Source organism: Pseudomonas sp. RGM 3321 (assembly GCF_022836805.1).
Taxonomy (GTDB): Bacteria; Pseudomonadota; Gammaproteobacteria; order Pseudomonadales; family Pseudomonadaceae; genus Aquipseudomonas.
Window position 1 is genome coordinate 57672 of the sequence record NZ_JALHBH010000111.1, and the last position, 112722, is coordinate 170393.

General features: G+C 58.8%; 110 protein-coding genes and 1 other RNA gene (2 of these 111 running past the window's edge). 53 read left to right on the forward strand and 58 right to left on the reverse strand.

Features of this window, described 5'->3' with window-relative positions; translation table 11 throughout:
* Positions 1-170, reverse strand: the start of a protein-coding gene (locus tag RGM3321_RS15055) for a class I adenylate-forming enzyme family protein (protein ID WP_244393719.1). 1372 nt of this gene lie to the left of the window's left edge; the window shows 170 of its 1542 coding nt (coding positions 1-170); it begins with the start codon at positions 168-170; its stop codon lies off the left edge, out of view.
* A 34-nt stretch (positions 171-204) separates the two neighbouring features.
* On the reverse strand, positions 205-885 hold the full coding sequence (locus RGM3321_RS15060) for a class I SAM-dependent methyltransferase (protein ID WP_244393720.1): 681 nt from the start codon (positions 883-885) through the stop codon (positions 205-207).
* Positions 886-1356: 471 nt separating this feature from the next.
* Between RGM3321_RS15060 and RGM3321_RS15065 the strand changes: the two genes are divergently transcribed.
* A complete protein-coding gene (locus RGM3321_RS15065; protein WP_244393721.1) occupies positions 1357-2610 on the forward strand; it encodes a lipase family protein in 1254 nt (417 codons plus the stop codon).
* A gap of 143 nt (positions 2611-2753) precedes the next feature.
* Here RGM3321_RS15065 and RGM3321_RS15070 read toward each other — a convergent pair whose 3' ends face one another.
* The 4 genes from RGM3321_RS15070 to RGM3321_RS15085 form a co-directional block, all read right to left on the reverse strand.
* The gene (locus RGM3321_RS15070) at positions 2754-3536 is read right to left on the reverse strand and encodes a MetQ/NlpA family ABC transporter substrate-binding protein (RefSeq protein ID WP_244393722.1); all 783 of its coding nucleotides are present in this window, start codon (positions 3534-3536) and stop codon (positions 2754-2756) included.
* 170 nt (positions 3537-3706) lie between these two features.
* Positions 3707-4657, reverse strand: coding sequence for a sigma 54-interacting transcriptional regulator (locus RGM3321_RS15075; protein ID WP_244393723.1), 951 nt, complete (start codon positions 4655-4657; stop codon positions 3707-3709).
* A gap of 81 nt (positions 4658-4738) precedes the next feature.
* Entirely contained in the window at positions 4739-5320 is a 582-nt protein-coding gene (locus RGM3321_RS15080) for an alpha/beta hydrolase (protein WP_244393724.1), read from the reverse strand.
* 215 nt (positions 5321-5535) lie between these two features.
* On the reverse strand, positions 5536-6819 hold the full coding sequence (locus tag RGM3321_RS15085; RefSeq protein ID WP_244393802.1) for an MFS transporter: 1284 nt from the start codon (positions 6817-6819) through the stop codon (positions 5536-5538).
* Positions 6820-7456: 637 nt separating this feature from the next.
* Here RGM3321_RS15085 and RGM3321_RS15090 point away from each other — a divergent pair.
* A complete protein-coding gene (locus RGM3321_RS15090; protein ID WP_244393725.1) occupies positions 7457-8449 on the forward strand; it encodes an AraC family transcriptional regulator in 993 nt (330 codons plus the stop codon).
* 48 nt (positions 8450-8497) lie between these two features.
* Here RGM3321_RS15090 and RGM3321_RS15095 read toward each other — a convergent pair whose 3' ends face one another.
* The 4 genes from RGM3321_RS15095 to RGM3321_RS15110 all read right to left on the reverse strand — a co-directional run bounded on the left by RGM3321_RS15095 (position 8498) and on the right by RGM3321_RS15110 (position 12942).
* Positions 8498-9742 (reverse strand): 2-octaprenyl-3-methyl-6-methoxy-1,4-benzoquinol hydroxylase, encoded by a 1245-nt coding sequence (locus tag RGM3321_RS15095; protein ID WP_244393726.1) that lies wholly within the window; start codon positions 9740-9742, stop codon positions 8498-8500.
* Positions 9743-9793: 51 nt separating this feature from the next.
* On the reverse strand, positions 9794-10981 hold the full coding sequence (gene ubiH / locus RGM3321_RS15100) for a 2-octaprenyl-6-methoxyphenyl hydroxylase (protein WP_244393727.1): 1188 nt from the start codon (positions 10979-10981) through the stop codon (positions 9794-9796).
* Positions 10978-12312, reverse strand: a complete 1335-nt coding sequence (pepP, locus tag RGM3321_RS15105) for a Xaa-Pro aminopeptidase (RefSeq protein WP_244393728.1) — start codon at positions 12310-12312, stop codon at positions 10978-10980. The genes ubiH and pepP overlap by 4 nt, the downstream gene beginning before the upstream one ends.
* Positions 12313-12387: 75 nt before the next feature.
* On the reverse strand, positions 12388-12942 hold the full coding sequence (locus RGM3321_RS15110; protein ID WP_005734812.1) for a YecA family protein: 555 nt from the start codon (positions 12940-12942) through the stop codon (positions 12388-12390).
* Between the two features lie 150 nt (positions 12943-13092).
* On the opposite strand from RGM3321_RS15110, the gene RGM3321_RS15115 reads away from it, so the two are divergent.
* The 4 genes from RGM3321_RS15115 to RGM3321_RS15130 all read left to right on the forward strand — a co-directional run bounded on the left by RGM3321_RS15115 (position 13093) and on the right by RGM3321_RS15130 (position 14543).
* Positions 13093-13302, forward strand: a complete 210-nt coding sequence (locus RGM3321_RS15115; RefSeq protein WP_002551573.1) for a TIGR02449 family protein — start codon at positions 13093-13095, stop codon at positions 13300-13302.
* Positions 13299-13628 (forward strand): cell division protein ZapA, encoded by a 330-nt coding sequence (locus RGM3321_RS15120; protein ID WP_003317331.1) that lies wholly within the window; start codon positions 13299-13301, stop codon positions 13626-13628. Before RGM3321_RS15115 ends, RGM3321_RS15120 begins: the two co-directional genes overlap by 4 nt.
* Positions 13629-13658: 30 nt before the next feature.
* Positions 13659-13837, forward strand: a non-coding RNA gene (ssrS, locus tag RGM3321_RS15125) — 6S RNA.
* Positions 13838-13931: 94 nt separating this feature from the next.
* Positions 13932-14543 carry a 5-formyltetrahydrofolate cyclo-ligase gene (locus RGM3321_RS15130; protein WP_244393729.1) on the forward strand — a complete coding sequence of 204 codons (612 nt, stop codon included), beginning with the start codon at positions 13932-13934 and terminating at the stop codon, positions 14541-14543.
* 45 nt (positions 14544-14588) lie between these two features.
* Here RGM3321_RS15130 and RGM3321_RS15135 read toward each other — a convergent pair whose 3' ends face one another.
* Complete coding sequence (locus tag RGM3321_RS15135) at positions 14589-14741, reverse strand: hypothetical protein (RefSeq protein WP_244393730.1); 153 nt, start codon at positions 14739-14741, stop codon at positions 14589-14591.
* A gap of 193 nt (positions 14742-14934) precedes the next feature.
* Here RGM3321_RS15135 and RGM3321_RS15140 point away from each other — a divergent pair, with 193 nt between their 5' ends.
* Positions 14935-15384, forward strand: coding sequence for an EVE domain-containing protein (locus tag RGM3321_RS15140; protein ID WP_244393731.1), 450 nt, complete (start codon positions 14935-14937; stop codon positions 15382-15384).
* A gap of 6 nt (positions 15385-15390) precedes the next feature.
* Here the strand turns inward: RGM3321_RS15140 and RGM3321_RS15145 are convergent, their stop codons facing one another.
* A complete protein-coding gene (locus tag RGM3321_RS15145) occupies positions 15391-15798 on the reverse strand; it encodes a flagellar basal body-associated protein FliL (protein ID WP_002551568.1) in 408 nt (135 codons plus the stop codon).
* 130 nt (positions 15799-15928) lie between these two features.
* On the opposite strand from RGM3321_RS15145, the gene RGM3321_RS15150 reads away from it, so the two are divergent.
* From RGM3321_RS15150 to RGM3321_RS15165, 4 genes are all read left to right on the forward strand, one after another.
* Positions 15929-16951: an NADPH:quinone oxidoreductase family protein gene (locus RGM3321_RS15150; RefSeq protein ID WP_244393803.1), complete on the forward strand. Its 1023-nt coding sequence runs from the start codon at positions 15929-15931 to the stop codon at positions 16949-16951.
* Between the two features lie 65 nt (positions 16952-17016).
* Positions 17017-18918, forward strand: a complete 1902-nt coding sequence (locus tag RGM3321_RS15155) for an S-type pyocin domain-containing protein (protein WP_244393732.1) — start codon at positions 17017-17019, stop codon at positions 18916-18918.
* On the forward strand, positions 18915-19184 hold the full coding sequence (locus RGM3321_RS15160; RefSeq protein ID WP_010413539.1) for a bacteriocin immunity protein: 270 nt from the start codon (positions 18915-18917) through the stop codon (positions 19182-19184). The genes RGM3321_RS15155 and RGM3321_RS15160 overlap by 4 nt, the downstream gene beginning before the upstream one ends.
* Positions 19185-19231: 47 nt before the next feature.
* Complete coding sequence (locus RGM3321_RS15165; protein WP_244393733.1) at positions 19232-20014, forward strand: hypothetical protein; 783 nt, start codon at positions 19232-19234, stop codon at positions 20012-20014.
* Between the two features lie 70 nt (positions 20015-20084).
* Here the strand turns inward: RGM3321_RS15165 and RGM3321_RS15170 are convergent, their stop codons facing one another.
* Complete coding sequence (locus RGM3321_RS15170; protein ID WP_003432260.1) at positions 20085-20720, reverse strand: hypothetical protein; 636 nt, start codon at positions 20718-20720, stop codon at positions 20085-20087.
* A complete protein-coding gene (locus tag RGM3321_RS15175) occupies positions 20717-21364 on the reverse strand; it encodes an energy transducer TonB (protein ID WP_244393734.1) in 648 nt (215 codons plus the stop codon). The genes RGM3321_RS15170 and RGM3321_RS15175 overlap by 4 nt, the downstream gene beginning before the upstream one ends.
* A gap of 292 nt (positions 21365-21656) precedes the next feature.
* On the opposite strand from RGM3321_RS15175, the gene glpT reads away from it, so the two are divergent.
* Entirely contained in the window at positions 21657-23006 is a 1350-nt protein-coding gene (gene glpT / locus RGM3321_RS15180; RefSeq protein WP_244393736.1) for a glycerol-3-phosphate transporter, read from the forward strand.
* 12 nt (positions 23007-23018) lie between these two features.
* Here glpT and RGM3321_RS15185 read toward each other — a convergent pair whose 3' ends face one another.
* The 6 genes from RGM3321_RS15185 to RGM3321_RS15210 all read right to left on the reverse strand — a co-directional run bounded on the left by RGM3321_RS15185 (position 23019) and on the right by RGM3321_RS15210 (position 29105).
* The gene (locus RGM3321_RS15185; RefSeq protein WP_244393737.1) at positions 23019-23687 is read right to left on the reverse strand and encodes a gamma-glutamylcyclotransferase; all 669 of its coding nucleotides are present in this window, start codon (positions 23685-23687) and stop codon (positions 23019-23021) included.
* 208 nt (positions 23688-23895) lie between these two features.
* Entirely contained in the window at positions 23896-24864 is a 969-nt protein-coding gene (locus RGM3321_RS15190; protein WP_244393739.1) for a CDP-6-deoxy-delta-3,4-glucoseen reductase, read from the reverse strand.
* Positions 24864-26330, reverse strand: coding sequence for a 4-hydroxy-3-polyprenylbenzoate decarboxylase (gene ubiD / locus RGM3321_RS15195; RefSeq protein ID WP_244393740.1), 1467 nt, complete (start codon positions 26328-26330; stop codon positions 24864-24866). Before ubiD ends, RGM3321_RS15190 begins: the two co-directional genes overlap by 1 nt.
* Positions 26331-26458: 128 nt before the next feature.
* Entirely contained in the window at positions 26459-27718 is a 1260-nt protein-coding gene (gene rho / locus RGM3321_RS15200) for a transcription termination factor Rho (protein WP_002551560.1), read from the reverse strand.
* Between the two features lie 231 nt (positions 27719-27949).
* Complete coding sequence (gene trxA / locus RGM3321_RS15205) at positions 27950-28279, reverse strand: thioredoxin TrxA (RefSeq protein WP_004655183.1); 330 nt, start codon at positions 28277-28279, stop codon at positions 27950-27952.
* 121 nt (positions 28280-28400) lie between these two features.
* Positions 28401-29105, reverse strand: coding sequence for a FadR/GntR family transcriptional regulator (locus tag RGM3321_RS15210; RefSeq protein WP_244393741.1), 705 nt, complete (start codon positions 29103-29105; stop codon positions 28401-28403).
* Positions 29106-29354: 249 nt separating this feature from the next.
* On the opposite strand from RGM3321_RS15210, the gene RGM3321_RS15215 reads away from it, so the two are divergent.
* From RGM3321_RS15215 to ppx, 5 genes are all read left to right on the forward strand, one after another.
* Positions 29355-30140, forward strand: a complete 786-nt coding sequence (locus tag RGM3321_RS15215; protein ID WP_002551557.1) for a transporter substrate-binding domain-containing protein — start codon at positions 29355-29357, stop codon at positions 30138-30140.
* Positions 30141-30170: 30 nt separating this feature from the next.
* Entirely contained in the window at positions 30171-30836 is a 666-nt protein-coding gene (locus RGM3321_RS15220; RefSeq protein WP_004666535.1) for an amino acid ABC transporter permease, read from the forward strand.
* Positions 30833-31483, forward strand: coding sequence for an amino acid ABC transporter permease (locus tag RGM3321_RS15225; protein ID WP_244393804.1), 651 nt, complete (start codon positions 30833-30835; stop codon positions 31481-31483). The genes RGM3321_RS15220 and RGM3321_RS15225 overlap by 4 nt, the downstream gene beginning before the upstream one ends.
* Complete coding sequence (locus RGM3321_RS15230) at positions 31470-32204, forward strand: amino acid ABC transporter ATP-binding protein (protein WP_244393742.1); 735 nt, start codon at positions 31470-31472, stop codon at positions 32202-32204. The genes RGM3321_RS15225 and RGM3321_RS15230 overlap by 14 nt, the downstream gene beginning before the upstream one ends.
* Positions 32205-32654: 450 nt before the next feature.
* Positions 32655-34157: an exopolyphosphatase gene (gene ppx / locus RGM3321_RS15235; protein ID WP_244393744.1), complete on the forward strand. Its 1503-nt coding sequence runs from the start codon at positions 32655-32657 to the stop codon at positions 34155-34157.
* On the opposite strand, the gene ppk1 is transcribed toward ppx, so the two are convergent.
* Both ppk1 and hemB read right to left on the reverse strand, forming a co-directional pair.
* On the reverse strand, positions 34144-36354 hold the full coding sequence (gene ppk1 / locus RGM3321_RS15240) for a polyphosphate kinase 1 (RefSeq protein WP_244393746.1): 2211 nt from the start codon (positions 36352-36354) through the stop codon (positions 34144-34146). The two genes, ppx and ppk1, sit on opposite strands and share 14 nt — an antisense overlap.
* Before the next feature lie 16 nt (positions 36355-36370).
* Positions 36371-37381 carry a porphobilinogen synthase gene (gene hemB, locus RGM3321_RS15245; RefSeq protein ID WP_004655202.1) on the reverse strand — a complete coding sequence of 337 codons (1011 nt, stop codon included), beginning with the start codon at positions 37379-37381 and terminating at the stop codon, positions 36371-36373.
* A 231-nt stretch (positions 37382-37612) separates the two neighbouring features.
* Between hemB and RGM3321_RS15250 the strand changes: the two genes are divergently transcribed.
* The 5 genes from RGM3321_RS15250 to RGM3321_RS15270 all read left to right on the forward strand — a co-directional run bounded on the left by RGM3321_RS15250 (position 37613) and on the right by RGM3321_RS15270 (position 42916).
* The gene (locus RGM3321_RS15250) at positions 37613-38275 is read left to right on the forward strand and encodes a DedA family protein (RefSeq protein ID WP_244393748.1); all 663 of its coding nucleotides are present in this window, start codon (positions 37613-37615) and stop codon (positions 38273-38275) included.
* A gap of 207 nt (positions 38276-38482) precedes the next feature.
* Positions 38483-39151 carry an isoprenoid biosynthesis glyoxalase ElbB gene (elbB, locus tag RGM3321_RS15255; RefSeq protein ID WP_244393749.1) on the forward strand — a complete coding sequence of 223 codons (669 nt, stop codon included), beginning with the start codon at positions 38483-38485 and terminating at the stop codon, positions 39149-39151.
* A 123-nt stretch (positions 39152-39274) separates the two neighbouring features.
* Positions 39275-40333, forward strand: coding sequence for a PA0069 family radical SAM protein (locus RGM3321_RS15260; protein WP_244393750.1), 1059 nt, complete (start codon positions 39275-39277; stop codon positions 40331-40333).
* A 205-nt stretch (positions 40334-40538) separates the two neighbouring features.
* Entirely contained in the window at positions 40539-41279 is a 741-nt protein-coding gene (locus RGM3321_RS15265) for a carbonic anhydrase (RefSeq protein WP_244393752.1), read from the forward strand.
* Positions 41280-41383: 104 nt separating this feature from the next.
* Positions 41384-42916, forward strand: coding sequence for a SulP family inorganic anion transporter (locus RGM3321_RS15270; protein WP_244393753.1), 1533 nt, complete (start codon positions 41384-41386; stop codon positions 42914-42916).
* A 114-nt stretch (positions 42917-43030) separates the two neighbouring features.
* Here RGM3321_RS15270 and RGM3321_RS15275 read toward each other — a convergent pair whose 3' ends face one another.
* Complete coding sequence (locus RGM3321_RS15275; protein ID WP_244393754.1) at positions 43031-43681, reverse strand: hypothetical protein; 651 nt, start codon at positions 43679-43681, stop codon at positions 43031-43033.
* A gap of 270 nt (positions 43682-43951) precedes the next feature.
* Between RGM3321_RS15275 and RGM3321_RS15280 the strand changes: the two genes are divergently transcribed.
* Together RGM3321_RS15280 and RGM3321_RS15285 are read left to right on the forward strand one after the other, a co-directional pair.
* Positions 43952-44440, forward strand: coding sequence for a cytochrome c oxidase assembly protein (locus tag RGM3321_RS15280; protein WP_244393755.1), 489 nt, complete (start codon positions 43952-43954; stop codon positions 44438-44440).
* Between the two features lie 63 nt (positions 44441-44503).
* On the forward strand, positions 44504-45136 hold the full coding sequence (locus RGM3321_RS15285; RefSeq protein WP_244393805.1) for an SCO family protein: 633 nt from the start codon (positions 44504-44506) through the stop codon (positions 45134-45136).
* Between the two features lie 166 nt (positions 45137-45302).
* Here the strand turns inward: RGM3321_RS15285 and RGM3321_RS15290 are convergent, their stop codons facing one another.
* The 3 genes from RGM3321_RS15290 to RGM3321_RS15300 are packed head-to-tail and all read right to left on the reverse strand — an operon-like array spanning position 45303 to position 47807.
* Complete coding sequence (locus RGM3321_RS15290) at positions 45303-46076, reverse strand: MetQ/NlpA family ABC transporter substrate-binding protein (RefSeq protein ID WP_244393756.1); 774 nt, start codon at positions 46074-46076, stop codon at positions 45303-45305.
* Positions 46077-46125: 49 nt separating this feature from the next.
* Positions 46126-46800, reverse strand: coding sequence for a methionine ABC transporter permease (locus RGM3321_RS15295; protein ID WP_004666537.1), 675 nt, complete (start codon positions 46798-46800; stop codon positions 46126-46128).
* The gene (locus tag RGM3321_RS15300; RefSeq protein WP_244393757.1) at positions 46800-47807 is read right to left on the reverse strand and encodes a methionine ABC transporter ATP-binding protein; all 1008 of its coding nucleotides are present in this window, start codon (positions 47805-47807) and stop codon (positions 46800-46802) included. Before RGM3321_RS15300 ends, RGM3321_RS15295 begins: the two co-directional genes overlap by 1 nt.
* Before the next feature lie 306 nt (positions 47808-48113).
* Here RGM3321_RS15300 and katE point away from each other — a divergent pair, with 306 nt between their 5' ends.
* Positions 48114-50264: a catalase HPII gene (katE, locus tag RGM3321_RS15305; RefSeq protein ID WP_244393758.1), complete on the forward strand. Its 2151-nt coding sequence runs from the start codon at positions 48114-48116 to the stop codon at positions 50262-50264.
* Between the two features lie 152 nt (positions 50265-50416).
* Here katE and RGM3321_RS15310 read toward each other — a convergent pair whose 3' ends face one another.
* Genes RGM3321_RS15310 through RGM3321_RS15325 form a run of 4 tightly spaced genes read right to left on the reverse strand, consistent with a single transcriptional unit; the run spans position 50417 to position 53232 of the window.
* Positions 50417-51133, reverse strand: coding sequence for a PA5502 family lipoprotein (locus tag RGM3321_RS15310; protein ID WP_244393759.1), 717 nt, complete (start codon positions 51131-51133; stop codon positions 50417-50419).
* Between the two features lie 38 nt (positions 51134-51171).
* The gene (znuB, locus tag RGM3321_RS15315) at positions 51172-51960 is read right to left on the reverse strand and encodes a zinc ABC transporter permease subunit ZnuB (protein ID WP_244393760.1); all 789 of its coding nucleotides are present in this window, start codon (positions 51958-51960) and stop codon (positions 51172-51174) included.
* Complete coding sequence (gene znuC, locus RGM3321_RS15320) at positions 51953-52750, reverse strand: zinc ABC transporter ATP-binding protein ZnuC (RefSeq protein WP_244393806.1); 798 nt, start codon at positions 52748-52750, stop codon at positions 51953-51955. Before znuC ends, znuB begins: the two co-directional genes overlap by 8 nt.
* Positions 52750-53232, reverse strand: a complete 483-nt coding sequence (locus tag RGM3321_RS15325; RefSeq protein WP_244393761.1) for a Fur family transcriptional regulator — start codon at positions 53230-53232, stop codon at positions 52750-52752. The genes znuC and RGM3321_RS15325 overlap by 1 nt, the downstream gene beginning before the upstream one ends.
* A 67-nt stretch (positions 53233-53299) precedes the next feature.
* On the opposite strand from RGM3321_RS15325, the gene znuA reads away from it, so the two are divergent.
* Complete coding sequence (gene znuA / locus RGM3321_RS15330) at positions 53300-54241, forward strand: zinc ABC transporter substrate-binding protein ZnuA (RefSeq protein ID WP_244393762.1); 942 nt, start codon at positions 53300-53302, stop codon at positions 54239-54241.
* Positions 54242-54401: 160 nt separating this feature from the next.
* On the opposite strand, the gene RGM3321_RS15335 is transcribed toward znuA, so the two are convergent.
* Both RGM3321_RS15335 and RGM3321_RS15340 read right to left on the reverse strand, forming a co-directional pair.
* A complete protein-coding gene (locus RGM3321_RS15335) occupies positions 54402-55352 on the reverse strand; it encodes a homoserine kinase (RefSeq protein WP_244393763.1) in 951 nt (316 codons plus the stop codon).
* Positions 55353-55388: 36 nt separating this feature from the next.
* The gene (locus tag RGM3321_RS15340; RefSeq protein WP_058402755.1) at positions 55389-55676 is read right to left on the reverse strand and encodes a DUF2782 domain-containing protein; all 288 of its coding nucleotides are present in this window, start codon (positions 55674-55676) and stop codon (positions 55389-55391) included.
* A gap of 74 nt (positions 55677-55750) precedes the next feature.
* Here RGM3321_RS15340 and polA point away from each other — a divergent pair, with 74 nt between their 5' ends.
* On the forward strand, positions 55751-58516 hold the full coding sequence (polA, locus tag RGM3321_RS15345) for a DNA polymerase I (RefSeq protein WP_244393764.1): 2766 nt from the start codon (positions 55751-55753) through the stop codon (positions 58514-58516).
* A 241-nt stretch (positions 58517-58757) separates the two neighbouring features.
* Here the strand turns inward: polA and yihA are convergent, their stop codons facing one another.
* Positions 58758-59393 carry a ribosome biogenesis GTP-binding protein YihA/YsxC gene (yihA, locus tag RGM3321_RS15350; RefSeq protein WP_005731658.1) on the reverse strand — a complete coding sequence of 212 codons (636 nt, stop codon included), beginning with the start codon at positions 59391-59393 and terminating at the stop codon, positions 58758-58760.
* Positions 59394-59687: 294 nt separating this feature from the next.
* Here yihA and RGM3321_RS15355 point away from each other — a divergent pair, with 294 nt between their 5' ends.
* From RGM3321_RS15355 to RGM3321_RS15370, 4 genes are all read left to right on the forward strand, one after another.
* Positions 59688-60332: a thiol:disulfide interchange protein DsbA/DsbL gene (locus tag RGM3321_RS15355; RefSeq protein WP_244393765.1), complete on the forward strand. Its 645-nt coding sequence runs from the start codon at positions 59688-59690 to the stop codon at positions 60330-60332.
* A gap of 9 nt (positions 60333-60341) precedes the next feature.
* Positions 60342-61217, forward strand: a complete 876-nt coding sequence (locus tag RGM3321_RS15360) for an endonuclease/exonuclease/phosphatase family protein (protein WP_002555686.1) — start codon at positions 60342-60344, stop codon at positions 61215-61217.
* Positions 61214-63271, forward strand: a complete 2058-nt coding sequence (locus RGM3321_RS15365) for a GGDEF domain-containing protein (RefSeq protein ID WP_244393766.1) — start codon at positions 61214-61216, stop codon at positions 63269-63271. The genes RGM3321_RS15360 and RGM3321_RS15365 overlap by 4 nt, the downstream gene beginning before the upstream one ends.
* A gap of 95 nt (positions 63272-63366) precedes the next feature.
* The gene (locus tag RGM3321_RS15370) at positions 63367-64146 is read left to right on the forward strand and encodes an N-acetylmuramoyl-L-alanine amidase (RefSeq protein WP_244393767.1); all 780 of its coding nucleotides are present in this window, start codon (positions 63367-63369) and stop codon (positions 64144-64146) included.
* A 68-nt stretch (positions 64147-64214) separates the two neighbouring features.
* On the opposite strand, the gene RGM3321_RS15375 is transcribed toward RGM3321_RS15370, so the two are convergent.
* Both RGM3321_RS15375 and algB read right to left on the reverse strand, forming a co-directional pair.
* Complete coding sequence (locus RGM3321_RS15375) at positions 64215-66002, reverse strand: KinB sensor domain-containing domain (RefSeq protein ID WP_244393768.1); 1788 nt, start codon at positions 66000-66002, stop codon at positions 64215-64217.
* Positions 66003-66012: 10 nt separating this feature from the next.
* Positions 66013-67359 carry a sigma-54-dependent response regulator transcription factor AlgB gene (gene algB, locus RGM3321_RS15380; RefSeq protein WP_005744816.1) on the reverse strand — a complete coding sequence of 449 codons (1347 nt, stop codon included), beginning with the start codon at positions 67357-67359 and terminating at the stop codon, positions 66013-66015.
* A 197-nt stretch (positions 67360-67556) separates the two neighbouring features.
* Between algB and RGM3321_RS15385 the strand changes: the two genes are divergently transcribed.
* The 4 genes from RGM3321_RS15385 (at position 67557) to RGM3321_RS15400 (ending at position 69604) form a co-directional block, all read left to right on the forward strand.
* Positions 67557-68396 (forward strand): BON domain-containing protein, encoded by an 840-nt coding sequence (locus tag RGM3321_RS15385; RefSeq protein ID WP_244393769.1) that lies wholly within the window; start codon positions 67557-67559, stop codon positions 68394-68396.
* Between the two features lie 228 nt (positions 68397-68624).
* A complete protein-coding gene (locus tag RGM3321_RS15390) occupies positions 68625-68912 on the forward strand; it encodes a hypothetical protein (RefSeq protein ID WP_244393770.1) in 288 nt (95 codons plus the stop codon).
* Positions 68913-68969: 57 nt separating this feature from the next.
* Positions 68970-69134: a DUF1328 domain-containing protein gene (locus RGM3321_RS15395; protein WP_002555679.1), complete on the forward strand. Its 165-nt coding sequence runs from the start codon at positions 68970-68972 to the stop codon at positions 69132-69134.
* A 2-nt stretch (positions 69135-69136) separates the two neighbouring features.
* Positions 69137-69604, forward strand: a complete 468-nt coding sequence (locus tag RGM3321_RS15400; RefSeq protein WP_044319611.1) for an inhibitor of vertebrate lysozyme family protein — start codon at positions 69137-69139, stop codon at positions 69602-69604.
* Between the two features lie 244 nt (positions 69605-69848).
* Here the strand turns inward: RGM3321_RS15400 and RGM3321_RS15405 are convergent, their stop codons facing one another.
* Both RGM3321_RS15405 and ompR read right to left on the reverse strand, forming a co-directional pair.
* The gene (locus RGM3321_RS15405) at positions 69849-71159 is read right to left on the reverse strand and encodes an ATP-binding protein (RefSeq protein ID WP_244393771.1); all 1311 of its coding nucleotides are present in this window, start codon (positions 71157-71159) and stop codon (positions 69849-69851) included.
* A gap of 162 nt (positions 71160-71321) precedes the next feature.
* Positions 71322-72062 (reverse strand): two-component system response regulator OmpR, encoded by a 741-nt coding sequence (ompR, locus tag RGM3321_RS15410; protein ID WP_003318889.1) that lies wholly within the window; start codon positions 72060-72062, stop codon positions 71322-71324.
* Between the two features lie 299 nt (positions 72063-72361).
* Here ompR and RGM3321_RS15415 point away from each other — a divergent pair, with 299 nt between their 5' ends.
* From RGM3321_RS15415 to gshA, 3 genes are all read left to right on the forward strand, one after another.
* Positions 72362-74683: a Tex family protein gene (locus tag RGM3321_RS15415; RefSeq protein WP_244393772.1), complete on the forward strand. Its 2322-nt coding sequence runs from the start codon at positions 72362-72364 to the stop codon at positions 74681-74683.
* Positions 74683-75066 (forward strand): PaaI family thioesterase, encoded by a 384-nt coding sequence (locus RGM3321_RS15420; protein ID WP_244393773.1) that lies wholly within the window; start codon positions 74683-74685, stop codon positions 75064-75066. Before RGM3321_RS15415 ends, RGM3321_RS15420 begins: the two co-directional genes overlap by 1 nt.
* 242 nt (positions 75067-75308) lie before the next feature.
* The gene (gene gshA, locus RGM3321_RS15425; protein ID WP_244393774.1) at positions 75309-76901 is read left to right on the forward strand and encodes a glutamate--cysteine ligase; all 1593 of its coding nucleotides are present in this window, start codon (positions 75309-75311) and stop codon (positions 76899-76901) included.
* A gap of 312 nt (positions 76902-77213) precedes the next feature.
* Here gshA and argA read toward each other — a convergent pair whose 3' ends face one another.
* On the reverse strand, positions 77214-78512 hold the full coding sequence (gene argA, locus RGM3321_RS15430; RefSeq protein ID WP_002555672.1) for an amino-acid N-acetyltransferase: 1299 nt from the start codon (positions 78510-78512) through the stop codon (positions 77214-77216).
* Positions 78513-78638: 126 nt separating this feature from the next.
* On the reverse strand, positions 78639-79787 hold the full coding sequence (argE, locus tag RGM3321_RS15435) for an acetylornithine deacetylase (protein WP_244393775.1): 1149 nt from the start codon (positions 79785-79787) through the stop codon (positions 78639-78641).
* A 163-nt stretch (positions 79788-79950) separates the two neighbouring features.
* Between argE and RGM3321_RS15440 the strand changes: the two genes are divergently transcribed.
* Positions 79951-81318 (forward strand): CYTH domain-containing protein, encoded by a 1368-nt coding sequence (locus RGM3321_RS15440; RefSeq protein WP_244393776.1) that lies wholly within the window; start codon positions 79951-79953, stop codon positions 81316-81318.
* Between the two features lie 235 nt (positions 81319-81553).
* Here the strand turns inward: RGM3321_RS15440 and RGM3321_RS15445 are convergent, their stop codons facing one another.
* Positions 81554-82033: an Lrp/AsnC family transcriptional regulator gene (locus tag RGM3321_RS15445; RefSeq protein ID WP_244393777.1), complete on the reverse strand. Its 480-nt coding sequence runs from the start codon at positions 82031-82033 to the stop codon at positions 81554-81556.
* Between the two features lie 124 nt (positions 82034-82157).
* On the opposite strand from RGM3321_RS15445, the gene RGM3321_RS15450 reads away from it, so the two are divergent.
* From RGM3321_RS15450 to RGM3321_RS15460, 3 genes are all read left to right on the forward strand, one after another.
* The gene (locus RGM3321_RS15450; RefSeq protein WP_244393778.1) at positions 82158-82505 is read left to right on the forward strand and encodes a hypothetical protein; all 348 of its coding nucleotides are present in this window, start codon (positions 82158-82160) and stop codon (positions 82503-82505) included.
* Between the two features lie 110 nt (positions 82506-82615).
* Positions 82616-84400, forward strand: a complete 1785-nt coding sequence (locus RGM3321_RS15455) for a GspE/PulE family protein (protein ID WP_244393779.1) — start codon at positions 82616-82618, stop codon at positions 84398-84400.
* Positions 84401-84542: 142 nt separating this feature from the next.
* A complete protein-coding gene (locus RGM3321_RS15460) occupies positions 84543-84863 on the forward strand; it encodes a DUF2388 domain-containing protein (RefSeq protein ID WP_002551535.1) in 321 nt (106 codons plus the stop codon).
* A 69-nt stretch (positions 84864-84932) separates the two neighbouring features.
* Here RGM3321_RS15460 and gcvH read toward each other — a convergent pair whose 3' ends face one another.
* The 5 genes from gcvH to RGM3321_RS15485 form a co-directional block, all read right to left on the reverse strand.
* Positions 84933-85319 carry a glycine cleavage system protein GcvH gene (gene gcvH / locus RGM3321_RS15465; protein WP_244393780.1) on the reverse strand — a complete coding sequence of 129 codons (387 nt, stop codon included), beginning with the start codon at positions 85317-85319 and terminating at the stop codon, positions 84933-84935.
* A gap of 43 nt (positions 85320-85362) precedes the next feature.
* Positions 85363-86445 (reverse strand): glycine cleavage system aminomethyltransferase GcvT, encoded by a 1083-nt coding sequence (gene gcvT / locus RGM3321_RS15470; protein WP_244393781.1) that lies wholly within the window; start codon positions 86443-86445, stop codon positions 85363-85365.
* Between the two features lie 151 nt (positions 86446-86596).
* Positions 86597-88213, reverse strand: coding sequence for an iron ABC transporter permease (locus tag RGM3321_RS15475; RefSeq protein WP_244393782.1), 1617 nt, complete (start codon positions 88211-88213; stop codon positions 86597-86599).
* Positions 88214-88483: 270 nt separating this feature from the next.
* Complete coding sequence (locus tag RGM3321_RS15480; RefSeq protein WP_244393783.1) at positions 88484-89485, reverse strand: extracellular solute-binding protein; 1002 nt, start codon at positions 89483-89485, stop codon at positions 88484-88486.
* Between the two features lie 109 nt (positions 89486-89594).
* On the reverse strand, positions 89595-90302 hold the full coding sequence (locus tag RGM3321_RS15485; RefSeq protein WP_244393784.1) for a Crp/Fnr family transcriptional regulator: 708 nt from the start codon (positions 90300-90302) through the stop codon (positions 89595-89597).
* A gap of 81 nt (positions 90303-90383) precedes the next feature.
* Between RGM3321_RS15485 and RGM3321_RS15490 the strand changes: the two genes are divergently transcribed.
* Positions 90384-90908 (forward strand): Mpo1-like protein, encoded by a 525-nt coding sequence (locus RGM3321_RS15490; RefSeq protein ID WP_244393785.1) that lies wholly within the window; start codon positions 90384-90386, stop codon positions 90906-90908.
* Between the two features lie 27 nt (positions 90909-90935).
* Here the strand turns inward: RGM3321_RS15490 and RGM3321_RS15495 are convergent, their stop codons facing one another.
* The 6 genes from RGM3321_RS15495 to dadA all read right to left on the reverse strand — a co-directional run bounded on the left by RGM3321_RS15495 (position 90936) and on the right by dadA (position 96800).
* Positions 90936-92876: an acetyl-CoA hydrolase/transferase C-terminal domain-containing protein gene (locus tag RGM3321_RS15495; protein ID WP_244393786.1), complete on the reverse strand. Its 1941-nt coding sequence runs from the start codon at positions 92874-92876 to the stop codon at positions 90936-90938.
* Positions 92877-92990: 114 nt separating this feature from the next.
* Positions 92991-93314 (reverse strand): c-type cytochrome, encoded by a 324-nt coding sequence (locus RGM3321_RS15500; RefSeq protein WP_244393787.1) that lies wholly within the window; start codon positions 93312-93314, stop codon positions 92991-92993.
* Between the two features lie 25 nt (positions 93315-93339).
* Positions 93340-93888 (reverse strand): cupin domain-containing protein, encoded by a 549-nt coding sequence (locus tag RGM3321_RS15505; RefSeq protein WP_004655316.1) that lies wholly within the window; start codon positions 93886-93888, stop codon positions 93340-93342.
* A 124-nt stretch (positions 93889-94012) separates the two neighbouring features.
* Positions 94013-95086 carry an alanine racemase gene (gene alr, locus RGM3321_RS15510; RefSeq protein WP_244393788.1) on the reverse strand — a complete coding sequence of 358 codons (1074 nt, stop codon included), beginning with the start codon at positions 95084-95086 and terminating at the stop codon, positions 94013-94015.
* An 87-nt stretch (positions 95087-95173) separates the two neighbouring features.
* The gene (locus tag RGM3321_RS15515) at positions 95174-95527 is read right to left on the reverse strand and encodes a RidA family protein (protein WP_244393789.1); all 354 of its coding nucleotides are present in this window, start codon (positions 95525-95527) and stop codon (positions 95174-95176) included.
* Positions 95499-96800, reverse strand: a complete 1302-nt coding sequence (gene dadA, locus RGM3321_RS15520) for a D-amino acid dehydrogenase (protein WP_005744838.1) — start codon at positions 96798-96800, stop codon at positions 95499-95501. The genes RGM3321_RS15515 and dadA overlap by 29 nt, the downstream gene beginning before the upstream one ends.
* 157 nt (positions 96801-96957) lie before the next feature.
* On the opposite strand from dadA, the gene RGM3321_RS15525 reads away from it, so the two are divergent.
* Positions 96958-97446, forward strand: a complete 489-nt coding sequence (locus RGM3321_RS15525) for an Lrp/AsnC ligand binding domain-containing protein (RefSeq protein ID WP_004655323.1) — start codon at positions 96958-96960, stop codon at positions 97444-97446.
* 178 nt (positions 97447-97624) lie between these two features.
* Here RGM3321_RS15525 and RGM3321_RS15530 read toward each other — a convergent pair whose 3' ends face one another.
* Positions 97625-97978 carry a YkgJ family cysteine cluster protein gene (locus tag RGM3321_RS15530; protein WP_004655325.1) on the reverse strand — a complete coding sequence of 118 codons (354 nt, stop codon included), beginning with the start codon at positions 97976-97978 and terminating at the stop codon, positions 97625-97627.
* A gap of 105 nt (positions 97979-98083) precedes the next feature.
* Here RGM3321_RS15530 and RGM3321_RS15535 point away from each other — a divergent pair, with 105 nt between their 5' ends.
* The gene (locus RGM3321_RS15535) at positions 98084-99400 is read left to right on the forward strand and encodes an FAD-binding oxidoreductase (RefSeq protein WP_244393790.1); all 1317 of its coding nucleotides are present in this window, start codon (positions 98084-98086) and stop codon (positions 99398-99400) included.
* A 5-nt stretch (positions 99401-99405) separates the two neighbouring features.
* Here the strand turns inward: RGM3321_RS15535 and RGM3321_RS15540 are convergent, their stop codons facing one another.
* Complete coding sequence (locus RGM3321_RS15540) at positions 99406-99657, reverse strand: DUF1127 domain-containing protein (RefSeq protein ID WP_244393791.1); 252 nt, start codon at positions 99655-99657, stop codon at positions 99406-99408.
* A 175-nt stretch (positions 99658-99832) separates the two neighbouring features.
* Between RGM3321_RS15540 and RGM3321_RS15545 the strand changes: the two genes are divergently transcribed.
* Positions 99833-101254 (forward strand): PLP-dependent aminotransferase family protein, encoded by a 1422-nt coding sequence (locus tag RGM3321_RS15545; RefSeq protein ID WP_016982489.1) that lies wholly within the window; start codon positions 99833-99835, stop codon positions 101252-101254.
* A gap of 72 nt (positions 101255-101326) precedes the next feature.
* Positions 101327-102907: a phospholipase D family protein gene (locus RGM3321_RS15550; protein ID WP_244393792.1), complete on the forward strand. Its 1581-nt coding sequence runs from the start codon at positions 101327-101329 to the stop codon at positions 102905-102907.
* On the opposite strand, the gene RGM3321_RS15555 is transcribed toward RGM3321_RS15550, so the two are convergent.
* Together RGM3321_RS15555 and RGM3321_RS15560 are read right to left on the reverse strand one after the other, a co-directional pair.
* On the reverse strand, positions 102904-104052 hold the full coding sequence (locus RGM3321_RS15555; protein WP_244393793.1) for an MFS transporter: 1149 nt from the start codon (positions 104050-104052) through the stop codon (positions 102904-102906). The genes RGM3321_RS15550 and RGM3321_RS15555 overlap by 4 nt on opposite strands.
* Before the next feature lie 228 nt (positions 104053-104280).
* Entirely contained in the window at positions 104281-105774 is a 1494-nt protein-coding gene (locus tag RGM3321_RS15560) for an aldehyde dehydrogenase (protein ID WP_244393794.1), read from the reverse strand.
* Between the two features lie 238 nt (positions 105775-106012).
* On the opposite strand from RGM3321_RS15560, the gene RGM3321_RS15565 reads away from it, so the two are divergent.
* Together RGM3321_RS15565 and RGM3321_RS15570 are read left to right on the forward strand one after the other, a co-directional pair.
* Positions 106013-106381 (forward strand): cupin domain-containing protein, encoded by a 369-nt coding sequence (locus tag RGM3321_RS15565; protein WP_004666557.1) that lies wholly within the window; start codon positions 106013-106015, stop codon positions 106379-106381.
* Positions 106382-106459: 78 nt separating this feature from the next.
* Positions 106460-106663 carry an I78 family peptidase inhibitor gene (locus RGM3321_RS15570; RefSeq protein WP_244393795.1) on the forward strand — a complete coding sequence of 68 codons (204 nt, stop codon included), beginning with the start codon at positions 106460-106462 and terminating at the stop codon, positions 106661-106663.
* 163 nt (positions 106664-106826) lie between these two features.
* On the opposite strand, the gene rpmG is transcribed toward RGM3321_RS15570, so the two are convergent.
* Entirely contained in the window at positions 106827-106982 is a 156-nt protein-coding gene (gene rpmG / locus RGM3321_RS15575) for a 50S ribosomal protein L33 (protein WP_002551515.1), read from the reverse strand.
* 11 nt (positions 106983-106993) lie between these two features.
* Positions 106994-107227, reverse strand: a complete 234-nt coding sequence (gene rpmB, locus RGM3321_RS15580) for a 50S ribosomal protein L28 (RefSeq protein WP_002551514.1) — start codon at positions 107225-107227, stop codon at positions 106994-106996.
* 364 nt (positions 107228-107591) lie between these two features.
* Between rpmB and RGM3321_RS15585 the strand changes: the two genes are divergently transcribed.
* The gene (locus RGM3321_RS15585) at positions 107592-109160 is read left to right on the forward strand and encodes an ABC transporter substrate-binding protein (RefSeq protein WP_244393796.1); all 1569 of its coding nucleotides are present in this window, start codon (positions 107592-107594) and stop codon (positions 109158-109160) included.
* 176 nt (positions 109161-109336) lie between these two features.
* Here the strand turns inward: RGM3321_RS15585 and radC are convergent, their stop codons facing one another.
* Positions 109337-110011: a DNA repair protein RadC gene (radC, locus tag RGM3321_RS15590; protein WP_244393797.1), complete on the reverse strand. Its 675-nt coding sequence runs from the start codon at positions 110009-110011 to the stop codon at positions 109337-109339.
* Positions 110012-110146: 135 nt separating this feature from the next.
* Between radC and coaBC the strand changes: the two genes are divergently transcribed.
* The 3 genes in view from coaBC to RGM3321_RS28495 are tightly spaced (at most 51 nt apart) and all read left to right on the forward strand, a layout consistent with a single transcriptional unit that may run on beyond the window.
* On the forward strand, positions 110147-111355 hold the full coding sequence (coaBC, locus tag RGM3321_RS15595) for a bifunctional phosphopantothenoylcysteine decarboxylase/phosphopantothenate--cysteine ligase CoaBC (RefSeq protein WP_244393807.1): 1209 nt from the start codon (positions 110147-110149) through the stop codon (positions 111353-111355).
* A 6-nt stretch (positions 111356-111361) separates the two neighbouring features.
* Positions 111362-111817 (forward strand): dUTP diphosphatase, encoded by a 456-nt coding sequence (gene dut / locus RGM3321_RS15600; RefSeq protein ID WP_244393798.1) that lies wholly within the window; start codon positions 111362-111364, stop codon positions 111815-111817.
* A 51-nt stretch (positions 111818-111868) separates the two neighbouring features.
* A protein-coding gene (locus RGM3321_RS28495) for a phosphomannomutase/phosphoglucomutase (RefSeq protein ID WP_347880976.1) crosses the window boundary here: on the forward strand, positions 111869-112722 show its beginning. It continues 1732 nt past the right edge of the window; 854 of the gene's 2586 nt are visible here — the first part of the coding sequence; the start codon lies at positions 111869-111871; its stop codon lies off the right edge, out of view.

Here is a 112722-nt window from a genome sequence, read left to right on the forward strand (position 1 = left end):
AGACCCACACGGTCGCCCGGGAGGATGCCAAGCATTGGCAGCACCGACGCTATGTCATCTGCCCGCTTTTGCAATTCCCGATAAGAAGTCGCTTGCCCATCCAGAATGATGGCCGGTTTGGTCGGGTATCTACTGGCGTTATGTGCGATGACCTGATGAAATAACTGCATCGTTTAGTGTCCTTTCAAGCGAAACTTCCTGACGTTACTTACGTTTCTGCGCACACACCGATACATAAGTACCCTGCCATGTATAAGGTTCTATTGGCAGGCTGCCGGAATCGGTCAATGGCCAACTTTGCTTGTCAAAGAATTTATTAAAATCAACGATATCGAAGCCGCTCAGCCACCGATCGAAAAAGCCTTCGCTGTCCTGAATGGAGAGCCCGGCTTCCTTATCCCAGATGAACGGCTCTCCGGTGGCTTGAAAAAATCGAGTCAGGTCGGACAACAGATCAAGAAAGACATACCCGCCGGGTTTCACTGCACTAATTATTTTCGGCATGACCTGCTGGAGCTCATCTTTCGTGAAAAAGTGGAGCACTTCGGAACATACAAGTACGTCATAACATTCAGGGGCGGGCGTGTAGTTAAGAATATCCGCCTGCTGAAAGTTCAGGTCTTTTAGCCATGGATTGAGCTGGCGGCTATGCACCGTGCTGTCAACCATGTCCACGCCACTCAGGCTGTAGCCTTTATGCGCCAGAGCAGTAAGGTTACGCCCGTCTCCGCAGCCCAGCTCAAGCGCGTGACCCGGCCCCTCAGGCAAGTGTGATAAAAACTGTTTGAACTCCCCTCGCAACTCGCCAAACAATGTGCCACTGCCACATGCACTGTACTCGCTGTCGTACCATTTTTTTAGAACGGAACTGTCCACTACTTTCATAGTTATTCTCTGTTAATTTTAGAGATCAACGCGCAACACATTGCTTCACGCAACGGGCACGACCAATAAACACCAGAGATGAAGTTACGGGCTGGGAAGCGCTGTAGCGATTGCAGGATGACGCTCGGGGCAACAAGGCATAATGAAAGTCCATTTTATTATTAGTCGTATGGCATCCGTTTCAAACAGCGTTTTAAAACGGGTTGCAGCGGAGCAAAATATTTACACCCGACCTGAATATTTGTCAAGGCAAATCACGGTATTGGATCCGATATTTTGTAACCATAAAGTGACAACTTTCATCCCCATGGAAGTCGTGATTCCGTCGCATGAATAATATGGCAGGCTCGCTCACATCGCGCGGTTCATGCACTGCACCGACTCGATTCGGTGACGCTGGCATTTTAAACGGTTTACTATCAACGACTAACACTGGCGCAACCTCTCCCAAGCGTTTGCAGAGAAATACTGATGCACTCATCACCAAGATTCTCCGCCGTTCTGGCCACGCTGCTGATGGCTCTGCTCACAGGTTGCAGCGGAACGCCAGATACTCCCAGGCAAGCTGTCGCCGCTACCCGGCCAGGCGAAGGCGGTGTTCCCGCATTTTACACATGGCCGGATAAAGTGCCGTCGACACCGGGCCAACTGCTGCGCTCGGAACCGCTGACGGCCACGCAGAGCCTTGAGAAGGCCGGACAGAATGTCCGCATCCTGTACACCTCGACAGACGGGCTCAACAACCAGAGAGTCGCAGTGTCAGGTGCTCTGTTCATGCCCAAGGGTGAGCCGCCAAAGGGCGGATGGCCGCTGATGGCGTGGGCACATGGCACGGTTGGTAGCGCGGACATCTGTGCGCCTTCCTTTGCCGGGCGCAGTGATCGCGACACGCGCTATCTGAATGAATGGCTCGGGCGTGGCTATGCGATTGTGGCTACTGATTATCAAGGTTTGGGCACGCCGGGGCTGCACCCGTTCGGGCTGAGCAGTCCGCTGGCGTATGGTGTGCTCGACAGCATTCGTGCGGTTCAGAAGGCGGACTTCAATCTGTCTTCGCAGGTCGTTGTGTTCGGGCAGTCGCAAGGTGGCCGCGCCGCTTTCGCAACAGCCGTCTACCAGAAGACTTATGCGCCCGAATTGAACATTGTCGGTGTAGTCGCGACCGGCACGCCGTATCCGATGGCTCAAGCGCGTGAGAAACATGCCGGACCGGACACCTTCCGCGATCAGGTCACGCCATCGCTGGCCTATAACCTGTTGCGACTGAGTACTGCCGCGCTGACCGATCCGTCGCTGCGCCCTGGCGATTACCTGAGCGACCGCGCGAAGCCTGCGTTCGAAACCAGTCAGCGCGAATGCCTGCAAGCCATCGAGCGCAAGGTGGTCGCGGATGGACTGACATTCAACAACAGTTTCAAACGCTCACCCGACAAGGCGCTTGATCAGGTCAATCGCCAATCGGACTACCCGACGTTAAAGTCGGACATTCCGGTTTTTATCGGTACGGGAGGCAAGGATGTCATTTCACCTGTTCGCAGCCAGATCGCGCTGGTGAAAGATGCGTGCAAGGTCGGCGACCGCATCGAGTGGCATTACTATCCGCTGCTGGATCACTCAGGAGCGGTGAATGGCTCTCTGCCGGACTCGACACGTTTTGTCGAGAAAGCGTTTTCGGGGGCGTTTATGGCGGGGAATTGTGGGGCGATGCGGAGCGTCGCACGATAGACGAGATTATCGTTCGGTACGCTCCAGCGTCGGAGTGCCTTGCGTGACGCTCTGCGTCACAAGTCCGCGCCGCGCCACATGCTCGAAAGAGGACGCAGAGCGTCCAGAATGGCATGCGACGCGGAGCGTCGCACGATAGTGGGTCAGAACGCAGGCAGTACCGCGCCGTCGTACTTCTTGTTGATGAAGTCTTTGACTTCCTGGCTGGTCAACGCTTTCGACAGTTTTTCGATGGCGTCGGCGTGAGCGTTGTCTTCGCGGGTGACGAGGAAGTTCACGTACGGCGAATCGGCACCTTCGATGATCAGCGCGTCTTTCTTCGGATTGAGCTTGGCTTCCAGCGCGTAGTTGGTGTTGATCAAGGCAAGGTCAACCTGGCTCAAAGCACGCGGCAGTACAGCTGATTCCAGTTCGCGAAATTTGAATTTCTTCGGGTTGGTTGCGATGTCTTTCGGCGTGGACAGAGCGTTGGTCGGGTCCTTCAGGGTGATCAGGCCACCTTTTTGCAACAGCAGCAGTGCGCGCCCTGCGTTGCTGCCTTCGTTTGGAATAGCAATGGTTGCGCCTTCAGGCAAATCAGCCAGTTTCTTGTACTTGCTGGAGTAGCCGCCGAACGGTTCGACGTGTACGCCCACGCCAGTCACCAGATTGGTGCCTTTGCCCTTGTTGAAGCCATCCAGATAAGGCTTGGTTTGAAAATAGTTGGCATCCAGACGCTTTTCGCTCAATTGAACGTTTGGCTGCACGTAGTCAGTGAAGACCTTGATTTCCAGGTCCACACCTTCTTTGGCCAGGGTCGGCTTGATCAGCTCAAGGATTTCCGCGTGCGGTACGGGCGTCGCGCCAACTACCAGCTTTTCGCCCGCGTGAGCCAGGCCAATCGAAAACACAGCCGCCAGAGCGGTCATCAGAAACGTCTTTTTCATGCAATGTCCTTAGCGAAATCCGAGAGCGTCATCAGAAAATGACGCTTTATTACTCAATGGTTTGCCGTCGCGCGATCCAAACCCTGCGACATCATGCTGACATTACCGAGATTTTATATTCCGATAAAAGACTTTTTAATCGAGTACTTATATCTTTTTTTCTAAAGCCTTCACGCAGGGTTCTGCTCAAGCTGCGATGTCACCGTTTCGAGCAATCGCCGCAGCGCGCAAAGCTGTTCGCGATCCCCGCTGCTGACCAGCAGTTTTGCCTGACGCTCGATCAGCGTCAGCGGCGCGGCAATATCCGGCAGATTGATATCTTCAGCCCGAATTTCATCCCCGCTGCTGACCAGCAGGGCAAAGTGAATGACGTTCTCCAGCTCACGTGTGTTGCCGGGCCAGCTGTGAGCTTCAAGCGTGCGCTGCGCGTCTTCGCTGATAAGTTGCACAGGCAGGCTCAGGCGCTGGCTGTAGATACCGACAAAATATTCGGCCAGCGGCAGGATGTTGCCCGGCTGCTCGCGCAACGCCGGCAAGTCAAGACGCCCCTCGCTCAGGTAGTGATAAAGCCGCTCGTGAAATTTTCCGGCAGCCACCGCCTGTGCCAGATCGATGCTGGTGGCGGCTACTAGGCGCACATCGACCGGGCTCGGCTGGTGCGCGCCAACTCGCGTGACTTCGTGGTTCTCCAGGGCGGCGAGCAGCTTGACCTGAATGGGCAGCGGCAAGTCGCCGATCTCATCCAGATACAAAGTGCCACCGTTGGCCGAGCCAAACCAGCCGGCCCGACTGCTGACCGAACCGCTGTGCGCTCCGGCGGCATAACCGAACAACTCCGCATCGGCGTAAGTCGGACTGATGGCACCGCAGTTGACTGAAACGAACAAGCCCGAGCGATCACTGCCGCGATGAATATGCCGCGCCAGTAATTCCTTGCCGGTCCCGGACTCGCCACGGATCAGTACCGGAAGAGAACGGGGAGCCAGTTGCTCCATTTCTTCACGCAACCGGCGCGAGCGCGGGTCGATGAATACCAGCGCCTTGGCGCGAATGCTCAGTGGGCTTTTTTCCGCATCGGGAAAGGTCAGCAGCGGCTGACCAAAATTTTCGTGAAGGCTCATGACACACTCCCGCCTGAGCCCTTGCGACGGCTCAAGCGTTTAAAAAGACAGGACCCGTTGGGTCGATAAACAAGCTGCCGCTCATGCGCGCCGACGCGCATGCTGCTCCAGACGATTTTGCAGCCGGTACAGGTAAGCGAAGCCCTGCTCCCAGCGTTGATGGCCAGACTTGACGTTGATATGCCCGGCCTGACTCAGAAAACCTAGCTCGGCGCCCCAATGACGCGCCATCTCCATGGCACGCTGGGAGCTGACCGCAGGGTCGTTGTCAGAGCTGACGATCTGCGTCGGAAACGGCAATAGATCAGTAGGGATCGGCGCGAAATTACGCAATGCAGGCGGGCAATTCGGACGCTCGACGTCGGCCGGTGCCACCAGCAGTGCGCCCTGCACCTGACGCAAGGTTTCCAGCGGCGCGAGTCGAGCCCAGTGCGCGACCGTCACGCAACCCAGGCTGTGAGCGATCAGGATCACCGGCGTGCTGTGTGCTGCAATCGTGCGTTGCAACTCGCCCACCCAGTCCTCACGGCGTGGTTTGAGCCAGTCGGCCTGTTCCACGCGCGTGCTGTTGGGCAGGCTGTTTTGCCAGTGGGTCTGCCAATGATCATCAGGCGACCCTTGCCAGCCTGGCACGATCAGATACCGGATCGACTCGTTATGCATGGATTCGCCTCCTGCATGTATGCGTTCATGAGACGAGTATAGGGATGGAAGATATATTCGCTAAGGAATAAGAAGCTATTTATTAATTCCTAAAACGAATATCAGCTATCAGGCAAAAAAAAGAAGCCGCCCCCTGCCTTCGAGGAACGGCCTCTAATAAAAAATCACTTTCAGAGCAGAGAATATCCGCGCTTCGTTACAGGATTACGACGGCCTCAGGTTGCGGGAACAGTTCGAGAACCCGAGTCGCCAATGCTCAGCGCCACGGTCTCGTCGTTCTGCGGCACTTCGCGGGCAACGGTCCACACCACAATGGCGGCGACGATATCGAAAATCGCCAGTACCACGAACAGTGGGCTGTAGCCGATTTTGGTGACCAGCACACCGAACACCATGGTGAACGCTGCAGCGCCCAAAAAACCGAACATACCGCCCATGCCAGTCGCCGTGGCAACCTCGTTTTTGCCGAACGAATCCGAGGTGATCGAGTACAGTGCGCCCGACAGCGTCTGGTGCGCGAAACCACCGATGCACAGCAATGCGATAGCGGTGTAAGGGCTTTCGACCAGTCCGATACAGGCCGGGCCGATCATGAATGAGCAGCCGAACAGCATGACCATCTTGCGGGATGTGAACAGCGAAACCTTGCAGTATTTGTGAAACAGCGGGCTCAGGTAGCCACCCAGGACACAGCCGATATCAGCCGCCAGAAACGGCAGCCAGGCGAACATCGCAACTTCCTTGATGTTCATGTGCCGCTCGGTCATCAGGTACAGCGGGATCCACGCGTTGAAGGTTTGCCAGGCTGGCTCGGACAGGATGCGTGCCGAAGCGATAGCGTAGAAATTGCGGTTCTTGAACAGGCGTTTCCAGCTGCCTCTCTGGGCAGGTGCATCCTTGAGGCGCGATTCCTGGCCGCTGAGGATGTAGTCACGCTCGGCGTCGCCCAGACGCTTCTGGTCCCGCGGGTGCTTGTACAACAGCAGCCATAGCCCGCTCCACACGATGCCAAGACCACCGACAATCAGAAACGCCAGCTCCCAGCCGCTTTGCAGGATGGCCCAGACCACCAGCGGGGGCGCAAGCAATGCGCCGAACGACGAGCCGATGTTGAACCAGCCGATGGCGACTGAACGCTCCTTGGCTGGAAACCATTCGGTCGTGGCTTTGACGCCTGCAGGCAGGCCCGCCGCTTCGGTCAGCCCGAGCATGCCACGGAAGATGGCCAGGCTCTGCCAGCCCGTCGCGAACGCTGCGGCAGCGCAGGCAGCAGACCAGGCAATGGCGAAAATCGCAAAGCCCATCTTGGTGCCGATGGCGTCGATGATGTAGCCCGCCACCGGCTGCATGATGGCGTAGCACAGCTGCCAGGCGACGACGATGTGCGCGTATTGCTCGGTGGAAATGCTCAGCTCGCTCATGAGCGTCGGCGCTGCGACGGACAGCGTGTTGCGTGCAAGGTAGTTGACAACCAGGCCAGCTGTTACCAGCCCCACCATCCACCACCGAATGCCTTTTATTTTCATCTCTTCACCCCGTTTATTTTTAGATTGGCGATGAGCGTCCCGCGGCCATGACCGTGAGGCGGCTGGTTTTATGTAACTTCAGGTTACGGGCTTTTCAGGCAAGATTATCGAGGGAGTTCGCCGATAATCATGCGAAAAAGTCGACAAAACGGGGGATATGAACTTTTTTATTGCCTGAGAAATCAGACTGGTCATGGACTTGTTACTCTTTGAATTATTTTTGTGGTTGTAATTTTTTGCAAGTCTTAGGTTGTCGTACAACATGGCGCATTTATAGTCATTTGCCATGCCAGTGTCAAATGACATAAACGCCAGGCCTCCGCTGAAAAAGGGTTAGCGGAGGTTTACTGGGAAGGCTCTGATTTTTTGTTATACGACAACCGCTTGATCGAAGCGTGTTCATAGTCCGCTTTGACCTATTCAGCGCTGCCCGACGCTCTCCCGAGCGTGGCGATTGCCGTCCGATGGCAAGAAACGCATCTAAAGACTTGCACAACTGTCACAAAAGCTTTCATTCTTGGTCACGGCGTCAGGCAAGGGAAATGCCCCCGTGAAACCTTGTCGGCACAGCCCGACGCTGAATCACCTCATGTCAGGGAGAGGCGTCCACATGCCTGAGCCAAGCAGTCTCGCCAGTTGGACCCCTGCACTGCGCAAGCAGCTCGATGCCTTGGGCGTGGATAGCAACGTGTTGTGCCAGAGCGCGGGCATAGATCCGAATATGCTGGATGATCCCGGAGCACAGTTTCCCTCAGACATCACCGCCGCACTCTGGCAGCGCGCGGTACAGGCCTGCCTCGATCCAACCCTGGGTTTGCGTGTCTCGCGCTTTGTCAGCCCCACGTCGTTCCACGCGCTGGGCTATACGCTGGTGGCCAGCGGTTCACTGCGTGAGGTTTTCGAGCGCATCGTACGTTACCGCTCAATGGCCGAGGACTCTCTGGAGCTGGACTTCAGAACGGTGGGCGAGCGCTATGAATTCCGCTTCGGCACGCCGAAATCGTGTCAATTGCCCGCTCATGAGTTGCTGGATGCATTCGCCGCCATTTATGTGCGTACCTGCCGCAACCGGTTAGGCAGAGGCTACGCGCCGCTGGCGGTGCATCTGCGACGTCCCGCACCTGATAATCCACAGCCTTGGCAGGATCTGTTCCGCTCGCCGGTAATGTTTGCGGCGCAGGAGAACTTGCTGGAATTTGGCGGCGATCAGTTCGACAGCCACCTGGATGACGGCCCGGTACAGGTAAACGGGCAGGAATCCAGGGGCGATCCGTTACCTTCGCTGATCTGGGAACAGCGCGTGCGCTCGGCCATCGAAACCCTTCTGCCGGATGGCGAGCCCACCGCAAAAACCATCGCCGAAGCCCTGCACCTGAGCACGCGCAGTTTGCAACGCCATCTGGCCGACGAAGGCTGCTGTTACGACCTGCTGCTCAATCAATGCCGCCAGAACCTGGCATTGCTGCACATGAACGACCCGCAAAGCTCGCTGAGCGAAATCGCCTACCTGCTGGGCTTTACCGACACAACCAGCCTGAGCCGCGCCTTCAAACGCTGGACCGGACTGACACCGGGGCAGTATCGCAACGGATTGGTGCGCTGAGCATGAGGAACGATCATCAACTATCGTGCCCACGCTCCGCATCCGACGCTATAGGGTAGTGGTCGGCTCAATCCGCGCCAGCTCAGGCAAATCTCCCGACAACCCTAACGCTTCGCGCACGAACAGTGCCTTGGCTTCGGGCATCCGGTTGACCATTTTCAAACCGGTATTACGCAACCAGCGCAGTGGCAATTGGTTGGCCTGAAACAGCCGTTCGAAGCCTTCCATTGCGGCCATCAATGCCAGGTTGTGCGGCATGCGACGACGCTCGTAGCGGCCCAGCACACGCAGGTCAGACCAGCGTTCGCCACGCCCGGCAGCGTGGGTCAGGACTTGCGCCAGCACGGCGGCGTCGAGAAAGCCGAGGTTCACGCCCTGCCCGGCCAGCGGGTGAATGGTGTGCGCTGCATCGCCAATCAGCGCCAACCCCCTGGCAACGTAACGCTTGGCGTGACGCTGACGCAGTGGCACACACACGCGCTCATCGGCTGACAGTACCTGACCCAGACGGCCCTCGAATGCCTGCTCCAGTTCACGACAGAACAAGTCATCTTCCAGCACCATCAGGCGCTCGGCTTCAGCCGGTGTCACTGACCAGACAATAGAGCACCAGTGCTCGCCCTCGCCCTCGCGCTCCAGAGGCAGAAAAGCCAAGGGGCCGTCGTCGGTAAAACGCTGCCAGGCAGTTTTCCTGTGGGAATCAGCGGTACGCACACTGGTGACGATGGCGTGATGCAGGTAATCCCACTCACGGGTCGGCGTTTCAGTCAGGCGGCGCACGGCGGAATTGGCACCATCGGCCGCCACCACCAGCGGTGCGCGCAACTGGCGACCGTCGGCCAGGGTCAGCAGCCAGTCATCTCCGGAGTGGCGCATCTGCTCAAGCCGCGCATTGGCCAGTAAGCCGATGTCGCTGTCATGCAGGCGGTCGAGCAACGCATCCTGCACCACACGATTCTCGACGATATGGCCCAGCACATCAGCGTGCACGCTGGAGGCAGAGAAGTGGATCTGCCCGGTGCCGCTGCCATCCCAGACTTGCATGTGCGCGTACGGGCTGATGCGACGGGCCGCGATGCCTTCCCATACGCCCAGCCGCTGAAGAATTCGCTGACTGGCCGTCGACAAGGCACTGACCCGTGGCTCGAAAGCCGAGTGTTGATCAAAGGGTTTGACGCTCAGCGGCCCACCGTCGACCACCAGCACATCAAGACCGCTGCCCTGCAACGCCAGAGCAAGGGCGCTGCCGACCATTCCGGCTCCGACAATGAGCACATCTGCGCGCGTTTCCATGGTCAAACCGTTCTCGCTTGCGGCCGAAGCCGTGTGTTTAAAGTGTGTGATTCACACATCCGATCGAGTCCCCAGGCCCATCGCCTGACGGGCAAACCAGCGCTTGGCGGCTGGCAACAGGTCCAGGCCCAGCAAACCGAGGTTACGCCCGGTCGCGACCGCAGACTGCGTGCTGCCGAACAGGCGTGTCACCTTGTCGGAGAACCCCACAGTCAGTTGCTGATCCTGGCGCTGACGCTCACGGTAGCGCTGCAGGGTCTGCAAATCACCGAGCGGTGCCTGGCTTTCCAGCAGCGTCTCGGCCAGCGCATCGGCGTCGCGCAGGGAAAGGTTGAAACCCTGCCCGGCGATTGGATGCAGGCTGTGCGCTGCATTCCCCAGAATCACCAGATGCGACCGCACCTGCTCTTCGGCCTCGACCAGTGCCAACGGATAGACATGTCGCGCACCGACCTGACGCAGTGTGCCCAGACGATAACCAAACACACCCTGCAGTTCTTCAAGAAAGCTACGGTCATCCAGCTCGGCAAGACGCTGGGTGTCGTTGCCTGGACGCGTCCAGACCAGCGCACAGCGGTTTTCCGGCAACGGCAACAACGCCATCGGCCCGTCATCGGTGAAACGCTCGAACGCCTGCCCGCAATGCGCTTCGCTTGGCGTGATATTGGCAATCAGCGCACTTTGATCATAGGGCCGCTGCCGCACACCGATGCCCAATTGCTCACGCAGACTGGAACGTCCGCCATCGGCCAGCACGGCAAGATCACAATCCAGTTCGGTTTCATCACTGAGGCTCAGGCGATAACCATCGGCCAGCGGCTGCATGTGCCTGACCTCGGCCGGCACACGCCAACTGACGACATCACGATCCAGCCCCGCCCACAGTGCCTGACCGAGCCAGGCGTTCTCGACTACGTAGCCGAGCGCCGGAACACCCTCTTCGATCGCAGACAAACGGGTAGCGCCGAAGCGCCCACGGTCCGAGACCTGAATTTGCAGAATCGGCTCGGCGCGTCGGGATATCTGCTGCCAGAGGCCAAGCCGTTCATAGATCCGCCGCGCGCCAAACGACAGCGCCGAAGAGCGCGCATCGTAGCTGGGCTGCCAGGCTTCACCCGGCGCAAAGGGTTCGATGAGCACGATTTTCCAGCCGCGTGCCCTGGCACCGGCCTGCAGTGAAAGCGCGAGACTTGCACCCACCAATCCGCCGCCGACGATGGCGATATTAAAGCGGCTCATACGATCTGTGCCTTTGCAGCCGCCATCAGCGCCTCGATCTCGGCGACTGTCTTGGGCACGCCACCGGACAGGATTTCACAGCCCTGCCTGGTTACAACCACGTCGTCTTCGATTCGCACACCAATACCTCGCCATTTCTTCGCGACGTCCAGATTGTCGGGGGATATGTAGATCCCGGGTTCAACAGTCAGCGTCATGCCGACCTCCAGTACACGCCACTCGCCGCCGACCTTGTATTCACCGACGTCGTGTACATCCATGCCCAGCCAGTGACCGGCACGGTGCATGTAAAACATCTTGTAGGCCTCGCTCTCGATCAACTGATCGACGTCGCCTCGCAGCAAACCCAGCTCGACCAGCCCTGCGGTAATCACCTTGACCGTCGCTTCGTGCGCCTGGTTCCAGTGCTTGTCGGGGCCGATGGCCTCGAAAGCCGCATACTGAGACCTGAGCACCAGCTCGTAGATGGCTTTTTGTTCGGGAGAAAACTTGCCGCTCACCGGAAACGTCCGGGTGATGTCGCTGGCATAGCAGTCGATTTCGCAGCCCGCATCGATCAACACCAGATCGCCATCCTTGAGAACGGCGTCGTTCTGCTGGTAATGCAGGATGCAACCGTTGCGCCCCGAGGCCACGATCGAGCCGTAGGCAGGCATCTTCGAACCGCCCCTGCGAAATTCGTAATCCAGCTCGGCTTCCAGACTGAACTCGTGCAGGCCTGCGCGACAGGCCTGCATCGCGCGCACGTGAGCCCGCGCAGAGATGTCCGCCGCGCTACGCATGACTTTGACTTCCGCTGCCGATTTGTACAGGCGCATGTCGTGCAACAGATGATCCAGCGCGACGAATTCCTTGGGAGGCTGGGCACCGAGGTGCGCCTTGGAGCGGATCACGTTGATCCAGTCCATCAGGTGCCGGTCGAATTCAGGGTTGCTGCCCATCGCCGAATACACCCGGTCACGGCCTTCGATGAGGCCCGGCAGAATTTCGTCGATGTCGTTGATCGGGAATGCATCGTCCGCACCGAAATCCCGGATCGCGCCCTCCTGTCCGGCGCGCAGGCCGTCCCACAATTCGCGCTCGGGATTGCGTTCACGGCAGAACAAGACGTACTCGCCATATTCGCGTCCGGGAATCAGCACCACCACCGCTTCAGGCTCGGGAAAACCGCTCAGGTACTGAAAGTCACTGTCCTGCCGGTAGACATGCTCGACATCACGATTGCGAATGGCAACCGCAGCAGCGGGCAGGATGGCAATGCTGTCCGGCTCCATCTGAGCCATCAGAGCCTTGCGGCGGCGGGCGTATTCGGACTTCGGGATCTGAATCATGGGCAGCAGGAGTCCTGATGGAGTCCACCGGCCCGCACTATCGTCAGTACGGGCCGGTGTCGCAGTGATGGGCAATCAGTGCAGAGAAGGCTTGGGTTGCGGCGCAGCGGGCTCGTTGAATTCGGTGAACAGCAACAATGGCGCTACGCGCATGTATTCCATGACTTCCATATAGTCGGTCTCGCCGTCTTCGGACTCGTCCAGTGCGTCCTGCACCTGGGCAATGGCCGCCAGATCCTCAAGAACATCCTTGGCTTCGGTGCCCAGGGTCTTGTCGCCAATGGCCAGACCGAAGCCTGCCAGAAACCCCTGACACCATTGGCCCAGCGCGGCAGCACGCTCGGTCAGCGGCTCTTCGTCGCCCGGCAGCAACAGCACGACGGTCATGTCGTCACCGGTGAGTTCGCCCTTGACCATCTCTTGCAAGCCGATAAGCGCCTGGCGGATATTGTCTTGCGGCTCGGTTTCCAGCAGCACCGAAGCATCGGCAAACCAGCCTTCGTTATCGAAACCGGCACCTGCGCAACTGCGCCCCAGCAGCAGGCCATGCAGCTCGGCAGGGGATACCTGGTGACCGCCACTGTTAAGCAGAGTGGCGAACGCTTTGTACGGAGAATTCTGAATGGGCATGGGTAGCTAGTCGCCAAACGGCGCAATGTCTAGAATGAAGGCCTTGTATCCTAGACTATCCGCGCGACAAGATCACCCGGACGGCGGATCGAGCTTGAGCACAAGCATCGCCTCCCCTGCCATTCATCAGAAAGTATTCAGTGGAAAACAATGGAAGACACCGACCTGCAAGCGCTGATGAAACGTGTGGAGCTGCTCCTGAAGTATGCCGAGCAACTTAAAGGCCAAAATGCACTCCTATTAGCTCAGGAAAAGACCTGGCGCGAGGAACGCGCCCAACTCATTGAAAAAAACGAAATCGCCCGGCAGAAGGTCGAGTCAATGATTTCGCGCCTCAAAGCCCTGGAGCAAGACTCATGAGCAATGGCAACAGCGTTACCGTTCAGATCCTCGACAAGGAATACTCGATTATCTGCCCTCAGGAAGAGCGCACCAACCTGGTCAGCGCCGCCCGTTATCTGGACGGCAAGATGCGTGAAATCCGCAGCAGCGGCAAAGTCATCGGCGCCGATCGCATCGCCGTGATGGCCGCGCTCAACATCACTCACGACCTGCTGCATAAAGAACATTTGCCTGACGTACAGACCAGCGGTTCGACTCGCGAACAGGTCCGCGATCTGCTCGACAAGGTCGATCTGGTGCTGGCCACAGATACGCCCGGCACACCGGATTCAACTCGGGGCTGATTATTGCGGGGCATTTCTGTATACTCGCGCTGCTCCCTGGAGTGCTTGCCAGTCGGTCATGTCCCTGAGCCGATACGCACAACCACGGGGGTTGCACGTTGGGGTTGGTGTGCATGTCCGCTCGACGGAAAGCCTTAAAACCTCCTGCAATCTCCACCTTGAACTTTCGGGTTCAAGGGCTAAACCGACAGCGGTTCGTCGGGGAGTCCATATTCGGTTAGTTGCCAGCCCTGTTGTCTGGCAACGACGACCCCGCTCCGGCTTCAACCTCCTTCCCGGATCAGCCTGCATGACCTTCTGCTCATGATCAGCGCTCAATCGCTCACCCGTCCGCAACTGCGCCGCCAGCTACGCAAGGCACGCAGGGCGTTGAGTCGCAGCCAGCAACGCGCAGCAGCTCGCGATGTTTACCGCCAATTGGCGCAGCATCCGCTGTTTCGACGTGCCCGGCATGTTTCGCTGTACCTGCCGATGGATGGCGAGATCGACCCGCAGCTGTTGATGCGTGAAGCACAACGACGTGGCAAGGCCACTTACCTGCCGGTGCTCAATGCATGGCCGCGCACGCGCATGGTTTTTCAGCGCGTGCGTCCCGGCGAGAAATTCATCCCCAATCGCTTCCGCATCCCCGAGCCGCGCATTGACCGGGCAAAGCAGCGCACTATCTGGGCGCTCGACCTGATTCTGATGCCGTTGGTAGGTTTCGATGACGAAGGCGGTCGCCTGGGCATGGGCGGAGGTTTCTACGACCGCAGCCTGGCGTACCTGGCGCGCAGAAAGACCTGGCGCAAACCGGTTCTACTCGGGCTGGCTCACGAATGTCAGAAAGTGGATCGACTGGCGCAGGCCAGTTGGGATGTGCCGCTGCAAGGCACGCTATCGGATAAAGGCTGGTATGTGACGCAGACACTCTGATCGTTCAGCCAACAAGGCCATCAACAATCAGAGTACAAGCAGGGCTCAATGCCTGCCGGGGACTTTTTGCTGCTGCTGAGTGATCTCGACGGGAGCGTCATCCTTGGTGAACCACAAGCTCTGTGCATAACCGGTTGTCACAACACCCAAGCCAAACAGAATAACCAGAATCCAGAGTAAATCAGGCTTGCGTTTCATTGACTGCCCTCCTTAGGCAAATCAATACGATGTCAGCATCGGTTTTGTGTAGGCCGTGCAACAGCGTGGAACTTTGAAGGGCGGCATTTTGCGGTAACGTGAACCAGTACGCAAATAGTGGCGTGAACCGATTGTCGGTTTGTCATCAAACTGTTCGAAACACCGTGAACCTTTTGTCTGTGGAGTGAGCACAATGGCCTATTGGCTGATGAAGTCCGAGCCTGATGAATTCTCGATCAGCGACCTGCAAAGATTAGGTAACGCTCGCTGGGACGGGGTGCGCAACTATCAGGCGCGTAATTTTCTGAGGAGCATGGCAGAGGGCGACGAATTCTTTTTCTACCACTCCAGTTGCCCGGAGCCAGGAATCGCCGGCATCGGCAAAATCGCCAAGGCCGCTTATCCAGACCCCACTGCACTGGACCCCGACAGCCACTATCACGACGCCAAGGCCACCGCGGATAAAAACCCGTGGAGTGCCATAGACGTCGAGTTTGTGGATATCTTCAAGAGCGTGCTGGGGCTCGGTTATCTGAAACAACAAAGCCAGCTGGAGCAACTGCCTCTGGTGCAAAAAGGCAGTCGGCTTTCAGTGATGCCCGTTACCGCCGAACAATGGGCGGCGATCCTGGCACTGCGCTGACAAGCGTTATTGAACGATGAAGTTATTGAACAGCAAGTCTTCGACAATCGGCTTGCCTTCTTCATCGTTCATGACGCGCTGCACCTGCTTGAGCGCTTCCTGACGAATGTTTTCCTTCGCCTCGGCACTGCTCATGGAATCAACCGTCTGCTGAGTGAACAACGACACCAGTTGATTACGGATCAAGGCGTCATTGCGTTTCACCGCCGCCTCGGCATCGGCACCCGTTACACGCAACGCGATGTCAGCCTTGTAGACGCGCAGCTTAGGGCCGCCATCCAGCGCGTAGTTGCCCACGAACGGTGGCGTCAGCGAGACATAGGCCGCTTTGGGCGGGCCGCCTTCTTCCTTGGCTTCCTCTTGCGCCATGACAGGCAATGACAAGGCCAGCAATACCAGAATCCACGCTTTCACAGTCCACTCCTTAATACGGTTTGCCACGTAGCTTACAGCTTATGTGTGCTTATCAGGCCGGGCCATGCTTGTTGACCCGAGAACCCACTTAACTCACTTTATCGGCCATTACCGAAAAAGGAATAGCCTAATGAAAGCCCTGTTATGCAAAGCCTTCGGTCCGGCCAGCACGCTGGCGCTCGAAGATACGCCCAGCCCCGAAATCAAAAAGAACGAAATCCTCCTTGATGTGCACGCTGCCGGGGTCAACTTCCCCGACACATTGATCATAGAAGGCAAATACCAGTTCAAACCACCCTTCCCTTTCTCACCGGGTGGCGAGGCCGCAGGCGTGATAGCGGCCGTCGGGGAAAACGTCAGCCACCTGAAACCCGGCGACCGCGTCATGGCGCTCACCGGCTGGGGCAGCTTTGCCGAACAGGTCGCCGTGCCTCACTACAACGTGCTGCCGATCCCGCAGAGCATGGAATTCACCACCGCCGCTGCATTCAGCATGACTTACGGCACCTCCATGCACGCCCTCAAACAACGCGCCAACCTGCAACCCGGCGAAACCCTGCTGGTGCTCGGCGCATCCGGCGGTGTCGGCCTGGCCGCCGTGGAAATCGGCAAAGCCCTCGGCGCCCGCGTCATCGCCGCCGCCAGCAGCGCAGAAAAACTTGAAGTCGCCAGAAACGCAGGCGCGGACGAACTGATCAATTACAGCGAAACCAGCCTCAAGGACGAAGTAAAACGTCTCACCAACGGCAACGGCGCCGACGTGATCTACGACCCGGTCGGCGGCGACCTCTTCGACCAGGCCATCCGCGCCATCGCCTGGAACGGTCGCCTGCTGGTCGTCGGCTTCGCCAGCGGCCGCATTCCGGAACTGCCCGTCAACCTGACCCTGCTCAAAGGCGCTTCAGTGGTCGGCGTGTTCTGGGGGTCGTTTGCGCAGAGGCAACCGCAGGACAACGCGGCGAACTTCAAGCAGCTGTTTGCGTGGTTTGAGGAAGGGAAGTTGAAGCCACTGGTGTCGACGGTTTATCCGCTGGAAAGGGCTGGGGAGGCGATTGATTTGTTGGGTGGGCGCAGGGCTGTGGGGAAGGTGGTTATCGTAACAGGCACCACACCAACGAAATCATCCAACCAACCAAAAAACCAGGCAACATAATATATATGTATATCACTAACCCTTGAGGACTAAAACAACATAGCCATACAGACAAGGAGAACTGTATGGCCACACGAAAAAAGCGACAAACAAATATATTACATGACCAAACAAGCGGAACCGTAAACATAAGCCACGGAAGCTCACCCAAGCCTCAAAATACCGGTTTTTTTGGAGGAGGGTTCACTAATACTGGAGCTTCCAGCAGTAAACGTAGACGAAGGCGTTTGCGTGCGCGAGCACAACAGCAAGCAGCGCAGGCTCAAGCATATGCTGAAGCTCAAGCGCAGGCAGAGCGCCAGGCTACAGAACATGCAGCGGCTCAGGCAAGAGCTCAGACAGAAGCTGCAGAACGAGCACGCATTGAAGCGCAAGTACGTGCGCAGACCGAAATAGATCAGGCCCATAGACAGGCTCTTGAAACGCTGACAAATGCCTATCCATCTTTACAATCTGGATTGGCACAAAACTATTCGCAGACATCTGGAAGGCTGCCGAATTCTATTCTGGAAGAAATAGCGTCGAAGCTCGATCATAATGTCGACCACTCAAACGAACAACAAATTCGCGACCTGATACTTCAGGAAAAGGCGAGGATAAATTATTTAATTGAATCCAAAAAGTCGCTACTAGAAGAGCGTCGCGCTCAGGCTCTTGGTCTCACTGGCCAAGAACTTGATCATGCAACACCAAAAGACCACCTGAACTATCTGGTGCACTACAGCCAGGGGGATCCGCCACGTGTGCAGCAGGCCCATGAAGCGTGGGTAAACGCTTTATCTCAAACCTACGAAGCAAAGCTTCTTGCCGAGTCGGTCACGCTGCTCAATGAACAATCAGCAGCGCTTTCCATGCGCCATGCTGAACTGTCGCTGGCCAATAAACCGGCGAGTCAGGAAGCACGACAGGCCGCTGGCATCGACAAGTTGTGGTCAGTTATTGCCCCCGCGTCAACCACCACCGCAGCACCAGGCATCAGAACCGTTGCGACCAACATCGCGAAGGATCAACTCATCAGGATTGCGACCAGAACATTGGGCAGCAATCTGGTTACGTTGCTGGCGATGTATCCACAACCGTTGGGCGACGCAGAACTGCCGCCCGCCGTTATCGCCACACCTCTGTCGCAGCTCAACCTGCCGCCGCATATCGATCTGCACTACCTTGCCAGCGTCAAGGGCACGCTGGATGTCCCTCATCGACTGACATCCGATGAAGCTGGCACAAGCGGCGCTGCACGCTGGGTAGCTACGGACGGTGTGAAAGTTGGTACCAAGGTTCGCGTAAGAACTTTCACCTATAACGCACAGAACAATTCCTACGAGTTTATCCGTGACGGGGAATCGACACCGGCACTGATATGGACGCCAATAGCACGACCGGCGGACAGCTCGACAAGCTCACCCGCAGGACCACCCGCTTTGCCGGTAAATCCAGGCAACGTGGTAACACCTTTTGTACCCGAGCTTGAAGCTTACCCGGCGATTGATCGAGATGATCCTGATGATTACATTCTCATATCGCCGATTGATTCAGGGCTGCCGAATAGCTACCTGCTGTTCAAGGACCCGAGGTCGATTCCGGGGGTTGCGAGTGGGCATGGCGAGGCGGTGACAGCTACCTGGCTGAGAGGGCCGACGGCAAGCCAACCAGCGCCGATTCCTTCCAGTGTTGCGGAAAAGCTGAGTGGGCGACCATTCGCAAGCTTTGCCAAGTTAAGGGAAGCGATCTGGTTAGAGGTATCAAAAGACCCGGAGTTGAGCGGACATCTTGGAGAGTTAAACCTTCAGGAGCTATCAAACAAACGTGCACCTCGTGCCCCGCTAGCAGATCGAGTCGGCAAGCGCGTGAAATATGAAATCCATCACAAACACCGGGTCAGTGAAGGGGGATCAGTTTATGATCTGGACAACCTTATAATTATGACCCCTAAAGACCACATCCAGACTCACAGGAGTAACCAATGAAACTGAAATCCAAACTGAGCGATTACACCGAAGCTGAGTTCATGGAAATTCTAAGTGAGCTTTTCACTGGCGTAAGCGAAACGAGAGAAGATGCCGAAGAGTACGTGAACAGCCTTGTCGACCACATTACAGAAGTGACAGAGCATCCGGAAAAATCGGACCTCCTGTATTACCCGCTCGAAGGCAGAGAGGATAGCGCCGCAGGGGTTATGAAAGAAATTAAAGAATGGCGAGCTAAAAATGGCAAGCCTGGATTCAAAAGTTAAGTACTCCACAAACTAATAGTTCAAACACTATAAAAAGGAAATCATCCATGGAAGAACTACATCATCACCTACGGCAATTACCTGGTTTTCTGCAAGCCGAGATTGCGGCTTACGTCGGCGACTGGAGCGGGATGAATTATATCGAAATAACCGACAAACACATACATGCCGTCAACTATCTGATAAATAGTAAACGAGCGCCCCTGCAGCCGATCAATATCGAGTATGCCCATACACTTTGGGGTGACCAACGCTCAACCAAAGAAGATATGGAAATGAGCGCACACCTACGAACTCTTCCTGGTGACGGCCGTATGGATTTAATTGCCGAAGCCAGATTCTTCATGGAAAGTATCCTGTTCCTAGAGAATTTCAAACGCAGCATCGAAGACTTACTTACTCGGCTATTAGAACTTGGTCGCCAACACGCAGAGCGCATGGCCCAAGAAGCCGCACAACGCCAAGCCGAAGAAGAAGCGCGCGCGCGAGCCGAGGCGGAAGAGGCGGCTCGCCGACTCGCGGAAGAACATGCTGCGCAGCAGCGAGCTATAGAGGCAGCGTTCCAGCTTGCACAGCGTCAGGTCGAAGAAGCCGAGCACGCATTGGCCCTACGCAACGCCGAGGAAGCTCGCGCTAAAGAGGCCGAATCCAACCGAGCGATAGAGATGACGTTCGGGCCTGAGGCGTCGCGAGAAATCGATAATGCGATCAAGGTGCTGAGGGGCACTATCGAAATCGCGATCACCGACTTCTCGAATACGATCAGCGCTCACGGGGCGTTCGATATGAGTCAGCTTGAAGCGATTCAAAATATGAGCGCGACTCACTAACCGCTCACCAACAGTGCGGGGACCAAGGCAATAATGCTTTGGTCCCCGCATTTCGCTAACGCGCCCTCCCTTACAACGCCTTCCTCACATTCTCCGGCAAATAATCAACATACCTGCGCATCGGATTTTTTTGGCATTGAGCGACAATACCCGGCGTCGCTTCCAGCAGCTCAAGAACCAGGGCCTGACGCTCGTCCAGAGTGAGAAACTGCTCTACGACCGGACTGCTCGACAGGTACAGTTCTGTGCGCATCAGCGCATCCGGCTTGACGTCCTTGCGCCATTTGCGTCCCTCGAACATTTCCGTATTCAGCTGCCAGCACAACACCTGCTTCAGCTCGACATTGGCTGTCAGCGGCGGGTTGACATGTGGCCGCCCTGTGAAATTGAACGTGACCGTAACTGCTTCGCCCTCGGGGTGAGAGGCCGGCGGCTGCCAAGGTTCGAAGACCCACTGTTCGACAGCACTTCGGGTCAGGCTGATGAGCCTCGGATCGGGCGCCCCCAGCACTTCCAGGAAGCGCACGCCTCCATCGGCCTGAATGAAAACCCTGATGCTGACACTGCGTTTTACGGAGGAACGAAGCATTGATGTCGGATAGCCCGGCTCAGGCATATGCAACGGCACCGGATACGACGGCAACGCCTGTGCTCCCCCCGCCCAAAGCAACCCTGTAATCATCATGCAACCCAGCACGCGGCTCATTCGCCGCCCTCCGCTTGCTCGGCCAACCCGACCATCAACGCCTTGATCGGCGCTGGCAGATAGTCGCCATACAGACGATCGGGATTGCTTCGGCAATTGCTGACCATCATCGGTATCGCGGCGCCCAGTTGCTCAAGCAAGACCTGGCGTTGCGGCTCGCTACGCAGGTGGGCAACATGGCTGCCGAACAGTGCCTGCCCGGTGTGCCAGAACACGTCGACCTTGCTCAGCGGTTCCTTGGGATAGTCCTGGCGGGCGGATTTCACTTCGTCGTTCAGGTAGCCGCAGCGGATGTTGCCCAGGCCCACGGTCACTTCGGTATTGAAGCGCCGATAGCCGTGGGAACCAAAAATGACGGGCACGGTAATCGTGGTCATGGGCGGCGCGCCGACTGTTCCGACCCAGGGTCTATAGCGCCATTGGCGGAGTGCCTGCTCCACTGCTGCGGCGAGCTGCGGATGCCCACTCTCGATAGCCTTGGCTTCACGAACCTGCCCGTCGGATTTGATCCACAGCTGGGCGCGGACCTTGCCTGCGTAGCGGGTCTTGACCAGCTCAGGCGGAAAAACCGGTGTCGGCGTGTATATCGGCACCAGAAATGGCTCTGCAGCGCCTACGTGAGGGGCCAGTGATGCGGCAATCATGAACGCGGTCATTCTCATTGTTGTAGGGGCTCATCGTCGTGGTGCACCTCCAGGGCGCAGTGATGACGATGGTAAGAACCTGCCGACATATCAGTCAGCACACGACTTCCGATACGCCTGTAGGACCCATCCCAAATACTTGAAACACCTTTAAACATTTGCGCAATGTTCGTAAAAGAACAGCCGATCGCCTGCATTTCCTACAAGGAATCAGCCCGAAGGCACTGCTTTTTTCTGTAATGAAAATGTAATATTCGCATTCGCAAAAACAACAATAATCAGGAGCTTCTCCATGTTTGGGTTTTTCCGCCCTGCCAGGCATCAGGCACCCCTTCCCGAAGAAAAGGTCGACAGTACCTATCGCCGTCTGCGCTGGCAGATCTTCGCAGGCATCTTTATCGGTTACGCGGGTTACTACCTGCTGCGCAAGAATTTCTCGCTGGCGATGCCGTATCTGATCGACGAAGGCTATACGCGTGGCCAGCTGGGCATGGCGATGTCTGCCATTGCGATTGCCTACGGCTTGTCGAAATTCCTCATGGGCATCGTTTCGGATCGCTCCAACCCGCGTTACTTCCTGCCGTTCGGCCTGCTGGTCTCTGCGGGGATCATGTTCATCTTCGGCTTCGCGCCGTGGGCGACGTCCAGTGTCACGATCATGTTCGTCCTGCTGTTCATCAATGGCTGGGCACAGGGCATGGGCTGGCCGCCGAGCGGGCGGACGATGGTCCACTGGTGGTCGCAGAAAGAGCGCGGCGGCGTGGTGTCGGTGTGGAACGTGGCGCACAACGTCGGCGGCGGCCTGATCGGCCCGCTGTTCCTGCTCGGCATGGGCTGGACCAACGACTGGCATGCGGCGTTCTACGTGCCGGCGGCGGTTGCGCTGCTGGTCGCGGTCTTTGCTTTCGCCACCATGCGTGACACACCGCAATCGGTGGGCCTGCCGCCTATCGAGCACTACAAGAACGATTACCCGGAAGGCTACGATGCCAGCCACGAAGAGGAATTCAGCGCCCGGGAAATCTTCGTCAAGTACGTGCTGCGCAACAAGCTCCTGTGGTACATCGCGATGGCCAATGTGTTCGTTTATCTGCTGCGCTACGGCGTGCTGGACTGGGCACCGACCTACCTGAAAGAAGCCAAACACTTCACGGTCGACAAGACCTCATGGGCCTATTTTCTTTACGAGTGGGCAGGTATTCCGGGCACGCTGCTGTGCGGCTGGATGTCGGACAAGATCTTCAAGGGTAATCGCGGCCTGACCGGCATGGTGTTCATGTTTCTGGTGACCATTGCCACGCTGGTGTATTGGCTGAACCCTGAAGGCAACCCGACCGTCGACATGATCGCGCTGGTGTCTATCGGTTTCCTGATCTACGGCCCGGTCATGCTGATCGGCCTACAGGCGCTGGAACTGGCACCGAAAAAGGCAGCGGGCACGGCAGCCGGCTTTACCGGGCTGTTCGGCTATTTGGGCGGGTCGGTCGCGGCGAGTGCTGCGATGGGCTACACGGTCGACCACTTCGGCTGGGACGGCGGCTTTGTGCTGCTGATCGGCGCGTGCATTCTGGCGATGGTGTTCCTTGCGCCGACGCTGCGGCACAAACAGGTCGCCAGTACCTCGCGCGATACCAAGGACTGACCCAAAGGCCGGTCAGGCGGTCTCTGACTTGCAGCGCTTGAGCCGCGCCTCCAGATTCAGGTCTGGCATGGCGTGGCTACGCAGGGCCTTGGCCGTCTGTTCCACGTACTCGCGAGTGGTTCCATAGCGCCCGCTGGCGCTGGCCAGCACCTGGCTCAGCACGCTGTCGGGCAGGTTGCCAGCGTAGCTGGGCAAATGCCGTTCCAGTACGAAGCCCAGCGCCTGTACCTTCCTGCCGTCTTCAAGGCGGCAATTGAGCCAGTGCGGGCGATACGAGGGATATGGCATCTCGCGCTCCCACAAGGCCAGCAGCGATTTCTCCAGGCACTCATCCGGCAGGCGATAGGCAAAACCGGTGCATGAACCGCCGCGATCCAGCCCGAATACCAGACCCGGCACCTCCGGAGTACCGCGATGCTCGTGCGACCAAAGGTAAAGCCCGCGGTGATAACCGTGCACGCGACCGCGCTGGCTCTCTACGGCAGTGCACTCGGGACGCCAGATTAGCGAGCCGTAGGCGAACAGCCAGACCGGGCCGCCTTTATGAAGACGCATGGTGGCGTCCATGGATGCGAGCAACTGCTCGCGGGTAAGCTGTGGGCCCATATCGATAACGGGCGGGTACGTCAGGCCAAGGCCGTCATGCACTGCAACGGCCAACTCGTTGATTGGGTTCTCCATTTGCCTCCCTGACAGTCTGACTGTCAGTTTTTACCGAGCCCCGCCGACTCGCTCGTGGTTGAGCGGCATCAGGGTGTCGTGGTTCGGTTGTTGCCACAGGCCAAGGGCCTGCCGTTACTAAAGTTTGCCTGGCGACGAACAGGCGTCGCCATCGGTTGTAATCAGTTAAAGCAATTTACACTCCACTCATGCAGCCGTCAGTCCGGCATTACGGACGCGGTGCGTAGGCGAATACGTCTGCGCGCATCTGATGGGCATCCATTCCGGCGTCGACCAGAGCGTCCAGCGTTCCGTAGATCATTGCTGGAGAGCCGCTGGCGTAGACGTGGACGGCCGACAGGTCCTTGATGTCCTCGCAAACCGCCTCGTGCAGCAGACCGCAACGCCCCTCCCAACCGCACAGGTCGCTGACGACCTTGTGCAGGAACAGGTTCGGCAGTTTCGCCCACTCATCCCAATGGCTGACCTGGTAGAAATCCTCGGGACGACGCACGCCCCAATACAGGTGCACAGGATGACTGAAGCCTGTGGAGCGACAGTGTTCCAACAAACTGTTCATTTGCGCCATGCCCGTACCGGCCGCGATCAGCACCAGCGGCCCGTCCGGCAGCTCGGCGAGGTGGGTGTCGCCAAAGGGCAGCTCGACCCGTACCATGCGATTGCGTTGCAGCTGCTCGATCAGGCTGCGCGCACTGTCTTCACGAGCCAGCACGTGCAGTTCCAGGTCGCGACCGCTGTGTGGCGCCGACGCGATGGAGAACGCCGACTTCTCGCCATTCTCCCGCTCGATCATCAGGTACTGCCCGGCGTGATAACGCGGTGGTTTGCCTGCCGGGGCGCGCAAGCCTACCCGCCAGACATCGCCACCGATTTCGACACACTCGCTCACCTGACAGGCAAAGCTGCGCACCGGCAGCTCACCCTTGGCCAGCACGCCATCCCAGAGCACAACACAATCTTCAAGTGGCTCTGCTACACACGTATGAATCTCACCGTGATCAAGCGTCTGACCCGACTGCATCACCCGCCCCTCGACCAGCAAGGCCGAGCAGATATGACAGTTACCGTTGCGACAGCTCTGCGGGCATTCATAGCCCAGACGCTGCGCAGCATCGAGAATCCGCTCGCCCGGCAGGGTATCCAGTACCGCACCTGACGGCTGCAAGGTTACGCGCATCAGTCTATTCCCAACTGAGTCCAGATCTCGTCCACCCGGCGTGTGGTGGCTTCGTCCTTGACGATAGCCCTGCCCCATTCACGCGTGGTCTCACCTGGCCATTTGTTAGTGGCGTCCAGGCCCATTTTTGATCCCAGGCCGGACACCGGGGAGGCAAAATCGAGGTAATCGATGGGAGTGTTGTCGATCATGACCGTGTCGCGCTTGGGGTCCATGCGGGTGGTGATGGCCCAGATCACGTCATTCCAGTCACGTGCATTGATGTCGTCGTCGGTGACGATCACGAATTTGGTGTACATGAACTGGCGCAGGAACGACCAGACCCCCAGCATCACGCGCTTGGCATGACCGGGGTACTGTTTCTTGATGGTCACCACCGCCATGCGATAGGAGCAGCCTTCAGGCGGCAGGTAAAAATCGACGATCTCCGGAAACTGCTTTTGCAGAATCGGCACGAACACTTCGTTCAGCGCGACACCCAGAATGGCGGGCTCGTCCGGTGGGCGCCCGGTGTAGGTGCTGTGGTAGATCGGTTTGATACGGTGCGTGATGCGCTCGACGGTCAACACCGGAAAGCTGTCGACTTCGTTGTAATAGCCGGTGTGGTCGCCATAAGGCCCTTCGTTGGCCATTTCGCCCGGATGAATCACACCCTCCAGCACGATCTCGGCGCTGGCCGGCACCTGCAGGTTGCTGCCACGGCACTTGATCAGTTCGGTACGCGACCCACGCAACAGCCCGGCGAAGGCATATTCGGACAGGCTGTCCGGCACTGGCGTCACGGCACCGAGAATGGTCGCCGGGTCAGCACCCAGCGCAACGGCAACTGGATAAGGTTCGCCGGGATGCTTGGCGCACCAGTCGCGAAAGTCCAGCGCGCCGCCACGATGGCTGAGCCAGCGCATGATGATCTTGTTGCGACCAATGACCTGCTGGCGGTAGATGCCGAGGTTCTGCCGCTCCTTGTTTGGGCCCTTGGTGACCGTCAGGCCCCAGGTAATCAGCGGTGCGACGTCGCCCGGCCAACAGGTTTGCACGGGCAGCATGCCGAGATCGACGTCATCACCTTCGATGACGATCTCCTGGCAGGGTGCATCCTTGACCACCTTGGGGGCCATGGCGATGACTTTGCGGAAGATGGGCAGCTTGGACCAGGCATCTTTCAGGCCCTTGGGCGGCTCGGGTTCTTTCAGAAACGCCAGCAGCTTGCCGATTTCACGCAACTCACTGACAGCCTCTGCGCCCATGCCCATGGACACGCGCTCGGGCGTGCCGAACAGGTTGCCCAGCACCGGAATATCAAAGCCGACCGGTTTTTCGAACAGCAGGGCCGGGCCCTTGGCACGCAAGGTACGGTCGCAGATTTCAGTCATTTCCAGCACAGGCGAGATCGGCATCTGGATGCGTTTCAACTCTCCGCGCTGCTCAAGCTGCTGCACGAAATCCCTTAGATCTTTGAATTTCATTAACCCGGCCATTTATCCAAATAGACGCACATCGTACCTGCTCCAGCCCTTCAAGGCAGCTAATCGGCGGCGCGCGGGCAAAAAAAATGGTGCCCCGAAGGACACCATTTTTTGTTTCAGCCTGCCAGTTACTTGCGTTTCATGGACAGGAAGAACTCGTCGTTGGTCTTGGTCTGCTTGAGCTTGTCGATCAGGAACTCGATAGCCGCGACTTCGTCCATCGGGTGCAGAAGCTTGCGCAGGATCCACATGCGCTGCAACTCGTCATCAGCGGTCAACAGCTCTTCACGGCGTGTGCCGGAGCGGTTGATGTTGATGGCCGGGAACACACGCTTCTCTGCGATCTTGCGATCCAGAGGCAGCTCCATGTTGCCAGTACCCTTGAACTCTTCGTAGATGACTTCATCCATCTTCGAACCGGTTTCAACCAGTGCGGTGGCGATGATGGTCAACGAGCCGCCTTCTTCGATGTTTCGCGCAGCACCGAAGAAGCGCTTTGGCTTCTCGAGTGCATGAGCATCGACACCACCGGTCAGTACCTTGCCGGAGCTCGGGATGACGGTGTTGTAGGCGCGAGCCAGGCGAGTGATGGAGTCCAGCAGGATAACGACGTCTTTCTTGTGCTCGACCAGGCGCTTGGCCTTCTCGATCACCATTTCGGCAACCTGTACGTGACGGGTTGGCGGTTCGTCGAATGTCGAGGCAACCACTTCGCCGCGCACGGTGCGCTGCATTTCGGTTACTTCCTCCGGACGCTCATCGATCAGCAGAACGATCAGGTGCACTTCCGGGTTGTTACGCGTGATGTTCGACGCGATGTTCTGCAGCATGATGGTCTTGCCCGCTTTCGGCGGAGCAACGATCAGACCACGCTGACCTTTACCGATCGGTGCGCACAGATCGATCACACGACCGGTCAGGTCTTCGGTGGAACCGTTACCGGCTTCCATCTTCATGCGAATCGTCGGGAACAGCGGCGTCAGGTTTTCGAACAGAATCTTGTTCTTGGCGTTTTCCGGACGGTCGTAGTTGATCGTGTCGACCTTGAGCAGAGCGAAATAACGCTCACCTTCCTTTGGTGGACGGATCTTGCCAACGATGGTGTCGCCGGTACGCAGGTTGAAACGGCGGATCTGGCTAGGGGAGACATAGATGTCATCCGGGCCGGCCAGGTAGGAAGCGTCTGCAGAGCGCAGGAAACCGAAGCCGTCCTGGAGAATCTCCAGCACGCCATCACCGGATATTTCCTCGCCACTTTTGGCGTGCCGTTTGAGCAGGGAAAAAATGACGTCCTGCTTGCGCGAACGGGCCATATTTTCTATGCCAGCCTGTTCGGCCATTTCGAGCAATTCGGTAATCGGCTTTTGCTTGAGTTCAGTCAGGTTCATATGGGGAATGACGTAATCATGTATGGAGGGGGAAATTAAGCTTTTGGCTTAATGAGGCCGCGCCGCAGAGAAGGCGACAGGATCGCGTACTAAATCGAAAGGAGAGCGTCGGCGACGGCTAGCAGGGGGCAACGGAGAAGCCGTTGCGGGGCCGAATGTACCACCGGATTTTCCAGGCGTCTAGTGCAGCACCCGAAAAAAACCCCGCAATTTGCGGGGCTTTGAAACGTCTCAGATGTTGGCGTCGAGAAACGCGGCCAGCTGCGACTTCGACAGCGCACCGACTTTGGTCGCTTCAACGTTGCCATTCTTGAACAGCATCAACGTCGGGATACCGCGCACGCCATGCTTGGCAGGAGTTTCCTGATTCTCGTCAATATTCAGCTTGGCAATTGTCAGCTTGCCTGCATAGGTGTCGGCGATTTCGTCCAGCACCGGGGCAATCATCTTGCACGGACCGCACCACTCAGCCCAGTAGTCTACAAGCACAGCACCCTCAGCCTTGAGTACTTCGGCTTCGAAGTTAGCGTCGGTGACGTGTTTGATCTTTTCGTTGCTCATGGAAGTCTCCGAGGTCATAGGCGAAAAACGACGCTCATCATAGCGGGCTGCAAGTCATTCAGGAAGCGAAGGTTCATTGAGTCTGGCTATGGTGGTGCATGACTGGAGTTATGGCAGGGGCTCAGTTGGAAGGCGAAACGAACACGATGCCGGTGCGAAGTGCTGCGCCACGGATATGATCCTGCATGGCCTTTTGCGCGGGCCCCGACGCATGCCGAGCCAGCGCGCGAAGGATCTTGCGGTGCTCCTGCCAGGTTTCCATGACCCTTGCCGCACGTATGAACGGCATTTTCTGGCTCTCAAGGAAGATGTCGGCACCTGCGGTCACGATTCCCAGCATGGCCTGATTGCCACTGGCGACCAGGATGTGCCGGTGAAACTCGAAATCCAGCCGGGCTGCGGCCTCGAAGTCACCGGCACGCAATTCCATACGCATGGCTTCGACATTGTCTTCAAGCACATCCCGTTCATCGGCGGTCAGGGTGACGGCCGCCAGACCCGCAGCGAAGCCTTCCAGCGCGTAGCGCAGTTGAAACGTGTCGGCCGGAGAAACCTGTGCCTCAAAAGGCCAGGAAAAACCACTCGTGCGCTGTTCTGGTTCAGAAATGGACTGCACGAACACGCCTTTACCCGGCTGGACGCTGACCACTCCCAATGCGCTGAGCGATGACAAGGCCTCACGTAATGAAGCACGACTGACCCCCAGCAAAACAGCCAGATCGCGCTGCGACGGCAGGCTTTCGCCGGGCTTGTAGCCTTGCTCGGCAATCAACTTGCGAATGGCCCGGAGGGCTGATTCGGGTACTGCGAGTGAGGTGTGGGGCATCACTGTTCAGGCCAGTCAGTCCAGTAAAAATCCCTTTTATCGCCATCCCGAAGATTCGGCAAGCGACGCCCAGTGCTGGGGCGGCAGGGCTTTCCAACGCGCCAAAGCAGGGCGAACCATGCCTTGACTGGTCAGACCAGTAAGACCATAAACACTCTGCAAAGCTTGAGTTATGGCACGTCATCGTCGGATGGCATGCGCTGTGCACTGGAGACAGGCCAACATCCTACGTTTCGCCCGGAGATTTCTATGACCAAGCGTTACAGCGCCCTGCTTGCTGCACTGTTTGCCAGCCTGATGCTGAGCCAGACACCCGCCCACGCCAACGGCCTGGACGACGTTGTAGCGCGTGGCACCCTGAAGGTGGCCGTTCCGCAGGACTTCCCGCCATTCGGCTCGGTCGGCCCGGACATGAAGCCTCGCGGCCTGGACATCGACACCGCGCAACTGCTGGCCGACCAATTGAAGGTCAAGCTGGAACTGACGCCGGTCAACAGCACCAACCGTATTCCGTTCCTGACCACCGGCAAGGTTGATCTGGTGATCTCCAGCCTGGGCAAGAACCCGGATCGCGAGAAAGTCATCGACTTCTCCCGCGCTTACGCGCCGTTCTACCTGGCGGTATTCGGCCCACCTGATTCTCCGGTCAAGGACATCGCTGACCTGAAAGGCAAGACCATCAGTGTCACCCGTGGCGCGATCGAAGACATCGAGCTGTCGAAAGTTGCACCGGAAGGCGCAACCATCAAGCGCTTTGAAGACAACAATTCGACCATTGCCGCTTACCTGGCTGGCCAGACCGACCTGATCGCCAGCGGCAACGTGGTGATGGTCGCTATCAGCGAGCGCAACCCCAAGCGCATTCCAGCGCTGAAAGTGAAACTCAAGGATTCGCCTGTTTATGTCGGCGTGAACAAGGGTCAGCCGGAACTGCTGGGCAAGGTCGACGAGATCCTGAACGCCGCCAAGGCTGACGGCGCGCTGGAAAAAGCGTCGCAGAAATGGCTGAAGCAACCGCTGCCTGCCGATCTCTGATCACTGCTTTCCCGGTCACAGGATTCACCAATGGCTTATCATTTCGACTTTACACCGGTCCTGCAGAACATTGATGTGCTGTTGCGCGGGGCTTTGTTCACGCTGGAACTGACTGCTATTGGCACCCTGCTGGGCGTCAGCCTCGGCATTGTCGGTGCCGTCGTGAGGGCCTGGAAGATCCAGCCCTTTGCGACGATCTTTGCGATCTATGTCGAGCTGATCCGCAACACACCGTTCCTGGTCCAGCTGTTCTTCATTTTCTTCGGCCTGCCGTCGCTGGGCGTGCAGATCTCGGAATGGCAGGCAGCGGTGCTGGCGATGGTGATCAACCTGGGCGCCTACTCAACAGAAATCATTCGGGCAGGCATCCAGGCGATTCCCAAGGGGCAGCTTGAAGCGTCGGCAGCGCTGGCGATGAATCGTTATGAAGCGTTTCGCTACGTGGTGCTGGTTCCGGCGCTGGGCAAGGTCTGGCCGGCACTGAGCAGCCAGATCATCATTGTGATGCTGGGCTCGGCGGTCTGCTCGCAGATTGCCACTGAAGAGTTGAGCTTCTTTGCCAACTTCATCCAGTCACGCAACTTCCGCTCGTTCGAAACCTACATTGTGACCACGCTGATCTACCTGGCCATGGCGCTGCTGATCCGCCAGTTGCTGGCCTGGATCGGGCGTCGCTACATATCGAGGAACAGCTGATGGATTTCACCCTCTGGGACATCCTGCGCAATCTGCTGATCGGCCTGCAATGGACCGTTGCCCTGTCGCTGGTGGCCTTCATTGGTGGCGGCTTGATCGGCTTGCTGGTGATGGGCATGCGTACCTCGGAAAAAACCGGCCCGCGTGTGACCGCCAAGCTCTATATAGAACTGTTTCAAGGCACGCCACTGCTGATGCAGCTGTTTCTGGTGTTCTTCGGTGTTGCCCTGATGGGCATGAACATTTCGCCCTGGGCAGCGGCAGCTCTGGCCTTGACGCTGTTTACCAGCGCCTACCTCGCCGAGATCTGGCGCGGCTGCGTGGAGTCTATCTCCAAGGGCCAGTGGGAAGCGTCTGCCAGCCTGGCGATGACCCCGTTGGAGCAGATGCGCTACGTGATACTGCCTCAGGCCTTGCGTATCGCAGTTGCGCCAACGGTTGGCTTCTCCGTGCAGGTGGTCAAAGGCACCGCGGTGACGTCGATCATCGGCTTCACCGAACTGACCAAGACCGGCAGCATGCTGGCCAATGCCACCTTCGAACCTTTCATGGTCTATGGCTTCGTTGCTTTGGGCTACTTCATCCTGTGCTACCCCTTGTCGCTGTGCGCGCGCCATCTGGAAAGGAGACTACATGCCTCTGCTTAGAATTTCCGCCCTGCATAAATACTATGGCGATCATCACGTGCTCAAAGGCATCGATCTGTCGGTTGAAGAAGGTCAGGTCGTGGCGATCATCGGTCGCAGCGGCTCGGGCAAAAGCACCCTGTTGCGCACGCTCAACGGCCTGGAGTCGATCAACGATGGTGTGATCGAGGTCGATGGCGAATACCTGGACGCCGCACGCGCCGATCTGCGTACCCTGCGCCAGAAGGTCGGCATGGTGTTTCAGCAGTTCAATCTATTCCCGCACCTGAGCGTGGGCGAGAACGTAATGCTCGCGCCGCAGGTCGTGCAGAAGGTGCCCAAGGCCGAAGCGGCGTCGCTGGCGAGAAAGATGCTGGAGCGCGTCGGGCTGGGCGAGAAGTTCGACGCCTTCCCGGATCGCCTGTCTGGTGGCCAGCAGCAACGCGTAGCGATTGCCCGCGCACTGGCGATGTCGCCCAAAGTGTTGCTGTGCGACGAAATCACCTCGGCGCTGGACCCGGAGCTGGTCAACGAAGTGCTCAGCGTGGTGCGCCAGTTGGCCGCCGACGGTATGACCCTGATCATGGTGACTCACGAAATGCGCTTCGCCCGCGAAGTGGGCGACAAGCTGGTGTTCATGCACCAGGGCAAGGTGCACGAAGTGGGCGACCCGAAAGTACTCTTCGCCAACCCGAAAACCCCGGAACTGGCGAACTTCATCGGCACAGTGGAGCACGCCTGACGCTGAACGCAGAGCGTCCGGAACAGCATGTCCACGCGAAGCGATCAGCGTTATACACAAACCCCGAAGAGCCTGGAAAAGGGCTGAAGCGGCAGTGTCTGGCTGGACAGAAATCTTGGTGGGAGTGAGCTTGCTCACGAAGACTTTGGTCCAAACGCCATATTTCCGGGGGCTGCACCGGCCTCTTCGCGAGCAAGCTCGCTCCCACGAAGACTGGGTATTACGCTGAGCGCGGCGCATAGACACTATGGCGTTCTTAGGGATACCTCTCGTTCCGCACGCTTTAGCGTGGCAATGCATTTTGGTGACGCTCTGCGTCACATGGCATTGATAGCCATACGCCACGCGCGCGAGTAATACCGGGTATTTCCGCCGCCTGGACAGCTTCGCGTTGGCGGCAGGCATGGATCGTGGCACGATGGTCCGGTTATCGAACTGGATTTCCTTACCATGCCGCACTCAACACCCAAGAATTTTTCACTGATCGCCGCCATCGACCTGGGCTCCAACAGTTTTCATATGGTTGTGGCGAAAGCCAATCAGGGCGAAATTCGCATTCTTGAGCGCCTGGGCGAGAAGGTGCAGTTGGCCGCTGGCATCGACGAAGAACGCCAGTTGACCGAAGAATCCATGCAGCGCGGTCTCGACTGCCTGAAACGCTTTGCCCAGCTGATCAATGGTCTGCCGCCCGGTGCCGTACGCATCGTGGGCACCAACGCGCTGCGTGAAGCCCGCAACCGCAACGACTTCATTCATCGCGCCGAAGAGATTCTCGGCCATCCGGTGGAAGTGATCTCCGGCCGCGAAGAGGCGCGCCTCATTTATCTGGGCGTTTCGCACACGCTGGCCGACACCCCCGGCAAGCGTCTGGTCGCCGACATCGGCGGCGGCAGTACCGAATTTATCATCGGCCAGCGCTTTGAGCCGCTACTGCGTGAAAGCCTGCAGATGGGCTGCGTGAGTTTTACTCAGCGCTACTTCCGCGACGGCAAGGTGACACCCGCGCGCTACGCACAGGCCTACACCGCTGCCCGTTTGGAAATCATGAGCATCGAACATGCGCTGCATCGCCTGAAGTGGGATGAAGCCATTGGTTCGTCAGGCACCATTCGCGCTATCGGCCTTGCGCTCAAAGCCAATGGTTACGGCGCTGGCGAGGTCAATGCCGAAGGGCTGGCCTGGCTCAAGCGCAAGCTGTTCAAGCTGGGTGACGTCGAAAAGATCGACTTCGACGGCATCAAGCCCGACCGTCGCGCGATTTTCCCCGCAGGCCTGGCGATTCTTGAAGCGATCTTCGATGCGCTTGAGCTCAAGCGCATGGATCACTGCGAAGGCGCCCTGCGTGAAGGCGTGCTGTACGACCTGATGGGCCGCCATCATCATGAAGACGTGCGTGAGCGCACCCTCAGCTCGCTGATGGAGCGCTACCATGTTGATCTGGAACAGGCCGCACGCGTCGAAGCCAAGGCGTTGCATGCGCTGGAGCAGGTTGCCGAAAGCTGGGAGTTGCAACACGAGAGCTACGCCGAACTGCTGAGCTGGGCCGCCAAGGTGCATGAGATCGGCCTGGACATTGCTCACTATCATTACCACAAGCACGGCGCGTACCTGATCGAGCATTCTGACCTAGCCGGTTTCTCACGCGAAGACCAGCAAATGCTTGCTCTGCTGGTGCGCGGTCATCGCCGCAATATCCCCAAGGACAAGTTCGCCGATTTCGGCGCAGAAGGCATCAAGCTGATTCGCCTGTGCGTGTTGTTGCGCTTTGCGATTCTGTTTCACCACATTCGTGGCACCCAGGAGATGCCACGCGTGATCTTGCGTGCCGACGGCCCGAATCTGGACGCCGAATTCCCGAAAGGCTGGCTGGAAAACAATCAGCTGACTCAGGCCGACTTCGCGCTGGAAGCGGAGTGGCTGACCCGAGTCGGCATCGTCTTCAGCGTACGCTGAGGACCGGGTTGCTCAGGCGCTCCAGCAGGGTCGCCTGGGCGCTTCGGGCGTTCTGATTGCCGGTCGGCGTGCTGCGCACGTAACGCCCGTCTGACTGCAACAGCCAGCTGTGGGTGTTGTCGGTCAGGTAGCTTTCCAGCTCCTTCTTCACACGCAGAATCAACTTCTTGCCTTCCACCGGGAAGCAGGTCTCGACGCGCTTGTCGAGGTTGCGCTCCATCCAGTCGGCACTCGACAGGAACATCTGCTCGTCGCCGCCGTTGAGGAAGTAGAACACGCGCGTGTGCTCCAGGAATCGGCCGATGATCGAGCGCACATGGATGTTGTGCGAAACCCCGGCGATGCCCGGACGCAGGCAGCACATGCCGCGCACCACCAGATCGATGCGCACACCGGACTGACTGGCCTTGTACAACGCGCGAATGATCTTCGGATCGGTCAACGAGTTGAACTTGGCGATGATGTGCGCTGGCTTGCCATCGAGCGCAAACTGCGTCTCGCGGGCAATCATGTCGAGCATGCCTTTCTTGAGCGTGAAAGGCGCATGCAGCAGTTTTTTCATGCGCAGCGTCTTGCCCATGCCGATCAACTGGCTGAACAGTTTGCCGACGTCTTCACACAACGCATCGTCAGAGGTCAGCAGGCTGTAGTCGGTGTAAAGACGCGCGTTACCGGCGTGATAGTTACCGGTCCCGAGGTGTGCATAACGCACGATCTCGCCAGCTTCGCGACGCAGGATCAGCATCATCTTGGCGTGGGTCTTGAAGCCGACCACACCGTAGATCACCACCGCACCGGCAGCCTGAAGACGGCTGGCCAGTTGCAGGTTGGACTCTTCGTCAAAACGGGCGCGCAGTTCGATCACCGCGGTGACCTCTTTACCGTTACGCGCCGCATCGACCAGCGCATCGACGATTTCCGAGTTCGCACCGCTGCGGTACAGCGTCTGGCGCACAGCCAGAACGTGTGGATCCTTTGCCGCCTGACGCAGCAGGTCGACAACCGGCGTGAATGACTCGAAAGGATGCAGCAGCAGAATGTCCTGCTTGCTGATCACGCTGAAAATGTTTTCGCTGTTCTGCAGCAGTTTGGGGATCGCTGGCGTGAACGGCGGGTATTGCAATTCAGGGTGGCTGTCCAGGCCAGTAATGCTGAACAGACGCGTCAGGTTGACCGGCCCGTTGACCTGATACAGCTCGGACTCGTTCAGGTTGAACTGCTTGAGCAGGTAGTCCGACAGGTGTTTGGGGCAGGTATCCGCCACTTCCAGACGTACCGCATCGCCGTAGCGACGCGAGAACAGCTCGCCGCGCAGGGCCCGCGCCAGGTCTTCCACGTCTTCCGAGTCCAGCGCCAGATCGGCGTTTCGGGTCAGGCGGAACTGGTAGCAGCCCTTGACTTTCATACCCTGAAACAGGTCGTCGGCGTGAGCGTGGATCATCGACGACAGGAACACGAAGTTGTCGCCTGGGCCACAAACCTCTTCCGGCACCTTGATGACACGCGGCAGCAAACGCGGTGCCGGGATGATCGCAAGACCCGAGTCGCGACCGAAGGCATCGATACCTTCAAGCTCGACAATGAAGTTCAGGCTCTTGTTGACCAGCAACGGGAACGGGTGCGTCGGGTCCAGACCGATCGGGGTGATGATCGGCGCGATCTCGTCACGGAAGTAGCGACGTACCCAGGCCTTGAGTTTGGCCGTCCAGTGACGACGACGAATGAAGCGGACCTGATGCTTTTCCAGCTCCGGGAGCAGAATGTCGTTGAGGATCGCGTACTGGCGATCAACATGGCCATGCACCAGCTCGCTGATTCTGGCCAGCGCCTGGTGCGGCTGCAAACCGTCGGCCCCGGCCTGTTCACGGGCAAAGGTGATCTGTTTCTTCAGACCTGCGACACGAATCTCGAAGAACTCATCGAGGTTGCTGGAGAAGATCAGCAGAAACTTCAGCCGCTCCAGCAACGGGTAGGACTCATCGAGCGCCTGCTCCAGTACCCGGATGTTGAACTGCAATTGCGACAGTTCACGGTGGATATACAGGCTGCTGTCGTCCAGGTTCGGAGCGACGATAGCGGGCACCGCAGCGGCAGGTGCCTCAATGGCCGGGATTACTTCGATGTCAGGTTCAACCGCGGGCGTGGCCTGCGGAACATCGACTTCAACAGCGGCTTCGATGAGTGCTTCGGTATTCATGAATGATCCTGTGAGGCTATTGCCCCTTCAACAGTTGAGCGGCGCGAACAGCGAAGTAGGTAAGGATGCCGTCGGCACCGGCGCGTTTGAAGGCTGTGAGGGACTCGAGAATAACCCCTTCACTCAGCCAACCATTCTGGATTGCTGCCATGTGCATCGCGTATTCGCCACTGACCTGATAGACAAAGGTCGGCACTTTGAACTCATCCTTGACCCTGTGCAGGATGTCCAGATAAGGCATGCCTGGCTTGACCATTACCATGTCGGCGCCTTCAGCAAGATCAGCTGCGACTTCGTGCAGTGCCTCGTTGCTGTTGGCCGGGTCCATCTGATAGGACGCCTTGTTGGCCTTGCCCAGATTCAGCGAAGAACCCACCGCATCACGGAACGGGCCGTAATAGGCGCTGGCGTATTTGGCCGAGTAGGCCATGATCCGCACGTTGACGTGCCCGGCCAGTTCCAGCGACTCACGGATGGCCTGGATGCGACCGTCCATCATGTCCGACGGAGCGATCACCTGAGCACCTGCATCGGCGTGCGACAAGGCCTGCTTCACCAGTGCGTCGACAGTGATGTCGTTCTGCACATAGCCCTCTTCGTCGAGGATGCCGTCCTGACCATGAGTGGTAAACGGGTCCAGCGCCACATCAGTGATGACGCCCAGCTCCGGGAAACGGTCACGCAACGCGCGGGTGGCGCGTTGCGCAATGCCATCCGGGTTCCAGGCTTCAGCGCCATCCAGAGATTTTTTCTCGGCAGGCGTTACCGGGAACAAGGCCAGTGCAGGAATGCCCAGCGCAACCCAGTGCTCGGCTTCCTCAAGCAACAGATCGACACTAAGACGCTCGACGCCAGGCATCGAGGCGATGGATTCACGACGGTTTTCACCATCGAGGACAAATACGGGGAGAATCAGATCATCAACGGTGACAACGTTTTCACGCACCAGCCTACGGGAAAAGTCGTCGCGGCGATTACGGCGCAGACGAGTGAGAGGAAACAGGCGGTTTGCGGGGGTAAAGCTCACGGCGAGACTCCTGAGCCCGCTTACGCGGGCAAGCGCGACAGTTATAAGCCGCCATTATGACCAATGTGTGACAGTCATGGTTCGACCTGCGACTGCACGTCGCGGTCATGGCCCTTATGAGGATCCGACCATTGTGGTTGCAAGAATCTTTAACGTCGAGACACATATCGACACTTTCATCATTGCCTTGGGCGCGTTAGGCTGCGCGTTCATTTCGCCAGCATCCAGACAATGCTCCAGAATTTCTTGAACGAATTCGGCTACTTTGCCCTGTTCCTCGGCACCTTTTTTGAAGGCGAGACCATTCTGGTTCTCGCCGGCTTTCTGGCGTTTCGCGGATACATGGACCTCAATATCGTCATCCTCGTCGCCTTCTGCGGCAGCTATGCGGGCGACCAGTTGTGGTATTTCATGGGGCGCAAACACGGCCGCAAGCTCCTGGCGCGCAAGCCCCGCTGGCAACTCATGGGCGACAAGGCCCTGCGGCTGGTGCGCAAGCACCCGGACATATGGGTACTGAGCTTCCGCTTCGTGTATGGCCTGCGAACGGTCATGCCGGTGGCCATCGGTCTGTCAGGCTACCCGCCGGGGCGTTACCTGCTGCTCAACGGTATCGGTGCGGCTGTCTGGGCGGCGGCGCTGGGTTCGGCGGCCTACCATTTCGGCGCGGTTCTCGAGAGCTTGCTGGGCAACGTCAAGAAATACGAACTCTGGGTGCTCGGTGCCCTGATACTGCTCGGCCTTGGTCTATGGCTGCGCCGACGCATCAAGAACGCGCGTATTGCCCGTGAAGAGCGTGAAGAAAAGAGCCGCTTCTGTGCATCGACAGCGGCGTCCGATCTGGATACACCTGTCACCGTGCCCGTCGACCTGACGAAAAAATCCGACGATTAATTTCTCCGTTTCTTTCCCCGAGTGCAGGCTGACAGGCCTCACTCGGCGGCAGCGCGCAGCCGCTGCCTGACCTTGCGAGCACCGCCCTTCCCCACGCACGTTTGCGTAGCCTGTAACGCGTGAACTGAACACTCGGCCTGTAAAGCGATCAATTAATGGACGAATTAAAAGAAGCCTTAGATTGCTCAAGTACAAGGAGCCGAATCGATGCAGAAAAAAGTGGCTGTAATCCTGTCCGGCTGTGGCGTCTATGACGGTGCCGAAATCCATGAAAGCGTCCTCACCCTGCTTCGTCTGGATCAACGTGGTGCGCAGGTCCAGTGCTTTGCGCCGAACATTGCCCAGCATCACGTCATCAATCACCTGACTGGCGAGGAAATGCCCGAGTCGCGCAATGTGCTGATCGAATCTGCGCGCATTGCACGGGGCGAAGTGAAAGACATCCGCGAAGCAAATGCAGAAGACTTTGACGCCCTGATCATCCCGGGCGGTTTCGGCTCGGCGAAGAACCTTTCGGACCTTGCCCTGCAAGGCCCTGCGTGTCAGGTGGAAGCCGGGCTGCTGGAACTCGCAGAAGCGTTCGCAGAAGCAGGCAAACCGGTCGGGCTGATCTGCATCACCCCGGCACTTGCAGCGAAGATCTACGGTCCCGGCGTTACCTGCACCATCGGCAACGACCCGGATACCGCTGCGACCATTACCAAAATGGGCGGAAGCCACGCGCCATGCGCTGTCGATGACATCGTCGAAGACGAAGCGCGAAAACTGATCAGCACGCCCGCTTATATGGTTGCCAAAAGCATCAGCGAGGCTGCATCGGGCATTAACAAGCTGGTTGACCGCGTGCTGGAGCTGACCCACGAAGGCGATGCCTGACCTGCCGCCGGACGAACCCAATGCACCGCCCGTCAGACGAGCGGTGTTTTACAAGCCAGTCATAGTGATCCATCACGGCCTTATGCTTTACTGTATGCATAAACAGTATTTGAGTAATGCCAGATGTCCAGCCTCTATCCGGTTCGTGGTCGCGGTACTGCCAGCAATCCGCATAATCGCTTTGCACCCAGCCAGTCCGTAGCCGAAGACGACGGCTGGTATCAGGAAGTGCCACTGACCCAAGGCACCCAGGTCACCAGCGAAACCGCCAAAAGCATCATTACCCGCAATAGCTCGCCGGATATCCCCTTTGATCGCTCGATCAACCCTTACCGAGGCTGCGAGCACGGCTGCATTTATTGTTTCGCCAGGCCCAGCCATGCCTACTGGGACATGTCGCCGGGCCTTGATTTCGAAACAAAGCTGATCGCCAAGACCAACGCGGCGGCACTGCTGGAGCAACAACTCTCCAAGCCAGGCTACCGCTGCGCGCCCATCACGCTGGGGGCCAATACCGACCCGTATCAGCCTATCGAACGTGAATACCGCATCACTCGCGCCACGCTTGAGGTGTTGCTGCGCTACCGGCACCCGGTCAGCATCATTACCAAGGGCTCGCTGATCCTGCGCGACCTGGACCTGCTCGCAGAGATGGCCAGACTTCGGCTGGTATCAGTATTCATCAGCCTGACTACACTGGATGATGAGCTCAAATGCATCCTAGAACCCAGGGCAGCTGCGCCCAAGGCTCGCTTGCGGGCCATTCGGGTGTTGCGCCAGGCGGGCGTGCCCGTCGGGGTGCTGTGCGCGCCCATGATTCCGATGATCAATGACAGCGAACTGGAGGCGCTGCTGAGCGAGGCGAAAGCTGCAGGCGCGCTAAGCGCAAGTTACGTGATGCTGCGCCTGCCGCTGGAGGTCGCCCCGTTGTTCGACGAGTGGCTGAAGACGCATTACCCGCAACGTGCCGAACATGTGATGAGCCTGATTCGTCAAAGCCGCGGCGGAGCGCTGTACGACAGTCAGTTTGGCTCAAGGATGCGCGGTGAAGGGCCGTTTGCCGATCTACTGGCTCAACGCTATGCCCTGGCAATCAAACGGCTTGGATTGAACAAACGTGGCGGTTTCGCACTCGATTGCGATGCTTTTTGTCCGCCAGGAGGACAAATGTCACTGCTGTGACGAACTTGGTACTATCGTGCAAACCCTCGTCCCAGAGCCATCGCATTCAGTTTCGCTTAAGCTTGGGCGATTAGTCTGTAACTCGGAGTGTCACCAGCGATAGCGCTCAAGGGATTTGTTCGTGATGCCATTTACAGGGATCACATCCGGCTCTGGTCAAACAGGCATGAAGAATCCATATCAATCCGTCAGAGAGGATGAAGACATGACAGACATCGGTAAACAGCATTCGGCTACGTCGCCAAGCACATCAAGCCATTCGGACAGCGCCGACGTAGCGTTGAAACACATCGTCGATGGCTTTGTACATTTTCGTAACGAGGTCTTCCCTCAGCAGGAAGAACTGTTCAAGAAGCTGGCGACCGCCCAGTCGCCACGGGCCATGTTCATCACCTGCGCCGACTCGCGCATAGTGCCCGAACTGATTACCCAAAGCTCGCCAGGCGACCTGTTCGTGACGCGTAACGTCGGTAACGTTGTGCCTCCGTATGGCCAGATGAACGGTGGTGTGTCCACAGCTCTGGAATACGCAGTTGTCGCGCTGGGCGTGCAACACATCATTGTCTGCGGGCATTCCGACTGCGGCGCCATGCGTGCAGTACTCAACCCTGACAGCCTGGACAAGATGCCCACGGTAAAAGCCTGGTTGCGTCATGCCGAGGTCGCCCGCACGGTGGTCGAGCAGAACTGCAGCTGCAGCGGCGAGCTGGAAACCATGCAGGTCCTGACTCAGGAAAACGTGATTTCCCAGCTGCAACACTTGCGCACCCACCCTTCGGTTGCAGCGAAGATGGCCAGCGGTCAGTTGTTCATTCACGGCTGGGTCTACAGCATCGAAACCAGCGAAATTCTGGCTTATGACGCCGAGCGTGATCGTTTCATACCGCTCGACGGTACGGGGCCGACACCGATGGCTTCCCCGAAAGCACGCTTTTCAGCCGACTGATTACCAGTCCGACTGACGGCAAGCCCTTCTTTATCAGCTGATGGCGGCTGCGCAGGATGCGCGTCGCCCGTCTTGCCTCGTCTGAAGAATCCCGGAGAAGCGTCATGGGTATTACACAACTGAAATCCGCTTTGCCACGGGAGCTACTCGCTTCCGTGGTCGTGTTTCTGGTCGCACTGCCGCTGTGCATGGGGATTGCAATCGCATCCGGCATGCCTCCGGCCAAAGGCCTGATTACCGGCATCATTGGCGGGTTGGTGGTCGGCTGGATAGCCGGTTCGCCGCTGCAGGTCAGTGGTCCGGCAGCGGGTCTGGCGGTACTGGTTTTTGAAGTGGTGCGCGAGCACGGCATGGCCATGCTGGGCCCGATTCTGCTGCTGGCCGGCCTGCTTCAACTGCTGGCAGGTCGATTCAAGCTTGGCTGCTGGTTTCGGGTCACGGCACCCGCAGTGGTCTATGGCATGCTCGCCGGTATTGGCGTGCTGATCGTCCTGTCACAGGCACACGTCATGTTCGACAGCGGCCCCAAACCTTCCGGGCTGGACAATCTGATCGGCTTCCCCGCCACATTGATGCAGGCCATCGGGCCAGGCACCGGCATGCAGGCCGGTATGCTCGGTCTGGGCACAATGCTGATCATGTGGGGCTGGGAAAAACTCCGTCCGCAGTCTCTGCGCTTCGTACCCGGCGCGCTGTTGGGCGTCGGTATCGCAACCGGCATCAGCCTGTTCATGGCCTTGCAGGTAAAACGTGTCGAAGTGCCGGACAACCTGGCCGACGCCATCGACTGGCTGCGTCCGGCCGACCTGATGAACCTGGCCGATCCGGCCATTCTGGTTGCCGCTATCGTCGTAGCGTTCATTGCCAGTGCCGAAACCCTGCTTTCCGCCTCGGCGGTCGACCGTATGCACAGTGGTCAGCGTTCGGACTTCGACAAGGAACTCAGCGCGCAAGGCGTGGGCAACATGCTCTGCGGCCTGTTGGGTGCATTGCCGATGACCGGCGTTATTGTGCGTAGCTCGGCCAACGTTCAGGCCGGTGCCACGACCCGTTTCTCGACCATCTTTCACGGCCTGTGGCTGCTGGCTTTCGTGTTGCTGCTGTCGAGTGTGCTGCAGAGCATTCCGGTCGCGAGTCTGGCAGGCGTCCTAGTCTACACCGGCTTGAAGCTGGTCGATCTCAAAGCCTTTCGTGGTCTGGGCCGCTACGGCCGGATGCCGATGTTCACCTACGCAGCAACTGCCGTGGCGATCATCTTCACTGACCTGTTGACCGGTGTACTGGTCGGTTTCGGCCTGACCCTGGTCAAGCTGGCGCTCAAGGCGTCGCGCCTGAAGATCAACGTGGTCGAACTGGCGGGCGAGAAAGAGTTTGAGCTGCGTCTGGTCGGTGCCGCGACGTTCCTCAAGGTGCCAGCGCTGACTCAGGCTCTGGGCACTATCCCGCAGGGCAGCACCGTGCATGTGCCTCTGGGCAATCTGTCCTACATAGACCACTCGTGCCTGGAACTGCTGGAAGAGTGGGGACGTTCCAATGCCGCTCATGGCACCCGACTGCTCATTGAGCCGCGTGGGTTGAAGCGTCGTCTGGAAGGGCGGATCTACACAACAAAGGGGATAGGCTCTGGCGCAGCCTGATAGTCAAAGCCTCGGGCTACAGAAGTGATGGGAGCTGGATGGGTCTTCGCGTAGCAGCGGAGCGATATCCGGCTCCTTCCATTGCGGGCGAAGACATTGATTCGGGCCTCTGAATCAGATGACGGAGCGCTCCAGCTCCAGGCCGATGCCCAATTGCCGTGACAGGCTTGGCCAGCGCTTCCACGCTGCCCCTGTATCAGGGCTGGTCAGTTTTTCGCGGTAGGCCTCGACGGAGTCCAGCGCGAAACTTTCATCATCAAGCAGCTTGTCGACGGCATGGTGAACCGCCTCGTCCAGCTGGTTGGCAAATTGCTCGCCGATCAACTGGTGGGCAATCACGCTGGCAACCGTGGTATTTGATGGTATCAGCGGCTGACCGAAATGCTTGATGTACAGGTCATTCACTTCCTCGACCAGCCGATGAGCCAGATAAGCCTCGTCCAACAGGCTTTCCAGACCTTCATGTCCATCCATGATGGAAGGTGGGGCCGCGAAAAAATGCTCGGCGATTTTCAGCACTGGCTTTATCTGCCCTTCGATCCCGGCTTCCAGTGCAACCTCATGAGCAGCGTCCAGCAGATCGGGTACCAGATCGATGTAGGCGGTGACGAAACGCGTCAACACGTCTTTTGCGTCGACATCCGGCAAGTGGATGGCGGGATGGAGATGTGGGAGCTTTTGTTCCAGTTGTTGCAGCAGGTGGCCGGTCCGGGCCTCATGTTGATGGGCTAGTTGTATCTGCTCGCGCAATGCGGCGGTGTTCATGGCGGTGGGGACTCCTGAGGGCATCAAACCCCGTGGTTCGGTTATTGAGAGTCATACGTTAGCTCGGTTAACTAAATGCCTAAGACATTTTTGCTATAACCGGATCGCATTTATATACATTGGCTATATCAAGGCATTTTTTTGCTCAGTTTCTGACAATTTGCCTACAGTGGCGCATAAATACGGCACCTTGCTGTGGTGTAAGCAGGCTACTCTGAAGCCGCCCGCAGCCTTTTCGACACGCTGTCTGACATAAAAAGTGAGCCCGGCATGACTCAGCCTCTTTTATCCAAACGGCTTGCTCTGCGTTCGATCTGTTTGCTGGTGACCATGTTTGTCTGCGGATTTGCATTGCCGTCGCTCTATGGGTTGCTGACCGGGCACGGCAGAAACGGCGAACAGGACGTTTCGCGGCAGATCGAGGTGCAGTTCACCGCCACCAACTCTGCCGGGATGGTCTGGGCGTTCTACCCGCGTACCAGCCAGATGCAAATCAACCCTGGTGCGCTCAACGAAATGATTTTCGTGGCGCAGAACCCTACTGACAAACCGATGAAAGCCCAGGCTGTGCCGGGTATTTCGCCGGGGAAGGCGGCAGAGTGGTTTCACAAGACCGAATGTTTCTGCTTCACCCAACAGACCTTACAGCCGGGTGAGCGTGTCGAAATGCCCGTGCGTTTCATCGTCGACCGCGACTTGCCCACAGAGGTGAAACGCCTGACCCTCGCCTATACGCTGTTCGATGTCACTGCGCCCTAGGCGCTTGATGTCATATAAGCCATCATCCCCAGCCACATGCCGATCACTACCCGCGTTGATGCCATGAACCGTATCCAGAAAACCATTTTTATCGCTGCCGCCATTGTTGCCCTCGTTCTGGGCCTGATCCTCAGCCAGTTGCTGCCGGGCAGCGGGTCAGAGGATCAGGCGGCGCTTAACGACGCAGGCATTGTGCTGCTACCGAAAAGCCGCCAGTTGCCAGCCTTGAGCATGTCGGACCAGAACGGCGTAGCGCTGGCCCTTGATGACTTGAAAGGTAAATGGACGCTGATTTTCTTCGGTTACACCTTCTGCCCGGACATCTGCCCCACGACCCTGGCGCAGATAAAGCAGATCAGGACCGAGCTACCTGAAAAGGTGGTGCAGCGCATGCGTGTGGTGCTGGTCAGCGTCGACCCTGACCGCGACACGCCACAGCAGCTCAAGCAATATCTGGGTTATTTCGACAAGCAGTACATCGGCCTCACGGCACCTGTCGCAGATATCCAGAAGCTGGCCAACGCAGTGAGCATCCCGTTCATTCCGGCCGATACCAGCAAACCGAACTACTTTGTCGACCACAGCGGCAACCTGGCTTTGATCGGGCCGGACGGCACCCAGCGAGGCTTTATCCGCGCGCCGCTGAACAACCAGAAGCTGGTGAAGCAATTGCCTGGGTTGCTGGAGAGGGATTAGTCAGTGCACTGAGACGAAGTCGCCGAGGACGCGGAGCGTCCTGAAGGGCGCTACCACGCGGAGCGTGGGAGCAATAGGGTTGTGTCTGGCGCGGGAATGCAGCCCCAATGCTCTGCGTCGCCAAGGACACAGAGCCTCGGCGCGAGAACCACAAGGTGCGATCAGATCAGAACGCGGGAACCACAGCGCCTTTATACTTTTCGGCCAGGAAGGTTTTCACTTCAGGGCTCTGCAGGGCCGCCACCAGCTTTTTCATCGCGTCTGAATCCTTGTTGTCCGGGCGGGCAACCAGAATGTTCGCGTAGGGCGAATCGGCACCTTCGATGATCAGTGCGTCCTTGGTCGGCTCAAGCTTGGCGCTCAAGGCATAATTAGTGTTGATCAGCGCCAGATCGACTTGAGTCAGTACGCGGGGCAGCGTAGCCGCCTCCAGCTCACGGAACTTGAGGTCTTTCGGGTTATTCACGACATCCGAAGGCTTGGACAGGATATTGGTCGGATCCTTCAAGGTAATCAGACCTGCCTTGGCCAGCAGCAGCAAGGCACGGCCTTCATTGGTGGCGTCGTTTGGCAGGGCGACGTTGGCACCGTTGGGTAGCTCTTCCAGCTTCTTGAACTTGTCCGAGTACGCGCCGAACGGTTCTACGTGAACTTTGGCTACGGCCACCAGATCTGTGCCCTTGCCCTTGTTGAACTCATCCAGATACGGCTGGTGCTGGAAGAAGTTCGCGTCCATACGCTTCTGCGACACCTGTACGTTCGGCTGGATGTAGTCGTTGAACACCTTGATGTTCAAGTCCACGCCCTCTTTGGCCAGCGTCGGTTTGACGAACTCGAGAATCTCGGCGTGCGGCATGGCAGAGGCCGCGACGGTCAGGGTTTCGTTGGCCTGCGCGGACAAGGCAGTAACAGCGGCGAATATGGCCAATAGTTTTTTCATGCAACAACTCCTTTGGGCCCGCACAGGCGGGCCAATACCAACGGTTCGATCAACGATGTGTGAAATGCGCGACCAGTCTGTCGCCGATGGTTTGCAGAATCTGCACCAGCACCAGCAACAATACGACCGTCACGAACATCACATCGTTCTGGAAGCGTTGATAACCATATCGGATGGCCAGATCGCCCAGCCCGCCCGCCCCCACGGCACCGGCCATGGCGGTGAACGACACCAGCGCAATGGCGGTAACAGTGATTGCAGCCAGAATGCCGGGGCGCGCTTCAGGCAGCAGCGCCTTGACGATAATCTGCCGAGTCGTGGCGCCCATGGCCTGCGTGGCTTCGATGATGCCGCGATCCACTTCGCGCAATGCTGTCTCTACCAGACGCGCAAAGAACGGGGTGGCACCGGCGATCAGCGGCGGCAACGTGCCGAGGATGCCCAGTGACGTGCCGGTAATGATTTCGGTGAGCGGCATCATCACGATCAGCAGGATGATGAACGGCAACGCACGCAGCATGTTCACAATCAGCCCGACCGTGGCGTACAGTTGCTTGTGTTCCAGCAACTGACGCGGCGAAGTGAGGAACATCAGCACACCCAGCGGCAGGCCAAGCAGGATGGTGAAGCCAAGCGAAACACCGAGCATGATCAACGTGTCGCCGGTGGCGACCCAGATCTCGTACCAGTCGACATTGGAAAACAGGTTCAGAAAAGCGTCCATCAGCGCAGCACCTCCATATGAACGTCGGCGGCGGTGAAGCGCGCAAAGGCAGCGTCCATATCACCGCCGGTAATGGCCAGCGTCAACTGCCCGTAAGGGGTGTCCTTGATGCGGTCAATGCGTCCGGCAAGGATGCTGTAGTCGACGCCGGTTTCGCGTGCCACGGTGCCCAGCAAAGGCGCATACGTCGCCTCGCCCTGAAAGGTCAGGCGCACGATACGGCCTTGAACATGAGCGAAGTCGTCACGCTGTTCGTTTTCATCGATCTGGTCATCTTCCTGCACAAAACGCTTGGTCGTCGGGTGCTGCGGATGCAGAAATACATCGGCGACCTTGCCTTGCTCGACAATCACGCCAGCGTCCATGACCGCCACCTGGTCACAGACGCGACGAATCACGTCCATTTCATGGGTGATGAGCACGATGGTCAGCTTCAGCTCGCGATTGATCTCGGCCAACAGTTGCAAAACCGACGCAGTGGTCTGCGGGTCCAGCGCGCTGGTGGCTTCGTCGCACAGCAGGATTTTCGGTTTGGTGGCCAGGGCGCGGGCGATGCCGACGCGCTGCTTCTGGCCGCCGGACAATTGCGCCGGGTATTTTTTCGCATGATCGGACAACCCAACCCGCTCCAGCAGCTCAGCCACGCGCTGGTCGATCTGCTTGCGAGGCATATCACCGGCCAGCGTCAGCGGCATCGCAACATTATCGGCCACGGTTTTGGAGGCCAGCAGATTGAAGTGCTGGAAGATCATCCCGACTTGTTGGCGGAAGCGGCGCAAACCGTTGGCATCAAGCGCCGTGACGTCTTCACCATCAACAACGATCTGTCCACCGCTCGGGGTCTCCAGACGGTTGATCAGGCGCAGCAGGGTACTTTTGCCAGCGCCGGAATGGCCGATGATGCCGAACACCTGGCCGCCGTCGACGCGCAGGCTGGTAGGGTGCACGGCCGGTATTTCCTTGCCTGCCACCCGGTAGGTTTTGTGGACGTTATGAAACTCGATCACGGAGCGAACCTTGTGGGGCGCGTTAAAAAATCAGCGCAGTGGCAGGACGCCACTTGCTTCGTTACCTCGGCCGGGTAAAGCCGGGCGCGCATTTTAGCCTGTCCGGCCCGCTGTGCTTAGCATTTATTTGCAAGCTGCCCTGCGCAATGGGCATAACGCGACCGTTGGTGAAAGTGTACGGCAAATAAAGGGAACGGCTGTTTTAGGCCTCGGTCACTTCTTGGATACCGTGATTTCCCGCTTACGTCAGGGAAGTCGTATTCAGCGAACCCAACTCAACGATTGGGGCGATATAAGGAGTTTCTGATGGCTAGCAAGAAAGCACCACCTGCAACCGAAACGCTGAAAAGCGCAATGGCAGGTACCGAAACCCCGGACCGTGGCAACACCAACGACAAGCTGGACAGCCTCGAGCAGTTTCGCTCGGACGCTACCAGCCAGGCATTGCGTACCAATCACGGCGTCAAGATTTCCGACAACCAGAACACCCTGAAAGTCGGCAGCCGTGGCCCGTCGCTGCTTGAAGACTTCATCATGCGTGAAAAGATCACGCACTTTGACCATGAGCGCATCCCGGAGCGTATCGTTCACGCCCGCGGCACAGCGGCACATGGTTATTTCCAGACCTACGAAGACCATGGCGCGCTGAGTAAAGCGGGCTTTCTGCGTGATCCGGGCAAGAAGACCCCGGTGTTCGTGCGCTTCTCCACCGTTCAGGGCCCACGTGGTTCGGGCGACACCGTGCGTGACGTGCGTGGCTTTGCCGTCAAGCTCTACACCGACGAAGGCAACTTCGACCTGGTGGGGAACAACATGCCGGTGTTCTTCATTCAGGACGCGATCAAGTTTCCTGACTTCGTGCACGCGGTGAAACCCGAGCCGCACAACGAAATCCCGACCGGGGGCTCTGCTCACGATACCTTCTGGGACTTCGTTTCGCTGGTGCCGGAATCTGCGCACATGGTGCTGTGGACCATGTCCGACCGTGCTATTCCGAAAAGCCTGCGCACCATGCAGGGCTTCGGTATCCACACCTTCCGTTTTATCAATACCGAAGGTAAGTCGAGCTTCGTGAAGTTTCACTGGAAGCCCAAGTTCGGCGTGTGCTCGCTGGTGTGGGACGAAGCGCAGAAGCTCGCCGGCAAGGACACCGATTTCCACCGCCGCGACCTGTGGGAGTCCATCGAGATGGGCGACTACCCGGAATGGGAACTGGGCGTGCAGATCGTCGCCGAGGAAGACGAACACAAGTTCGACTTCGACCTGCTCGATCCGACCAAGATCATTCCCGAAGAACTGGTACCGGTCACTCCGCTGGGCAAGATGGTACTGAACCGCAACCCGGACAACTATTTCGCCGAGACCGAGCAGGTTGCCTTTTGCCCGGGCCACATCGTGCCGGGTATCGACTTCTCCAACGACCCGTTGCTGCAAGGTCGTCTGTTCTCCTACACCGACACGCAGATCAGCCGTCTTGGTGGGCCGAACTTTCACGAGATCCCGATCAACCGTCCGATTGCGCCGAACCACAACGGTCAGCGCGATGCACAACACCGCACCACCATCGACAAGGGCCGCGCTTCCTACGAGCCGAATTCGATTGATGGCGGCTGGCCGAAAGAAACCCCTGCCGGCCCGGTAGATGGCGGCTTCGAGACTTACCCTGAGCGCGTTGAAGCGCACAAGGTGCGTGAGCGCAGCGAATCGTTTGGCGACCACTTCTCGCAGGCCACATTGTTCTTCCAGAGCATGAGCCATCACGAGAAAGAGCACATCATCGCGGCTTACAGCTTCGAGCTGGGCAAGGTCGAGCGCGAGTACATTCGTGCCCGTCAGGTCAACGAGATTCTGGCCAATATCGACCTGGAGCTGGCCAGTCGCGTAGCTGCCAATCTGGGCTTGCCAGCACCAACTGCCGGGACCGTACCGGTGCGCCCGACCTCGGTAAAAGAGTCTCCGGCGCTAAGCCAGGTCAACCTGTTGTCTGGCGATATCGTTTCGCGCAAGGTTGCCATTCTTGTGGCAGACGGCGTGGACGGCAAAGCAGTCGAAGCCATGAAAGCCGCACTGACTGCCGAAGGCGCACACGCCAAGGTACTGGGCCCGACCTCCGCACCGGTCAAGACCGCTGACGGCAAGAGCCTGCCAGTGGACGCATCGGCTGAAGGCCTGCCTTCGGTAGCGTTCGACGCAGTCTTCGTGCCGGGCGGCAAGGCTTCGATCGAGGCGCTGAAAGGCGACGGCGTGGCATTGCACTTCATCCTGGAAGCCTACAAGCACCTCAAGGCCATCTCCGTTGCCGGGGAAGCCAAGGATCTGCTGAGCTTGTTGCGTCTGGATGAAGATGCCGGCCTGCTGGTGGTATCCGATAGCAAATCGTTCAAACCGTTCTTCCACGCGATTGCTCAGCACCGCGTGTGGGATCGTGAAGTGAAAGCCAAGGCTGTACCGGCTTGATCTGACGCGGCTACATCGCTCCCACGCTCCGGCGTGGGAGCGCCTTTCTGAACACTCTCACCCTCCGCATAGACTCCCGAACACTTCTCGTTCCTCACGCTCCGCGTAGGAATGCAGTTCTGGACGCTCTGCGTCCACTTTGAAGGATCGACTCAGGACTTCGCTGGCGTCAGCACAATATGCGCTTTTTCATTGCGCTCGATCTGACGACGCAATTCCAGCTCAAAATCCGGATTGGCTTTGACCACCCGCTTGGTCAGCAAAGTAGCCAGCCACGGGTAGTCTTCGGTACGCGGCACCACCAGCAGTACTTCACAGTTGAACGCTACGGTATCGGCTGCGATATCGTCCAGTTGACGACGCAGTGCACGCATATCGCCGATTTTAAGATCAATCGTGGTTTTCTCCGCTGACGGATCGACCAGCTTGGCCACCCTTCTGGCTTCCGCCGCCTTCAAATCTGCTTCGGCTTTCTCCAGCTCGGCCTTGCGCGCATGAGCGATAGCGCCGTTGACGCCACTGGTCAGCGCCGGTGCCTTGGGCATCAGCGCGCGCGCACGAGTCAGTGCGTTGGCCGCCGCATTCATATCACCCTTCTGCAGGCTGATCTGGCTGCGGCTCAGATAGGCTTCGGCCAGACGGCGCTGAAAAGGCTCAAGGCGAATATCGGCAGGATTGGCGGCCTGCAACGCGGCCAGTTGATCCTCGGCCGTCGCCAGCTCATTGCTGACGATGTTCTGCTCCAGCTGAGCGAACGCGTCAGGTTGAACCTCGGAGGCAGGCGTCTCGGCAGTGGGCGCACTCTGGCAGGCACCCAGCAGGATGGAAAATGCGACAAGCAGCAGATAGCGTGGGGCGAACGGCTTCATTCCTGCGATTCTCTAGTTTGCGCAAAAAACGAGCAAGTCTACACCGCTCGCCTGGGTAGAACAAAGCTGAGCAAGAACAACGCTGCAGCGGATACCACTATAGACGGTCCGGCCGGGGTGTCCTTGAACCATGACAATGATAGCCCGACACACACGGCGATCACGCCCAACAGGCTTGCACCCAAGGCCATCTGCTCCGGCGAGCGGGCGTGACGCTGTGCCGCAGCGGCAGGAATGATCAGCAGCGACGTAATCAGCAGAACACCGACGATCTTCATCGCCACGGCGATTACCACGGCGATCAGCAGCATCAGCGCCATGCGCAATGCCGCAACGGGCAGGCCTTCGACCCGTGCCAGTTCTTCATGGACGGTGATTGCCAGCAACGGGCGCCACAGCGCAACAATCAATACCAGCACCAGAGCGCTACCGCCCAAAATCCAGGCCAGATCAGCCGGGCTGATGGCCAGCAGGTCGCCGAACAGATAAGCCATCAGGTCGATACGCACTTCATGCATGAAGCTGAGCACCACCAGGCCGAGCGACAGCGTGCTCGGTGCGAGGATCCCCAGCAGCGTGTCCGAGGCCAGCGGCTGGCGCTGTTGCAGCGTGACCAACAGCACCGCCAGCAGCAGGCAGCCGACCGTCACCGCGATGGTCGGGCTGATATCCAGCAGGAAGCCAAGCGCCACGCCGAGCAATGCCGCATGGGACAGCGTATCGCCGAAGTACGCCATGCGCCGCCAGACCACGAACGACCCCAGCGGGCCTGCGACAACAGCCAGAGCAACGCCTGCGAGCAAGGCATACAGTAAAAAATCAGCCATGCTTGCAGTGGTCTCCGTGAACATGAGTGTGAGTATGTGACGAAGTCGCCGGGGCATCATTCACCACAGCGCCATGCAGATCATGGGCGTGGTCGTGATGGTGGTGGTAGATCGCCAGGCTTTGTGCGTTTTTGCCGAACAGCTCGACAAACGCCGGATCATGACTGACCTGCTCGGGATGCCCGGAGCAGCAGACATGGCGGTTCAGGCATACCACCTGGTCGGTCGTACTCATAACCAGATGCAGATCATGAGACACCATCAGCACACCGCACTGGTGGCGGTCGCGCAAACGGGTGATGAGGCCGTACAGCTCGGCCTGACCTGCCACGTCGACACCCTGCACCGGCTCATCGAGCACCAGCAATTCAGGCTTGCGCAACAAGGCCCGGGCCAGCAGAACGCGCTGCATCTCGCCACCGGAAATGCCTTGAGTCGGGCTGTCGATGACCTTTTCGGCCCCGACTTCTTCCAGGGCCGACGCTGCGGCCGTGCGATCCACACCGGGAACCAGACGCAGGAAGCGCAGCACCGACAGCGGCAGCGTCTGGTCCACATGCAGCTTTTGCGGCATGTAGCCGACACGCAGTTTCGGCTTGCGCCAGACGGTCCCGGAGTCAGGCTTGAGCAGCCCCAGCACCGCACGCACCAGCGTGGTCTTGCCGGCACCGTTGGGGCCGATCAGGGTCACGATCTCGCCGGGTTTGACGCTCAACTGGATATTGTCCAGAACGCTTTGCCCGGACAGCGTTACAGCGACCTGCTCCAGACGTATCAATGCATCCGTCATCAAGCCGCCTTGCAACCGGCGCATACACCCACGATCTCGACCGTCTGGCCTTCGACCGCGAAGCCGACGCCTGCAGCGGCATCGATGACGGCATTGCTGATGGCCGGGTGCTGCAGCTCGATCGCCGCGTGACACAGGCGGCAAATCAGAAACTGGCCCTGATGCGCATGAGTGGGGTGATTGCAGCCGGTGAATGCGTTGAGCGAGGCGATGCGGTGCACCAGACCGTTTTCGAGCAGGAAATCCAGTGCGCGGTAAACGGTTGGCGGCGCGGCGCGGCGACCGTCTTCATCACTCAGCACCGCGAGGATGTCGTAGGCACCCAGCGGTTTGTGGCTTTGCCAGACCAGTTCCAGCACGCGACGGCGCAAGGCGGTCAGGCGCAGCCCCTGTTTGGCGCACAGGGCATCCGCTTCGGCGAGTGCCGAATGTACGCAGTGAGAGTGGTCATGGGGGCGACTGGCCAGGGGAGTATTGGGCATGAGCAGCGACGATATTGGCTAGAGACGTTATTATGTTACCTGTTCCTGACTTATATGAGTGATTCGAGTGCGCCGTCTTTTAAATCTTGTTGCTGTTTTGTGGGTCAGTCTGCTGGTCATTTCCCCTGTTCAGGCCGAGGTCCGGGTGCTGACCAGTATCAAGCCATTGCAGCTGATTGCGGCGGCTGTGCAGGATGGCGTCGGTACACCGCAAGTGCTGTTGCCACCGGGTGCCTCACCTCATAACTACGCGCTGCGCCCATCCGACGTACGGCGCGTACAGGAAGTCGAGTTGCTCTACTGGATCGACCCGGACATGGAAGCTTTCCTGCCACGTGTCATTCAGGGCCGCAAGCTGCCTGCGGTTGCGGTGCAATCGCTGCCTGGCATGCACTTGCGCCACTTCGGCCAGGACAATGCCTCGCATGATGACCACGAACATGATCACGACAACGATTCAGACGAGCATGATCATGATCACCGGCCTGGCAGCCTGGATTCACACCTGTGGCTGTCGACCGTCAATGCCCGGGTGATTGCCGCGAAGATGGCCACAGACCTGAGCGCTGCAGACCCTGCCAACGCAGCCCGTTATGCAAGTAATGCTGCCGCATTCAGCAAACGCCTTGATGCGCTGGATGCTCGGATCAAGGGTCGGGTCAGTGCAGTGGCAGGCAAGCCTTACTTCGTCTTCCACGAGGCGTTCGATTATTTCGAAGAGGCTTACGGGCTCAAACACGCCGGGGTATTCGCCATCGCCGCCGAGATCCAGCCCGGTGCACAGCATGTCGCCGCCATGCGTGAACGCCTCAAGGCTGCGGGCAAGACTTGCGTATTCAGCGAACCGCCACTGCGCCCGCGTCTGGCTGAAACCTTGAGTGCAGGTCTGCCGGTCAAGCTGGCGGAGCTGGATGGCCTGGGCGGCTACACCCCGGCCACCGCGCAGGGTTACGAGCAGGTATTGCAGAAGCTGGCTGATGATCTGGCGGGCTGCCTGAGCAGTCTTTGAGTGCCACTTCGGCCCCTCGAAGCGAGTCGTCGAGGGGCAAAAAGGTGACCCGAGCCGGAACAAACATCACCGACATCGCAGAACTGCTGTGTGACGCAGAGCGTCACGAACTGCATTCCCACGCGGAGCGTGGGGGGGCGATGAGTTGCCTGGCTTTAAGTCATAGCGCAAACGGCAAGGCAATGTGCGCATCCTGGCGCTCAGCCAGACGGCGCTCGAATTCCGCAGGATCATGAATCAGCACGTCCTGACCGGCGAAGGTTTCGGCGGCGATCAGGCGTGACAGCCAGAAACGCACGCAAGCGATGCGCAACATGGTCGTCCAGAGCTTCGACTCCACAGCAGTGAATGGTCGCAAACCCGCATAAGCCCCCAGCAGCGCACGGGCGCGGACGGCATCGAGCTGGCCGTTTTCACGCGAGCACCAGTCATTGAGGGCAATCGCCAGATCGTAGAGCATCGGCCCGGAACAGGCGTTATAGAAGTCGATCAGTCCGGTCAGATGCGTGCCTTCGAACAGGACGTTGTCGCGAAATAGGTCCGCGTGCAGGTTGGCACGCGGCAACGCCATGATTTGCGGCTTGAAGTCTTCGATCTCTTGAAGGCTCTTTTCCAGCAAGGCTCGCTGGGTTTCGCCCAGGTGTGACAGAAAATTGCGCCCCTCACTCAGCATCCAGTCCAGACCCCGATCGGTCTTGCGCTCCAGCACCTGCTCACGGGTCGCCAGATGCAGGTTGGCCAACAGCTCGCCAATCTGCACGCAGTGCTGGGTATTGGGCTCGCTGATGTGCTTGCCCGGCAAACGTGGCTGCAGAAGCGCCGGTTTGTCCGCCAATTGCCGAAGGGCCTCTCCTTCGGTGGTGCGCAATGCGTACGGCACCGGCAAATCGGCATCGTGCAGCACGTCGAGCAGTTCGATGAAAAATGGCATCTCCTGCACCGGGCCGCGTTCGACCAGCGTCAGAACAAATTCGCCCTGCTCCAGACTGATGAAGTAATTGGTGTTTTCGCTACCGGCGGCAATGCCCTGATAGTCAAGCAGACGGCCGAGCCCGTAAGGGGCGAGAAATGCTTCCAGCTCGGGCCGGGCCAACGGGGTAAAAACGGACATGTCAGAACTGCCAGCAATTAAAGTGAATGTAGGTGGCTACCATTCGAATATTTTCCACTCCGGGATCAGCATATCCGGTTGGTCCGAACGAATAAAATTGGGACTTGTACCATCGGAACGCACCAGAAAATAGGGCTTGCCGTGCTTGGGGGTAATCTTTACAGCATATAGAAAGCCGTTCTGGCGGTATTCCTGAATGGTTTTATCCCCATCGGTGCGGATAGTAACGTCCGGGGCCGCCGAAGGTGGATCCTCTGCTGAAACTGCGAGCAAAGGACAAAGTGCCAACAGGCCGGTCAATATCAGTCGATTTACCTTGCTCATGATAACCTTGTCCCTTTGTCGTCAATGGTTCGCGCATTCTAGCGCCGACCCCGCCGAAAAGGTTGATTCTGCTCATGACCCAAGCGCCGCTCGTCCTGATAGACGGTTCCTCTTACCTCTATCGCGCCTTCCACGCACTGCCACCACTGACCACGTCCAAAGGATTGCCGACGGGTGCCGTCAAGGGCGTGCTCAACATGCTCAAAAGCCTGCGTCGCCAGTACCCGGACAGCCCCTTTGCGGTGGTCTTCGATGCCAAGGGCGGGACTTTCCGCGACGCGCTGTATACCGATTACAAAGCCAATCGGCCCAGCATGCCGGATGACCTGCGCGTGCAGGTCGATCTACTGCATGCCTGCGTCAAGGGCATGGGCTATCCGCTGCTGTGCGTAGAAGGCGTTGAAGCAGACGACGTGATCGGCACACTGGCGCGCAGCAGCGCGGCGGCGGACCGTCCGGTGATCATCTCCACCGGTGACAAGGACATGGCGCAGCTGGTCGACGGGCACATCACCCTGGTCAACACCATGACCGGCAGCGTGCTGGACGTGGCTGGCGTGAAAGAGAAGTTCGGCGTCGGCCCGGAGCACATCATCGACTACCTCGCACTGATGGGCGACAAGGTCGACAACATACCCGGCGTCCCCGGCGTCGGCGAAAAAACTGCAGTCGGCTTGCTGGTCGGCGTGGGTGGCGGGATCAAGGAGCTTTACGAGCGCCTCGAAACGGTCGCGACCCTGCCGATTCGCGGGGCCAAGACCCTGGCGGCCAAGCTTGAAGAGCATCGTGCGATGGCCTTCCTGTCCTATGAACTGGCAACCATCAAAATCGACGTGCCACTGGACATAGAACTGGACCAGCTGCATTGCGGCGAGCCGGACCGCGACAAGTTGATGGAGCTGTATGCCGAGCTGGAATTCAAAAGCTGGATCGAAGACCTGCAACGCGATGCCAAACGCGCCGGGCAGGAGCTGGTCGTCGAAGAGCCAACCATCGAGGCAAAGCAAGCCGCCTATGAAGTCATTCTTGAACAGAGCCAGTTTGATGCGTGGCTGAAGAAGCTCAACGCCGCGCCGCTTTTCGCCTTCGTGACCCAGAGCAACGGCACCGACGCCCAGCGTGCGCAACTGGTAGGTTTGTCTTTCGCCATTCAGACCCACGAAGCCGCCTACATTCCGCTGACCCACTCCTACATGGGGGTGCCACAGCAACTGGACCGCGACACGGTGCTCAAGGCACTCAAGCCGCTGCTTGAAGACCCGAATAAAACCAAGGTCGGCCAGCACGCCAAGTTCGCTATCAACCTGCTTGCCAACTGCGCGCTCGACGGCGATCAGAGCCAAGGCATCGACCTGCAGGGCGTCAGGTTCGACACCATTCTGGAATCCTACGTCCTGGACTCCACCGCCACCCGCCACGACCGCGACAGCCTGGTGGCCAAGTACCTGACGCACACGCCGATCAACTTCCAGGAGATCGCCGGCAAAGGTGCCAAGCAGTTGACCTTCGACCAGATCGCCATCGAGCAGGCTGGCAATTACGCTGCCGAAGAAGCCGACCTGACCCTGCGTCTGCATGAAGTCTTCGAAGCGCGTCTGGCCGCAATTCCAACCCTGCAGCCGGTCTTGAACGACATCGAGATGCCGCTGGTGCACGTCCTGGCAGGTATCGAACGTCAAGGCGCACTGGTTGATGCCAACCTGCTGGGCATCCAGAGCGTCGAACTGGGCGACAAGATGACCGCGCTGGAGCGCGAAGCCTTTGCTATTGCCGGTGAAGAATTCAACCTGGGCTCGCCCAAGCAGCTTGGTGTGATTCTCTACGAAAAACTCGGCATGCCGATCCTCAGCAAGACCGCCACCGGCCAGGCATCGACTGCCGAGGCCGTGCTGGCCGAACTCGCCGAGCAGGACTTCCCCCTGCCCAAGGTGCTGATGCAATACCGCTCGATGAGCAAGCTCAAGAGCACTTACACCGACCGCCTTCCGGAGCAGATCAACCCACGCACGGGACGCATTCACACTTCCTATCACCAGGCAGTGGCGGTGACCGGGCGCTTGTCATCCAGCGATCCGAACCTGCAGAACATCCCGATCCGTACTGCTGAAGGCCGGCGCATCCGTCAGGCATTCGTGGCCCCCAAGGGCTACAAGCTGGTGGCGGCCGACTATTCGCAGATCGAACTGCGCATCATGGCGCATCTGGCCCAGGACGAAGGCTTGCTGCATGCCTTCCGCAATGACCTGGACGTTCACCGCGCAACGGCAGCGGAAGTCTTCGGCGTCGAGCTGGAAAACGTCACCACTGACATGCGCCGCAGCGCCAAGGCGATCAACTTTGGCCTGATCTACGGCATGAGCGCGTTCGGCCTGGCCAAGCAGATTGGCGTGGACCGCAAACAGTCACAGGCTTACGTCGACCGCTATTTCGCCCGCTACCCCGGCGTGCTGGATTACATGGAGCGCACACGTGCGCAGGCCGCCGAGCAGGGTTTTGTCGAGACCATTTTCGGCCGTCGCCTGTACCTGCCGGACATCAACGCCAAGAACCCTTCGCTGCGCAAGGGTGCCGAACGCATGGCGATCAACGCGCCGATGCAGGGCACAGCAGCGGACATCATCAAGAAAGCCATGGTGGCCGTGAACGGCTGGCTGGAAGAGTCCGGTCTGGATGCGCGGGTCATTCTGCAGGTGCATGACGAACTGGTGCTTGAGGTGCGCGAAGACCTGGTCGATCAGATCAGTGAACAGATCCGTCCACACATGAGTGGCGCAGCGAAGTTGGCAGTGCCGCTGCTGGTGGAAGTCGGGGTCGGCAACAACTGGGACGAGGCGCACTGAGTCTGAAAGGGCGAACCTGTCAGCAGGTTCGTCAAACATTGTAGGAAATGTGAACTTTTTTTCATTGCTGGAACTTAACCGTTTGGACAGGAGTCAGAGGTCTCGATTGGTTGAAAAATCGATCGTGCTCCTAGTTGTGTTAAGTGTTGGCAGTTATCCAGATCCCACCCTAAGGTCTGGACCTTAAGCCCCGGAACTTCCCCCTCCCCATGCGAAGTCCGGGGTCTTTTTTGCCTGCGATTTACTCCGCAGGCGCCTTGTCTTCCAGCTCCATCCAGTCGGCCAGCACGGTGTAAGCCTCTTCCAGGCCCATGCGCTTGGGAGCCGAGAACAGCTGGATGCTCACTGCATCGCCCCAGCCTTTGCGAATTTCGGCCTGAACCTTGAGCAGCGTGTTCTTGGCAGCGCCATAGGTCAGCTTGTCGGCCTTGGTCAGCAGAATGTGCATCGGCATGTTGCTGGCGATGGCCCAGTCCAGCATCAACAGGTCGAAGTCGGTCATTGGATGACGGATATCCATCATCAGGATCAGACCTTTCAGGCTTTCGCGACTGCCCAGATAGGCTTCCAGGTGGCGCTGCCAGTGCAGTTTGAGCGGGATAGGCACTTTGGCGTAGCCGTAGCCGGGCAAGTCGACCAGACGTCGATCTTCATCCAGCCCGAAGAAGTTCAGCAGTTGAGTGCGCCCCGGTGTCTTGGAGGTACGCGCCAGGCTGGCATGGGTCAGGGTGTTCAGCGCACTCGATTTGCCCGCATTGGAGCGACCGGCAAATGCGACTTCAAACCCTTCGTCGTCGGGGCATTGGTCGACCTTGGCGGCGCTGAGCATGAACGTGGCCTGTTGGCACAGACCGAGGATGGGGTTTTTGAGTTGCATGTGATTTCCGGTGAAGGCCCTGCCTGCAAAGGGAGCGGCAAGAGGTGTCGGTTTCGTTTGGATGCGTACGCATATAATGACACACCTGTCCCCCGGCCCACACTGGCACTGTATCGGGCCGCTCTGGCTGGCGGCTGGAACATTCAGACATGACCTGCTTCACTCCTTATGCAAAAAGGCCGTCCGTGGTCGCCCATTTTTACAACCTCAGCGTTACACTAACGAACTCAGGCTTTCGCATTCGGTCGAAACCACCGTCGCTTGAAGGCGATTCAATCTGCTCAGGAGTAAAGCATGCGTAATCTGATCATCAGCGCCGCTCTGGTTGCCGCCAGTCTGTTCGGTATGTCCGCCCAGGCTGCCGAGCCCATCGAGGCCGGCAAACAATATGTCGAGCTGAAAAGCGCTGTGCCTGTAGCAGAGCCGGGCAAAATCGAAGTCGTCGAGCTGTTCTGGTATGGCTGCCCGCATTGCTACGCGTTCGAGCCAACCATCAATCCGTGGGTTGAAAAACTGCCGTCCGACGTCAAGTTCGTGCGCATCCCCGCGATGTTCGGCGGCCCTTGGGACGCCCACGGCCAGTTGTTCATCACCCTCGACACCATGGGTGTCGAGCACAAGGTTCACGCTGCCGTATTCGAAGCTATCCAGAAGGGTGGCAAGCGCCTGACCGACAAGAATGACATGGCTGATTTCGTAGCCACTCAAGGCATCAACAAGGACGATTTCCTCAAAACATTCGACTCCTTCGCAGTGAAAGGCAAGATCGCGCAGTACAAGGAATTGGCCAAGAAGTATGAAGTGACTGGCGTTCCGACCATGATCGTCAACGGCAAGTATCGCTTCGACCTGGGTTCTGCCGGCGGTCCGGAAAAGACCCTGGAAGTTGCCGACCAATTGATTGCCAAAGAGCGAGCGGCTGCTACAGCCGCCAAGTAAGCGCCCGCCATGCGCCGCTGGGGCAAGGGCAGCACCCGTATCGTTGGCCTGCATGACCCGCAGGTCAACGAACATCATCTGACGCAAAACGGGCTGCCGGAAGACGGCAGGCTGCGTTTGCTCAGTTTCAATATTCAGGTGGGTATCAGTACCCAACGCTACCACCACTACCTGACGCGCAGCTGGCAACATCTGCTGCCACATGGCGGCAGGGCGGGCAACCTGCAGAAAATCGGCGATCTGATCAACGATTTCGATCTGGTCGCATTGCAGGAGGTCGATGGCGGCAGCATGCGCTCCGGCTTCGTCAATCAGGTCGAGCACCTTGCTCAGCTGGGTGGCTTTCCGTACTGGTATCAACAACTCAATCGCAATCTCGGTCGCCTCGCCCAACACAGCAATGGTGTGCTGAGTCGCTTGCGCCCGACCAAGATTGAGGATCATCCGCTGCCGGGTCCGGCCGGACGCGGGGCAATTCTTGTCCGCTTCGGCGAAGGCGAGGATGCACTGGTGGTGGTCATGATGCACCTGGCTCTGGGCACTCGTACCAGAACCCGGCAACTGGCTTACATTCGTGATCTGATCGGCGGTTATCGCCATCAGGTGCTGATGGGCGACATGAATACCCACGCCAATGACCTGCTGGAACACTCGCCGCTACGCGATCTGGGCCTTTTGGCACCGCAAATCGAAGCGACCTTTCCAAGCTGGCGACCACAACGCTGCCTTGATCACATTTTGCTCAGCCCGACCCTCACGCTTGAACGCGTACAGGTACTGGCGCAGCCCATTTCCGATCACCTGCCGGTTGCTGTCGAGATTCGCCTGCCAGATTCACTACGTGGGGACTCACTGCCTGTGCCCTCTGGTGGAAGCCTTGCATGAGCGACGACGCGGAGCGTTGGAAAGAGAAGTACCTCAAGGGAATCGAGCAACAGGATAAGCTCGAAAAGCGCTGGGATGCGCGGCTCGATTTGTTGCGACGCGGTCTGGTACGCAGCAGTCTGGCAGCAGAGGGCTCTGACCGCGCCGTCGATGAATGCATGAAGGAAATGCGCGAAATTGTCCGCAAGGACGATATGGACGCCGGTCTGGCAGCCTTGATTCCGCGCCTCGAAAAGGCCGTACTGGACTCCGAGCATCGCCGTGAAGTGCGGGTCGGGCAAATTGGCTCGGCACTGACCGCACTGGTCGCACAGCTGCAAGCGCTGCCGCTGCCACGAGAGGTACGCAAGCCACTCAAGCGCTTTGCCAAGGACCTTGAAGAACGTGCATCACAGGCACGCGAGCTGCCTTTGCTGCTCAGCGAGTTGAGTGGTTTGCAGGGCCAGGCCCTGACCCTGCTCGAAAAGCACGAAGAGGGCCCACGCCAAGGGCTTCTGCAGCGTTTGTTCGGTTCGCGGGACGAACATGGCAATGAGCACCCTCCCGAGGCTGCCCACCCCGAAAACGCCCCTTCTGCTCAGGAAATGCATGAGACGCACGTGGAGCCTGAGGCCGAGAACGCTAACGCCCCGATAGACGTTGCCGCATCTGAAGTCGAAGCTGCCATTGTCCCCGACATCGTCAATCAGGAGACCAAGGACGCATACATACTGCCGCCGGTTTCCGAAGCCGAAACCGTTGTCGTTACGGCAACTGAAAAACCTGCGCCATCGCCAGCCGCAGCATCCCTTGCTCCAGCCTCGGCCGAAACAGTCGCCGAACCTGCGGCTGTCCCTGGCGAGCCTATCGATTTCACCGACCTGCTGGGCCCCGTTCCGTCAGTGCCCTACCAGCAACGGCCCGTGCCAATCATCCAGGCGCCGGAAGAACCGCAAGAAGATGCCGAATCAGAAACCGAGACGGTAGAAGGCGAAGAGGGTTATTCGCTGCCCTCGTCGCCAGAACCCAGCTACAGCTCGGTGGCCGCACATATTGAGGAAACGCTGCTGGGCCTGCTCGATGACCTGACCTTGTCGGAGCACTTCCGCCCGCAGGTCGAGGACATGCAGTTACGCTTGAAACATGGGCTGAACTGGTACGAACTGCTGCCGATCCTCGACGATCTGGCAGTTCTGATGCTGGCAATCAACAACGGCGGCCAACAGGAATTCAGCACCTACCTCAAACAACTCAATGAGCGGCTTGAATCGTTTCAGAGCCACTTGCAGGCTGCCAGTGAAGATCATGCAGAGGATCAGTCCACAGCGCGTGACCTGAACGAACAGTTACGCGAACAGGTGGGCGGCCTGCAAATCAGTGTTCAAGACGCTTCCGACCTGACCAGTCTCAAGCAGGTGCTCGACAACCGCTTTGAAGGCTTGCTCAGCACCATGGACCACTACCAGCTCAAGCGTGACGCACGCGAGCGGGAAGTTGCCTCGCGGCTGCAAGGTCTGTCGGCCCGCGTTGCGAGCATGGAGCAGGAAGCGCTGGGTTTCAGGACTCACCTGGAAGAACAGCGCCAAAAGGCCATGATCGACCCGCTCACCGGCCTGCCCAATCGCGCCGCCTGGGGCGAGCGCCTTGAACAGGAGATGACCAAGTGGCACTACGAGAAAAACAGCCTGCTGGTGTGCATTCTGGACCTGGACCACTTCAAGCGCATCAATGACGGCTATGGCCATCTGGCGGGCGATAAAGTGCTGAAGATCGTCGCCAACGTTTTCAGGAAACGCCTGCGCAGCGACGATTTTCTCGCCCGGTTTGGCGGTGAGGAATTTGTCATGCTGCTGCCTGCGACACCTCCCGGCACCGGGCTGACGTTGCTCGACGAACTGCGCGCTGCGGTGGAGTCATGTCCGTTTCACTTCAAGGGCGAGCGCGTGACGATCACAGTGTCCATTGGAGTGACGGCTTTTCGAACGGCTGAACGCAGTGACACTGCGATCAAGCGCGCCGATCAGGCGCTGTACAAGGCCAAGGAGAATGGCCGAAACAGGGTCGAACAAGGCTGACTGAAACATTTTGACCTGAACGAGCACGTCAATGCCGAAGCTATTTGCGCACATGTTGTTATGATATTGCATTTCCCGCTGACGCTGCCGATCCCATGAAACTGTATTTCTCTGCCTTTGTGCTGCTCATCCTCACTGCCTGCGCCAGTGGCCCCAGGCTGGACACCAGCCATCTATCGGTGAATTTCGATGGCCGGGTTCAGTACGTGATCATGCATTACACCTCCGCCTCGATGGAGAAATCCCTCCAGCTTCTGACCCATGGCGAGGTCAGCAGCCACTATCTGATTGGCGATGACAGCAAGGCCACTATCTACAAGCTGGTCGATGAAAGTGCCCGCGCCTGGCATGCTGGCGAAAGCGAATGGGAAGGCCGTACCTGGCTTAATTCCAGCTCGATCGGCATCGAAATCGTCAACCCCGGCTTCAAGGACACACCTACAGGCCGGTTGTGGTACCCCTACACTGAAGCCCAGATCCAGTCGATCACAGTGCTGCTCAAAGACATTGTCAAACGCAACAAAATCGATCCAAAACACATCATCGGCCACAGCGACATCGCGCCGACGCGCAAACAGGACCCTGGCCCGCTGTTCCCCTGGAAGCGCCTTGCTGCCGAAGGGCTCGGCATCTGGCCTGACGAACGCCTGGTTGCCCAGCGTCAGGCCATACTGGCAACCAACCTGCCGAGCATCAGCTGGTTCCAGCAACAACTGGCGCGTCTGGGTTACAGCACCCCGCAGACCGGGGAGCTCGACACTGCCACGCGTCAGGTGCTGGCGGCATTCCAGATGCACTATCGCCCGGCACGCTTTGACGGCGAACCTGATGCACAGAGCGCAGCCATCCTGCAGGTGCTTAACCGCGTCAATTGATCAGGGCACAACCTGATATTTGATGCGCTTATGAAGGGCAGACATGCAGCGCCTTCAAGGCCATGCCGTTAAAGCGGCAGAGCCATATAGAACTGCGTGCCCTGCCCCGGCCTTGAATAAACCCCCATTCGCCCGCCGTGCAGCTGGACGATCTCCTTGCACAGCGCCAGCCCGAGTCCGGCTCCGCCTTTTTTGCGACCAACCTGCACGAAGGGTTCGAAGATTCGTCCCTGCTGCCCGTAGGCAATGCCCTCACCGTTGTCTTCAACGCTGATGATCACCCGCTCGCCATGACGCCTGGCCTGCAGGCGAATCAGACCATTCTGCGGCGTGTGCCGTAGCGCATTGTCCAGCAGGTTGTCCAGCACCCTCTCCAGCTGGGACTGATCGGCATGCAGGCGCGGCATGGGCTCCTGCATATCCAACATCAGTACGATGTCCTGCTCAAGGGCCTTGTCCTCGAATCGCGCCCTGGCTTCCTCCAGCAAGGTTTCGATGGAGCACGGTGCCAGTTTGAGTTTCTGCAGACCGTTCTGGTAACGCGAGAAATTCAGCAGGTCATTGATAAGTTGCATCAAGCGCTGCATTTCTTCGGTGACCGTGTTGAGCAGATCGGCCTCACGGGTTTCGGGGGCGAAATGCAGGCGCTCCTGGAGAAGACCGAATGCCATGTGCATACCCGTGACAGGCGTGCGCAGCTCATGCGAAGCGCGCAGGACGAACTCACTGCGTACCCTCTCGAAAGCACGCTGTTCGGTGACGTCATGCAGCACCATCACCGCACCGAGAATATGGCCTTTGGTATGACTGACAGGCGTCATACTGTAGGTCAGCAGGCGCGATTCACCGTCGATTTCGATGGCCAGGTCTTCCGGAGCACGCTCCAGCGTCCCGCCACGCAGCACCAGATGCAATTGCTCATCCAGCTCGGGGCGGCCCAACGCATCTCCAAGGCTTTGCCCGAGGCGACTCTCGTCCCAGCCGAGCTGACGCTGAGCCACAGGGTTCAAGTGCTCCAGATGCCCTTGGCGGTCAATCATCAGCAGACCATCGTCGATACTGTCGAGAACCGCTTGCAAACGCTGCTGGCCAGCCAGTAACTCATCAATATTGGTCGCCTGATGCTGACGCAGAGCTTCGGCCATGATGCCGAATCGCCGGGTCAGCAGGTTCATCTCGGCGGCCGAGGAGATGGGCAACGTGACTTCGTAATCCCCTTCCCCGATGCGATCGGCGGCCTTGGCCAGCGCCTCGATAGGCGCACCGAAACGCCGAGCAATACCGTGCGCGGTCACAAAGCCGATACACAGCACCGCCAGCCCGACCAGCCCCAGCAACCCCGCGATCCAAAGCGCACGATCACGGGAGTTGATCTCGGCGCTGCTGATGTTCTCCAGCGCCTTGCGATGTACAGCCAGCAAGCCGTTACGCAGGTTGTCGAAGCTGGCACTCAGTTGCGGGACGCCGCGTATGCCTCGCGCATCGTTGCCGTATTGCTTCCAGGTATCGATGAATTGCCGGTAATCGCCCTTGGTCTTTTCGAAACCATTGCGTACGTTTTGCTGGGTGTCCTGTGCCGAAACCTCTTCCAGCAGGTCTTCAAACTGATTCTGGATTCTTTCCAGCTCAGCCTGATCGCGGTTGGCACCCGTCATCAAAACCAGTTGATCACCCAGGTTCTGACGCAGCTTCAAGCCCAGATCCAGAATGGCGAAGTTATGCTGGATCAGTGACTCCTGGGTCCGGGCCATTTGCATGACGCTGACGAGCCCTAGCAGCAGTCCGAGCAAAGCAACGGTGATCAGTGCCGAGATACTCAGAAAGAGGCGGGTGCGCAGTTTCATGGCCAGCTTCATTTGAGGCCTTTCACAGGTTGTACTGTTTACGTTTGCGGTAAAGCGTCGACGCATCGATACCCAGCGTCTTGGCGGCCTGATCAAGGGTTTCACTAGTCGCCAGCACGGCTCCGATGTGCGCTTTTTCAAGCTCGTCCAGGCTCAAGGCGGCGCCGACACGCGGCGCATTGTTCGCCGGTTGTTCGGCCATACCCAAGTGGCTGATCTCCACACGCTCCTGCGGACAAATGATGCTGGCACGCTCAATGACGTTGCGCAGCTCACGAATGTTGCCCGGCCAGCGGTAGTTGAGCAGCGCTGCACGGGCCTCTTCGCTGAACCCTCGGGCCGGGCGAGCGTATTCCTTGACGAAGCGCGCCAGAAACCGGTCCGCCAGGGTCAGGATGTCTTCGCTGCGCTCACGCAGGGCCGGCAGGTGCAGAGTGATCACGTTCAGGCGGTACAGCAAATCCTCACGGAAGCGCCCGCTGCGCACCATGTCTTCCAGATTCAGGTTGGTAGCGGCCAGGATACGTACATCGGCACGTCGGGTAACCGGGTCACCCACACGCTCGTATTCCTTGTCCTGAATGAAGCGCAGCAACTTGGGTTGCAGCGTCAGCGGAAAATCGCCGATCTCGTCGAGGAACAGTGTGCCGCCGTCCGCCTGGTTGACACGGCCCAGAGTACTTTCACTCGCACCGGTGAAGGCCCCGCGACTGTGGCCGAACAGTTCGCTTTCCATCAGCTCTGCGGTGAGCGATGGACAGTTGATCGTGACGCAGGACTTCTTTGCCCGCTTGCTCCAGCCGTGAATCGCCCGGGCCAGCTCGCCTTTACCGGTCCCCGACTCACCCAGAATCAGGATATTGGCATCGGTCACGGCAACCTGACGGGCCGTTTCCAGGATGGCCATCATTGAAGGACTGTGGGAATCCAGTCCGTCTTTCGGCTTGCGAACCTCGCCTTCCAGTGCCTCAAGGCGAGCAGATAGTTGTCGCACTTCAAGCTGTTTGGCGGTCGCAAGACGCAGCTGATCGGGGCTGCACGGCTTTACCAGATAGTCGGCTGCACCCGCCTGAATGGCATCAACAGCCGTATCGACCGCCGAGTGTGCAGTCACGATGACTACACGCATCCACGGTGCCTGAATACGCATCTGTGCCAGTACATCCAGGCCGTTATCTTCACCCAGACGCAAATCGAGAAAGCACAGGTCGAAAACCTGGCGTTGCATGAGCGTGTCAGCCTGGGCTGCGCTGTTGGCAGTGGCGACACTGTAGCCTTCGTCTTCCAGACAGTACCGGAAAGTGCGGAGGATGGCGGACTCATCGTCCACAAGCAGAATACGGCCCTGATTCTCAGTGGCTGCTTCCATTTTTCCTACGCTCCTTAATGAATTGTCTCAGTTAGTCTCGGAATCATCGGGCAAGTTGCATGGTCAATTCTGATTGATTCTTCGGCATGCATGGTAGCTTTCTGATCGCCCAATGGCGAACAACCTGATTAATCCGCGTTTATGTCGTTAAAACCGTCCACTCGGAGACGAAATCTCATCTCAAAAGGAACGCTCATATGTTTTCACTGAAAAAGATTGCTCTGATCACCGCCGCCGCTGCGCTGCTTGGCAGCGGTCCGGTACTCGCCCAACCTGATTTGCCAACCCAACTCGACGAGGCGCGGCAGGACGGTTCGATCTGGACAGCTTTCGCGCTGAACAAACATCTGAGCCCATTCAAGATCGATGTAGATGTCGACCAAGGCACCGCGACTCTGAAGGGCAAGGTCGAAAACGAGGTTGATCGTGAGCTGGCCGAACGCATTGCGCTGGATACCAAAGGCATCGAAAAGGTCGACAACCAGCTGGAGGTAGACCCTGCCGTTGCCAGCGAGCCTGGTACGCGAACCAATATGGCCCAGCGTTTCGAAGATGCCACGCTGGTAGCGACGGTGAAATCCAAATTGCTGTGGAGCAGCGTGACTGAAGCGCTGACCATCGATGTCGATAGCAAAGATGGCGTGATCACCCTCAAAGGCCGCGCGCAAAGCCCCGAAGCCAAGGAGCTGGCGGGCAGCCTGGCAAGCAACACTGATGGCGTGGTCAGCGTCAACAACCTGATCAGCCTGAGCGCAGCCGACTCGATCGCTGCCAAGACCCAGCCCCAGACATTGACCCCAACCGAGGAAATGAGCGACGCCTGGATCACCAGCAAGGTGAAGGCGAGCCTGATCTACAGTCGGACGCTGGACGGACTCAACATCAAAGTGGACACCAAAGCCGGTGTGGTGAGCCTGAACGGCGTGGTTGCCAACTTTGCGGAGAAGGAGCTGGCGGTGGAAATCGCGCGCAACATTCGTGGCGTCAAGGGAGTGAATGGCGACGCCCTGAAGGTCATGGCGCGTAGCGCAGGCTGATCGTTCAGGCGCACAACGCTGAGCGCTTCGTGCAGAACGCACGATTACAAATGTGTAATCGTGCAGCTTGCTGGTAGGACGCCTCTGTAAAACTTTATAAGCTATTGATTTAAAAGTAATTAAATTCAAATAGAAAACTGGCATGCAGTCTGCAACAACCCATTCAACAAGGTCGATACACAACGACCCATCAGATTGAATGCCCACTCAGGCCAGGGGAGTTTGCAGATGAACAGCCAGCGTATTGCACAATTGCGTATTTCTCCCCTGCACATTCAGCAAGGTCTTTTTCTACTCCTTGCACTGCTTGTCACTCTGATCGCCATTCAGCAGTTTCAGCGTTGGAATCAAGCCAACGAAGCAACTCAAGCCAGACAGCAATTCATCCAGACCAGCAGCATCTCCTATCGCGGCGTAAGCGCTCCAGTGTTTAAGGATGTGTCTTCGAGCCTTCGCCCTGTCGATGGGCTGGTGTCTGTAGATGAAGTCGCACCGCAGCAAAAATGGGTTTTCTGACCCGACCTGAAAAATCGCAGCATTCATATTAAAACGGCACCAAAAAGGAGTATCACCATGTTGAGTTGGGCAATCACGTTTCTGATCATCGCCATTGTCGCTGCAGTACTGGGCTTCGGTGGTATCGCGGGCACGGCTACCGGTATCGCCAAGATCCTGTTCGTCGTCTTCCTGGTGATGTTCGTTGTGTCGTTCTTCTTCGGTCGTCGCGGTCGAGGCTGATAATGCACACGTCATTTCGCACACTGGCCGCCGCCCTGTTGATGGGCGGCAGCGCCATGGTCATGGCAGCCAATGATGGACAGTCTCGGGTCAACGAGCTTTTGAGCTCTGCCCCCGAGTACCGCACAACCTGGGCGAAGGTCGTCAAAAAGGAAGAGCGGTTGCCGGATTGGGTGATCAACCTGTCCGGGGCTTCCGAGCAGCAGATGACAGCGGCCACCGAAGACGGTGACAAGTATCTTGTCGGGCCGCTTTGCGAAACTGCCGATACGTGCAAAAGCAAACGCCTGATCGTGGCTTTCAGTCTCGACAAGGAAGATGCTTACGCCATGTTGGTTGAAGTACCTGCGGGCTTGCCTGCGGATAAATCGCCAACCCGTCACGCGACTTACCGCTACCTGGGTAAGCCTGACGAGGGTATGCAAAAGCTCTTGAATGAAGAGCTGCGCAAAGACCCGAACTGGTATTGATTCAGAAGAAGGTGTCGGCTCCAGGAGCCGATACCTCTCTTGTTTGTGCGGCCTGAGGAAGGTGCGCGCATGACCAAGGGGCCGGGATGCGTTGATCGAATGGATCGGCGTGACCTAGGGGTACAGGGAGTACCTCCGCCAAGGGCCGGGTCAGGCAAGCTGCCGTGCAAGTCCTCGAGAATGCGTCGACCTGTCGAACATTTTCCATGACCCGCACGGCGCTTTATGCCCTTTACGATTCTTTCTAGATAGCATCCCTCGGCAGCATCAGCCCTAAAGGCAGACGCACTCGCGCCTCCAGGCCACCCCCCGAACGATTTCTCAACTCGACGTTGCCGCCGTGCATGGCAGCTATACGCTTGACGATAGCCAGCCCCAGGCCGGTCCCTTTGCCGCTGCGTGCGCGGTCACCGCGAATGAACGGATTGAAGATGGTATCAAGCTCGGACGGATCAATGCCTGCGCCCCTGTCCAGTACGCTCAACACCACGTACGGCGCGTTTCTGTCACCGGATACATAAGCGGCCACTTCGATACCGTTACCGGCATGATGCCTGGCGTTGCCAATCAGATTGGTCAACAGACGCTTCATCGATACGCGCCTTAGCGGGAAGGGCGGAATCGGTTCCAGACACAGACGGATGCTGTCTTCATCGTTATTGAAGGGTGCAACCACGTCGCGCACCAGATGCCCAAGATCGACCTCTTCAATCTCTTCATCACGCCCATCGCGAATGAACGCCAGGAACTGATCAAGAATGGCGTCCATGTCCTCGATATCCCGCACCATGCCTTCGGAGAACTCATTGTCGTTCATGAGTTCCAGGGACAGGCGCAGACGCGTCAGCGGTGTACGCAAGTCATGGGAGACACCAGCCAGCATCAGTTCGCGCTCCTGCCCGGCCTGCTCGACGTCTTCAGCCATCTGATTGAAGGCCCGATAGACTTCGGTCATTTCGCTGGGTGTGTCACTGACCGGCAAGCGTACGCTGCGCCCCTGCCCCAGCTGTCGAGCCGCAAAGACCAGACGCTTGAGAGGCTGACTCAATTGACGCACAAAAATCCACGCGGACGCCGTGGAGAGCAATCCGATAGCCAGGAACCAGCCCAGCACACTCCAGATCTTCTGACCGCGCAACGGGTGCGGATAAAGCGGGACTTTCAACCAGCCATCCCCAAGGCTCGGCGCCCTTACCCAGAGCGCGGGCGGTGCGTGCACACGTAAACGCACTTCCGTATCGGCACCCAGCTCGGCCTGCATCTGCCGCTGGTAGATCTCACTGTACGGCCAGTGCTGCTCTCCTTCCGGCACGCCACCGCCCACGACCCGAATCAGACCGGCCGCTTCGGCAATCGCTTCACGATCGTTTTCATCGGCTGCCCAATACGCGCGCAGTGTCAGCGCAACGCCGTGGCTGTATTGCCTGTCGACCAGCACGTCTTCGTTCATCAGCAGATAAACCAGCGTCAGGGCTTTGGAAAACAGCACGACGATGAGCACCAGCCAGAGCGTGCGGGAGAAAAAGCTTTGCGGAAACCAGAGCGGAGTCTTCATAACTGCAGCCATACACTTTGCAAGGCGAGCGAGGCTCGCAGGTTTGCCGAACGCGGGCCGGACCCGATGGACGAACGCAAAAAACCAGTACGTCGATAACCTCGAAAGAGATTATCGACGTAACTGGCGAGAATGACGGATTTCTGTGCCGACAACGGGTTATCAGCGACTGCCGGCACCATCCGGAACGAATACATAGCCTACGCCCCAGACGGTCTGGATATAGCGGGGCTTGGAAGGATCCGGCTCGATCAGACGACGCAGACGGGAAATCTGTACGTCGATGGACCGCTCCAGCGCATCCCACTCCCGGCCGCGGGCCAGGTTCATCAACTTGTCACGGGTCAGCGGCTCGCGAGCGTGCATGACCAGAGCCTTGAGTACCGCGAATTCACCTGTGGTCAGCATGTGCACTTCTTCGCCACGCTTGAGTTCGCGGGTTGCCAGGGACAGCACGTAGTCGCCGAAACTGACCGACTCGTCTTCACTGCCGGGCGCGCCGGGTACAGGCGCAGCCTGACGACGCAGAACAGCCTTGACCCGCGCCATCAACTCGTCCGGGTTGAACGGCTTGGCCAGGTAATCGTCAGCACCCAGTTCGAGCCCCTTGATGCGGCTCAGCTCATCGCCCTTGGCGGTCAGCATGATGATCGGCACCTGATTGTTCGCGGCTCGCAGACGACGGCAGGCTGAAAGGCCGTCTTCTCCGGGCAGCATCAAGTCCAGCACCACAAGGTTGAACACCTCGCGGGCCAATAGTCGGTCCATTTGCTCCACGTTTGCCACGGCGCGGGCCCGGTAGCCCTTGCTGGTGAAAAAACGTTCCAGGAGACTGCTCAGCCCCGGATCGTCATCGACAATAAGGATTTTTTCGCCTTCAGCATTTTGTGCGGTGCTGCTCATCGGATGCTCCTCTGATCTCGGGGCGCATTATGGCGTAGCTGCGGTGATGCGCACCTTGTGCATTGTTAGCAGATTTTACTGGAGGCGGCACTTGTGCAGGCTTTTTCGCCGAAAAAAGACCACATTTGTCGGCCGATCCCCTAATCCGCCTTCGCCGGGTATAATGCGCCGCCCTCAAAGTCAGGCAACGCCGACCTTATGGCAGTTCGACATCACTGAAAATAAATGCTGGCGGACGATATTCAGGCAAGGCAATTCGTACATAGCCCAGTTTTTTGCTCACAACTCCAGGTGGTTTTATGGACAGCATCAACAGCCGCATCGCCGAAGAACTCGGCGTACGCCCACAACAGGTCGCAGCGGCCGTAGCACTACTGGATGAAGGCTCGACCGTGCCCTTCATTTCCCGCTACCGCAAGGAAGTGACCGGCAGTCTTGATGACACGCAATTGCGCCATCTGGAAGAACGCCTGCGCTATCTGCGTGAGCTGGATGACCGGCGCGTCAGCATTCTTGCCAGCATCGAAGAGCAAGGCAAGCTGACCCCGGAGCTGGCTCGCGACATCAAGCTGGCCGACACCAAGACCCGCCTTGAAGATTTGTACCTGCCTTATAAGCAGAAACGTCGCACCAAGGGCCAGATCGCCCTTGAAGCCGGCCTGGGCGAATTGGCCGACGGCCTGTTCAACGACCCGAGCCTGACTCCGGACGCCGAAGCAGCCCGTTTTGTCGACGCAGAGAAAGGCGTGGCCGATGTCAAAGCTGCGCTGGAAGGCGCCAAGTACATCCTGATGGAGCGCTTTGCCGAAGACGCATCGTTGCTCGACAAGCTGCGCAGCTTCCTCAAGCAGGAAGCGGTAATCAGCGCACGCGTGGTGCCGGGCAAGGAAGAGGAAGGTGCCAAGTTTCGCGATTATTTCGAACACGACGAGCCGCTCAAGAGCATGCCGTCGCATCGTGCGCTGGCGATTTTCCGCGGCCGCAACGAAGGTTTTCTCAGCTCCGCATTGAAAGTCGGTGAAGAACTGCCGGGTGCCATGCACCCTTGTGAACTGATGATCGGTGAACGCTTCGGCATCCAGAACCAGAGCCGCCCTGCAGACAAATGGCTGGCCGAAGTGGTGCGCTGGACCTGGAAGGTCAAGTTGTACAGCCACTTGGAAACCGACCTGCTGGGCGAGTTGCGCGACGGCGCGGAAACCGAAGCCATCAACGTTTTCGCCCACAACCTGCACGACCTGCTGCTCGCCGCCCCGGCTGGCCAGCGCGCCACACTGGGCCTGGACCCAGGCCTGCGCACCGGCTGCAAGGTCGCTGTGGTGGACGCCACCGGTAAATTGCTCGACTACGCGACCGTTTACCCGCATGTGCCGAAGAACCAGTGGGATCAGACCATCGCCGTGCTGGCTGCCCTGTGCGCCAAGCACTCGGTCGACCTGATCGCTATCGGCAACGGCACCGCCAGCCGCGAAACCGACAAGCTGGCCGCCGACCTGATCAAAAAATACCCAGATCTGAAAATGACCAAGGTTATGGTTTCCGAAGCAGGCGCATCGGTTTATTCCGCGTCGGAACTGGCCGCCAAGGAATTCCCGGACCTCGACGTATCGATCCGTGGCGCGGTCTCCATCGCCCGTCGCTTGCAGGACCCGCTCGCCGAGCTGGTGAAAATCGATCCGAAGTCCATTGGTGTCGGCCAGTATCAGCATGACGTCTCGCAGCTCAAACTGGCGCGCGGTCTGGACGCAGTGGTTGAAGACTGCGTGAACGCGGTGGGCGTGGACGTGAACACTGCCTCCGTGGCGCTGCTGGCACGCATTTCCGGCCTCAACACCACGCTGGCGCAGAACATCGTTGCGCATCGCGATGAAAACGGCGCGTTCAAGACGCGTGCAGCGCTGAAAAAAGTCAGTCGTCTGGGCGAAAAGACCTTTGAACAGGCCGCAGGCTTCCTGCGCGTCATGACCGGTGACAACCCGCTGGACTCTTCTGCCGTTCACCCGGAAGCCTATCCGCTGGTGCAGCGTATTGCGGCAGAAACCGACCGCGATATTCGCTCGCTGATTGGCGATGCGAGCTTTCTCAAGCGCCTGGACCCGAAGAAATTCACCGACGAGACCTTTGGTCTGCCGACCGTGACCGACATTCTGCAGGAACTCGAAAAACCGGGTCGCGACCCGCGTCCGGAGTTCAAGACGGCAGAGTTTCAGGAAGGTGTCGAAGAACTCAAGGACCTGCAACCGGGCATGATTCTCGAAGGTGTGGTCACCAACGTCACCAACTTCGGTGCATTCGTCGATATCGGCGTGCATCAGGACGGTCTGGTCCACATCTCGGCGTTGTCCGAGAAGTTCATCAAGGACCCGCGTGAAGCGGTCAAGGCCGGTGATGTGGTGAAAGTGAAGGTCATGGAAGTCGACATTCCGCGCAAACGCGTCGGTCTGTCGATGCGCATGAGCGATACGCCCGGCGAGAAGATCGACGGTGCACGCGGTGCCCGTCCAGGTTCTTCGCCTCGCCAGCAGAACAACGCCCCGCGCAAGGAAACCACGACACCGGCGCCCATCAACAACGCTATGGCTTCGCTGTTTGCCAATGCCAAGCAGTTGAAGAAGCGCTGATGGACATTCCTGAAGATCTGACCCACAGCGCCTACTTCAAGATGCTCGGCTGCGAACTGCGGCGTCTGGACGAAGGCGTGGCCGAGGTTGCGTTGCCGCTGGAGGCGCATCTGCGCAATCGCGGCAACGTCATGCACGGCGGGGCAATCTTCAGTCTGGTCGATATTGCCATGGGGCTGGCCTGTTCCAGCTCCCACGGTTTTGACCAGCGAAGTGTCACCATCGAGTGCAAGATCAACTACGTGCGCGGCGTGTCCGATGGCGAGGTGTTATGCATCGCCAGGGTGCTGCATGCGGGCCGCAGGACGCTGGTCGTCGAGGCGGAGGTCGTTCAGGGCGACAAGCTTGTTGCGAAAGCTCAGGGCACATTCGCGGTCATCTAGACTGCGATAAAGGCTGATGAAAGCAATCACTGTGAACAGAACCTAGCCGTATCGACATCATTTGGGTTAATTTCGGCACCATTAGCTTGGTGCCGAGTCCATTTGGGTGGTACGACATAGAGCAGTGATTGTGAACAGGCGCTACAGACCAACCAGGCGACTACGCCAGTTCCTTTCTTCACCCTTGTAGACCGTCAAGTCCACCCCTATATCGGGGCGACCGATGCGTGAAGGATTACACCTTGAGCGAACTTTTAAACCGTCGTCTTGCGTTGCTCGGCGAGCGCAACAACCTCTCTCTGCTGGAGCAGTGCCTGCACGGTATCGAGCGCGAGTGCCTGCGCGTTACCGCAACGGCAGAACTGGCACAGACGCCTCACCCGCAAGCTCTGGGTGCTGCCCTGACCAATGGTCAGGTCACGACCGACTATTCCGAATCGCTGCTGGAGTTCATCACGCCTGCGCTGAAGAACCCGGCCGAGACCATCGACAGCCTGGACAGGATCCATCGCTTCGCCTACAGCAAGCTGGGCGACGAGTTGCTCTGGAGCCCGTCGATGCCCTGCCCGCTGCCCGATGAAGAGCACATACCGATTGCCTACTACGGCACGTCGAACATCGGCAAGCTCAAATACGTGTACCGCAAAGGCCTGGCGCTGCGCTATGGCAAGACCATGCAGTGCATCGCCGGCATTCACTACAATTTCTCGTTGCCGGAAGACGCCTGGGCACTGCTCAAGCAGACCGAAGACTTCGCTGGCGACGCGCGCGACTACCAGTCGCACTCCTACATCGCGCTGATCCGTAACTTTCGCCGCTACAGCTGGCTGCTGATGTACCTGTTCGGTGCTTCACCAGCGCTGGACGCAGGCTTCCTGCGCGGCCGTAAACATCAGCTGGAACAACATTTCGACGCCGATACCCTGTATCTGCCGTACGCTACCAGCCTGCGCATGAGCGATCTGGGCTATCAAAGCGACGCCCAGGCCGACCTGACCCCTTGCTACAACGACTTGGTCAGCTACACCGACAGCCTGCGCAAGGCCGTGGCCACGCCTTATAAGCCTTACGTCGAGATTGGCACTCATGCCCAGAACGGCGAGTGGGTTCAACTGAACACCAACGTGCTGCAGATCGAGAACGAGTACTACTCCAACATTCGCCCCAAGCGTGTGACCTATAGCGGCGAGCGCCCTATTCAGGCGCTGGTGGCCCGTGGTGTGCAGTACGTTGAAGTGCGCTGCCTGGACATCAACCCGTTCCTGCCTACCGGCATCAGCCTGGAGCAATCACGCTTCATCGATGCGTTCGTGCTGTACTGCGCGCTTGAGGAAAGCCAGCAACTGGCCAGCCATGAGTGTTCCAATGCAAGCTCGAACTTCCTGGCAGTGGTCAAGGAAGGTCGCCGTCCGGACCTGAACCTGCAGCGCAACAACAGCCCTGTTGATCTCAAGACCTGGGCAAGCGAGCTGCTGGAAAAAATCACACCGATTGCCCGACTGCTGGATCAGGCCCAGGGCATTGACGAGCACATCAAGTCGATTGCCGTGCAACAGGCAAAGATCGACGATGCGTCGCTCACACCTTCCGCCCAGGTGCTGGCCAGCATGAAAGCGCATAACGAGGGCTTTACCGCTTTCTCTTTGCGCCAGAGTCAGGCCCATGCCGAATACTTCCGTACTCACCCGCTGAGCGCTCAGGAACAGGCAGACTTCGAAGCCCAGGCCAAAACCTCGATCGAAGAACAGGCCGAACTGGAAGCAACGGAAGAAGTGGTGGATTTCGACACGTTTGTCGGGTCGTATCAGGCGAGCATTCTGTCGATCAGTAACTGATCGTGCAATTACTGTGGGGAGATTGCTCACGAAGGTGCCGGTGCAGGCGCGACTATCGTGCGGCGCTCTGCGTCGCATGCCTTTCTGGACGCTCCGCGTCCTCTTGACGACGCAGGCGTCGAGAACTGCATTCCCACGCGGAGCGTGAGGAACGATCATCTCAACTATCGTGCCCAATGCTCTGCGCTTCTGCCCGAAGGGCGTGGGTGAGCTTGCTCACGAAAGGGACGGTTCAAACGCCCCTTTCTGGGGGCTTGTTCCAGCCTCTTCGTGAGCAAACTCACTCCCACAAAATATAGTCCGCCCCCAGGCTTAAATCGCCTTTTCGAAGATCTTCGAATTACGCTGGTAGTTGTACAGCGACGCGCGGGCGCTTGGCAGGCGGTCGACGCTGCTGGGCTCGAAGCCGCGCTCACGGAACCAGTGTGCGGTACGGGTGGTGAGGACGAACAGGGTCTTGATACCCAGCGCTCTGGCGCGGTTTTCAATGCGCTCCAGCAGCTCGTCCCCGCGCCCACCGTGGCGATATTCCGGATTGACGGCCAGACACGCCAGTTCGCCTGACTCCGAATCGGCAATCGGGTACAGCGCCGCGCAGGCGATGATCAGCCCTTCCCGCTCGACCACGCTGAACTGGGTGATCTCGCGCTCCAGCACTTCGCGAGAGCGACGTACCAGAATACCCTGCTCTTCCAGCGGCGTGATCAGGTCCATCAAGCCGCCGACGTCCTCAATGGCCGCTTCGCGCACCAGTTCGAACTGCTCCTGCGCAACCAGCGTACCGCCACCGTCGCGGGTAAACAGCTCGGTCAGCAATGCACCATTCTCGGCATAGCTGACGATATGGCTGCGCGCCACGCCACCGCGACAGGCCTCGGCCGCGGCATCGAGCAATTCAGCCTGATAGTTGGCGCCCAGACGCTGCAGGTGCGCAGGCACCTGTTGCGGACGCAGCTCGCGCACCAGTCGGCCCTGCTCGTCCAGCAACCCGGTTTCGGCACCGAACAACAGCAGTTTGTCGGCAGCCAGATCAATGGCGGCGCGCGTGGCGACGTCTTCACAGGCCAGATTGAAAATCTCGCCGGTCGGTGAATAGCCCAGCGGCGACAGCAGCACAATATGACGCTCATCCAGCAGGCGATTGATGCCCTTGCGGTCAACCCGACGCACTTCACCGGTGTGCTGATAATCGACACCTTCCAGCACGCCGATAGGTCGCGCAGTCACCACGTTGCCACTGGTCACTCGCAGCCGCGAGCCCTGCATCGGTGAGGCAGCCATGTCCATCGACAGGCGCGCCTCGATCGAGATGCGCAGCTGACCCACAGCATCGATCACGCACTCCAGGGTTTCGGTATCGGTGATGCGCATGTCGCGATGGTAACGCGGTGTAATGCCGCGCTGGGCCAGACGGCTTTCGATCTGTGGGCGCGAGCCGTGCACCAGCACCAGTCGCACACCCAGACTGTGCAACAGCACCAGGTCGTGGACGATATTGCCGAAGTTAGGGTGCGCAACACCGTCGCCGGGCAGCATGACGACGAAGGTGCAGTCACGGTGAGCATTGATGTACGGAGACGCGTGGCGAAGCCAGTTGACGTATTCGGGCATGACAACAAGAGCCTGTAGAGAAAATGGACGAAGAGAAAAAGCACGCACAACGGTGTGGTGGTTATCGTCGGAACAGGCTTGGCAACACGCGCAATCTCCTTGTATTCAACGTTGGCAATACCGGGCTCACTGGGGAGTCAGGCAGTAATGTTCGATCAATTGACGTAACAGACGCACTGTAGGGTCCAGACGTGACATTTCGAGGTATTCCCCCGGCTGATGCGCACAGGCGATATCGCCCGGGCCGAGCACCAGCGTTTCACAACCAAGGCGCTGAAGATAAGGCGCTTCGGTGCCGAATGCTACTGCTGCAGCCGTATGACCGGTCAGTCGTTCAGCAACGCGCACAAGTTCAGCGTCAGCAGCCTGTTCGAAGGGCGCACACTCGGGGAATAGCGGCGCATAGTCAATCTGTACCTGGTGCAGCTCGGCCAGCGGCTCAAGCTTATGGCGAATGGCTGCCCGCAGCACCTCCGGGTCCATGCCCGGCAATGGGCGCAGGTCGAATTCCAGCGAGCACTGGCCACATATCCGGTTCGGGTTGTCGCCACCATGAATGCAGCCCAGGTTCAGGGTCGGTTGCGGCACCGTGAACTGCGGGTTGCGGTATTGCGCCTGCCATTGCGTACGCAGGCCCTTGAGTTCGCTGATCGCGTCGTGCATCGCCTCCAGCGCGCTGTGGCCAAGGCTGGGGTCTGAAGAATGGCCGCTGCGCCCGAGGATGTGGATGCGTTCCATCATTACGCCTTTGTGCAGGCGAATCGGCTTGAGCCCGGTCGGCTCTCCGATAACTGCTGCGCGGCCCAGCGGACGTCCGGCCTCTGCCAGTGCACGGGCACCAGCCATCGAGCTTTCTTCATCGCAGGTAGCGAGGATCAGCAGCGGCTGTTTGAACGGCTGATCGATAAGCCCACGCACCGCCTCGATGATCAGCGCAAAGAAGCCTTTCATGTCGCAGCTGCCCAGCCCGACCCAGCGGCCATCGACTTCGGTGAGCTTCAACGGGTCGGTTTTCCACAGCGCTTCGTCGAACGGCACGGTGTCGCTGTGGCCCGCCAGTACCAGGCCGCCCGGGCCTGTTCCGAAGGTCGCCAGCAGATTGAACTTGCCGGGGGAAACCTGCTGGATGTCGCAGGCAAAACCCAGATCCCCGAGCCATCCGGCGAGCAGATCAATGACAGGCCGGTTGGTCTGGTCCAGAGAAGGCTGCGTGCAGCTCACCGATGGCGCAGCGATCAAGGCGGCGAACTGGTCTTTCATGGACGGCAACGGCATGGACGCTTCCTGTAATCAAGACGAAACACGGCCCATCATAGGGCCATAGCAACCCAGGAATAAACCGTTTCGGGCCATGTCCTGTACACTGACGGCCTTAGCAGCCGTTCAGTCATGGGCTGCGCTCCCGTTTATCAGTATCAGCGTTTGGATTCCCCCGGCCATGCAAAAAGAAACAGAAATCAAACTCCGCGTCAGCCGCGAGACCCTCGCTGCACTGCGCGAACACCCGTTGCTCAAGAAGCGCAACAAGAGTGGCTGGGAGCGCCTTGAACTGTCGAACCAGTATTTCGATACGCCAGAGGGCGAGCTGGCACAAGCCAAAGTCGCCCTGCGCATCCGTCGCGATGGCGATCAGATCATCCAGACCATGAAGACGCGCGGGCAAAGCGTTGCTGGCCTGTCAGAGCGCAATGAATACAACTGGGACCTGAGCAAAGCCAAGCTCGACCTGAAAAAGCTCGAAGGCGATTGCTGGCCCGAGCAATTGGCCGGGCTGGACAAGAAAACCATCAAGCCCTTGTTCACCACCGATTTCATCCGTGAAAAGGCCGAAATTGCCTGGGGTCGTGGCAAGGCCAAAGTGGTGATCGAAGCTGCGTTGGACCTGGGCCAGGTGGTTGCGGGCAAGCAGAAGGAAGAAATCTGCGAGCTGGAGCTTGAGCTGCGCGAGGGCGAGCCTGCCGCGTTGCTGGAACTGGCCGCCGAGCTGGCTGCAACCCTGCCATTGATGCCGTGTGACATCAGCAAGGCGGAACGCGGTTATCGCCTGCTTGATGCCAGCAGCTACTCGCTAAGCCTGTCGGCACCCGCACTGAACGCAGAAATTCCGCTCGACGAAGCCTACTCGGCGCTGGCCTGGCACCTGCTGGGCAGCAGCCAGCGTCTGGCTGAGCAATACCGTTTCAACGGTCACTGGCGTCTGTTGCAGGACTGGGTCGAGATGCTCGCCGAGTTGCGCGCCCTGACCAGCAGCCTTGGCCAGGCCGCCCCACGGACCTCGACCGCGCAACTGCGTACCTCGCTGGACGCGTTGCTGGAGGACTGGCGCCCGCTGGTTCAGGCCGGTCAGGAAGATGCCGATGTACGCGGTGCCGCCCACGAGCAGTTTCTGGAAGAGTTGCAGGACACCCGTTGGGGCGAGTTCTCGCTGAACACCTCGCGCTGGTTGCTGGCGCGCACCTGGACCACAGAGCGCAACACCCGCGGCAATCGTCAGGGCGCTGCGCTGTTGAGCAGCTGGCTGCCGCGCCTGTTGGGTGAAGAAGCAACATCGCTGCAACTGAGCCGCTATCAGCAGCAGCCTGAAGACCTGGCCGAACAACTACCGCGCATCGAGCGCATCCAGGCCTGGCTGCACTGGGCACGCGGCGCGCTGGACCTGCCGGAGCTGGACCGCCTGTACGGCGAACTGCGCAAGCTGGAAGAACTGGCCAATCTGGACATAAGCGATGAAGTCCTTGATGCACGCGTGCAACAGGCAATCACCGTATTCCAGAGCCGCGCGTGGAAAACCCTGCTGCGCTTGTAAGGGTTGGATTTCGTGGCGTTGATTATCGTCCCCACGCTCCGCGTCCGATCTTGAGTGTGCGGCGCGGCGCAAATTTGTGACGCAGAGCGTCACGAACTGCATGCCAACGCGGAGCATTGGCACGATGGTCATCTTGATGCGTCATTTAACTATCGTCCCCACGCTCCGCGTGGGGACGCCGTTCTGGACGCTCTGCGTCCGATCTTGAGCATGCGGGATGGTCAAAAGCGCACGTTCAGCCACCCTGGCGCAGCAGCGGCAGGCTGGTGGTGGATTTGATCTCTGACAGCGCCACTGTCGAGTTCACTTCCTGGATGCCGGGCACCAGCGAGAGCTTTTCGAAGAAGAACCGCTCGTATGCCTCAATGTCCGGCGTCACGATACGCAGCAGAAAATCCACTGACCCCATCAGCACATAGCACTCCAAAACCTCTGGAAACCCCCGAATCGCGTCGGTGAACTCGGTGAAGTTGGAGCGCCCGTGGGCGTTGAGTTTTACCTCGGCGAAGATCTGTGTGTTCAGGCCGATTTTCTTGCGATCCAGCAACGCAACCTGACGACGGATGACCCCTTCATCCTTGAGCCGCTGAATACGACGCCAACAAGGCGACTGCGACAGCCCGACCTGCTCGGCAATCTGCGCGCTGGAGAGCGACGCGTCCTCTTGCAGCAGCGCCAGAATCTTGCGGTCGTAAACGTCCAGCTCGATTTGCATAATTAATTTCCCGACTTGGCTTTTTACGCATTAACAAGTCCAGACAAGCCTAATCCAGATGATGATGGACCAGAAATTTCTTTTTCCGCATGTAAAGATTCTCCCACTGTTCTGGAGTATCCACATGCCTGACCTGCAAGCCGTTACCGCCCCTTTGCAGCGCCCCGACAACTGGTCATCCAGCAATGCGGCATGCTGTGCGCGCTACCAAATTGTTGCCGCAGCCGAGCCGGCGCTGCTCTGTCAGGTGCTGAACCTGTTTGCAATGCAGTACCTGATTCCCGACCAGCTCAGTGTGGCGCAGCAAGAGAAGACGCTGCTCATCGACCTGCAAGTTGCCAGCCTGAGCTGGCACAGAGCGCAAGTAATCGGCGAAAAAATGCGCAACCTGATCGATGTCTGCTCGGTGGAAGTCGAACAGCTCGACGCGCAGAACAGCCCGCAAACGCATGTGGCGCTGGCGACCGGCTGAATCAATTTAGCCGCTCCGGTAATTCCCGGTCGCATAGAACGAGTAACGCTGTCACGCTTGGCGTCTACTCTTGTTCATCGCCCAATGACGAAATGCCTCAAGGAGCGCACATGGCAGCCCTGGCCCCCTCTTCACAGGATCGCTGGCTTGATCTGAATGATGTGCTGCGAGATCTGGTTGCCGAAGGCTATCTCGGCCAGGACGACGCAGAAACGGCACTCACACAGCGTCGCAGTGCGGTGAACATCCAGCTGCATCCTCTCGAATTTCTCGCTTCGCTGCAGTTTGACGACTTGAAGCGGCCTGGCAAGAAGCTGGACCTGGAAACCCTGACAGGCTGGCTGGCAAAAGCCTGTGGCCAGCCCTACATGCGCATCGACCCGCTGAAAATCAACGTGGCAGCCGTCACGCCATTGATGTCCTACGCCTTTGCCCAGCGCCACAAGATTCTGGCCGTGGCGGTTGACCGCGAGTCGGTGACCATCGCCAGCGCCCAACCCTACGTGCGCTCTTGGGAAGGCGATCTTGCGCATGTGCTCAAGCTGCAGATCAAGCGTGTGGTCGCCAACCCGACAGACATTCAACGCATGGCGATGGAGTTTTTCAGGCTGGCCAAGTCGGTCAGCGGTGCCAGCGCGTCTGATCAGAAAATGAGCAACATGGGCAACTTCGAACAGTTGCTCAAGCTTGGTGCCAGTGATCAGGAGCCGGACGCCAACGACGCGCACATCGTCAATATCGTCGACTGGCTGTTCCAGTACGCATTTCAGCAGCGCGCCAGCGATATTCATATCGAGCCGCGCCGCGAACAGGGCACGGTACGGTTTCGCATCGACGGCGTGCTGCATAACGTTTACCAGTTTCCGGCGCAGGTGATCATGGCGATTGTCAGCCGCCTGAAAAGCCTTGGCCGGATGAACGTCGCCGAAAAACGCAAACCACAGGACGGGCGGGTCAAAACCACCACACCTGAAAATCGCGAGGTGGAACTGCGCCTGTCGACCCTGCCGACGGCGTTCGGCGAAAAGATGGTGATGCGGATCTTCGACCCCGAGGTGCTGCTCAAGGACTTCGACCAGTTGGGCTTTTCCAGTGATGATCTGCGTCGCTGGCAGGAAATGACCCGTCAGCCCAACGGCATCATCCTGGTCACTGGCCCGACCGGTTCGGGCAAGACCACCACGCTGTACACCACCCTCAAGAAGCTGGCGACCTCTGAAGTCAATCTCTGCACCATCGAAGACCCTATCGAGATGGTCGAGCCGGCCTTCAACCAGATGCAGGTGCAGCACAATATCGATCTGAGTTTTGCCGCTGGCGTGCGCGCCTTGATGCGACAAGACCCGGATATCATCATGATCGGCGAAATTCGCGACCTGGAGACGGCTGAAATGGCCATTCAGGCGGCACTGACCGGTCATTTGGTGCTGTCGACGCTGCACACCAACGATGCACCCAGCGCCATCAGCCGCATGCTCGAACTGGGTGTGCCGCATTACCTGCTCAAGGCAACCATCCTTGGCGTCATGGCCCAGCGTCTGGTGCGGACCCTGTGCCCGCACTGCAAGGCGCCGATCAACCTGAACGAAACCGACTGGCAAACCCTGACCCGCCCCTGGCAGGCCCCCGTGCCGCCCGGCGCGCATCAGGCGGTCGGTTGTGTGGAATGTCGCGATACCGGCTATCGGGGCCGCGCCGGGGTTTACGAGATCATGGTCATGTCCGATAACATCAAGGCATTGATTTCCGCGGACCTGGACCTGACCGCCATGCGTCGCCAGGCCTTCAAGGAAGGGACGCGCAGTTTGCGTCTGTCCGGTGCCCAGAAAGTCTCGGCAGGGCTGACTACACTTGAGGAAGTGCTGCGAGTGACACCGCAAAGCGAGCAACGCTGATCAGGGTTGGAAGCGTTGTTCCAGACGCCTGTGCATCGTGGTGATGCCAGCTAAAGTGAACTACTTGGTACACCTTGATTGAACTAGTTCGTGGCTTTGGCTATCCAACCCCTCAGAACAACCACAGTTGGAGTAACTCATCATGCGTCTCAAGTTTGCTGTCGCCACCGTAGCCTTGCTTTCTATCCCAATGGGTTCAGCGATGGCTGACACCTTCTGGCGTAATGTGTTGTCCTCGGGTGCCACTACCGGTTCGACTTACCTGACCTTCAAGGATCACAAGCTGATAGTTGCCGCACAGGATGACGCAGGCAGCTTCGTTGCCAGCGACGGCGGCATCCGCGGTCCGTTCCTGGAAGCTGCCATCGAACAGGTACGCAAAGACAATCCCGGCCTGAAAGCCACCGACATGGAACTGGCCAACGCGATCCTGGATAAAAATCTGGTCGCTGAAAACCAGTAAGCCCTGCTGGCAAATACTGCGCATAAAAAATGCCGCTCGATGAGCGGCATTTTTTTGTCCGGCAATCGGTTATTCGCCGATCGCGCTCTTGTAACCCGCAGCATCCAGCAATTTGACCAGATCGGCTTCAGCGGCAGTTGGCTTGAGCTTGAAGATCCAGGCGCTGTACGGCTCGCTGTTGAGCAACTCGGGCGAATCGCCCAGCGCTTCATTGACTTCGATTACTTCACCGGCAACCGGCGAGTAGATATCCGAGGCGGCCTTGACCGACTCGACGACACCAGCAGTATCAGCGGCAGCAAACACTTTGCCGACTTCCGGCAGCTCGACGAAAACCACATCGCCCAGCGCTTCCTGTGCGTGGTCCGAGATGCCGACGGTCACGGTGCCATCTGCTTCAAGACGTGCCCATTCATGACTTTCGGCGAAACGCAGCTCGGCGGGAATATTGCTCATTTAGTCATCCTCAACATCGGGTCAGCGGAAAACCCGCCATAGGTTAGATCAGGGTCTTGCCGTGGCGCACAAACGCTGGCTGCACCACCCGTACCGGATACCACTTGCCACGGATTTCCACCTCGGCCCGGTCAGCAGTTGCCATCGGAACGCGCGCCAGAGCAATGGATTTGCTCAGCGTAGGAGAGAAACTACCACTGGTGATCTCTCCTTCGCCAATTTCTGCGACACGTACCACCTGATGCGCCCGTAAAACACCGCGCTCTTCAAGCACCAGGCCAACGAGTTTGAAGGTGATGCCTTCGGCTCGTTCGCTCTCCAGCGCCTGACGCCCGATGAAATGACGGTCGGCAGGTTCCCAGGCAATGCTCCAGGCCATATTCGACGCCAGCGGTGAAACATGCTCACCGATGTCCTGACCATACAGGTTCATGCCTGCCTCCAGGCGCAACGTATCGCGAGCGCCCAGACCGATCGGGGAGATACCCGCGCCGACCAGTTCATTGAAAAAGCGCTGGGCCTCTTCGGCAGGCAGCATGATTTCCAGACCGTCTTCACCGGTATAACCGGTGCGCGCGATGAACCAGTCGCCATCATCAAGACCTTCAAACGGCTTGAGCTGGTTGATCAGTTCGGCGCGGGCGCTTGAAACCAGCTCGGCAATACGGGTTCTGGCCTTTGGCCCTTGAATCGCGAGCATCGCCATTTCACTGCGCGCGATCAGTTGTACATCGAAGACGCCCAGCTGCGACTGCATCCAGGCAAGATCCTTGACCCCGGTCGCGGCGTTGACAACCAGCCGATAACCTTCGGGCGTGAGGTAGACGATCATGTCATCGATAACCCCGCCTCTTTCGTCCAGCATGGCGCTGTACAAGGCTCGGCCCGGGGTCTTCAGCTTGTCCACATCGTTGGCCAGCAGGTAACGCAGCCAGGTTCTGGCTTGACGGCCAACCACATCAATCACGTTCATGTGAGAGACATCGAAGACCCCACAGTCGCGACGCACCTGATGGTGTTCCTCGACCTGCGATCCGTAATGCAACGGCATGTCCCAGCCACCAAAATCGACCATCTTCGCGCCAAGGGCGAGATGCAGGTCGAACAGGGGGGTACGCTGTCCCATGGGTTTCTCCTTCCGGGCGTGGCGAAGGTGCGGGCAGAAAAGATCGGCAAGCCCCAATAAACCGGAGTTTGCAGCACTTACAACTGGCCGAATTTTCTGTCAGACCGCACCAATTGCGGCGCATTGTAGCCGCAAGGTGAAGGACCCGCACCTAGCCAATCTGACGGGCAGAGCGACGAATCAACCCGATGACGGGTAATAATCCTACAAGCACCAGCGACAAAGCTGGCAATGCCGCTCGTGCCCACTCCCCCTCGCTGGTCATCTCAAACACGCGTACCGCCAGCGTATCCCAGCCAAACGGGCGCATCAGCAGGGTCGCAGGCATCTCTTTGAGTACATCGACGAACACCAGCAACGCAGCGCTCAAGGCTCCCGGAACCAAAAGCGGCAGATACACGTTGAGAAACAACTTTGGTCCGCTGACCCCCAGACTGCGTGCGGCTTCAGGCAATGAGGGACGGATACGCGACAGGCTGTGCTCCAGCGGCCCGAAGGCAACCGCGATGAAACGTACAAGGTAAGCCAGCAGCAGCGCCGAAAGGCTGCCCAGCAACAACGGCTTGCCTGCACCGCCCAGCCAGCCGGAAAGCGGAACGACCAGCTCACGGTCCAGATAACTGAACGCCAGCATGATTGAAACGGCCAGTACCGAACCTGGCAATGCGTAGCCCAGGTTGGCGAGGCTGACGCCGGAGCGGATCGCAGGCGTGGGCGCCATACGTCGGGCAAACGCCAGAATCAGCGCCACGCTGACAGTGATCAACGCCGCCATGCCACCCAGATAGAGTGTGTGCAGAATCAGACCGGTGTAGCGCTCATCCAGATCGAAGCGACCACGCTGCCAGACCCAGACGATCAATTGCAGCATCGGCACCACGAAGGCACAGAGAAACACCAGCCCACACCAGAAGCTCGCGGCCCATGCCTTGATGCCGCGTAACCGGTAAAGCGCAGCGCCACGCGGCCGCTCGTTGGTCGGTCGACTTGCCCCCCGGGCGCGGCGTTCGCCGTACAGCAGCACCAGAACGGCCAACAGCAGCAGGCTGGCCAGTTGCGCAGCGCTGGACAGGCTGAAGAAGCCGTACCAGGTCTTGTAGATGGCGGTGGTGAACGTGTCGAAGTTGAACACCGATACCGCGCCGAAATCGGCCAGGGTTTCCATCAGCGCCAATGCCACGCCTGCACCGATGGCTGGACGCGCCATTGGCAGCGCCACACGCCAGAACGCCTGCAAGGGCGTGTTGCCCAACACTCGCGCAGCTTCCATCAGCCCCTTGCCCTGCGCCAGAAACGCCGTGCGCGCCAAAAGGTAGACGTAGGGATAGAAGACCAGCACCAGCACGATGATCACCCCACCGGTGGAGCGTACCCGAGGCAGGCGCAGGCCGGAGCCGAACCATTCACGCATAAGAGTTTGTACCGGGCCGGAAAAATCCAGCAGCCCGACAAATACAAACGCCAGTACGTAGGCGGGGATTGCGAACGGCAGCATCAGCGCCCAGTCCAGCCAGCGCCGACCAGGGAATTCACACAGGCTGGTCAGCCACGCCAGACTCACCCCCAGCAGCGTCACACCCACACCGACACCCAGCACCAGAATCAACGTGTTACCCAACAGACGGGACATCTGGGTTTCCAGCAGGTGTGACCATATCTGTTGGTCAATGGTCTCCCACGACAGCAGCAGCACGCTCAGCGGCAATAACACCAGGGCAGCGATGGCGAAGACCAGTGGGTACCAGCGGCGTTGGACAGGATGGGCCAAGGAGGTTCTCGAAATGAGGGGGTTCAAGAGGGTAAGCAGAGCGTGCGCACAGGTCTGCTTCTGATTCTGGCTGAAAGCCGTAGGAGCGGACTTGTCCGCGAAAAGGCCGGTACATTCTCAGAAAATGCACTCTCTGAACTGACGGCTTCGCGGACAAGTCCGCTCCTACGCCCTGCGGGCAGAAGCCTGAAAGCCACGCTTTTCGGGCTATTCAAGATTTGTGTAATGAGCGCGAAGCGTATCAACAAGAGTCAGGCACTGGGTATTAAATCAATTCCAGCCCGCGCGATCCATCATGCGGATCGCTTCTGCCTGACGCTTGCCTGCCACTTCGACCGGAATGGTGTCGGCCTTGAACTGGCCCCAGCTCGCCACTTCTTCCGAGGGCGCCACTTTCGGGTTGGCCGGGAACTCCTGATTGACACTGGAGAAGATCTTCTGCGCATCCGGACCGGTCATCCATTCGACCAGCGCCTTGGCAGCCTCAGGGTGCGGGGCATACTTTGTCAGGCCGATACCCGAAAGGTTTACGTGTACACCCCGGTCTGCCTGATTCGGCCAGAACAGCTTCACCGCCAGGCCAGGTTTTTCCTTGTGCAGGCGCCCGTAATAGTAGGAATTGACGATGCCCACATCGCACTGCCCGGCGTTGATCGCCTCAAGCACTGCGATGTCATCGGAAAAGACATCAGTGGACAGGTTATTCACCCAGCCCTTGAGGATTTTCTCGGATGCTTCGGCACCGTGGGTTTCGATCAACGTGGCGGTCAACGACTGGTTGTAGACCTTCTTCGCGGTGCGCAGGCACAGGCGCCCTTCCCAGTTCTTGTCGGCCAGCGCTTCATACGTGGTCAGTTCGACAGGTTTCACCCGGTCAGTGGAGTAGGCGATGGTTCGTGCGCGAAGGCTCAGGCCGGTCCAGCCGTGAGTGGATGAGCGGTATTGCGGCGGAATGTTGGCTTCTATCACCGGTGAGGTGAATGCCTGCAGGATGCCCATCTGTTCGGCTTGCCAGAGGTTGCCGGCATCGACCGTCAGCAACAGGTCGGCAGTGGCATTCTCGCCCTCGGCCTTGATGCGCTGCATCAATGGCGCTTCCTTGTCGGTGATGAACTTGATCTTCACCCCGGTCCTGGCTGTGTATGCATCGAACACCGGCTTGATCAGCTCGTCGATCCGGGACGAATACACTACCACTTCATCAGCAGCCTGAGCGGTACTGCCCAGTAAAGTCAGTGTCAGAGCAGCCAGAAGACGCTTGCTTGCCTGCATCGGGGTATCTCGCGTTCGCAAATGAGGCGAAATGGTAGTGAATCCCATTTGCTATCTCAATCGAAGAGGCAGCGGAGCCGTTACCGGATGTTTCTGGCTGACAGCCTGATCAGCAAACGGTCCGGGCTTTGGAAAAGTTCGCAACCCTGCGCAGCTTGTCCACATCGAACACTTCCAGCAGCCCTTCTCCCAAGCGCACGATCTTGCGCTCATGCAGATCCCGAAGCACTTCCAGCAAGGCTGGCGGGGAAAGCGCGAGACACTCCACGGCCTGGATGTCCTCCAGCACAATCAGGCGGCGTGCATGGCTCAACGGACCATAACCCTCACTGAGCATCAACAGGCGCCACGCGACCCTCGCTCTGGGAGGCAGTCGGCGCATTTTCTCGGGGTTCTGCAGCGGCAAACCGATTTTCTGGCTGAGTAACGCGGCAAACCAGCGCCAGTATTCCGGGTGCCTGTCGAGCAACTCGACGAGAAACTGCTGAGGGATATGCAGAAAGATGCTCTGCTCCAGCGAGCAAACCTCGAAGCGGCGCGGCAACCCGTCGAACAGCGAGACTTCGCCAAACCACATAGGCGAACGCATCGGCTCCATACCCGAAAGCCGCTGCTCATGGGCAGCTCCGATACGCACACAGCCCTCCAGCAACACATAAACACCGCAGGGCAGATCGCCTTTCTCGAACAGCGTCCTGCCAGGCGTCCTGCGCTGCTGGCGAGAAGCGTCCAGCAGGCTATCCTGCAAACCGGCAGGTAAATGAGAAAACCAGTAATCGGATAGCAATCGTGACCGCCACGACACTCCATTTGTCATTTTTGCTCCCTTTTATTTCAGGCATGCGTGTTGTACAACAATCTTAGCTCAAGCCGATCATCGTCTCAGGCAGGAATAATAATGAAAACCCTTGTCGACCATCTCAGCCAGTACGCTGCGTATCACCGTGATTCACGCAATATCGTGACGCACTTCGTAGGCATTCCGCTGATTGTACTCGCCGTGGCGGTACTTCTGTCGCGTCCGGGCTGGGCTGTAAGCGGCTTGTGGGTTTCGCCCGCGGCCCTGCTTGCTCTGGGTTCGACGATTTTCTATCTGCGGCTGGATCGTGCACTGGGCGTGGTCATGGCAGCGCTGCTGGCACTGTGCATCTGGGCTGGGGCCAACCTTGCGCAACAGGCAACCATGATCTGGCTGAGCGCGGGCGTCGGGCTCTTTGTGATCGGCTGGATCATCCAGTTCATCGGCCATCACTACGAAGGGCGCAAACCGGCGTTTATCGATGACATGACCGGCCTGATCATCGGCCCGCTGTTCGTGATCGCGGAGCTGGCGTTCCTGATGGGTCTGCGCAAACCACTGCAACACGCCATCGAAGAACGCTCCGGCCCGGTGGGGCGCAATATCCGCAAGGCTGCGATGTAGCGACCGTTAACGATCAGTCTCCGTGCTTTAGCTCGTCAGTCCGCTGGTCCCGCTGGTGTTGTGCAGCCCGGCCAGCAGCAGCCGCTGATACAACTCTTCGCGCAGGCCCTGAGGCTGGTCGAGTTGCATTCGTTGCAAGTGCTCCGGGAAGGCTTCGGGGTCGGGAGCATCAAGAGTGGCCTTGCCCAACTCGAGGATTTCGGTGAGTTTGAGCTTGCTCTTCAGCCAGTTCAACGCACGCATCAGGTCGCGCTCTTCGCCCGTAAAATCGCACCCCAGCGGGTATTCAGTAAACAGCGACGGATAGCGCGATGCCGTGTCCTTGAGGCGTTCCGGGGTGTTCTCTGTGAAGCGTGGATCAAGGCGGAAGTCCTTGGGCAGCTTCCCGGCCTTTTGCGCCTGCTCGATCAAGCCGGATTGAAACCGCGAGTCAGTGATGTTGAGGATGCGCTCGATCACCGTGGCGTCGGTCTGACCGCGCAGATCGGCAATGCCGTATTCGGTCACGACAATATCGCGCAGGTGCCGGGGGATCGTGGTGTGGCCGTACTGCCAGACGATATTGGAGCTGACCTCGCCACCGGACTCACGCCAGCTGCGCAGCATCAGGATCGAACGAGCGCCCTCCAGGGCATGAGCCTGCGCCACAAAGTTGTATTGGCCACCCACACCGCTGAGCACTCGGCCATCTTCCAGCTGATCGGCCACGGCTGCGCCCATCAGGGTGACGGTGAACGCACTGTTGATGAAGCGCGCATCGCGGCGTTGCAGGCGTTTGAGTTCTTCCTGACCGTAAAGCTCGTTGATATAGCTGATGGCAGTCATGTTGAACTGCACCAGTCGCTCGGCGGGCAACTCGCGCAAGCGCTCGTAGAAACTGCTCGGACCGAGGAAAAAGCCACCGTGCACCACCACGCCATCGGGATGGGCGTCTTCATCCAGCGTGCCCAGATTGGCCAGCCGTTGCAGCTCTGCGTCGGCATACACCTTGCGTCGCACGATCCCGGCATCGGCGAGTACCAGCAGACCGTTGACGAACATTTCGCTGCAACCGTAAAGGCCGCTGGCGAACGGCTGAACGCCGCCTTCGCGGTCGATCAGGGTCTGCCAGTTACTCATGTTCAACTCGGCCAGCAGACCGCGCCAGGTTTCGTTGTCGGCTTGCCTGGCCAGCAGTGCGCCGGTCAGCGCATCGCCCATCGAGCCGATACCGATCTGTAGCGTGCCGCCGTCATGCACCAGTGTGCTGGCATGCAGGCCGATCAAATGGTCCTGATAGCCCACCGGCATGTTCGGGGTGGAAAACAGCGTGCTGCGCTCATCTTCGTTGATCAGCAGATCAAAGGCTTCGACATCCAGCTCCGAGTCACCCGGCATGTAAGGCAGGTCGGCGTGGACCTGACCCAGCAGGAGGATGGTTTCTCCGGCGGCGCGACGTTTGGCGATCATGGGCAGCAGGTCGAGGGTGACGTCCGGGTTGCAACTCAGGCTCAGCTTGCCCGGGTGCTGATCGTCACGGGCCACCAGTTGCGCGACCAGATTCAGGCCGTTGGCATTGATATCGCGGGCGGCATGACTGTAATTGCTGCTGACGTAGTCTTGCTGGGCTGACTCGCTGTTCAGCAGGCTGCCCGGCTGCATGAAGAATTGCTGCACGCGAATGTTGTGTGGAAGTTTGTCGCGGCGCAACGCGGCCAGAAACTCCAGTTCCGGATAGTCACCAAAGACTCGTTCCAGAAACGGCTCCAGAAACCGTGCCTGCAAGCCCTCTCCCGGCGTTGGCCGCCCGAGTGTCAGCGCGGTGTAGATCGTCAGCCGTCGCTCGGGCAACTGGCTGATGCGCTGGTACAGCGCGTTGACGAACCGATTGGGCTTGCCCAGCCCGAGCGGCATGCCGAGGTGAATATGCTCGGGCAACTGCGCCAGAACGTGATCGACAGCGTGCTCGATGGAACAGGAATACGGCATCCCAGCTCTCCTGAATTGTTATTGGTGCAGCTTTGACCGGTAGCAATGTGAAATTGCTGCATGCTCGCCACGCAACTATCGTTCCCACGCTCCAGCGTGGTAACGAGACAGCACTTACTTCAGCCCCGACATGCTCTGAATGGCGCTCTTCAGTTCGTCGTTTGTGCAATCGCCGCAGGTGCCCTTCGGCGGCATGATGCCGAGTCCTTTTATGGTACTGGCCAGCAGGCCGTCAAGGCCGCCTTTTTGTCTGGCCCGTTCTTCCCAGGCAACCGTGTCACCGGTTTTCGGCGCGTTGAGCAGGCCGACGCTGTGACAGGCAACGCAATGGGCCGCGATGATGTCGTCAGGGGCTCGGGCGGTATCGGCGGCTTGCACATTGAACTCCCATAACATCACAACGCCCGCGATACTCAGAATCTTCCGGGTCAGCTTCACGCGTCACTCACTGCAAGGGTGCGGGTCAGAAATTGGCTGGCGTTGCAGCACTGATCAATCGTGCCGGGACGTCGAACGGGTTGCGGAAGCGATGCGGCCGGGTGCTTTCAAAATAATAGCTGTCACCGGCCTCCAGCACGTAGGTGTCGAGACCCACTACCAGCTCCAGTCGCCCCTCGACGAGAATTCCGGTTTCTTCACCGTCGTGGACGAGCATTTCTTCACCGGTATCGGCACCCGGGGGGTAGGTTTCGGTAAGAAAGGCGATGGCGCGGCCTTGATGCGACTTGCCGACCAGCTTCATGGTCACCGCACCGTCCGAGATATCAATCAACTCGCTGGCCTTGTACACCACTTGAGCGGCGTTTTCCGGCACGGTTTCTTCCGAGAAAAACTCGACCATGGACATGGGAATGCCGCCGAGCACCTTGCGCAGCGAGCTGATCGAAGGGCTTACGCTGTTTTTTTCGATCATGGAGATGGTGCTGTTGGTCACGCCTGCGCGCTTGGCGAGTTCACGCTGGGACAGGCCCTTGAGCTTGCGGATCGATTGCAGTCGTTCACCCACGTCCAATGCGATATTCCCCCAGGTTTTGTCAGGTCTAGTCGAGATGAACGCCATCATGGCAACAGCGTTCAATATTTACAACACTTCGACAGACACCAGACATACAGCGGCCTGACGGACAGGGGCTTGATCAGTCTTCGGAATAGATACGCGGAACGCGACGCAGATTGCAGAAGATTTCGTAGGGAATCGTTTCTGCCCGTGTGGCCACTTCACTGGCGAGCACGTGCTTGCCCCATAACTCGACCCGGCTGCCAAGCCCGGCCTGCGGTACGCCGGTCAAGTCTACGCAAAGCATGTCCATGGACACCCGCCCGAGCAGGCGGGAGGGCTGACCGTCGATCTGCACCGGCGTGCCGGTCGGCGCATGACGCGGGTAGCCGTCGGCGTACCCCATCGCCACCACGCCAATACGCAATGGCTGGTCACAGACAAACGTCGCGCCATAGCCCACGGCTTCACCGGCAGGCAGTTCACGCACGCTGATGATCTTCGATTCAAGCGTCATGACCGGTTGCAGGCGGTCAGCCAGCGGGTGCGGCTGACCAAACGGCGTAGCGCCGTAGAGCATGATGCCGGGGCGCGACCAGTCGCTTGGAATATGCGGCCAGCCTAGAACGGCCGGGGAGTTTTTCAGGCTGATTTCTGCAACCAGGCCTTTGCGAAAGCTCTCGAATACAGCGAACTGTTCATCACTGCACCCACTGTTCAGTTCATCGGCGCGGGCGAAGTGGCTCATCAGAACGATTCTGGCTACTTTGCCGGTTACCAGCAGGCGTTGATAGGCGGCCTGATACTCATGCGGATACAGACCGACGCGGTGCATGCCGGTGTCGATTTTGAGCCAGACCGTTAAAGGTTTGGCGAGCTGCGCCTGCTCGATGGCCTCCAGTTGCCAGGTCGAATGCACGACCGTCCAGAAGTCGTGCTCGACAATCAGCGCCAGTTCATCGGCTTCGAAAAAACCTTCAAGTAGCAGAACAGGTGCGCGGATGCCTGCCGCGCGCAGCTCGAGCGCTTCTTCGATGCAGGCCACTGCGAAACCGTCGGCCTGGGCTTCCAGTGCGTGGGCAACACGTACCGCACCGTGACCATAGGCATCGGCCTTGATCACCGCGAGCGCTTTGCCGCCGCTGTTTTCACGAGCCAGTTGGTAGTTGTGACGCAGTGCCTGAAGATCAATAAAGGCGCGGGCTGGACGCATGATGACGTTTCTTGCCTGAAGGGTGAAAAGGGTCAGAAAAACCCGACACGGAGATGCGTCGGGCACAACAGTATGAAGGCAGCAGACTCAAGGCAGCGCGGCGACAACCGACAGCTCGACAAGGATTTCCGGCTCGCACAGCCTGGCCTCGACGGTTGCACGCGCAGGCGCGAAACCCTTGGGCAGCCATTTGTCCCAGACGCTATTCATGCCTGCGAAGTCGGCGTCGATGTCTTTCAGGTAAATAGTGACTGACAGAATGCGAGTCTTGTCAGTGCCGGCCAGGTCGAGCAGGCGCTCGATACTGTTCAGAACCTCTCGGGTCTGTTGCTCGACACCTGCTGTCATGTCATCGCCGACCTGGCCCGACAGATAGACGGTGCCGTTGTGGACAACGACCTGACTCATGCGCTCATTGGTGAGCTGGCGCTGGATTGACATGCTGTGCATTCTCCTGAGTGTTGCCGTAACGAGAGATATCGAGACCTTCGGCACTGATACGGGGTGTCTTGCGGGCAATGAGGTCTGCCAGCAAGCGACCGGAACCACACGCCATCGTCCAGCCCAATGTGCCATGGCCGGTATTGAGGAACAGGTTACGGAACGGTGTTGCACCCACAATCGGTGTGCCATCGGGAGTGGTCGGACGCAACCCGGTCCAGAAACTGGCCTGGGTCAGGTCGCCACCCTGAGGATAGAGGTCACCGACGATCATCTCCAGTGTTTCGCGTCGACGTGGGTTGAGCGACAGGTCGAAACCGGCGATTTCCGCCATGCCGCCGACCCGGATGCGGTTATCGAAGCGGGTGATGGCGACCTTGTAGGTTTCATCGAGAATGGTCGAGGTCGGGGCCATGGCCGGGTCAGTGATCGGCACCGTCAGCGAATAGCCCTTCAGCGGGTAAACCGGAGCCTTGATGCCCAGCGGTTTGAGCAGTTGCGGAGAATAGCTGCCCAGCGCCAGCACGTAGCGGTCGGCTGTTTCCAGCTTGCCGTCGATCCACACACCATTGATGCGGTCGCCAGCGTGGTCGAGGCGCTCGATGTTCTGTCCGTAGCGGAACTCGACCCCCAGCTCTACGGCCATTTCTGCAAGACGCGTGGTGAACAACTGGCAATCGCCGGTCTGGTCATTGGGCAAGCGTAGTGCACCGCTGAGAATGCCGGTCACACCTGCCAGCGCGGGCTCGACACGGGCTATGCCGTCGCGATCCAGCAGCTCGTAGGGGACACCGGATTGCTCGAGCACGGCAATATCCTTGGCGGCGTTGTCCAGTTGCGCCTGAGTGCGGAACAACTGGGTAGTGCCCAGGCTGCGCCCTTCGTAGGCAATGCCGGTTTCCAGGCGCAGTTCATCGAGGCAATCACGGCTGTATTCGGACAGGCGCACCATGCGCTCTTTGTTCACGGCATAGCGGCTGGCGGTGCAGTTGCGCAGCATCTGCGCCATCCACAGGTATTGATCGATATCTGCCGTGGCCTTGATCGCCAATGGCGCGTGGCGCTGCAGCAACCATTTGATCGCCTTCAGCGGAACACCCGGCGCGGCCCATGGCGAGGCATAGCCTGGCGAGACCTGGCCGGCATTGGCAAAGCTGGTCTCCATGGCGGCGGCTGGCTGGCGGTCTACCACGGTCACCTGAAAACCGGCACGCGCCAGATAATAAGCACTGGTTGTACCGATTACACCACTTCCAAGAACCAGAACGCGCATGTAGATGACCTCATCGCGGATATCCGCTGACGTTTCGAAGTTTTAAGCAAGAATGTGCGCAGTATATTGAGCAATGGGCAGTGCTTCTCACTGTATAAACATCTATATTTGGCGTTTATTCCCGGCGATAAACGCTTTGTTAGAGGGGAAATAACCCATGCGCACTCAACACCAGTCCAATCGTGAACTGGACAAGATCGATCGCAATATCCTGCGTATCCTCCAGGCAGATGGGCGTATCTCGTTTACCGAACTGGGCGAGCGCGTCGGCCTCTCGACCACTCCCTGTACCGAGCGGGTTCGCAGGCTGGAACGCGAGGGGATCATCATGGGCTACAACGCCCGTCTGAACCCGCAAAGCCTGAAGGCCAGCCTGCTGGTGTTTGTGGAAATCAGTCTGGACTACAAGTCCGGCGATACCTTCGAGGAGTTTCGCCGTGCCGTGTTGAAGCTTCCGCATGTGCTGGAGTGCCACTTGGTATCAGGCGACTTCGACTACCTGGTCAAGGCGCGCATTTCCGAGATGGCGTCCTACCGTAAACTACTGGGCGATATCCTGCTCAAACTGCCGCACGTGCGAGAGTCCAAGAGCTATATCGTGATGGAAGAAGTGAAAGAGAGCCTGAACCTGCCGATTGCCGACTGATTGCGCTAGGTCCTGTACGAAAAGTCGGCGAGCGAAGGTCAGGCAAGGCAAAAACAGGCGAGGAACGGCCGGGGTCGCGCTCGACTCTACGTGTTGTAAATGAGCATTCCGATCGGACTCGCGCTCGAGCCTGTCTTTAACGCAGCATCACCGAGCGCAGCCACTTTACGTACAGAGCCTAGACCAGCACTTGTCGGGTGGAAGCCATATATTCGTGTATCTGCTTCTCTACCCGCGGGTGAATCAGTTCGACCGGGCGACGGCCATTCGGGCATGGCAGGCTGTCGGTGGTGCCGAACAGACGGCAGATCAACGGGCGTTCGTCATACACGGTGCAGCCCTGTGGGCCAAGGTGCACGCAATTGAGCTCATCGAGCGCGGCGTCCTGTTCGGCGGCAGTCTTGCGCGGCAGGCGCGACATTTCTTCGGGCGACGTGGTAACCGGACCGCAGCAGTCGTGGCAGCCTGGCACACATTCGAACGAGGGAATCTGGCGGCGCAGATCACTTATTTTCTGACGGTTGCAGCTCATTGAATCAACCATTCCTACACAATGCGCTGAGTTTGCCCCAGTTGGCAGGCTCATGACAGCGGCTTATCCTCCCCACACGTAAACCGCCACCAACAGGACCCGCTCATGAACGCCCGCGTTCAGCACCCGACTCTTCACGACGACCAGCATGTTGCCTCCTACTACGCCGCCAGCAGCCATCCGCAACCGGATCACCCTGCGCTGCAAGGCGAGTTGAAGGTTGATGTGTGCGTGGTGGGCGGCGGATTCTCTGGCCTCAACACTGCCATCGAGCTGGCCGAGCGCGGGCTGAGTGTCGCGCTGCTTGAGGCACGCCAAATTGGCTGGGGTGCCAGCGGACGCAATGGCGGCCAGCTGATTCGCGGGGTCGGTCACGGCGTCGAGCAGTTCGCCAATGTCATCGGCAGCGAAGGTGTGCGCCAGCTCAAGCTGCTGGGCATCGAGGCGGTCGAGATCGTGCGTCAGCGCATCGAGCGGCACGCTATCGGTTGCGACCTGAAATGGGGTTATTGCGACCTGGCCAACAAGCCGCGCGACCTGCACAGCCTTGCCGAAGATGCCGATGAACTGCGCAGCCTGGGTTACCGTCATGAGCTTAAGTTGCTGCAAGCCGATCAGATGCGCAGTGTCGTGGGCTCCGACCGTTATGTCGGCGGTTTGATCGACATGGGTTCCGGGCATCTGCACCCGTTGAATCTGGCGTTGGGAGAGGCTGCCGTAGCGCAGTCACTGGGCGTTCGGCTGTTCGAACATTCTGCGGTGACGAGAATCGACTACGGCCCGCAGGTCAAGGTACATACGGCTCAGGGGGCGGTGCTGGCGAAAACGCTGGTACTGGGCTGCAACGCTTACCTCAACGACCTGAATCCGGAAATAAGCGGCAAGGTATTGCCCGCAGGCAGTTACATCATCGCGACCGAGCCCTTGAGCGAGGCTCAGGCCCGGGAAGTGCTGCCGCAGGACATGGCGGTCTGTGATCAGCGCGTGGCAGTGGACTACTACCGACTGTCAGCGGATCGCCGTTTGCTGTTCGGGGGCGCCTGTCACTACTCGGGCCGCGACCCGCAGGACATCGCCGCGTACATGCGACCGAAGATGCTGGATGTGTTTGCGCAACTGGAAGGCGTGGCCATCGATTACCAGTGGGGCGGAATGATCGGCATCGGTGCCAATCGCCTGCCGCAAATTGGCCGGCTCAAGCAGCACCCCAACGTGTTTTATGCTCAGGCCTACTCCGGCCATGGCCTGAACGCAACACACCTTGCGGGTCGCTTGCTGGCCGAAGCCATCGCCGGGCAACACAGCGATGGCTTCGAGTTATTCGCCAAAGTGCCACACGTGACCTTTCCGGGCGGCAAGCACTTGCGCTCGCCGTTACTGGCATTGGGCATGCTCTGGCACCAGCTCAAAGAGCTGCGCTGAAAGGCTCAGGGCCTCCAGAACGGTTTCATCGCTTCGACCCGCGCCTGCTGGAAATCCAGCCCGATGTCGCGCAACTGATCGTCCGTCAGCTCCAGCAAGGTGCGGCGGGAGGTCCAGCGGTGACGATACAGTGCCAAACGACCCATGCCCGCCAGCAGATCGGCCTCGTTCGAGCGGACCGTTCTGACCGCAGTTGGCCGATAGTCATTCAATTCCTGGCTGTGAAGCGCAAGGCGTACATCGCTGAACCCGTTCATTTCCGATTCCCTCATCCTGGGTGGGTGTGGGTCTATGATGAAACGAACGGGCAAACCATTACAGATTCAAAAACCAGTTATATTTTCCATACAGATGAGGAAAAAACAGCACTGAATGCTATATTTTTGCCCAATCTGTATTGCTAGACCACGCTCACCGATTTGAGAGTACGCCATGACGCTTTACGTCAACCTCGCCGAACTGCTCGGCTCGCGGATCGAAAACGGCTTCTACCGCCCCGGCGACCGCCTGCCATCGGTGCGCGCGTTAAGTGTCGAACATGGCGTCAGCCTGAGCACCGTGCAGCAAGCGTATCGGGTGCTGGAGGACAACGGCCTGGCAGCGCCGAAACCCAAATCCGGCTATTTCGTATCGGTCAGTCGAGCGGCACCTGCGCTGCCTGCTGTTGGGCGACCGGTCCAGCGGCCTGTGGATATCTCTCAATGGGATCAGGTGCTCGACCTGATTCGGGTGGCACCTCTCGAAGCGGTCACGCAACTGGGGCGCGGCATGCCCGATGTCACCAGCCCTACCCTGAAACCGTTGATGCGCGCGCTGAGTCAGTTGAGTCGACACCAAGACATGCCGGGGCTGTATTACGACAACATCTACGGCGTGCGCAGGCTGCGTGAGCAAATCGCCCGACTGATGCTCGACTCAGGCTGCAACCTGACCGCCAATGACCTGATCGTCACCAATGGCTGTCATGAAGCGCTGTCAGCGAGCGTTCGGGCCATCTGCTCGCCGGGTGACATCGTTGCAGTGGACTCGCCCAGCTTCTTTGGTGCCATGCAGACGCTCAAGGGCGTGGGCATGAAGGCCTTGGAAATCCCTACCGACCCATTGACTGGCATCAGCCTCGAGGCGCTGGAACTGGCCCTTGAGCAATGGCCGATCAAGGTCATTCAACTGACGCCCAATTGCAACAACCCGCTGGGTTACGTGATGCCCGAAGCCCGCAAACGTGCGTTGCTGACGCTGGCACAACGTTTCGATGTGGCGATCATCGAGGACGATGTGTATGGCGATCTTGCTTACAACTACCCTCGCCCGCGCACCATCAAATCCTTCGATGAAGATGGTCGTGTTCTGCTGTGCAGCTCGTTTTCCAAGACCCTGGCGCCCGGGCTGCGGATTGGCTGGGTAGCGCCGGGGCGGTATCTGGAGCAGGTGCTGCACATGAAATACATCGGCACCGGCTCGACTGCACCGCAGCCACAGTTGGCCATCGCCGACTTTATCGAAGGCGGCCATTACGAGCCGCATGTACGGCGCATGAGAACCCAATACCAGCGCAGTCGTGACCAGATGATCGACTGGGTGATGCGCTACTTTCCCGAAGGCACCCGCGCCAGCCGCCCGCAAGGCGGTTTCATGCTGTGGGTGGAACTGGCCGAAGGCTTCGACACGCTGCGCCTGAACCGCGCGCTGCTGGGCAAGGGTGTACAGATCGCGGTGGGCAGTATTTTTTCCGCCTCGGGCAAGTACCGTAACTGCATGCGCATGAACTTCGCGGCCAAACCGAGCCGCGAAATCGAGAACGCTGTGCGTATCGTGGGCGAGACAATTGCACTACTGAATGCGCAAACTGACTGACGCTGGCAAATCTTTCCCGGTTTTTCGGGTCATAACGCCAAGTCGAGCCATGTACAGACGCGGAAGATCAATTTGAATAACTCCTGGGCCTTGCCCTTTTGCCTGCTGGTTGCACTGTGCGTCAGCGGTTGCGCGCACCAGCAAATTGCCAGCGAGCCAAGCCAGGCCATGCCGCCCTCGAGTTCTGCTTTCGGCCGCTCTATTCAAGCCATGGCGATGCCCCACGGCGGGCGTTCCGGCTTTCGCCTGCTGCCCGACAGCAGCGATGCATTCAAGGCGCGCGCCGAACTGATCCGTAACGCCAAAAGCAGCCTCGACCTGCAGTATTACATCGTCCATGACGGCCTGAGCACGCGCGCTCTGATCGACGAACTGCTCAAAGCGGCAGACCGTGGCGTGCGGGTGCGCATCCTGCTCGACGACACCACCAGCGACGGGCTGGATCAGGCCATCGCCACCCTCGCCGCGCACCCGAACATTCAGATTCGCCTGTTCAACCCGCAAAATCTGGGGCGCGAGACCGGCATCACGCGCAGCCTGGGGCGCTTGATGAACCTGTCGCGTCAGCACCGACGCATGCACAACAAGCTGTGGCTGGCCGACAGCAGTGTGGCCATCGTTGGCGGGCGCAATCTGGGCGATGAATACTTCGACGCCGAACCGAACCTGAACTTCACCGATATCGACATGCTGAGCGTAGGACCGGTCGCCGAACAGCTCGGCCACAGCTTCGATCAATACTGGAACAGCACGCTCAGCAAGCCCATCGATGCGTTCATGTACTTCCTGCCCGACGGTGAGGATCTGGCCCAGGCCCGGCAGCGGCTGGACGATTCGCTGGAGCAGGCGCATCAGCAACACAAGGCCCTGTATGAGCGATTGATGGCCTACAAAACTCAGCCACGCATGAAGACCTGGCTCAACGAGCTGGTCTGGGCGCACAACCAGGCATTGTGGGACGCACCGACCAAAGTACTGGCGCAGGGTGATCCGGATCCGCACCTGCTGCTGACCACGCAACTGGCCCCCGAGCTGCTGAACACTCGCAAGGAACTGATGCTGATTTCGGCGTACTTTGTACCGGGCCAGGAAGGTTTGCTGTACCTGACCGGCCGTGCCGATGCCGGCGTCAACGTCAGCCTGTTGACCAATTCACTGGAAGCCACCGACGTGCCTGCCGTGCATGGCGGTTATGCGCCTTACCGCAAGGCGCTGCTGGAGCATGGCGTGAAGCTGTTCGAACTGCGCCGCCAGCCTGGCGATACCGAAACCATGCGCGGCAGCGGTCCGCACTTGTTCAAGAAAAGCAGCTCGTTGACCAGTTCAGAATCAAGCCTGCACAGCAAGGCGATGATCTTCGATCGGCAGAAAATATTTGTCGGCTCATTCAATTTCGACCCGCGTTCTGTGCTGTGGAACACCGAAGTCGGCGTGCTGGTCGACAGTCCGCAACTGGCCGAAGAGCTGCGCGAACTGACGCTGCAAGGCATGGCTCCGTCGCTCACTTACCAGGCGAAGCTTGAGGATGGCAAAGTGGTGTGGGTGACCGAAGACAATGGCCAGATCCACACGCTGCATACCGAACCCGGTGACTGGTGGCGGCGTTTCAACGCGTGGATGAGCCGTGCCATCGGCCTGGAAAGAATGCTTTAGGCGGGTGCAGCCTGGGCAACCCCGAACGCCCCGCGTCGCCTGATCAGAATCAGCAGGCCAAAGGCACCTGCCGCCATCAGCAGCGGCAAGGCCTCGCCGCTGACCCACTGACTGCCCGCGCCTGCTATCAGGGGCCCGATCAGGCACCCGATGCCCCACAGCTGAGCGACATGCGCATTGGCGCGGACCAGTGAGTCATCGCGATAACGCTCGCCGATCAGGATCAACGACAGGGTAAACAGCCCGCCGGCACTGGCACCGAACACTGTCCAGAGCGGCCAGATCAGAACGGTATCGATCAGTAACGGCACCAGCAGACTGGACGCCAGCAACAAGGCGGCGCATCCAGTAAACATTGCGCGGCGCGAGAAGCGATCAGCGAGCATGCCGATCGGCAGCTGCAGTAACGCGTCACCTATCACCACCACACTGACCATGATCAGGGCGATTTCCGGGGTGAACCCGTGGCGTATGCAGTAGAGCGGCAGCAGCGTGAGGATCAAGGCTTCGAATGCAGCGAACAGCGCCACCGCCCAGGCGATAGCGGGCATGCCGCGACAGAAGCCCGCAAGATCAGTGAAGGTCACGTTGCAGGATTCGGTCGATGGCGCACCCGTGCGACCCAGCAGCAGGAACGGGGAGCCGACCAGTAGCAGCACACCAATCCAGAAGCCGTAGTCGGCCTGAGTGCCGATAACCCCTAGTAACAGCGGGCCAGCCAGTTGGCTCAAGGCGTAGGTGCTGCCATACAGCGCGACCAGCCGCCCGCGCAGACGCTCGATCACCAGTTGGTTGATCCAGCTTTCACCCAACACGAAGACGATGGTCAGAATAACCCCGAGCGTCAGGCGCAAGACCAGCCAGATCCCGTAATACGGCAGCAACGCCAGTGCGCCGACCGACACGGCGCCGCCCCAGAGGCACAGGCGCATCAGGTTGGCCGTACCGAAGCGCGCGGCCAGACGACTGGCCAGTGCCGCACCCACCAGCACACCTACCGCAGGCATCGCCGCCATGATGCCAATGGCAAACGAGCCGTAACCCCAGCCTGCCAGACGCAATGAAACCAGCGGCATGCTGACGCCCATTGCCAGCCCGACGCCCAGCACGGACGCCAGCACGGCAAAATAAGTACCCCAACGCATTTTCAAGCTCCTGCCTGCCCTCACTGCACAATCAAGACCGGACGCAGAGCGTACAGAGCGTCGCATGATAGTTGAGGTTATCGTTCCTCACGCTCAGCGTGGGAATGCCGTGCGTGAGGCTCCGCGTCACAAATCTGCGCCGCGCTGCAAACGCGAGACCGGACGCAGAGCGTCCAGAACGGCGTACCGACGCTGGAGCGTCGGCACGATAGGTGTCACGCTCCTGACTTACAGCTTGATCCAGGTGGATTTCAGCTCGGTATATTTGTCGAAGGCGTGCAGCGATTTGTCGCGACCGCTGCCTGACTGCTTGAAACCACCGAACGGGGCAGTCATATCGCCGCCGTCGTATTGATTGACCCATACGCTGCCCGCACGCAGTGCCTTGGCGCTCAGGTGTGCCCTGGAGATATTGGCGGTCCACACGGCAGCAGCCAGGCCATAAGGCGTGTCGTTGGCTATCTGTATCGCCTCTTCGTCGCTGTCGAACGTCAGCACCGAAAGCACCGGGCCGAAGATTTCTTCCTGAGCGATTTTCATCGCGTTGTTCACACCGTCGAAAATGGTCGGCTCGACATAGGTGCCGCCGGTCTCCTGCAGAATGCGCTTGCCGCCCGCAACCAGCTTGGCACCATCGGCGTGGCCCGCTTCGATGTAGGACAACACGGTATTCATCTGCTGGGTATCGACCAGCGCGCCCACATTGGTCGCAGGGTCCAGCGGATTGCCGGGCTTCCAGGTGGCTAATGCCTCAATCACCATCGGCAGGAAGCGCTCCTTGATAGAGCGCTCGACCAGCAGCCGCGACCCGGCAGTGCAGACCTCGCCCTGATTGAAAGCAATTGCGCTGGCGGCGGCTTCGGCGGCGGCCTGCAAATCCGGCGCGTCGGCAAAGACGATATTCGGGCTCTTGCCACCGGCTTCCAGCCAGACGCGTTTCATGTTCGACTCGCCAGCGTAAATCATCAGTTGCTTGGCGATTTTGCTCGAACCGGTAAACACCACGGTATCCACGTCCATATGCAGCGCCAACGCCTTGCCGACGGTATGACCGTAACCCGGCAATACGTTGAGCACGCCCGCAGGAATGCCTGCCTCGATGGCCAGTTGCGCGATACGAATGGCCGTCAGCGGAGATTTTTCCGATGGCTTGAGGATGACCGAGTTGCCAGTGGACAGCGCAGGACCCAGCTTCCAGCAGGCCATCATCAGCGGAAAATTCCACGGCACGATGGCGGCCACGACACCCACCGGCTCGCGCGTTACCAAACCCAGTTGGTCATGAGGCGTTGCGGCGACTTCGTCATACAGCTTGTCGATGGCTTCGCCGCTCCAGCTCAGGGCTCTGGCAGCACCGGGGATGTCGACACCGAACGAGTCGCCAATCGGCTTGCCCATGTCCAGAGTCTCAAGCAGCGCCAGCTCTTCGGCATTTTGCTTGAGCAGCTCGGCGAAACGAATCATGGTTTCCTTGCGTTTGGCCGGAGCCAGTCGCGACCAGGCACCCGAGTTGAAGGCGCTGCGCGCACTGTCGACAGCGCGTTGCGCGTCAGCGGTGTCGCAACTGGCGACCTTGGCAAGCATCCGGCCATCGACCGGGCTGATGCAATCAAACGTCTCGCCGGAGGAGGCTGCGGTGTATTCACCTTGAATGAAGGCACGGCCTTCGATCTTCAAATTCTGGGCGCGTTGCTCCCAGTCAGCACGAGTCAGGGTGGTCATTTGCATGTCCTCCTCTTGTTGAATGTGGGTGTGTCATGGTTGATTAAAGACACGATCTGAAATTTTTCAGGAAGGCCGTTACCCTAAACCAGCGGCCCGACAAAACCAATATATTTGACATAAATAGCCACTACGGTGCTTTTATGTTGATTTTATTAAACAGCTCAGCACGCGCGTCGAGGCACTAACGCACCGCACGCACGTCAAACCTTCAACGCATTCAGGACAAGGGGCCATCATGAGCATCGAAAGCATCGTCGACTTCAGTGAAGCCAGCACCGCCGCCGAGCACTATCGTCCTGCTCCGGAAAAGGTCTTCAAGGGCGATCCGGCACAAACCCTCTACAACCACTACAACAGCCCCTGCGGACAGATGAGCGCGGGCGTCTGGAATGGCGAGCCCGGGCAGTGGCAGGTGAATTATTCAGAGCACGAGTATTGCGAGATTGTGCAGGGTGTTTCAGTCCTGCGCGACGAGCAGGGCAACGCGAAGACTCTGCGCGCAGGCGACCGGTTTGTGATTCCGGCCGGTTTCAAGGGCACCTGGGAGGTGCTGGAAACATGCCGCAAGATTTATGTGGTGTTTGAGGCGGCTGCAGATAAATAAGTACCGCATCACATCGGTTTTTCTGGAGGATTCTGAGCGCGTCCAATGAGGACACTCACTCAAAAAAGGATTTTGAAAATGACCAACGAAGTTATCGCCCAAGCGCTTCAGTACCTTGTAGGCAGCCGCTATGTGCCTACCGTCAAAGCCTATATCAGTGAAATTACCGGTCTTCAGAAGGTCATCGGCCCTGGCGACATCACGACCAAAGACCTCAACCCGAACCGTCTGCACGTCAATGTCGACAAGGCCGGTCTGGTGTCCGGCTTCATCTTCGGCTGATCAGGCGGCCGTACCTTCGTCGCCCGACAGCAGCTTCCATACTTGAAACGCCCGGCGCATCGCGTCGGGCGTTTTGCTGCCTGGATAATGCTGGCAGCTACGTCAGGAACGCAGGCACAAAAAAACCCGCCAAGGCGGGTTTTTTCGTAGCCGACAGAATCAATTACTTGATTTTGCCTTCTTTGTAGATCACGTGCTTGCGTACAACCGGATCGAATTTTTTGATTTCGATTTTATCCGGGGTAGTACGTTTGTTCTTGTCGGTGGTGTAGAAATGGCCTGTACCAGCGCTCGACACCAAACGGATCAATTCACGCATGATTCTCTCCCTTAAATTTTGCCGTCGCGACGCAGTTCAGCGAGCACAACTTCAATGCCACGCTTGTCGATGATACGCATGCCTTTAGCAGATACGCGCAGACGAACAAAACGCTTCTCGCCTTCAACCCAGAAGCGGTGATGCTGCAGGTTTGGCAGGAAACGACGACGGGTTTTGTTGTTTGCGTGGGAAATGTTATTCCCAGTCACCGGACCCTTACCGGTAACTTGACATACTCTCGACATGCCTCAGCCCTCTAAAACCACATGCCCAACCCGGCATGGGTTGGCCGCTTAATCTCTCAGTCATTTGGCGCCAGGCGCCGCGTTTCTTTAAGGGTCTTACCGGCTACACCTACAGTGAAGGAACCGGGCCCCTAGAAAAGAGCGCTGCTTTATACCAGAAACCCTTGGACGCAACAACAGGCAAAGCACTTTGACCCGAATGAATCCGCTCTGCGCGGCGGTATGCGCAAGCAATGCGGGGGCACCGGCAAATCGACCGCTCGTCGCACCGTGACGATTGTTCTACGCCAGTACATGGTCTAGGGTTAGTCCCTCACCAGACTGCGCCGGCAGATGGGGCCCTTTCTGAACAGGAAATAACGCCATGCGCCTAGCTGCACTCCCTTTTTTGCTTGTTCCGTTGCTGCTTCCAATTGCCGCCCAGGCATCGAGCCTTGTGGTCTGTACCGAAGCCAGCCCCGAAGGCTTCGACGTTGTGCAGTACAACTCGCTGACCACCACCAACGCATCGGCCGACGTGCTGATGAACCGTCTGGTGGACTTCGATGCCCAGAGCGGCAAGCTGGTACCGAGTCTGGCAGAAAGCTGGACCGTGTCCAAAGACGGCCTGACTTACGACTTCAAGCTGCGCTCCGGAGTGAAATTCCATACAACTGACTATTTCAAGCCGACCCGCGAGCTGAGCGCCGATGACGTGCTGTTCAGCTTCCAGCGCATGCTCGACCCGCAGAACCCGTGGCATAAGATCGCCCAGAGCGGTTTCCCGCATGCGCAATCCATGCAGTTGCCCGCGTTGATCAAGAGCATCGAAGCGCCCAATGCACACACCGTACGCTTTACGCTCAACCATGCGGACTCGACCTTTTTGGCCACGCTGAGCATGGGGTTTGCGTCGATCTACTCGGCCGAATATACCGCGCAACTCCTGAAAGCCGGCACACCGGAAAAACTCAACAGCCAGCCGATCGGCACTGGGCCGTTCGTGTTCAAGCGCTTCCAGAAAGATGCCGTGGTGCGTTATGAGGCGTTCAAGGATTACTTCGCCGGCAAGTCTGATGTCGACACCTTGGTGTATGCCATCACAGCGGACGCTAATGTGCGCCTGCAGAAAGTCCGTCAGAACGAGTGTCAGATAGCGCTTTCGCCCAAGCCTCTGGACATTAAAGCGGCTAGCGAGGATGACTCGCTCAAGGTCGAGAAGACTGAAGCATTCATGACCGCGTTTGTCGCGATCAACAGCCAGCACCCGCCGTTCGACAAGCCGGAAGTTCGCCAGGCCATCAACCTGGCGTTCGACAAGGCCAATTACCTGAAAGCCGTGTTTGAAGGCACCGCCGAGGCGGCCGATGGTCCTTACCCGCCCAACACCTGGAGCTACGCCAAAGACCTGCCCGGCTATCAGCACGATGTCGCCAAGGCCAAGGCTTTGCTGGCCAAGGCCGGTGTGAGAAACGGCTTCAAGACCACCATCTGGACCCGGCCTTCCGGCAGCCTTCTGAACCCCAACCCAAGTCTGGGTGCTCAACTGCTGCAGTCTGACTTGAAACAGGTCGGTATCGATGCCGAGATCAAGATCATCGAATGGGGCGAACTGATTCGGCGCGCCAAGGCTGGCGAGCATGACCTGCTGTTCATGGGCTGGGCGGGCGACAATGGCGACCCGGATAACTTCCTGACCCCGCAGTTTTCCTGCGCTGCCGTGCAGTCGGGCACCAACTTCGCCCGTTATTGCGACAAGACACTGGACAAGCTGATCGCAGACGGTAAATCAGTCAGTGATCAGGCCGAGCGCAGCAAACTGTATCACCAGGCCCAGCAGCAGATTCAACAGCAGGCGCTGTGGATTCCCCTCGCTCACCCGACCGCTGCAGCCCTGGTACGCAAGGACGTCACTGGCTATCAGGTCAGCCCGTTTGGCAGGCAGGATTTCTAAAAGGTGCAGGTCAAGTAAGTCGCCAGAATGACCTGGGCATCTCTGCGTAATTGGCGTGCCAATGCCCTGCATTGGCACGCCCACCTCAAGACCGGACGCAGAGCGTCCAGAACGGCATTACCACGCAGAGCGTTGGAACGATAAGCCGAGGCCTGCCCTATTGCTCCGCGTGAGCGCTACATCAACCCGCGTTCCACCATCGACAGTGGCTCACCGTCGCCCACGATCACGTGGTCCAGCACATGAACATCCACCAGCATCAGTGCCTCCTTGAGGCGCTTGGTCAGGTCGATGTCGGAACGGCTGGGGGTTGTGATACCGGAAGGATGGTTGTGGCAGAGGATCAGGCTGGCAGCGTTGTGAGCCATCGCTCGTTTCACCACCTGGCGCGGATGCACGTAGGAGGCGTTGATCGTCCCGCGAAACAGTATCTCGAAGGTCATGACCCGGTGCTTGCTGTCCAGAAACAGGCAGGCGAAAACTTCATGCTGTTCATGTCTGAGCTGAGCCTTCAGGTAGTTGCGCACCTGAGTGGGGTTTTCCAGCGCTGAGTCACGGCGCAAGGACTCGGCCATGTGCCGGCGCGCCATCTCCATGACTGCCTGCAACTGAGCAAATTTGGCAGGCCCCAGCCCGAGCTGGGAGGTAAACGTGGACAGGTCAGCATCCAGTAACGATCTGAGCCCGTCGAATTGATTCAGAAGATGACGGGCAAGGTCTACGGCGCTTTTTCCAGCCACCCCGGTGCGTAAAAAAATAGCCAGCAACTCTGCGTCGGAAAGGCTCCCCGCCCCCAACTCCAACAAGCGTTCCCGCGGGCGTTCGGCCGCGGGCCAACTGCGAATACTCATAGCACCTCCATGTGGTTGGGCACCGCTGTAGCGGTGCAGTCGCTGTGCTATCTTAGCCCATCTTTTTTGCGCGACGACCTGGCCTGGGGAGGCGTCATGGCCGTCGCGTATTCACTCGACCAAAAAGGCAGGTCTATGCAGCGGCTGTATCGAAAACGCATCGTTCTTGGCGTCGGCGGCGGCATCGCGGCCTACAAGAGCGCCGAGCTGGTCCGCCGCCTGCGCGATCAGGGCGCTGAAGTACGTGTCGTCATGACCAAAGGCGGAGCAGAGTTCATTACGCCGCTGACCATGCAGGCCCTGTCCGGGCACCCTGTGCATCTGGATCTTCTCGACCCGGCCGCCGAGGCCGCGATGGGCCATATCGAACTGGCCAAATGGGCCGACCTGATCCTGATCGCCCCGGCCACCGCCGACCTCATCGCGCGCCTGGCGCAAGGCATCGCCAACGACTTGCTGACCACCATCGTGCTGGCAACCGATGCCACCGTCGCCATTGCACCGGCGATGAATCAGGCAATGTGGCGTGACGCCTCAGTGCAGGCCAATACCCGGCTGCTTGAAGAGCGTGACTTTCGTGTGTTCGGGCCAGCGTCCGGCAGTCAGGCCTGCGGCGATGTCGGCTTCGGGCGCATGCTGGAGGCCGACGATCTGGCCCAGTGCGCGGCCGACTGCTTCCAGCGCCTGACCCTGACCGGCAAGCATGTGCTGATCACCGCTGGCCCGACCCAGGAAAACATCGATCCGGTGCGCTACATCACCAACCATAGCTCCGGAAAAATGGGTTTTGCCCTGGCCGAAGCGGCTGTGGAAGCTGGTGCGCGCGTCACGCTGATCACCGGGCCAGTCAACCTGCCGACGCCGGATCGCGTCTCGCGCATCGACGTGGTCAGTGCCCGCGACATGCTGGCGGCGTGCGAGGCTGCCATCCCTTGTGACCTGTTCATCGCCTCGGCAGCGGTGGCTGACTACCGTCCGGAAGTTGTCGCCCCGCACAAATTAAAGAAAGATCCTTCAAACGGTGACGGCTTGCTGCTGCAGATGGTCCGCAATCCGGATATTCTGGCGACCATCGCAACCCGCCCGGACCGACCTTTCAGCGTCGGCTTCGCTGCCGAGACCGAACACCTGCTCGACTATGCTGCCCGCAAGCTCAAGGACAAGAACCTGGACCTGATTGTCGCCAACGATGTCGCCAACCCCAGCATCGGCTTCAACAGTGAAGAGAACGCTTGCAGCGTGATTGACCGGGCGTTGCACGCAACGCTTTTTGCCCAGACCAGCAAGGCCAAGATTGCCCGCCAGCTGATCACTTTTATCGCCGACCGCATGAATCAGGTTTAACTACGAATGCACGCTCTACAAGCCAAGATCCTCGACCCTCGCATTGGCAACGAATTTCCACTCCCGGCCTACGCCACTGTTGGTTCGGCAGGCCTGGACCTGCGTGCCATGCTCAAGGAAGATACCGTCCTCGAGCCCGGCCATACCCTGCTGATCCCTACCGGCTTGTCGATTTACATCGGCGATCCGGGCCTTGCTGCGCTGATCCTGCCGCGCTCCGGCCTGGGTCACAAACATGGCATCGTGCTGGGTAACCTGGTGGGTCTGATCGACTCCGATTATCAGGGCGAGCTGATGGTATCGTGCTGGAACCGCGGCCAGACTGCATTCAGCATCGCGGTGGGCGAGCGTATTGCGCAACTGATGTTGGTGCCTGTGGTGCAGGCGCACTTCGAGCTGGTTGAAGCATTCGACGAAAGTCAGCGTGGCGCAGGCGGCTTCGGCCACTCCGGCAGCCATTAATCGTCATTCGGCAAATAATCCGGGTTTGGAAAAAGGCTCAGGGAGAGGTCGGTGAAAGGCAGTCAGCACAGCGCTTCAAAGCACGCTATTGCGGCCGATAACTCTCCTCCGGCTGCGAGCCTGAAAGGGCTTGCTCCAGGCCTTGTGCCTGCGGCAATCGGTCTGATAATCGCCGCGGCGCTGGTCTGGGTTACGTTGATAACCGGCCCCCAGCAGCAGGATCAGCTTGTTCAGGCATGGGGCGGCAGTCAGGCGGCAGCCATTGGTCTGGCGCTGCACCAGATCAATGCCGACACTCAATCGGCTGCCACCAGCGCAGCACTTGCACAGACGCTTCAGAGCAATGATGCGTCCGCGTTGCTGGCAGCACAGGATCGCTTCACTCGCTGGGACGGCCTGGCAGGCGCGCGGCTTTACCCCAAAGGCCTGGCTGACGTCGATACGCAGGGTGCGTTGCCGGTAAGCTTTGCCACGCTGGATATGCTCAACAAGGCTGCACAAGGCGAAGTCGTTGCCCCGGAGGCTCGCAAGGTGGGCGAGCGCTGGTTGATCTACAGTGCTGCGCCGGTACGTGCCGAGGCAACTCAGCCGGTGGTGGGCACATTGCTGCTGGCCTTTGACCTGCAGCGCTTGCTCAATGCCTTGCCCGCACTGCCTGCCGAGGCCGGACAAGTGGTGCTCAGCCAGCAGTTCGGTAGCGGGCCTGCACAGGTTTTCCTGCAGCGCGGTCAGGCAGACGGCGGCAAACCGCAGGTGTTCGATACCGGCTATTCCGGCTGGAAACTCGAATTCACGCCCGGCCCCGGCCTGAAAAATTCACCTTCCGTCGTGCTTTTGCTGCTGGCGCTGGTTATTGCTGCAGCAGGCGTGCTGCTTGGCTTGCATCGCAGCGAGAGAGCGCTGCA

What these genes read in the sequence shown, in the direction of transcription:
- RGM3321_RS15060 (WP_244393720.1), bottom strand. Translation starts at nt 885, where the DNA reads ATGAAAGTAGTGGACAGTTCCGTTCTAAAAAAATGGTACGACAGCGAG.
- RGM3321_RS15065 (WP_244393721.1), top strand. Translation starts at nt 1,357, where the DNA reads ATGCACTCATCACCAAGATTCTCCGCCGTTCTGGCCACGCTGCTGATG.
- RGM3321_RS15070 (WP_244393722.1), bottom strand. Translation starts at nt 3,536, where the DNA reads ATGAAAAAGACGTTTCTGATGACCGCTCTGGCGGCTGTGTTTTCGATT.
- RGM3321_RS15075 (WP_244393723.1), bottom strand. Translation starts at nt 4,657, where the DNA reads ATGAGCCTTCACGAAAATTTTGGTCAGCCGCTGCTGACCTTTCCCGAT.
- RGM3321_RS15080 (WP_244393724.1), bottom strand. Translation starts at nt 5,320, where the DNA reads ATGCATAACGAGTCGATCCGGTATCTGATCGTGCCAGGCTGGCAAGGG.
- RGM3321_RS15085 (WP_244393802.1), bottom strand. Translation starts at nt 6,819, where the DNA reads ATGGTGGGGCTGGTAACAGCTGGCCTGGTTGTCAACTACCTTGCACGC.
- RGM3321_RS15090 (WP_244393725.1), top strand. Translation starts at nt 7,457, where the DNA reads ATGCCTGAGCCAAGCAGTCTCGCCAGTTGGACCCCTGCACTGCGCAAG.
- RGM3321_RS15095 (WP_244393726.1), bottom strand. Translation starts at nt 9,742, where the DNA reads ATGGAAACGCGCGCAGATGTGCTCATTGTCGGAGCCGGAATGGTCGGC.
- ubiH (WP_244393727.1), bottom strand. Translation starts at nt 10,981, where the DNA reads ATGAGCCGCTTTAATATCGCCATCGTCGGCGGCGGATTGGTGGGTGCA.
- pepP (WP_244393728.1), bottom strand. Translation starts at nt 12,312, where the DNA reads ATGATTCAGATCCCGAAGTCCGAATACGCCCGCCGCCGCAAGGCTCTG.
- RGM3321_RS15110 (WP_005734812.1), bottom strand. Translation starts at nt 12,942, where the DNA reads ATGCCCATTCAGAATTCTCCGTACAAAGCGTTCGCCACTCTGCTTAAC.
- RGM3321_RS15115 (WP_002551573.1), top strand. Translation starts at nt 13,093, where the DNA reads ATGGAAGACACCGACCTGCAAGCGCTGATGAAACGTGTGGAGCTGCTC.
- RGM3321_RS15120 (WP_003317331.1), top strand. Translation starts at nt 13,299, where the DNA reads ATGAGCAATGGCAACAGCGTTACCGTTCAGATCCTCGACAAGGAATAC.
- RGM3321_RS15130 (WP_244393729.1), top strand. Translation starts at nt 13,932, where the DNA reads ATGATCAGCGCTCAATCGCTCACCCGTCCGCAACTGCGCCGCCAGCTA.
- RGM3321_RS15135 (WP_244393730.1), bottom strand. Translation starts at nt 14,741, where the DNA reads ATGAAACGCAAGCCTGATTTACTCTGGATTCTGGTTATTCTGTTTGGC.
- RGM3321_RS15140 (WP_244393731.1), top strand. Translation starts at nt 14,935, where the DNA reads ATGGCCTATTGGCTGATGAAGTCCGAGCCTGATGAATTCTCGATCAGC.
- RGM3321_RS15150 (WP_244393803.1), top strand. Translation starts at nt 15,929, where the DNA reads ATGAAAGCCCTGTTATGCAAAGCCTTCGGTCCGGCCAGCACGCTGGCG.
- RGM3321_RS15155 (WP_244393732.1), top strand. Translation starts at nt 17,017, where the DNA reads ATGGCCACACGAAAAAAGCGACAAACAAATATATTACATGACCAAACA.
- RGM3321_RS15160 (WP_010413539.1), top strand. Translation starts at nt 18,915, where the DNA reads ATGAAACTGAAATCCAAACTGAGCGATTACACCGAAGCTGAGTTCATG.
- RGM3321_RS15165 (WP_244393733.1), top strand. Translation starts at nt 19,232, where the DNA reads ATGGAAGAACTACATCATCACCTACGGCAATTACCTGGTTTTCTGCAA.
- RGM3321_RS15170 (WP_003432260.1), bottom strand. Translation starts at nt 20,720, where the DNA reads ATGAGCCGCGTGCTGGGTTGCATGATGATTACAGGGTTGCTTTGGGCG.
- RGM3321_RS15175 (WP_244393734.1), bottom strand. Translation starts at nt 21,364, where the DNA reads ATGATTGCCGCATCACTGGCCCCTCACGTAGGCGCTGCAGAGCCATTT.
- glpT (WP_244393736.1), top strand. Translation starts at nt 21,657, where the DNA reads ATGTTTGGGTTTTTCCGCCCTGCCAGGCATCAGGCACCCCTTCCCGAA.
- RGM3321_RS15185 (WP_244393737.1), bottom strand. Translation starts at nt 23,687, where the DNA reads ATGGAGAACCCAATCAACGAGTTGGCCGTTGCAGTGCATGACGGCCTT.
- RGM3321_RS15190 (WP_244393739.1), bottom strand. Translation starts at nt 24,864, where the DNA reads ATGCGCGTAACCTTGCAGCCGTCAGGTGCGGTACTGGATACCCTGCCG.
- ubiD (WP_244393740.1), bottom strand. Translation starts at nt 26,330, where the DNA reads ATGAAATTCAAAGATCTAAGGGATTTCGTGCAGCAGCTTGAGCAGCGC.
- rho (WP_002551560.1), bottom strand. Translation starts at nt 27,718, where the DNA reads ATGAACCTGACTGAACTCAAGCAAAAGCCGATTACCGAATTGCTCGAA.
- trxA (WP_004655183.1), bottom strand. Translation starts at nt 28,279, where the DNA reads ATGAGCAACGAAAAGATCAAACACGTCACCGACGCTAACTTCGAAGCC.
- RGM3321_RS15210 (WP_244393741.1), bottom strand. Translation starts at nt 29,105, where the DNA reads ATGCCCCACACCTCACTCGCAGTACCCGAATCAGCCCTCCGGGCCATT.
- RGM3321_RS15215 (WP_002551557.1), top strand. Translation starts at nt 29,355, where the DNA reads ATGACCAAGCGTTACAGCGCCCTGCTTGCTGCACTGTTTGCCAGCCTG.
- RGM3321_RS15220 (WP_004666535.1), top strand. Translation starts at nt 30,171, where the DNA reads ATGGCTTATCATTTCGACTTTACACCGGTCCTGCAGAACATTGATGTG.
- RGM3321_RS15230 (WP_244393742.1), top strand. Translation starts at nt 31,470, where the DNA reads ATGCCTCTGCTTAGAATTTCCGCCCTGCATAAATACTATGGCGATCAT.
- ppx (WP_244393744.1), top strand. Translation starts at nt 32,655, where the DNA reads ATGCCGCACTCAACACCCAAGAATTTTTCACTGATCGCCGCCATCGAC.
- ppk1 (WP_244393746.1), bottom strand. Translation starts at nt 36,354, where the DNA reads ATGAATACCGAAGCACTCATCGAAGCCGCTGTTGAAGTCGATGTTCCG.
- RGM3321_RS15250 (WP_244393748.1), top strand. Translation starts at nt 37,613, where the DNA reads ATGCTCCAGAATTTCTTGAACGAATTCGGCTACTTTGCCCTGTTCCTC.
- elbB (WP_244393749.1), top strand. Translation starts at nt 38,483, where the DNA reads ATGCAGAAAAAAGTGGCTGTAATCCTGTCCGGCTGTGGCGTCTATGAC.
- RGM3321_RS15260 (WP_244393750.1), top strand. Translation starts at nt 39,275, where the DNA reads ATGTCCAGCCTCTATCCGGTTCGTGGTCGCGGTACTGCCAGCAATCCG.
- RGM3321_RS15265 (WP_244393752.1), top strand. Translation starts at nt 40,539, where the DNA reads ATGACAGACATCGGTAAACAGCATTCGGCTACGTCGCCAAGCACATCA.
- RGM3321_RS15270 (WP_244393753.1), top strand. Translation starts at nt 41,384, where the DNA reads ATGGGTATTACACAACTGAAATCCGCTTTGCCACGGGAGCTACTCGCT.
- RGM3321_RS15275 (WP_244393754.1), bottom strand. Translation starts at nt 43,681, where the DNA reads ATGAACACCGCCGCATTGCGCGAGCAGATACAACTAGCCCATCAACAT.
- RGM3321_RS15280 (WP_244393755.1), top strand. Translation starts at nt 43,952, where the DNA reads ATGACTCAGCCTCTTTTATCCAAACGGCTTGCTCTGCGTTCGATCTGT.
- RGM3321_RS15285 (WP_244393805.1), top strand. Translation starts at nt 44,504, where the DNA reads ATGAACCGTATCCAGAAAACCATTTTTATCGCTGCCGCCATTGTTGCC.
- RGM3321_RS15290 (WP_244393756.1), bottom strand. Translation starts at nt 46,076, where the DNA reads ATGAAAAAACTATTGGCCATATTCGCCGCTGTTACTGCCTTGTCCGCG.
- RGM3321_RS15295 (WP_004666537.1), bottom strand. Translation starts at nt 46,800, where the DNA reads ATGGACGCTTTTCTGAACCTGTTTTCCAATGTCGACTGGTACGAGATC.
- katE (WP_244393758.1), top strand. Translation starts at nt 48,114, where the DNA reads ATGGCTAGCAAGAAAGCACCACCTGCAACCGAAACGCTGAAAAGCGCA.
- RGM3321_RS15310 (WP_244393759.1), bottom strand. Translation starts at nt 51,133, where the DNA reads ATGAAGCCGTTCGCCCCACGCTATCTGCTGCTTGTCGCATTTTCCATC.
- znuB (WP_244393760.1), bottom strand. Translation starts at nt 51,960, where the DNA reads ATGGCTGATTTTTTACTGTATGCCTTGCTCGCAGGCGTTGCTCTGGCT.
- znuC (WP_244393806.1), bottom strand. Translation starts at nt 52,750, where the DNA reads ATGACGGATGCATTGATACGTCTGGAGCAGGTCGCTGTAACGCTGTCC.
- RGM3321_RS15325 (WP_244393761.1), bottom strand. Translation starts at nt 53,232, where the DNA reads ATGCCCAATACTCCCCTGGCCAGTCGCCCCCATGACCACTCTCACTGC.
- RGM3321_RS15335 (WP_244393763.1), bottom strand. Translation starts at nt 55,352, where the DNA reads ATGTCCGTTTTTACCCCGTTGGCCCGGCCCGAGCTGGAAGCATTTCTC.
- RGM3321_RS15340 (WP_058402755.1), bottom strand. Translation starts at nt 55,676, where the DNA reads ATGAGCAAGGTAAATCGACTGATATTGACCGGCCTGTTGGCACTTTGT.
- polA (WP_244393764.1), top strand. Translation starts at nt 55,751, where the DNA reads ATGACCCAAGCGCCGCTCGTCCTGATAGACGGTTCCTCTTACCTCTAT.
- yihA (WP_005731658.1), bottom strand. Translation starts at nt 59,393, where the DNA reads ATGCAACTCAAAAACCCCATCCTCGGTCTGTGCCAACAGGCCACGTTC.
- RGM3321_RS15355 (WP_244393765.1), top strand. Translation starts at nt 59,688, where the DNA reads ATGCGTAATCTGATCATCAGCGCCGCTCTGGTTGCCGCCAGTCTGTTC.
- RGM3321_RS15360 (WP_002555686.1), top strand. Translation starts at nt 60,342, where the DNA reads ATGCGCCGCTGGGGCAAGGGCAGCACCCGTATCGTTGGCCTGCATGAC.
- RGM3321_RS15365 (WP_244393766.1), top strand. Translation starts at nt 61,214, where the DNA reads ATGAGCGACGACGCGGAGCGTTGGAAAGAGAAGTACCTCAAGGGAATC.
- RGM3321_RS15370 (WP_244393767.1), top strand. Translation starts at nt 63,367, where the DNA reads ATGAAACTGTATTTCTCTGCCTTTGTGCTGCTCATCCTCACTGCCTGC.
- RGM3321_RS15375 (WP_244393768.1), bottom strand. Translation starts at nt 66,002, where the DNA reads ATGAAGCTGGCCATGAAACTGCGCACCCGCCTCTTTCTGAGTATCTCG.
- algB (WP_005744816.1), bottom strand. Translation starts at nt 67,359, where the DNA reads ATGGAAGCAGCCACTGAGAATCAGGGCCGTATTCTGCTTGTGGACGAT.
- RGM3321_RS15385 (WP_244393769.1), top strand. Translation starts at nt 67,557, where the DNA reads ATGTTTTCACTGAAAAAGATTGCTCTGATCACCGCCGCCGCTGCGCTG.
- RGM3321_RS15390 (WP_244393770.1), top strand. Translation starts at nt 68,625, where the DNA reads ATGAACAGCCAGCGTATTGCACAATTGCGTATTTCTCCCCTGCACATT.
- RGM3321_RS15395 (WP_002555679.1), top strand. Translation starts at nt 68,970, where the DNA reads ATGTTGAGTTGGGCAATCACGTTTCTGATCATCGCCATTGTCGCTGCA.
- RGM3321_RS15400 (WP_044319611.1), top strand. Translation starts at nt 69,137, where the DNA reads ATGCACACGTCATTTCGCACACTGGCCGCCGCCCTGTTGATGGGCGGC.
- RGM3321_RS15405 (WP_244393771.1), bottom strand. Translation starts at nt 71,159, where the DNA reads ATGAAGACTCCGCTCTGGTTTCCGCAAAGCTTTTTCTCCCGCACGCTC.
- ompR (WP_003318889.1), bottom strand. Translation starts at nt 72,062, where the DNA reads ATGAGCAGCACCGCACAAAATGCTGAAGGCGAAAAAATCCTTATTGTC.
- RGM3321_RS15415 (WP_244393772.1), top strand. Translation starts at nt 72,362, where the DNA reads ATGGACAGCATCAACAGCCGCATCGCCGAAGAACTCGGCGTACGCCCA.
- RGM3321_RS15420 (WP_244393773.1), top strand. Translation starts at nt 74,683, where the DNA reads ATGGACATTCCTGAAGATCTGACCCACAGCGCCTACTTCAAGATGCTC.
- argA (WP_002555672.1), bottom strand. Translation starts at nt 78,512, where the DNA reads ATGCCCGAATACGTCAACTGGCTTCGCCACGCGTCTCCGTACATCAAT.
- argE (WP_244393775.1), bottom strand. Translation starts at nt 79,787, where the DNA reads ATGCCGTTGCCGTCCATGAAAGACCAGTTCGCCGCCTTGATCGCTGCG.
- RGM3321_RS15440 (WP_244393776.1), top strand. Translation starts at nt 79,951, where the DNA reads ATGCAAAAAGAAACAGAAATCAAACTCCGCGTCAGCCGCGAGACCCTC.
- RGM3321_RS15445 (WP_244393777.1), bottom strand. Translation starts at nt 82,033, where the DNA reads ATGCAAATCGAGCTGGACGTTTACGACCGCAAGATTCTGGCGCTGCTG.
- RGM3321_RS15450 (WP_244393778.1), top strand. Translation starts at nt 82,158, where the DNA reads ATGCCTGACCTGCAAGCCGTTACCGCCCCTTTGCAGCGCCCCGACAAC.
- RGM3321_RS15455 (WP_244393779.1), top strand. Translation starts at nt 82,616, where the DNA reads ATGGCAGCCCTGGCCCCCTCTTCACAGGATCGCTGGCTTGATCTGAAT.
- RGM3321_RS15460 (WP_002551535.1), top strand. Translation starts at nt 84,543, where the DNA reads ATGCGTCTCAAGTTTGCTGTCGCCACCGTAGCCTTGCTTTCTATCCCA.
- gcvH (WP_244393780.1), bottom strand. Translation starts at nt 85,319, where the DNA reads ATGAGCAATATTCCCGCCGAGCTGCGTTTCGCCGAAAGTCATGAATGG.
- gcvT (WP_244393781.1), bottom strand. Translation starts at nt 86,445, where the DNA reads ATGGGACAGCGTACCCCCCTGTTCGACCTGCATCTCGCCCTTGGCGCG.
- RGM3321_RS15480 (WP_244393783.1), bottom strand. Translation starts at nt 89,485, where the DNA reads ATGCAGGCAAGCAAGCGTCTTCTGGCTGCTCTGACACTGACTTTACTG.
- RGM3321_RS15485 (WP_244393784.1), bottom strand. Translation starts at nt 90,302, where the DNA reads ATGACAAATGGAGTGTCGTGGCGGTCACGATTGCTATCCGATTACTGG.
- RGM3321_RS15490 (WP_244393785.1), top strand. Translation starts at nt 90,384, where the DNA reads ATGAAAACCCTTGTCGACCATCTCAGCCAGTACGCTGCGTATCACCGT.
- RGM3321_RS15495 (WP_244393786.1), bottom strand. Translation starts at nt 92,876, where the DNA reads ATGCCGTATTCCTGTTCCATCGAGCACGCTGTCGATCACGTTCTGGCG.
- alr (WP_244393788.1), bottom strand. Translation starts at nt 95,086, where the DNA reads ATGCGTCCAGCCCGCGCCTTTATTGATCTTCAGGCACTGCGTCACAAC.
- RGM3321_RS15515 (WP_244393789.1), bottom strand. Translation starts at nt 95,527, where the DNA reads ATGTCAATCCAGCGCCAGCTCACCAATGAGCGCATGAGTCAGGTCGTT.
- dadA (WP_005744838.1), bottom strand. Translation starts at nt 96,800, where the DNA reads ATGCGCGTTCTGGTTCTTGGAAGTGGTGTAATCGGTACAACCAGTGCT.
- RGM3321_RS15525 (WP_004655323.1), top strand. Translation starts at nt 96,958, where the DNA reads ATGCGCACTCAACACCAGTCCAATCGTGAACTGGACAAGATCGATCGC.
- RGM3321_RS15530 (WP_004655325.1), bottom strand. Translation starts at nt 97,978, where the DNA reads ATGAGCTGCAACCGTCAGAAAATAAGTGATCTGCGCCGCCAGATTCCC.
- RGM3321_RS15535 (WP_244393790.1), top strand. Translation starts at nt 98,084, where the DNA reads ATGAACGCCCGCGTTCAGCACCCGACTCTTCACGACGACCAGCATGTT.
- RGM3321_RS15540 (WP_244393791.1), bottom strand. Translation starts at nt 99,657, where the DNA reads ATGAACGGGTTCAGCGATGTACGCCTTGCGCTTCACAGCCAGGAATTG.
- RGM3321_RS15545 (WP_016982489.1), top strand. Translation starts at nt 99,833, where the DNA reads ATGACGCTTTACGTCAACCTCGCCGAACTGCTCGGCTCGCGGATCGAA.
- RGM3321_RS15555 (WP_244393793.1), bottom strand. Translation starts at nt 104,052, where the DNA reads ATGCGTTGGGGTACTTATTTTGCCGTGCTGGCGTCCGTGCTGGGCGTC.
- RGM3321_RS15560 (WP_244393794.1), bottom strand. Translation starts at nt 105,774, where the DNA reads ATGACCACCCTGACTCGTGCTGACTGGGAGCAACGCGCCCAGAATTTG.
- RGM3321_RS15565 (WP_004666557.1), top strand. Translation starts at nt 106,013, where the DNA reads ATGAGCATCGAAAGCATCGTCGACTTCAGTGAAGCCAGCACCGCCGCC.
- RGM3321_RS15570 (WP_244393795.1), top strand. Translation starts at nt 106,460, where the DNA reads ATGACCAACGAAGTTATCGCCCAAGCGCTTCAGTACCTTGTAGGCAGC.
- rpmG (WP_002551515.1), bottom strand. Translation starts at nt 106,982, where the DNA reads ATGCGTGAATTGATCCGTTTGGTGTCGAGCGCTGGTACAGGCCATTTC.
- rpmB (WP_002551514.1), bottom strand. Translation starts at nt 107,227, where the DNA reads ATGTCGAGAGTATGTCAAGTTACCGGTAAGGGTCCGGTGACTGGGAAT.
- RGM3321_RS15585 (WP_244393796.1), top strand. Translation starts at nt 107,592, where the DNA reads ATGCGCCTAGCTGCACTCCCTTTTTTGCTTGTTCCGTTGCTGCTTCCA.
- radC (WP_244393797.1), bottom strand. Translation starts at nt 110,011, where the DNA reads ATGAGTATTCGCAGTTGGCCCGCGGCCGAACGCCCGCGGGAACGCTTG.
- coaBC (WP_244393807.1), top strand. Translation starts at nt 110,147, where the DNA reads ATGCAGCGGCTGTATCGAAAACGCATCGTTCTTGGCGTCGGCGGCGGC.
- dut (WP_244393798.1), top strand. Translation starts at nt 111,362, where the DNA reads ATGCACGCTCTACAAGCCAAGATCCTCGACCCTCGCATTGGCAACGAA.